Origin of the sequence: Monoglobus pectinilyticus (assembly GCF_002874775.1) — a bacterium.
GTDB lineage: Bacteria > Bacillota > Clostridia > Monoglobales > Monoglobaceae > Monoglobus > Monoglobus pectinilyticus.
This window is the reverse complement of sequence record NZ_CP020991.1, coordinates 865,071-980,413: the sequence shown is the minus strand read 5'-3', so window position 1 is coordinate 980,413 and position 115,343 is coordinate 865,071. Positions and strand designations below refer to the sequence as shown.

Annotated in this window: 89 protein-coding genes, 7 tRNA genes and 5 pseudogenes (2 of these 101 cut by a window edge); 66 read left to right on the top strand and 35 right to left on the bottom strand. The window is 38.9% G+C overall.

Annotation, left to right across the window (positions count from 1 at the left end):
* The 13 genes from B9O19_RS04435 to B9O19_RS04375 form a co-directional block, all read left to right on the top strand.
* Positions 1–3,612: the 3' portion of an S-layer homology domain-containing protein gene (locus tag B9O19_RS04435; RefSeq protein WP_102365288.1), read on the top strand. 78 nt of this gene lie to the left of the window's left edge; only the last 3,612 of its 3,690 coding nucleotides appear in the window; its start codon lies off the left edge, out of view; its stop codon occupies positions 3,610–3,612.
* A gap of 211 nt (positions 3,613–3,823) precedes the next feature.
* Positions 3,824–4,873, top strand: coding sequence for an ABC transporter permease (locus B9O19_RS04430; protein ID WP_102365287.1), 1,050 nt, complete (start codon positions 3,824–3,826; stop codon positions 4,871–4,873).
* 17 nt (positions 4,874–4,890) lie between these two features.
* The gene (locus tag B9O19_RS04425) at positions 4,891–5,784 is read left to right on the top strand and encodes a carbohydrate ABC transporter permease (RefSeq protein WP_102365286.1); all 894 of its coding nucleotides are present in this window, start codon (positions 4,891–4,893) and stop codon (positions 5,782–5,784) included.
* A gap of 38 nt (positions 5,785–5,822) precedes the next feature.
* A complete protein-coding gene (locus tag B9O19_RS04420) occupies positions 5,823–7,493 on the top strand; it encodes a type 2 periplasmic-binding domain-containing protein (RefSeq protein ID WP_102365285.1) in 1,671 nt (556 codons plus the stop codon).
* Positions 7,494–7,611: 118 nt separating this feature from the next.
* On the top strand, positions 7,612–8,520 hold the full coding sequence (locus tag B9O19_RS04415; protein ID WP_102365284.1) for a pectinesterase family protein: 909 nt from the start codon (positions 7,612–7,614) through the stop codon (positions 8,518–8,520).
* Between the two features lie 178 nt (positions 8,521–8,698).
* Positions 8,699–10,177 carry a glycoside hydrolase family 28 protein gene (locus B9O19_RS04410; RefSeq protein ID WP_102365283.1) on the top strand — a complete coding sequence of 493 codons (1,479 nt, stop codon included), beginning with the start codon at positions 8,699–8,701 and terminating at the stop codon, positions 10,175–10,177.
* A 53-nt stretch (positions 10,178–10,230) separates the two neighbouring features.
* Positions 10,231–11,601 carry a tagaturonate reductase gene (locus B9O19_RS04405; RefSeq protein ID WP_102365282.1) on the top strand — a complete coding sequence of 457 codons (1,371 nt, stop codon included), beginning with the start codon at positions 10,231–10,233 and terminating at the stop codon, positions 11,599–11,601.
* Positions 11,602–11,639: 38 nt separating this feature from the next.
* A complete protein-coding gene (locus B9O19_RS04400) occupies positions 11,640–13,055 on the top strand; it encodes a UxaA family hydrolase (RefSeq protein WP_102365281.1) in 1,416 nt (471 codons plus the stop codon).
* A gap of 585 nt (positions 13,056–13,640) precedes the next feature.
* Positions 13,641–15,179: a glycoside hydrolase family 43 protein gene (locus B9O19_RS04395; protein WP_102365280.1), complete on the top strand. Its 1,539-nt coding sequence runs from the start codon at positions 13,641–13,643 to the stop codon at positions 15,177–15,179.
* Between the two features lie 1,381 nt (positions 15,180–16,560).
* Positions 16,561–17,421 (top strand): AraC family transcriptional regulator, encoded by an 861-nt coding sequence (locus tag B9O19_RS04390; protein ID WP_102365279.1) that lies wholly within the window; start codon positions 16,561–16,563, stop codon positions 17,419–17,421.
* Positions 17,422–18,395: 974 nt separating this feature from the next.
* The gene (locus tag B9O19_RS04385; protein ID WP_102365278.1) at positions 18,396–19,175 is read left to right on the top strand and encodes a class I SAM-dependent methyltransferase; all 780 of its coding nucleotides are present in this window, start codon (positions 18,396–18,398) and stop codon (positions 19,173–19,175) included.
* Between the two features lie 342 nt (positions 19,176–19,517).
* Positions 19,518–19,712 carry a hypothetical protein gene (locus B9O19_RS04380; RefSeq protein ID WP_102365277.1) on the top strand — a complete coding sequence of 65 codons (195 nt, stop codon included), beginning with the start codon at positions 19,518–19,520 and terminating at the stop codon, positions 19,710–19,712.
* Between the two features lie 123 nt (positions 19,713–19,835).
* Positions 19,836–20,300, top strand: a complete 465-nt coding sequence (locus B9O19_RS04375) for a VOC family protein (protein ID WP_102365276.1) — start codon at positions 19,836–19,838, stop codon at positions 20,298–20,300.
* Positions 20,301–20,643: 343 nt separating this feature from the next.
* Here the strand turns inward: B9O19_RS04375 and B9O19_RS04370 are convergent, their stop codons facing one another.
* The 4 genes from B9O19_RS04370 to rpsT all read right to left on the bottom strand — a co-directional run bounded on the left by B9O19_RS04370 (position 20,644) and on the right by rpsT (position 25,068).
* On the bottom strand, positions 20,644–21,441 hold the full coding sequence (locus B9O19_RS04370) for a hypothetical protein (RefSeq protein ID WP_102365275.1): 798 nt from the start codon (positions 21,439–21,441) through the stop codon (positions 20,644–20,646).
* Between the two features lie 22 nt (positions 21,442–21,463).
* Positions 21,464–21,988, bottom strand: coding sequence for a nitroreductase (locus tag B9O19_RS04365; RefSeq protein ID WP_102365274.1), 525 nt, complete (start codon positions 21,986–21,988; stop codon positions 21,464–21,466).
* 938 nt (positions 21,989–22,926) lie between these two features.
* On the bottom strand, positions 22,927–24,405 hold the full coding sequence (gene abc-f / locus B9O19_RS04360; protein ID WP_102365273.1) for a ribosomal protection-like ABC-F family protein: 1,479 nt from the start codon (positions 24,403–24,405) through the stop codon (positions 22,927–22,929).
* A 402-nt stretch (positions 24,406–24,807) separates the two neighbouring features.
* Entirely contained in the window at positions 24,808–25,068 is a 261-nt protein-coding gene (gene rpsT / locus B9O19_RS04355; protein ID WP_102365272.1) for a 30S ribosomal protein S20, read from the bottom strand.
* 226 nt (positions 25,069–25,294) lie between these two features.
* Here rpsT and gpr point away from each other — a divergent pair, with 226 nt between their 5' ends.
* The 3 genes from gpr (at position 25,295) to hemW (ending at position 29,363) form a co-directional block, all read left to right on the top strand.
* Positions 25,295–26,302 (top strand): GPR endopeptidase, encoded by a 1,008-nt coding sequence (gene gpr, locus B9O19_RS04350; RefSeq protein WP_102365271.1) that lies wholly within the window; start codon positions 25,295–25,297, stop codon positions 26,300–26,302.
* 108 nt (positions 26,303–26,410) lie between these two features.
* Positions 26,411–28,216, top strand: coding sequence for a translation elongation factor 4 (lepA, locus tag B9O19_RS04345; protein WP_102365270.1), 1,806 nt, complete (start codon positions 26,411–26,413; stop codon positions 28,214–28,216).
* Positions 28,217–28,232: 16 nt separating this feature from the next.
* Entirely contained in the window at positions 28,233–29,363 is a 1,131-nt protein-coding gene (gene hemW, locus B9O19_RS04340; protein WP_102365269.1) for a radical SAM family heme chaperone HemW, read from the top strand.
* A gap of 45 nt (positions 29,364–29,408) precedes the next feature.
* Here hemW and spoVT read toward each other — a convergent pair whose 3' ends face one another.
* Positions 29,409–29,945, bottom strand: a complete 537-nt coding sequence (spoVT, locus tag B9O19_RS04335; protein ID WP_102365268.1) for a stage V sporulation protein T — start codon at positions 29,943–29,945, stop codon at positions 29,409–29,411.
* A 231-nt stretch (positions 29,946–30,176) separates the two neighbouring features.
* Between spoVT and B9O19_RS04330 the strand changes: the two genes are divergently transcribed.
* Positions 30,177–30,261: transfer RNA gene (locus B9O19_RS04330), tRNA-Leu, on the top strand.
* Between the two features lie 134 nt (positions 30,262–30,395).
* Here B9O19_RS04330 and B9O19_RS04325 read toward each other — a convergent pair.
* The 5 genes and pseudogenes from B9O19_RS04325 to B9O19_RS04305 all read right to left on the bottom strand — a co-directional run bounded on the left by B9O19_RS04325 (position 30,396) and on the right by B9O19_RS04305 (position 33,664).
* Positions 30,396–31,367 carry a reverse transcriptase family protein gene (locus tag B9O19_RS04325; protein ID WP_245863008.1) on the bottom strand — a complete coding sequence of 324 codons (972 nt, stop codon included), beginning with the start codon at positions 31,365–31,367 and terminating at the stop codon, positions 30,396–30,398.
* A 37-nt stretch (positions 31,368–31,404) separates the two neighbouring features.
* Entirely contained in the window at positions 31,405–31,593 is a 189-nt protein-coding gene (locus B9O19_RS04320) for a hypothetical protein (RefSeq protein ID WP_102365267.1), read from the bottom strand.
* A 439-nt stretch (positions 31,594–32,032) separates the two neighbouring features.
* Positions 32,033–32,194: a hypothetical protein gene (locus tag B9O19_RS11815; RefSeq protein WP_169925265.1), complete on the bottom strand. Its 162-nt coding sequence runs from the start codon at positions 32,192–32,194 to the stop codon at positions 32,033–32,035.
* Between the two features lie 40 nt (positions 32,195–32,234).
* A pseudogene (mobV, locus tag B9O19_RS04310) lies at positions 32,235–33,190 on the bottom strand (MobV family relaxase).
* Between the two features lie 117 nt (positions 33,191–33,307).
* Entirely contained in the window at positions 33,308–33,664 is a 357-nt protein-coding gene (locus B9O19_RS04305; protein ID WP_102365265.1) for a cysteine-rich VLP domain-containing protein, read from the bottom strand.
* Between the two features lie 166 nt (positions 33,665–33,830).
* Between B9O19_RS04305 and B9O19_RS04300 the strand changes: the two genes are divergently transcribed.
* Positions 33,831–34,610, top strand: coding sequence for a helix-turn-helix domain-containing protein (locus tag B9O19_RS04300; RefSeq protein ID WP_102365264.1), 780 nt, complete (start codon positions 33,831–33,833; stop codon positions 34,608–34,610).
* Positions 34,611–34,832: 222 nt separating this feature from the next.
* On the opposite strand, the gene B9O19_RS04295 is transcribed toward B9O19_RS04300, so the two are convergent.
* From B9O19_RS04295 to B9O19_RS04285, 3 genes are all read right to left on the bottom strand, one after another.
* Positions 34,833–35,132: a DUF6809 family protein gene (locus B9O19_RS04295; RefSeq protein WP_102365263.1), complete on the bottom strand. Its 300-nt coding sequence runs from the start codon at positions 35,130–35,132 to the stop codon at positions 34,833–34,835.
* Positions 35,132–35,416: a hypothetical protein gene (locus B9O19_RS04290; RefSeq protein ID WP_102365262.1), complete on the bottom strand. Its 285-nt coding sequence runs from the start codon at positions 35,414–35,416 to the stop codon at positions 35,132–35,134. Before B9O19_RS04290 ends, B9O19_RS04295 begins: the two co-directional genes overlap by 1 nt.
* A gap of 143 nt (positions 35,417–35,559) precedes the next feature.
* Positions 35,560–35,742: a ribbon-helix-helix domain-containing protein gene (locus tag B9O19_RS04285; protein ID WP_245863007.1), complete on the bottom strand. Its 183-nt coding sequence runs from the start codon at positions 35,740–35,742 to the stop codon at positions 35,560–35,562.
* A gap of 558 nt (positions 35,743–36,300) precedes the next feature.
* On the opposite strand from B9O19_RS04285, the gene B9O19_RS04280 reads away from it, so the two are divergent.
* The 3 genes from B9O19_RS04280 to B9O19_RS04270 are packed head-to-tail and all read left to right on the top strand — an operon-like array spanning position 36,301 to position 38,684.
* Positions 36,301–36,657: a helix-turn-helix domain-containing protein gene (locus B9O19_RS04280; protein ID WP_102365260.1), complete on the top strand. Its 357-nt coding sequence runs from the start codon at positions 36,301–36,303 to the stop codon at positions 36,655–36,657.
* A complete protein-coding gene (locus B9O19_RS04275; protein ID WP_102365259.1) occupies positions 36,654–37,196 on the top strand; it encodes a hypothetical protein in 543 nt (180 codons plus the stop codon). The genes B9O19_RS04280 and B9O19_RS04275 overlap by 4 nt, the downstream gene beginning before the upstream one ends.
* A 12-nt stretch (positions 37,197–37,208) precedes the next feature.
* Positions 37,209–38,684, top strand: a complete 1,476-nt coding sequence (locus B9O19_RS04270; protein ID WP_102365258.1) for a recombinase family protein — start codon at positions 37,209–37,211, stop codon at positions 38,682–38,684.
* A 26-nt stretch (positions 38,685–38,710) separates the two neighbouring features.
* Here B9O19_RS04270 and B9O19_RS04265 read toward each other — a convergent pair.
* The 8 genes and pseudogenes from B9O19_RS04265 to B9O19_RS12235 form a co-directional block, all read right to left on the bottom strand.
* Positions 38,711–38,946: pseudogene (locus tag B9O19_RS04265) on the bottom strand (barstar family protein).
* A gap of 177 nt (positions 38,947–39,123) precedes the next feature.
* Complete coding sequence (locus B9O19_RS04255; protein ID WP_102365255.1) at positions 39,124–39,522, bottom strand: hypothetical protein; 399 nt, start codon at positions 39,520–39,522, stop codon at positions 39,124–39,126.
* A 192-nt stretch (positions 39,523–39,714) separates the two neighbouring features.
* Complete coding sequence (locus tag B9O19_RS04250) at positions 39,715–39,999, bottom strand: hypothetical protein (protein WP_102365254.1); 285 nt, start codon at positions 39,997–39,999, stop codon at positions 39,715–39,717.
* A 23-nt stretch (positions 40,000–40,022) separates the two neighbouring features.
* On the bottom strand, positions 40,023–40,655 hold the full coding sequence (locus B9O19_RS04245) for a hypothetical protein (protein ID WP_102365253.1): 633 nt from the start codon (positions 40,653–40,655) through the stop codon (positions 40,023–40,025).
* The gene (locus B9O19_RS04240) at positions 40,652–41,056 is read right to left on the bottom strand and encodes a hypothetical protein (protein ID WP_102365252.1); all 405 of its coding nucleotides are present in this window, start codon (positions 41,054–41,056) and stop codon (positions 40,652–40,654) included. The genes B9O19_RS04245 and B9O19_RS04240 overlap by 4 nt, the downstream gene beginning before the upstream one ends.
* A gap of 531 nt (positions 41,057–41,587) precedes the next feature.
* Positions 41,588–42,067 (bottom strand): stalk domain-containing protein, encoded by a 480-nt coding sequence (locus tag B9O19_RS04235; protein WP_102365251.1) that lies wholly within the window; start codon positions 42,065–42,067, stop codon positions 41,588–41,590.
* Between the two features lie 33 nt (positions 42,068–42,100).
* Entirely contained in the window at positions 42,101–42,760 is a 660-nt protein-coding gene (locus tag B9O19_RS12000; protein ID WP_245863005.1) for a cyclophilin-like fold protein, read from the bottom strand.
* Between the two features lie 63 nt (positions 42,761–42,823).
* Positions 42,824–43,138, bottom strand: a pseudogene (locus B9O19_RS12235) (flavodoxin); the annotation flags it as partial.
* A 58-nt stretch (positions 43,139–43,196) separates the two neighbouring features.
* Here B9O19_RS12235 and B9O19_RS04220 point away from each other — a divergent pair.
* The 8 genes and pseudogenes from B9O19_RS04220 to B9O19_RS11995 form a co-directional block, all read left to right on the top strand.
* Positions 43,197–43,478 carry a type 2 periplasmic-binding domain-containing protein gene (locus B9O19_RS04220; RefSeq protein WP_154058618.1) on the top strand — a complete coding sequence of 94 codons (282 nt, stop codon included), beginning with the start codon at positions 43,197–43,199 and terminating at the stop codon, positions 43,476–43,478.
* Positions 43,479–44,312: 834 nt separating this feature from the next.
* A complete protein-coding gene (locus tag B9O19_RS04215; RefSeq protein WP_102365249.1) occupies positions 44,313–44,873 on the top strand; it encodes a DUF305 domain-containing protein in 561 nt (186 codons plus the stop codon).
* 432 nt (positions 44,874–45,305) lie between these two features.
* The gene (gene carB / locus B9O19_RS04210; RefSeq protein WP_102365248.1) at positions 45,306–48,521 is read left to right on the top strand and encodes a carbamoyl-phosphate synthase large subunit; all 3,216 of its coding nucleotides are present in this window, start codon (positions 45,306–45,308) and stop codon (positions 48,519–48,521) included.
* A 645-nt stretch (positions 48,522–49,166) separates the two neighbouring features.
* Positions 49,167–54,590, top strand: coding sequence for a pectinesterase family protein (locus B9O19_RS04200; protein WP_102365246.1), 5,424 nt, complete (start codon positions 49,167–49,169; stop codon positions 54,588–54,590).
* Between the two features lie 255 nt (positions 54,591–54,845).
* The gene (locus tag B9O19_RS04195) at positions 54,846–55,175 is read left to right on the top strand and encodes a helix-turn-helix domain-containing protein (RefSeq protein ID WP_102365245.1); all 330 of its coding nucleotides are present in this window, start codon (positions 54,846–54,848) and stop codon (positions 55,173–55,175) included.
* Between the two features lie 298 nt (positions 55,176–55,473).
* Positions 55,474–55,689 carry a helix-turn-helix domain-containing protein gene (locus B9O19_RS12230; protein WP_306560466.1) on the top strand — a complete coding sequence of 72 codons (216 nt, stop codon included), beginning with the start codon at positions 55,474–55,476 and terminating at the stop codon, positions 55,687–55,689.
* 426 nt (positions 55,690–56,115) lie between these two features.
* Positions 56,116–56,670, top strand: coding sequence for a phosphodiesterase (gene yfcE / locus B9O19_RS04185; RefSeq protein ID WP_102365244.1), 555 nt, complete (start codon positions 56,116–56,118; stop codon positions 56,668–56,670).
* A gap of 197 nt (positions 56,671–56,867) precedes the next feature.
* A pseudogene (locus tag B9O19_RS11995) lies at positions 56,868–57,095 on the top strand (transposase); the annotation flags it as partial.
* Positions 57,096–57,222: 127 nt separating this feature from the next.
* Here B9O19_RS11995 and xylB read toward each other — a convergent pair.
* Entirely contained in the window at positions 57,223–58,752 is a 1,530-nt protein-coding gene (gene xylB / locus B9O19_RS04175; protein WP_102365242.1) for a xylulokinase, read from the bottom strand.
* A gap of 876 nt (positions 58,753–59,628) precedes the next feature.
* Between xylB and B9O19_RS04170 the strand changes: the two genes are divergently transcribed.
* The 16 genes from B9O19_RS04170 to recO all read left to right on the top strand — a co-directional run bounded on the left by B9O19_RS04170 (position 59,629) and on the right by recO (position 77,313).
* A complete protein-coding gene (locus B9O19_RS04170) occupies positions 59,629–60,780 on the top strand; it encodes a nucleoside recognition domain-containing protein (RefSeq protein ID WP_102365241.1) in 1,152 nt (383 codons plus the stop codon).
* A gap of 67 nt (positions 60,781–60,847) precedes the next feature.
* Positions 60,848–62,020 (top strand): hypothetical protein, encoded by a 1,173-nt coding sequence (locus B9O19_RS04165; RefSeq protein WP_102365240.1) that lies wholly within the window; start codon positions 60,848–60,850, stop codon positions 62,018–62,020.
* 26 nt (positions 62,021–62,046) lie between these two features.
* Positions 62,047–62,223: a DUF6472 family protein gene (locus B9O19_RS11810; RefSeq protein ID WP_169925264.1), complete on the top strand. Its 177-nt coding sequence runs from the start codon at positions 62,047–62,049 to the stop codon at positions 62,221–62,223.
* Positions 62,224–63,615: 1,392 nt separating this feature from the next.
* Complete coding sequence (locus B9O19_RS04160) at positions 63,616–64,788, top strand: IS110 family RNA-guided transposase (protein WP_102365211.1); 1,173 nt, start codon at positions 63,616–63,618, stop codon at positions 64,786–64,788.
* 978 nt (positions 64,789–65,766) lie between these two features.
* Positions 65,767–66,453: a response regulator transcription factor gene (locus B9O19_RS04155; protein WP_102365239.1), complete on the top strand. Its 687-nt coding sequence runs from the start codon at positions 65,767–65,769 to the stop codon at positions 66,451–66,453.
* Entirely contained in the window at positions 66,440–67,429 is a 990-nt protein-coding gene (locus tag B9O19_RS04150) for a sensor histidine kinase (protein WP_102365238.1), read from the top strand. The genes B9O19_RS04155 and B9O19_RS04150 overlap by 14 nt, the downstream gene beginning before the upstream one ends.
* 82 nt (positions 67,430–67,511) lie before the next feature.
* Entirely contained in the window at positions 67,512–68,198 is a 687-nt protein-coding gene (locus B9O19_RS04145) for an ABC transporter ATP-binding protein (RefSeq protein ID WP_102365237.1), read from the top strand.
* Complete coding sequence (locus B9O19_RS04140) at positions 68,195–70,879, top strand: ABC transporter permease (protein ID WP_102365236.1); 2,685 nt, start codon at positions 68,195–68,197, stop codon at positions 70,877–70,879. Before B9O19_RS04145 ends, B9O19_RS04140 begins: the two co-directional genes overlap by 4 nt.
* Positions 70,880–71,073: 194 nt before the next feature.
* Positions 71,074–71,385, top strand: coding sequence for a YabP/YqfC family sporulation protein (locus B9O19_RS04135; RefSeq protein WP_102365235.1), 312 nt, complete (start codon positions 71,074–71,076; stop codon positions 71,383–71,385).
* On the top strand, positions 71,364–72,626 hold the full coding sequence (gene yqfD, locus B9O19_RS04130; protein WP_102365234.1) for a sporulation protein YqfD: 1,263 nt from the start codon (positions 71,364–71,366) through the stop codon (positions 72,624–72,626). Before B9O19_RS04135 ends, yqfD begins: the two co-directional genes overlap by 22 nt.
* 44 nt (positions 72,627–72,670) lie before the next feature.
* A complete protein-coding gene (locus tag B9O19_RS04125; protein WP_102365233.1) occupies positions 72,671–73,681 on the top strand; it encodes a PhoH family protein in 1,011 nt (336 codons plus the stop codon).
* A gap of 28 nt (positions 73,682–73,709) precedes the next feature.
* Positions 73,710–74,195: an rRNA maturation RNase YbeY gene (gene ybeY, locus B9O19_RS04120; RefSeq protein ID WP_102365232.1), complete on the top strand. Its 486-nt coding sequence runs from the start codon at positions 73,710–73,712 to the stop codon at positions 74,193–74,195.
* Positions 74,192–74,659 (top strand): diacylglycerol kinase, encoded by a 468-nt coding sequence (locus B9O19_RS04115; protein WP_102365231.1) that lies wholly within the window; start codon positions 74,192–74,194, stop codon positions 74,657–74,659. The genes ybeY and B9O19_RS04115 overlap by 4 nt, the downstream gene beginning before the upstream one ends.
* A complete protein-coding gene (gene era, locus B9O19_RS04110; protein WP_102365230.1) occupies positions 74,659–75,552 on the top strand; it encodes a GTPase Era in 894 nt (297 codons plus the stop codon). The genes B9O19_RS04115 and era overlap by 1 nt, the downstream gene beginning before the upstream one ends.
* 37 nt (positions 75,553–75,589) lie before the next feature.
* A complete protein-coding gene (locus B9O19_RS04105; RefSeq protein WP_102366601.1) occupies positions 75,590–76,477 on the top strand; it encodes a carbon-nitrogen hydrolase family protein in 888 nt (295 codons plus the stop codon).
* A gap of 71 nt (positions 76,478–76,548) precedes the next feature.
* Positions 76,549–77,313, top strand: coding sequence for a DNA repair protein RecO (recO, locus tag B9O19_RS04100; protein WP_102365229.1), 765 nt, complete (start codon positions 76,549–76,551; stop codon positions 77,311–77,313).
* A 1,332-nt stretch (positions 77,314–78,645) separates the two neighbouring features.
* Here the strand turns inward: recO and yhbY are convergent.
* The 3 genes from yhbY to B9O19_RS04085 are packed head-to-tail and all read right to left on the bottom strand — an operon-like array spanning position 78,646 to position 81,749.
* Positions 78,646–78,945, bottom strand: a complete 300-nt coding sequence (gene yhbY / locus B9O19_RS04095) for a ribosome assembly RNA-binding protein YhbY (protein WP_102365228.1) — start codon at positions 78,943–78,945, stop codon at positions 78,646–78,648.
* Between the two features lie 16 nt (positions 78,946–78,961).
* On the bottom strand, positions 78,962–79,822 hold the full coding sequence (locus B9O19_RS04090; protein ID WP_158648909.1) for a Rossmann-like and DUF2520 domain-containing protein: 861 nt from the start codon (positions 79,820–79,822) through the stop codon (positions 78,962–78,964).
* 13 nt (positions 79,823–79,835) lie between these two features.
* Positions 79,836–81,749, bottom strand: coding sequence for a family 43 glycosylhydrolase (locus tag B9O19_RS04085; RefSeq protein WP_172620953.1), 1,914 nt, complete (start codon positions 81,747–81,749; stop codon positions 79,836–79,838).
* Positions 81,750–82,336: 587 nt separating this feature from the next.
* Between B9O19_RS04085 and lysA the strand changes: the two genes are divergently transcribed.
* The 8 genes from lysA to B9O19_RS04045 all read left to right on the top strand — a co-directional run bounded on the left by lysA (position 82,337) and on the right by B9O19_RS04045 (position 90,066).
* Positions 82,337–83,638 (top strand): diaminopimelate decarboxylase, encoded by a 1,302-nt coding sequence (gene lysA, locus B9O19_RS04080; RefSeq protein WP_245863003.1) that lies wholly within the window; start codon positions 82,337–82,339, stop codon positions 83,636–83,638.
* 15 nt (positions 83,639–83,653) lie between these two features.
* Complete coding sequence (locus B9O19_RS04075) at positions 83,654–84,337, top strand: site-2 protease family protein (RefSeq protein ID WP_102365226.1); 684 nt, start codon at positions 83,654–83,656, stop codon at positions 84,335–84,337.
* Positions 84,338–84,372: 35 nt separating this feature from the next.
* A complete protein-coding gene (locus tag B9O19_RS04070; protein WP_102365225.1) occupies positions 84,373–85,134 on the top strand; it encodes a segregation and condensation protein A in 762 nt (253 codons plus the stop codon).
* 12 nt (positions 85,135–85,146) lie between these two features.
* On the top strand, positions 85,147–85,797 hold the full coding sequence (gene scpB, locus B9O19_RS04065; protein ID WP_102365224.1) for an SMC-Scp complex subunit ScpB: 651 nt from the start codon (positions 85,147–85,149) through the stop codon (positions 85,795–85,797).
* Positions 85,798–85,900: 103 nt separating this feature from the next.
* On the top strand, positions 85,901–86,842 hold the full coding sequence (locus B9O19_RS04060; RefSeq protein ID WP_102365223.1) for a DUF2953 domain-containing protein: 942 nt from the start codon (positions 85,901–85,903) through the stop codon (positions 86,840–86,842).
* Complete coding sequence (ytfJ, locus tag B9O19_RS04055) at positions 86,811–87,317, top strand: GerW family sporulation protein (RefSeq protein ID WP_102365222.1); 507 nt, start codon at positions 86,811–86,813, stop codon at positions 87,315–87,317. Before B9O19_RS04060 ends, ytfJ begins: the two co-directional genes overlap by 32 nt.
* Positions 87,318–87,361: 44 nt before the next feature.
* Positions 87,362–88,672: an N-acetylmuramoyl-L-alanine amidase gene (locus B9O19_RS04050; RefSeq protein ID WP_102365221.1), complete on the top strand. Its 1,311-nt coding sequence runs from the start codon at positions 87,362–87,364 to the stop codon at positions 88,670–88,672.
* 206 nt (positions 88,673–88,878) lie between these two features.
* On the top strand, positions 88,879–90,066 hold the full coding sequence (locus B9O19_RS04045; RefSeq protein ID WP_154058616.1) for a D-alanyl-D-alanine carboxypeptidase family protein: 1,188 nt from the start codon (positions 88,879–88,881) through the stop codon (positions 90,064–90,066).
* A gap of 1,611 nt (positions 90,067–91,677) precedes the next feature.
* Here the strand turns inward: B9O19_RS04045 and B9O19_RS04040 are convergent.
* Together B9O19_RS04040 and B9O19_RS04035 are read right to left on the bottom strand one after the other, a co-directional pair.
* Positions 91,678–92,616, bottom strand: coding sequence for a GGDEF domain-containing protein (locus B9O19_RS04040; protein ID WP_102365219.1), 939 nt, complete (start codon positions 92,614–92,616; stop codon positions 91,678–91,680).
* 692 nt (positions 92,617–93,308) lie between these two features.
* Positions 93,309–95,651, bottom strand: a complete 2,343-nt coding sequence (locus B9O19_RS04035; protein WP_102365218.1) for an S-layer homology domain-containing protein — start codon at positions 95,649–95,651, stop codon at positions 93,309–93,311.
* 230 nt (positions 95,652–95,881) lie between these two features.
* On the opposite strand from B9O19_RS04035, the gene B9O19_RS04030 reads away from it, so the two are divergent.
* The 4 genes from B9O19_RS04030 (at position 95,882) to B9O19_RS04015 (ending at position 99,982) form a co-directional block, all read left to right on the top strand.
* A complete protein-coding gene (locus tag B9O19_RS04030) occupies positions 95,882–98,512 on the top strand; it encodes a valine--tRNA ligase (RefSeq protein WP_102365217.1) in 2,631 nt (876 codons plus the stop codon).
* Between the two features lie 39 nt (positions 98,513–98,551).
* Complete coding sequence (locus tag B9O19_RS04025; protein ID WP_102365216.1) at positions 98,552–99,112, top strand: hypothetical protein; 561 nt, start codon at positions 98,552–98,554, stop codon at positions 99,110–99,112.
* 96 nt (positions 99,113–99,208) lie between these two features.
* On the top strand, positions 99,209–99,685 hold the full coding sequence (gene ybaK / locus B9O19_RS04020; protein ID WP_102365215.1) for a Cys-tRNA(Pro) deacylase: 477 nt from the start codon (positions 99,209–99,211) through the stop codon (positions 99,683–99,685).
* Positions 99,686–99,703: 18 nt separating this feature from the next.
* The gene (locus B9O19_RS04015) at positions 99,704–99,982 is read left to right on the top strand and encodes a helix-hairpin-helix domain-containing protein (protein WP_330400559.1); all 279 of its coding nucleotides are present in this window, start codon (positions 99,704–99,706) and stop codon (positions 99,980–99,982) included.
* A 52-nt stretch (positions 99,983–100,034) separates the two neighbouring features.
* Here the strand turns inward: B9O19_RS04015 and cwlD are convergent, their stop codons facing one another.
* Complete coding sequence (gene cwlD, locus B9O19_RS04010) at positions 100,035–100,745, bottom strand: N-acetylmuramoyl-L-alanine amidase CwlD (protein ID WP_102365214.1); 711 nt, start codon at positions 100,743–100,745, stop codon at positions 100,035–100,037.
* Between the two features lie 1,515 nt (positions 100,746–102,260).
* Between cwlD and B9O19_RS04005 the strand changes: the two genes are divergently transcribed.
* The 6 genes from B9O19_RS04005 (at position 102,261) to B9O19_RS03980 (ending at position 102,878) form a co-directional block, all read left to right on the top strand.
* A tRNA-Val gene (locus B9O19_RS04005) sits at positions 102,261–102,336 on the top strand.
* A 17-nt stretch (positions 102,337–102,353) separates the two neighbouring features.
* Positions 102,354–102,429, top strand: a tRNA-Val gene (locus B9O19_RS04000).
* A gap of 5 nt (positions 102,430–102,434) precedes the next feature.
* A tRNA-Asp gene (locus B9O19_RS03995) sits at positions 102,435–102,511 on the top strand.
* A gap of 28 nt (positions 102,512–102,539) precedes the next feature.
* Positions 102,540–102,615, top strand: a tRNA-Phe gene (locus B9O19_RS03990).
* A gap of 6 nt (positions 102,616–102,621) precedes the next feature.
* Positions 102,622–102,696 (top strand) — tRNA-Gly (locus B9O19_RS03985).
* A gap of 107 nt (positions 102,697–102,803) precedes the next feature.
* A tRNA-Cys gene (locus B9O19_RS03980) sits at positions 102,804–102,878 on the top strand.
* 1,506 nt (positions 102,879–104,384) lie between these two features.
* Here B9O19_RS03980 and B9O19_RS03975 read toward each other — a convergent pair.
* The gene (locus tag B9O19_RS03975) at positions 104,385–104,585 is read right to left on the bottom strand and encodes a hypothetical protein (protein ID WP_154058614.1); all 201 of its coding nucleotides are present in this window, start codon (positions 104,583–104,585) and stop codon (positions 104,385–104,387) included.
* 2,045 nt (positions 104,586–106,630) lie between these two features.
* On the opposite strand from B9O19_RS03975, the gene B9O19_RS03970 reads away from it, so the two are divergent.
* Entirely contained in the window at positions 106,631–107,458 is an 828-nt protein-coding gene (locus B9O19_RS03970) for a DUF4373 domain-containing protein (RefSeq protein ID WP_158648908.1), read from the top strand.
* A gap of 224 nt (positions 107,459–107,682) precedes the next feature.
* Here B9O19_RS03970 and B9O19_RS03965 read toward each other — a convergent pair whose 3' ends face one another.
* The 6 genes and pseudogenes from B9O19_RS03965 to asd all read right to left on the bottom strand — a co-directional run bounded on the left by B9O19_RS03965 (position 107,683) and on the right by asd (position 113,180).
* On the bottom strand, positions 107,683–108,855 hold the full coding sequence (locus tag B9O19_RS03965) for an IS110 family RNA-guided transposase (protein ID WP_102365211.1): 1,173 nt from the start codon (positions 108,853–108,855) through the stop codon (positions 107,683–107,685).
* Between the two features lie 319 nt (positions 108,856–109,174).
* Positions 109,175–109,620: pseudogene (locus tag B9O19_RS11990) on the bottom strand (IS3 family transposase); the annotation flags it as partial.
* Positions 109,621–109,896: 276 nt separating this feature from the next.
* Positions 109,897–110,349, bottom strand: coding sequence for an ACT domain-containing protein (locus B9O19_RS03955; protein ID WP_102365209.1), 453 nt, complete (start codon positions 110,347–110,349; stop codon positions 109,897–109,899).
* A 42-nt stretch (positions 110,350–110,391) separates the two neighbouring features.
* Entirely contained in the window at positions 110,392–111,150 is a 759-nt protein-coding gene (gene dapB / locus B9O19_RS03950; protein ID WP_102365208.1) for a 4-hydroxy-tetrahydrodipicolinate reductase, read from the bottom strand.
* 29 nt (positions 111,151–111,179) lie between these two features.
* Entirely contained in the window at positions 111,180–112,070 is an 891-nt protein-coding gene (dapA, locus tag B9O19_RS03945) for a 4-hydroxy-tetrahydrodipicolinate synthase (RefSeq protein WP_102365207.1), read from the bottom strand.
* 30 nt (positions 112,071–112,100) lie between these two features.
* Entirely contained in the window at positions 112,101–113,180 is a 1,080-nt protein-coding gene (gene asd / locus B9O19_RS03940) for an aspartate-semialdehyde dehydrogenase (RefSeq protein ID WP_102365206.1), read from the bottom strand.
* A gap of 227 nt (positions 113,181–113,407) precedes the next feature.
* On the opposite strand from asd, the gene B9O19_RS03935 reads away from it, so the two are divergent.
* Both B9O19_RS03935 and queA read left to right on the top strand, forming a co-directional pair.
* Positions 113,408–114,820, top strand: a complete 1,413-nt coding sequence (locus tag B9O19_RS03935; protein WP_154058612.1) for a SpoIID/LytB domain-containing protein — start codon at positions 113,408–113,410, stop codon at positions 114,818–114,820.
* Between the two features lie 28 nt (positions 114,821–114,848).
* Positions 114,849–115,343 carry the 5' portion of a tRNA preQ1(34) S-adenosylmethionine ribosyltransferase-isomerase QueA gene (gene queA, locus B9O19_RS03930; RefSeq protein WP_102365204.1) on the top strand. It continues 531 nt past the right edge of the window, so 495 of the gene's 1,026 nt are visible here — the first part of the coding sequence; it begins with the start codon at positions 114,849–114,851; its stop codon lies beyond the right edge, outside the window.

Sequence of the window (115,343 nt, the reverse complement as noted above, 5' to 3'; positions counted from 1 at the left end):
GCATTTGCTGAAGAAGCAGCTTTGGAAAATGAAACATTTATGACGCCTGAGCAGGCTCAGGCAATTAATCTTCCGGCATTTCCGGGCGCAGAAGGCGGCGGGAAATATACAACCGGAGGAAGAGGCGGAGAAGTGTACCGCGTAACAAATCTAAACGATGACGGCGAAGGGTCGCTTAGAGACGCGGTAAGCAAACCTAACAGAACAATAGTATTTGATGTTTCGGGAACCATTCATTTGAAATCTGCTTTAAAGCTGGACCAGCCCAATATTACTATAGCAGGTCAGACGGCTCCCGGAGACGGTATTTGTGTCGGAGACTACAATATTGTTATTGCGGCGGATAACGTTATCATAAGATATATGCGTTTCAGACCCGGCGATATTTCTCATGCAGAAAACGACGCTGTGTTTGCAAGGTATCAAAAGGATATAATTCTGGATCACTGCTCTACCAGCTGGTCAACTGATGAAACCATGTCTTTGTATGGCGTAGCCAATACCACAGTTCAGTGGTGTATGATAAGCGAAAGCCTTGCGCTTGCTGTTCATGCCAAAGGCCGTCATGGTTACGGCGGAATATGGGGCGGAGCTAATGTAACATATCATCATAACCTTGTTGCCACACACACCAGCCGTTTGCCGAGATACTCGTCATTATCAAGCACACACCCGGATTTTGAGGGGATAAACGACAACGATATGGTAAACAACGTTATTTACAACTGGGGATTTAATAATGCTTACGGAGCCGAGGAAGCTACAGTAAACGTTATAAATAACTATTACAAAACCGGTCCTATTACAAATGCGGATGTAAAGAACAGAATTTGGAATCCGTCAAAGGCCGGAGTGTTCTATTTCAGCGGAAACGTTTTGGAAGGAAACAGTGAGGTTACAAACGATAATCTAAAGGGCGTTATTCTGAACGAGGGTGCAGAAGCTCCGAACTATGTTGACGAACCTGTCTATGATTCGCTTATTCCTATGGATAATATAGACACTGCCCAGGAAGCATACGAAAAAATACTTGTTGACGCCGGCGCTACTGTTCCGAGACGTGATTCGTATGATGCAAGAGTTATTAATGACACCAAAAACGGTACCGGAAGAGCGGTTAATAATGAATCTGAAGTCGGCGGATGGCCAACTTTAAACAGCGCGGAAGCACCTCTTGATTCTGACGGAGACGGAATGCCGGATAGTTATGAGGAGAAGAACGGTTTAAATAAATCTGATCCGGCTGACGGAAAGATAATTGCAGACAACGGATATACAAACCTGGAAAATTATCTTAACGGTATAGTTGAATCTGCGGCTGAGCCTCAGAATCCTGAAGTTACTTTAAATATTAAAAACAATACGTGTTACAATTACGGAGAGCCGATAGAACTCAAAGCTGAAGCCAAAGCAGCTGACGGCCGTTCAATTTCTAAGGTTGAGTTCTATAAAAATGATGAGATGGTTGGAACAGCTGAATCCAGCCCATATACTTTCACTCTGAGCAATGCGGAAGAGGGAATAGCGTATATGTCGGCAAGAGCGGTTGACAGCGCCGGAGAAGCTACAACTTCTGAGATAAAGGTTATAAATATTAATTATACAGATTCAGTTTCGCCGTGGCTGACTGCCGATATAGGCGAGTCCACAATGGACGGAAGCTATTCATACCGAGACGGCGTTTATACAGTTAAGAGCAGCGGTCTTATCGGTCCCGGAAATGATTTTAATATAGCGCTGGGCGATCCGACTACTGATTCATTCTCATATATGTATCAGCCTGTTGATGAAAACGCAGTTCTTTCTACACAGATTGCCTCAGTTTCAAGGCTGAATAACAACTGTGCCAGCGGACTTATGATTCGTGATGAGTTGACTGAAAAGTCAGATTTCGTTATGGTTAACTACGAAATAGAAAAGGGCGGCTCAGGTATAGCTTTCAAATACAGACAAGACGGAAAGTATAACCGTGAATTCTTAAAGCTTGAAGTATTGCCGAGATATTTAAAGCTGGTTAAAGAGGGCAGCACAGTATCCGCTTATCATTCTGAGAATGGTATGGACTGGAACCTCCTCAGCCAGACAATGGTTAACTTCTCAGGTATAAATTACGGCGGAGTTGCTCAGGACGGCAATAAGGAAACCAATGAAATATCAACATATGCTTGGGGCAAATATAAGGACTTGACTCTTGAAAATTATGGCGAGAATTCTATACCCGACGTTGAGCTTTCTATAAGTTCAAACCGTAACGGAATAAGCTCTGAACAAAACCAGTATTATACAACAGATGAAATAACAGCTAATGTAACCTCAGGCGACAGTGAAGCTTTAGAGAAAGCTGAACTGTATGTGGACGGTAAGTTGTATCAGGAAGACGCTTCAGCTCCGTTTAATGTTAAGATTGACGGATTGGAAGCCGGCAGCCACTGGGTTACTGCCGTTGCTTATGATAAGGACGGAGCCAAAAACAGCGCGTCTGTAAGTATAGGCGTATCTGACCTTACAGCTATGCCGGGCTGGGATGCTGTCAGTGTTGGAGACAGCAAGATGAGAGGCGCATTTGATTTTAATTCAGACGGCACAGTAAAAATATACGGAACAGGATTCGGAGTAGCGGATGTTGCAAACGAGGAGTACCCATATGCTTATACAGGTATGAACGGTGATTTTACTGCTTCATTCAAAGTTGAGGCCCAAGACGTCAGCGAGTATGACCAGGTAGGATTTTTGCTGAGAGACGGACTGAGTGCCGGCGACAATTCCTATGTGTTCTATTTCCAAATTTATAATGGAGAATTGTTTACAAAGAACTCTGAAAAGGGCAAAGTATATGAAAAAATAGGTCAGCAGAAATATAAAAATACACCTGTTTGGCTCAGAATAAACAAGACGGGCAATAAAGTTACCGCAGAGTATTCTCAGGACGGAGCTGAGTGGCTGAAAGTCGGAGAAGAAGAGACAGATTTAAGTGAAAATTATTACTTTGGTCTGTTCGGAGCTTCAGCAGAAGACTTTAAGGTGTCTGAATTTAAACTGAGTGATTTTAGAATCTCCAATGGTACATTCAGCGATTTAGCCGGTTTTGAATGGGCTGAACCCGCAATTGCAAATTTGACTCAGCAGGGTATAGTATCAGGAGACGGAACAGGAAGTTATAATCCTGAACTTAATGTTACCCGTGCAGAGTTCTCAAAAATGCTCGTCGGTGCTTACGAAGCTAAAAATCCAAATGCGGTGATCACTGAGGGTGAACCTTCATTTGCTGATGTTGATAAGTCGGAATGGTATTCCGAGTATATAAATAAAGCATATGGATATGGATTGATTAACGGTACAACAGAACTGACGTTTGAACCTGACAGAAATGTTACGCGTGAAGAAATGGCGGCTATGATATGCAGAGCCGTGGACGGAGCAACAGCAGTTTACGGAGACTTGACAGAGGAGTTCAGCGATGCTGATATGATTTCGGATTGGGCAAGACCATACGTGAGTGCTTTATACGCTCTTGGAATTATGCAGGGTGACCAAAATAATTGTTTCAACCCTCTCAATTATGCTAATAGAGCAGAAGCGGCTGTTGTAATTTATAATTTTATGTCAAAATAGATGTCAAAATAGACTAAATTCCAGCATAAAATTTATGTAAAAAGCACAAAAAACTTGTAATTTTTATAATATTTAAAGTTTTATTGTGAAATTTGCAAAAATGGTAGAATTTTTCTTGATTTATTTGTGCAAATCTTATATAATAATACCATAAGTATTATAGAAATGGCTTTATTGCCTATTATCCTATTGAGAAGGGGAGGAATACGCTTTGAGTAAAGAAAAAAAAGCGGCTGCGGCCGCGGCTGCGGCGTCTGATACCAGTGCCGGCAGCACAAAGAAAGAAAAAAAGGGTATCGCCGGCTGGTTCAAAAATGAATGCAGCAAATTTTCCAGAGGAAAGTTCTTGCTGTTGCTGATGATTCCGGGTGTTGCATTTTATGCAATTTTCCAGTATTGGCCTTTTTATGGTTTGTTAGCGGCATTTAAAGATTATCAGCCAAGATTAGGTATTCTTGGAAGTCCATGGGCAGACAATTATGGTTTTGCGGAATTTATTAGATTCTTCACCATACCTGATGTTTGGAACTACGTATGGAATACTATCGTATTGAGTGTTTTACATATCATTTGGCTGTTCCCTCTGGCTATTATTTTAGCATTGTTCATCAACGAACTCAGAGGTGCTAAGTTTAAGAAAATCGTACAAACAGTATCATATCTGCCTCACTTTGTATCAGTTGCGGCAGTTGCTGGTATGCTCACATTGTTCTTGTCTTCACAGCAGACTCCTGTAGGTGCGGGAAGTCTTGCAAATGAAGGTATTATCAACCAGTTTTTGCTTAAACTGCATCTAGTAAAAGAAGGTATTCCATTCCTTCAGAGAACAGAGTGGTTCAGAACGGTCTATATCGCTTCAGATGTTTGGCAGAGTATAGGCTGGAGTGCTATTATTTACATAGCCGCTCTTTCAGCTGTTGACCAGGAGCTTTATGAAGCTGCTACTATTGACGGCGCCAGCAGAATTCAGAAAATGTGGCACATATCTATTCAGCTTATAAAGCCTACAATTGTAATTCTGCTTGTTATGCAGATTGGTAAGATAATGTCACTCGGCGCTGACAAAGCTTTGCTTTTGCAGCAGCCTGCGACATATAAACATTCACAGATACTAAGTACATATATCTACAACAAGGGTCTTAAAGAGGGTGAGATAGCATTCTCTACGGCAGTTGGTTTGTTTAACTCGATAATTAACGTTATACTTGTATGTTTCGCTAACTTCTTATCGAGAAAACTCACCGATACAGGTTTGTGGTAAGAGAGGGGGACTAAAAAATGGTAAAAGACAATACAGTATCATCAATTATTTTGGATGTAGTTATTTACATATTTTTGATTTTGCTCATGATTGTAACTCTATATCCTATCATCTACATTTTCTCGGTTTCACTTTCGAGCCAAGCCGCTTTTGAGGCAGGTAAAGTTGTTTTGTGGCCTGTTGAGCCGAACTTAGATGCGTATAAAGAAATTATTACAGGTAAGACGGTTCCAATGTCATTCCTGCAGGCAGTAATCAACACAGTTTTGTATACAGTTATTTCCCTGGCGCTGACAACAACGCTTGCATATCCGTTGTCGCGTTCAAAGGACAGAGTTCCGTTTCACGGTCTTATTACAAAGCTGATTGTATTCACAATGTTCTTTACAGCAGGTATGATTCCTGTATACTTGATAGTTCAGATGGTTGGACTGCTTGATACAAGATGGGCGTTGATTCTTCCTGTTGCAATTTCAACTTATAACTTGATAGTTATGCGTTCGTTCTTTGAAAGCGTTCCGGTTGAGCTTGAAGAAGCCGCATTTATAGACGGAGCAAACGAACTTACTATTTTTGTTAAGATTATTTTGCCTCTTTCAAAGGCTGCACTTGCAACCGTAGGTTTGTTCTATGGTGTGTATATGTGGAATACATGGTTCAGCGCTATGCTTTATCTGAGCGACAGAGTTAAGAATCTGTATCCTTTGCAGTATATTATAAGACAGATAGTTATGGAGAACCAGCTTGCTGCTGAAGCGCAGGCTGCCGGCGAACTTAACACTGTAACAGTAAGTACTGTTTCACTTAAGTATGCAACGCTGTTTATCTCTATCGTGCCTATGCTGTGTGTATACCCATTCATCCAGAAGTATTTCGTTAAGGGTGTTATGGTTGGTTCTGTTAAGGGTTAAGCATAATTAAACTAAATATATTTAGGAGGATAAAACTTATGAAATTAAAGAAGGTTGTGGCTTTAGCTACATCAGTAGTGCTGGCTTCTTCTTTGCTGGCTTCCTGCGGCTCGGCAGGTAGAGGCTCGTATGTTGACAGCGAAGGCAATAAAATTTATACTTATCGTATGAATATGTATACTCAGGATCAAACCGAGTATGCTGAAGGTCAGGATACTGATTTTGCTAAGAGAATGAAAGACATGTTTGGTGTTGAACTTGAATATGAAAGAATCCCAAGAGGTGACTGGGAAACAAAGACAAACATTTCATATTCAACCGGTAACGAAGCAGACTTCACAACAGGCGGTAAAGAGCCTCAGTATAAGAAATGGGCTACCAATAAATACCTAGACCCGATTCCTGAAGAAGCTTATACAGGTGATAATCCAATCTTGAAGGATTGGAAAAACTTATGGAGTGAAGAAGACTTTAAGCAGGTTTTGGCGCTCGCTAAGAGTTCAGACGGAGAACTGTATTATCTGCCTACACTGAGACAGGAAAAAACTCAGATGTGCTGGGATTACAGAAAAGATGTATTTGACCAGTTGGGAATAACTGAGTTCCCGAAGACAATTGATGAGCTTTATGATGTTTGTGCAAAGATTAAAGCTGCATATCCTGATAAGATTATAATTTCTTGTAATGGTATGGGAACAACTTCACCGGGTAGCGCGCTCACAGGTTTCTTCCAGGCTTACTGGATTCCTGAGCTTATCTTAACTCAGCATTCATATGTTGACCCTGTTACTAAAGAGTATGTTCCATACGCTTTGACAACAGATAATGCAAGAGAAATGTATAAGACAATCAAGAAGTTCAATGACGCTGGCTTTATGGATAAGGAAATCCTTTCACTTGACAAGGATACTTTTTCATCAAGACTTGCACAGGATAACTGCTTTATAACTTATAACTATGTTTATAACATAGACGAGTTTAATAAGAAGACAAAGGGAACAAATCCTGATAAAGTATCTGATTGGCAGTGGACAGGTAATATGATAACAGCTTTCCCGGAAAAGGGTACTATCTATAAGAAAGACCCTCTGTATTCAAACTGGGGACCTGCATTCAGCGCTGGTATTTCAGACGATATGGACAGATACAACACACTTCTTAAGATGTTTAACTGGTATGCTACAGAAGAAGGTCAGATGTATATGACATATGGTGTTGAAGGCGAAAGTTATGAAATAGTTAACGGCGAGCCGCAGATGCTTCCAGGCTGGTATGACGAGAGTAATCCGGCTACAGATAAGAAAACAGATAAGACCTTATCTAAGGAATTCGGTTCATTCGGTTCACAATTCGCAAAACAGCAGACAATGTTTGACAATATCCGCGGTAAGAAAGTTGAAGCTCTTTGGGACGCTTTCCAGGCACAGGATAAGTATTACTACTTCGATCAGATTCCTATGAGATACACTGAGGATGAAGAGCAGAAGTTCGGTGACCTTGAGACAGCTCTTAACGCTAAGAGAGATGAATATCTCCAGAGATTCTTCTCAGGCGATGTTGATCCTAACAACGACGCTCAGTGGAACGCGTATATTTCTGACATGAACAAAGTTGGTCTGCAGGAGTTTATTGAACTTCAGACAACTGTTTATGAGAGAACAAAGGCTGAAATTGAGAAAGAAAACGCTGAACTTGCAAAAGCTCAGTAAGATAATAAATTAGATTTAAGTAATAAATAAATCTAACTAAAACACTAAATTTAATAAAACGCAAGATACTGCCGAATGCTATATTTGGCAGTTGTCTTGCGTATTAGGGTAAAAAAATATGAATATATATGTAAGACGTGACTACAAAACTGTAAAAAGTGCTGTTGAAGCAGCAAATGACGGAGATATTATTGTTATTCCGTCAGGAATATATAAAGAAAAGATAAATATTGCAAAAAAAAATCTAACTTTGGTTGGAGATGGCTTTGTAACGTTGACCTATGACGCCGCTTCGGGGAATAGTGATGAAAATGGTGTAGAATATAATACATTTACATCTGCGACAGTGACTGTTGAAGAAACGGCGGTTGGATTTAAGGCGGAAAACATAACGTTTGAGAACAGCTATAACAGAATTGATTCTGACAGAGCTGTGACGCAGGCGCTTGCAATAAGCTGCGGTGCTGATAAATCAGTTTTTCATCATTGCAATTTTTTGGGCTGGCAGGATACCATGTATATTCATGGCAGCGAAACAAGACAGTTTTTTTATGACTGTTATATTGAGGGAAGCGTTGATTTTATTTTTGGAGACGCGGCAGCGTTATTTGAGGAATGTGATATAAATTGTGTTCGCTCAAAATCTTATATAACGGCGGCAAACACTTCTGAAAACAAAGAAGCAGGTTTTGTTTTTTATCATTGTTATATAAGCGCAAATGAAAATTGTGAATGTATATATTTGGGACGCCCATGGAGAGCGCAGGACGACGGAATCAATTCACATACTGCATTTATAGAATGTACCTATAATTTTGACTGCGCCCCGGTTGGATGGCTTCCGTGGAGGCTTGAAGAGGGGACAGAAGCGAAGAACACCAGATATTTGGAATATAATAATACAGATTCTCACGGACATCTGATAGATGTGTCTGAACGGGCGGACTGGAGCAGGCAGCTGACGCATGACGAGGCGGAAACGTTGATGTCATATGTTGGGAAATTTGCGGAATACCCGACTGATTAGATTAAAACACGAAGTATATTAAATTTGAAAGCTTATGTTTTATTAGATATATTGATAGTAAAACAATTATATATTAGTATTTTGTTAGATATAGTATTTTAAAAAGAGTATTAAACGGCAAGTAAGATAATAAAAAAGAAATAAAAATTTGGATATAGTAAAAACGGAGGTTTTACAAATGAACACTATTTCATCTGTTCTTGATGTTACCAACTTTGGTGTTGTGGGGGATGGAACAACCAATAACACTAAAAAAATAGCTGAGGTTATTGGTGAACTGAAAAAGCTGGGCGGAGGAACAGTATATTTTCCGCCGGGAGAATATGTTACCGGTTCGATAATCTTGGGAGACAATATGACGCTCTATCTTGAAGGCGGAGCTACAATTTTGGGAAGTGCTGATCCTGAGGACTACCCAATGATAACTAAAGAAGACCTAGAAGGATATAACAGAGAAGGGCATACCGGACTTGTTGCCGCAAGAAATGCAAAAAATATAACTGTAACAGGCCGCGGAACATTGGATGGAAGAGGATATAACTGGTGGTCAAATCCTAAAAATGAACAGAGACCCAGGGCTTTCCAACCAATTATGTGTGAAAATGTAAGACTTTCCGGTATCAGTATCATAAATTCTGCAATGTGGACAGTTCATCCTATGTGCTGCCGCAATGTGACGATTGACGGTATCTCAATAAAGAATCCGGCTGATTCTCCTAATACGGACGGTATAAACCCTGAGAGCTGTTCTAATGTTCATGTTTCAAACTGTCAGGTTGATGTGGGTGACGACTGTGTTACTCTGAAATCAGGAACCGAGGACGACTATTTGCAGAAGAAGTATCCATGCGAAAATATAACGATAACCAATTGTACTATGAATAACGGACACGGCGGAGTTGTTATCGGAAGCGAGATGTCAGGCGGAGTTAGAAATGTTACGATTTCAAACTGTGTGTTTAACGGAACCGACAGAGGTATAAGAATTAAGACGCGCCGTAAGAGAGGCGGAAGCGTTGAGGATATTAGAATAGACAATATTATGATGACAAACGTGTTCGCGCCGCTTACAATAAACGGTTATTATAAATGCGGAGGAACCGACCCTAACGATATGGAGTTATTCTCTCTTGAGAAAAAACCGGTTGAAGACAGCACTCCGGTATTTAAGAATATATACATAAGCAATGTTACCGCGCGTGAAGTAAAGTGTGCTGCCGGATATATATATGGTATTCCTGAGATGCCTGTTACCAGTCTCCATGTTGATAACTTTGTATGTTCTATGACAAAGGGAGACCATGATGTGGCAAGTGCGCCGATTATGGCTTGGCATATTGAGCCGACAAAGGGTCACGGTTTCTACTGCGCTAATATGAAAGACGTAAGTTTTAATAACGTGCATTTGGATGTTGAAAAAACTTCTTCAATAATCATAGAAAAATCAGAATTGGTTAAAGTAAGCGGTCTCACTTCTGAAGGAAGTAACACTGCTGTTGAGATAAAAGAATCAAAGGATATTATGATAAGCAACTCAATGGTTTCACCTACAGCAAAAGACTTTATCGAAACTGACGCTGAATCTAACGCTACTTTAGCAGTGAACGGTGTTGCAAAGAGCAATGAGAACCAGGAGATTGTTAAGATCGTAGACTAATATAAGCTGTGCTTGAAAATTGAACGTTAATATATTTTTAGGAGGAACAATTTATGGAGAGACTAAAGAGAAAAGAAAAATGTCAGCTTACTGAGAAGTTTTTGCAGTTTGGAGAGGGAAATTTTCTGCGCGGATTTGTTGATTGGATGATTGACAGATTGAATAAGGAAGCAGACTTTGACGGCGGAGTTGTAGTAGTTCAGCCTCTCGCACAGGGTCTTATCCCTATGATAAACGAGCAGGACGGCTTGTACACCTTGTATCTGAGAGGTTTGCAGGACGGTCAAAAGGTGGAGGAGACAAGAGTTGTTGACTGTATCACAAGAGGTATAAACCCATTTGAGAATACAGATGAATTCTTTGAGTGTGCTTCAAATCCTGAACTCAGATATATAATTTCAAACACAACAGAAGCCGGTATTGAGTATAAGCCGAATCAAAATCCTGATGATTTTGCAGGTCTTACATTCCCTGGCAGACTGACTTTGTTCATGAAGAGAAGATTTGATAATAAGCTTCCGGGATTTTTACTGCTTCCGTGTGAACTTATTGATAAAAACGGCGACGAGCTTAAGGCTTGTGTTTTGAAGTATGCTAAAGACTTTGGCTACGGCGATGACTTTATCAAGTGGGTTGAGGAAGAGAATTACTTCACCAATACTCTGGTTGACAGAATCGTTACAGGTTATCCGCGTGATACTGCTTCTGAGATGGAGAAGGAATACGGCTATCTCGATAATATTATAGACACTGCTGAAATATTCCACCTGTGGGTAATCCAAGGCGATAAGAAATATGCAGAGGAACTTCCTTTTGATAAGATAGGGCTTAACGTTCTTTGGACAGATGATGTTACGCCATATAAGAAAAGAAAGGTTAGAATTCTGAATGGCGCGCATACTATGATGGTACTTGCCGCACACCTTGCAGGGCTTGAAACAGTTAAAGAAGCTATGGATGACGAGCTTGTTTTCAACTTTATGAAGACCGGTGTATTTGATGAGATTATACCGACTCTTGACCTTCCTAAGGATGAATTGATTCAATTTGCCAATGATGTTATAGAGCGTTTCCAGAATCCTTTCATCAAGCACTATTTGCTCAGCATAGCTTTGAATTCAGTATCAAAGTATCAGGTCAGAGTGCTGCCGTCAGTTCTTGAATATATAAAAGAGAACAATAAGGAGCCAAAGTGCCTTGTGTTCTCGCTGGCTGCACTTATAGCTTTCTATAGAACAGACGCCGCTAACGATAATCCTGATGTTATGGAATTTATGAAGACGGCTTCTGTTGACGATATTCTTTCAAAAGAAGAATATTGGGGAACAGATTTAAGTATGTTAAAAGACTCAATAAACGGTTATCTAAAATCAATAGAAGAAAAGGGTATCAGAGCCGCTATGGAAGAAGTTGTAAACGGCTGATATGTTAATTCTTTCGCTTTGAGAAAGGAGATAAACAAATGGGAAAAATTAAAATAAGTCCTCTTGACAATGTTGAAGTAAATGTAGGCGGAGAGTTTGACGGGCATAAGACCGCAAACCGGGACATCAAAGAGGGCGAAGATATTATAAAATACGGTTATCCTATAGGTCATGCAATACGCGATATAAAAAAGGGAGAGCATGTTCATACCGATAACATAAAAACCAATCTCAGCGGTATATTGGAATACAAATATGAACCGCAGCTTAAAGGTGTGGAAAAGGCAGACGAAAAGGCATATTTTAAAGGTTATGTGCGCGATGATGGAAGCGTAGGTATCAGAAACGAGATATGGATTGTCAATACTGTCGGCTGTGTTAACAAGACATCAGAACTGCTGGCGCGCGAAGCAAATAAGCTGTTTGAGGGAAAAACAGACGGTATATTTAATTTTGTTCATCCGTTTGGCTGCTCTCAGCTGGGCGACGACCAAAAAACTACTCAGGCGATTTTAAAGGGTCTTGTAAATCATCCAAATGCTGCCGGTGTTTTAGTTTTAGGTCTTGGATGTGAAAATAACAATATTCCGGTTTTTAAGGGTATACTGGGAGATTATAATCCTGAAAGAATTAGATTTATGTCCACTCAGGACTATGATAATGAGGTTGAAGAGGGACTGAAACTAATCGGTGAGCTTGTTGAGTACGCTCAGAAGTTTACCAGAAAGAAATGTGATGTTTCAAAATTGGTTGTAGGATTAAAGTGCGGAGGAAGCGACGGTTTTTCAGGACTTACTGCTAATCCGCTGGTTGGTCAGTTTTCAGACCTTTTGATATCTCACGGAGGAAGCACCATACTTACCGAAGTTCCGGAGATGTTTGGCGCTGAAACTCTGCTGATGAACCGCTGTCATGATAAGGAGACGTTCGACAAAACTGTTGACCTTATCAATAATTTTAAGGAATATTTTATGCGCCATAATCAGGTCGTATATGAAAATCCTTCTCCCGGCAACAAAAAGGGCGGCATAACAACGCTCGAGGATAAGTCGTTAGGGTGTGTGCAGAAGAGCGGTACCAGCGATGTTGTTGACGTTATTCAGATTGGCGAGCATGTGAAAAAGCAGGGTTTAAACCTTCTCACAGGTCCCGGAAATGATATTGTTGCAGTAACAAATCTGACCGCTTCAGGCTGTCATTTGATTTTGTTTACAACAGGAAGAGGAACTCCTCTGGGAGCACCGGTTCCAACTGTAAAAATTTCGTCTAACTCAGGACTGGCTGAAAGAAAACCGCACTGGATAGATTTTAATGCAGGACCTATAGTAGACGGTGAAGTTCTCACTCAGGATTTGTTTGATTTTGTTATAGACGTAGCAAACGGAAGGCAAACAAATAATGAGAAGAACGGTTATCGTGAAATTTCTATCTTTAAAGACGGAGTAGTCTTATAGATTTGACTGATTGTTATACGCAGAGATTTCCGCTTTATCTTTACGATGGAGTGAGAAGTTCTGAAAACTCGAAATAATCAATTAGAGTTGTTTTAGATGAGATAATTGGCGTAGAATCTTTATGAATTTATATTAAAATATGGCAACTGCTAAAAGTCAGGAAATCGCTTTATGTGATTTTTGATAAAAGTATCATGAGAGAAAATAGCGGTTGAGTTTTAACGGTATATCATTTGAGAAAATTGTATTAAGCAGTTAATATTGCTGTCATAAAGTTATCAGTTAAATAATATAACTTTATTCTTTAATAAAGGATTATTGTTTGCTAAAATATTTGCAAAAACTTAACTCTAACGTTGATAAATTTTAGGCTAAGAATTCCTATATATTTTTTTCAGGTGATTAAGTATTGCTAAAAATTTTTATTATTGCATATCGTCATTTTTGATTAAAATTAGAAAACTTACGATATTATTTAGTTTTAACAAAATACAAAATTATAACGATAGTATATGTTTTTATAAAATTATCAGGCGGATTTTTATCCGCCTGATTTAGGATATGTTTAGATTTAGGAGGAAAATTATGAACACACTGGAAGGAAAATGGATTGCGGATTTGGGAGACGGGACTTTTAAAAACCCAATTTTGTATGCTGATTATTCAGACCCGGATGTGATTAGGGTCGGAGACGATTTTTATATGACCGCGTCAAGCTTTACATATGTTCCGGGACTGCCGATTCTGCATTCAAAGGATTTGGTCAATTGGGAAATTATTAATTACGCTGTCAAAAAGCTTCCCGACAGATATAATAAGCCGGTTCACGGCTGCGGTGTATGGGCGCCGGCTATAAGATATAATGACGGAAAGTTTTACATATATTACGGCGACCCTGATATAGGTATATTTATGACCTGGACAGAAGACCCGTACGGCGAGTGGTCAGATTTGATACTCGTTAAAGAAGGGGTTGGACTTATAGACACCTGTCCTCTTTGGGATGATGACGGAAAAGCATACATAGTTCATGGATATGCCAACAGCCGCTGCGGAATCAAGAGCCATATTGCAGTCTGCGAAATGACTTGGGACGGAACAAAAGCTATAGGCGAAGATAAGATTATATTTAACGGAACTATAAGTCAGCCGACTATAGAAGGACCCAAATTTTATAAAAGAGACGGAATGTATTATGTGTTGTCCCCGGCAGGAGGGGTTCCTACCGGCTGGCAGGTGGCAATGAGGTCAAAGAATGTTTACGGTCCATATGAAGATCACATTGTATTGCGTCAAGGTCTTACAGAAATCAACGGTCCTCATCAGGGCGGACTGGTTGAGCTTGAAAGCGGAGAGAGCTGGTTTGTACATTTTCAGGATTTAGAGGTAATAGGCAGAATTATTCATCTTCAGCCGGTAGAATGGGTTGACGGATGGCCGGTAATGGGTGAAAACGCGGACACAGGCCTGTGCGGACAACCGGTTATGCGTTGTAAGAAGCCAAATGTCGGCGCAGAATATCCGATAACCACAATTCCTACTTCAGATGATTTTTCATCAGATAAACTTGGTCTCCAGTGGCAGTGGCAGGCTAATAATAAAGAAGAATGGTATTCACTGACTGAAAATAAAGGAAGTCTGAGACTGTACAGTGAGGACTTAAAGACAAAAGAGGATAAATATCTCTGGAATCTTCCGAATCTTTTAACCCAGCTTTGGCAGGCGCCTTCGATGGTTGCAACTGTTAAAGTTTCAATGCCTAAGGGTGTTGGAAACAATAAGGCAGTGCTGGCGGTTATTGGTCAAAAATATGGTTATGTAGCGCTGACTGATGAGGGAATTGTTGAATACTGTAACGGTAACTTTAAGACTGATAACAGAGAATGGAAAGTTACTGATAAGTGTGTCGGCACAACCGAGGCATATTTAAGGCTTGAAGTTATTTCCTGCACAAATAGTAAAGAAGCGAGCTGCCGTGTATCATACAGCGTTGATGGAAGCGATTTCATCAGTCTTGGTGAATTTGAATGTATGCAGGGCAAATGGGTAGGAGCAAAATTTGCGCTTGCTTGTGTCGGTGAAAAGGGCGGCTATGCTGATTTCAGCAACTTCTTAGTAGTGTAAATCATACATATCCGGTTAAGAAAATTAATACTAACGGCATAACTAATTTCAGTTATGCCGTTTTAATATTCGGATATGTCCTTAATATGTTTTTATAAAACCTGTGGTATACTCAAATAACAATTGGAGAGAATGAAATAAATTAAACTGAAATATTAAAAAAAATATAATAAAAATTATATAAAAAATGTGGCTTAGCAAGCATCGGCAGGGCTGTTACCACACTTTTTTTTAAAAGTGTGTGTTATACATATCACTTTGTATTGATAAACCTACAATGTCATTAATATGTATACTCAATGCAGATGGAATCTGCCGCGTAAGGCGCGCAGTTGTGGGACAGTTTAGTATAAAACGGATTATGACAAATTGCTCTGAATAAACCCACGCTTCGCGTGAGATGGCAGCTCACCTATCGAGGCGTGCTCGCACGCCCTGCTGATGTTCACTAAAAAACATTATATATAGTAAAATAATCAATAAAATTATAAAAATGTGATTTTGTAAGCATCGGCAGGGCAAACGTAGTTTGCCGCGTAAGGCGTGCAGTAGAGGGACAGTTTAGTATAAAACGGATTATGACAAATTGCTCTGAATATACCCACGCTTCGCGTGAGATGGTAGCTCACCTAACGAGGCGTGCTCGCACGCAATACATCACAACTAAGTAATTTATTGACGTTTAAGGCTTTGACAAAAGAAGTCACTTTGTATCACACCCACCAAAGGTGGGAAACATCACAACTAAGTCTTATTATTGACATTGAAGGTTTAAGGATAAAGAGATATTTGGGCTCACACCCACCCTGCAGGTGGGGTCACAGTCACACCTACCGATGTTCACTAAAAAACATAGTATATAGTAAAATAATCAATAAAATTATAAAAATGTGATTTTGCAAGCATCGGTAGGGCTGTGACCATACTTTTTTTTAAAAGTGTGTGTTATACATATCACTTTGTATTGATAAACCTACAATGTCATTAATATGTATACTCAATGCAGATGGAATCTGCCGCGTAAGGCGCGCAGTCCTGGAACAGTTTGGTATAAAACGGATTATGATAAATTGCTCTGAATATACCCACGCTTCGCGTGAGATGGCAGCTCACCTAACGAGGCGTGTAAACACGCCCTGCCGATGTTCACTGAGAACATAGTATATAGGAAAATAATTCAATAAAATTATAAAAATGTGCTTGGCAAGCATCCGAATATGTAACCCAACTTGCAGATGTGGTCACAATACATCACAAAAGAAACAACTTTAAACTTTCTGCCTATTTTTTGCTGACTTTTCAAATTCTCTCTTTAATTGTTCAGAGGCAGAGAGGTTTTTAAATATAATATTTTGTATAATAGCTTTGGAAGGTGATAAAAGTGGATTGGATAGAAGGACTAAATAAATCAATAGAATATATCGAGGAAAATTTGACCGAAACTATAGAAATGGAGAAGGCGGCTCAGCTTGCGGCCTGCTCAGTGTTTCAGTATCAAAGAATATTTCCTTATATTGCAGGAGTTACAATTTCTGAATATATCAGAAGAAGACGTATGAGCGCTGCCGCTTTTGACTTGATAAACGGTCATGAAAAGATTATTGATTTGTCACTTAAGTATGGATATGAGTCGCCGACAGCTTTTAACCGTGCTTTTCAAAGTGTACATGGTATTTCACCGTCTAAGGCAAAGTCAGAGGGAGTCCGGCTTACAACTTTTCCGCGTATCACCTTCACTTTATCAATAAAAGGAGAAGAAGCAATGGATTACAAAATTAAGACTAAAAAATCATTTCGTATCGTAGGGTTTTCTTTAAAAGAGCCTATGACAATGGAAGAATGTTTCGAAAAAGTTCCGCAGTTCTGGAAAAATGTTGGCGAGCAAGGCGGAATTGACAAGTTGTGCGCTTTGATGGACGGCAGTGAGCCTGAGGGAATATTAGGAGTTTCAACTTGTGACAAAGGAGATTTTTCCGGATATTTTATAGCTGTCGCTACTGAAAAACCTGTTCCTGATGGGATGGAAGAATATATTATTCCTGAGACTACCTATGCAATGTTTGAAAGCGTCGGACCAATGCCGGAATCAATACAAAATACACAGCAGCGCATAATATCTGAATGGCTCCCAACATCAGGCTATGAATATGCTGCGGCGCCGGATATTGAAGTTTATCCTGAGCGGTATCAGCAGGCGGAAGATTACAGAAGCGAAGTATGGCTACCGATTGTAAAAAAGTAAATTGATATAATTAGATTATAATCATTTGTAAAATATGTTTTAAGCAGAAGCACAGATATTTATTTTAATATTTGAGCTTCTGTTTTATTTTATATAATAAAAGAAGCTTTCAGTAATATATCTGTTTATTTAATAGCTTAAAAATGCGTTTAGTTTGTATGTAATAAGTATTTATATAATTATTTGGGTTTGGATATGCACGCTAAGCGTGCGGCGGCTGCTCACCTAACGAGGCGTGCAAGCACGCCTTACCGATGCTCGCCAAAATATCTGCTTTTTAAGATAGATAAATATATATTTTATTTTTTGTATAGATTAATAAAAAAAATAGACCGTGTTTTGAGTGTAAATGCACATTTTTTCTACATAAATATATAAAATGGTTATATACATAATCAACTTTGTTTTACTATTTTAAAAATAAGATATAGCAAAACCAAGATTTGAAGCGAGCATCGGAAGGGCATATTTATGTGCCGCGTTAGGTGAGCAGCCGCCGCGCGCTGCGCGTGCATATCCAAACCCAAATAATTATGTATATAAATATGTTGTTAACTGAATTTCATATTTTGTGCTCAACAATAATAATTAAGGCTGGAATTTTTTAATATTATATGTTAAAATTTATAAGCAATGTAGTTTTTAAGATTTTTTAAATCTTATAGCAGAATAGTATATTCTTAGATATAATAAATTCTATAAAGCTGGAATTTTTTAATATTATATGTTAAAATTTATAAGCAATGTAGTTTTTAAGATTTTTAAATCTGATAGCAGAATAGTATATTCTTAGATATAATAAATTCTATAAAGGTTGAATTCTATAGAGTATACGTCGGTTTTGGAGTTTATCATTTCTAGTTGGATTTATACATTTTGAGTTAATATTCTAAAAATTTAAATAAAAAAGAATTTAAAATATTGGTAATAATCCAATAAATTGAATTAAAACTGCAATAAGGAGTTGTTTAATATTGGGAACGTATGAATTTGACGGAGAAAAGTACAAAAAGGCTTCTAAACATCAGAAAGAATGGGGAAACAGACTGATTTCGGGATTGGAGTTAAGCGGTGACGAAATAATACTGGATTTAGGCTGCGGAGACGGAGTCTTGACAGAGCAGTTGTCAGAATTAACGCCCCGTGGGAGTGTTTTGGGGATTGACGCATCTTTAGGAATGGTTAAGACGGCAAAAAAACTGAGCTGTGAAAATTTAGAATTTGTTCAAATGGGTGTAAATTTTATGGATTTTGAAAAAAGATTTGATTTAATATTTTCAAATGCCGCTTTACATTGGATTATAGACCATAAAAATTTGTTGGAGAGGAGTTATAAGGCTCTAAAACCCAATGGAAAAATAGCCTGGAACTTTGCCGGCGGCGGAACATGTTCAAACTTTTTTGAAGTTATACGGGAAAAAATGAAAAGCAATAAATACGCTGAGTATTTTAAAGATTTTGAATGGCCCTGGTTTATGCCGTCAAAAGCAGAGTATATAGAGTTAATCAAATCAGTAAATTTCTCAAAAGCTGAAGTGTCTGAAAAAAATGAAGATAGATTTTTTGCTGATAAGGAAGAAATGATCAGATGGATAGACCAGCCGAGCATTGTGCCTTTTATAAAGCAGATACCTGACGAATTAAAAGAAGAGTTTAGGAGCGAAGTTGTTGAGGAAATGATTAGCAGGACGATTCAGCCTGACGGCAGGTGCTTTGAAACATTCAGGAGAATTAATGTAACCGCTGTGAAGTAATATAATTTGTACGGTTTGCGAGGTTTTGGGGCAAAATGTGGGCTGGCGGAGGAAAGTTTGATTTTTATTACAGCTGTCTAGGAAAAGTTATAAAGAATTTGTTGATATATGTTATGATTATGCAGAAGCGTTTAAGGATAAGTCCAGCGCATTGTCTTGCTGTCAATTGCGTCCCAATGGTTTTATAGAGAATATTCCTCCGCATGTGTGTGAAGCCCGCTTATGAAGCAACTTTTTTAAATATAAATTCATAATGTTATTTAGAGGATAAAAATTATAAATAGTTATTGTATTGATTTTTAGTTTGCTGCTTATCGAGAGTGAAGATGGAAGTGTGAAGAGATGTTCTATGAAAAAATTAGTAAACCAATCACCATATGTATGATTTTAGGAACAATACTGGGGATGGCAGTAGGTTGTGCTTTAGGTGTTTCTCAGGGGAAAATAGGAAAATTTATGTGTTACGGCTTGGTATTTGGAATGATATTAGGAGTGGGCATAGGGACTGTTATCGAAAAAATCAGGAATAAAGAATGAAAAAAGCAAATTATTAAAAGCGCCGGGAAAGTCGGATAGTATGGGATATAACGGCAATTTAGAAGTTTTGTATAGATAATTATAAATCAGTTGATATTAAATAAAAATAGTGAGGTAGACAAAATGAAATTAAAAAATCCAATGATAATAGTAACAGACTTAGAAAATTCAAAGAAATTTTATAAAGAAGTATTGGGTCTGCGTGTGATTATGGACTTTGGAGCAAATATAACTCTGACGGGAGGGTTGTGTCTTCAAACAAAAGACTCGTGGCTCGAGTTTATTAATGCGTCAGATAAAGATATTTCTTTTGGCGGAAACGATGCGGAAATATATTTTGAAGAAGATGATTTTGACAAGTTTACGGAAAGGCTATCAAAGCTTGAAATAGACTATCTTCATAAGGTATACGAGCATAGGTGGGGACAGAGAGTTGTCCGTTTTTATGACCCTGATAAACATATTATTGAGGTTGGAGAAAATATGAAAAGCGTATGTAAGCGTTTTATAGACAGCGGAATGACAGTGGAAGAAGCGGCCGAAAGAATGGACGTTCCGGTGAAATATGTGAATAACTGTATGCGATAATATGAGATAATAAAAAAATAGGGCTTCAAGCAATATGAGCCGACCTTTGAAATTAGACAAAAAATCTAACATTTGAAGATTGACACAATATAATGAAGCTCTATTTTGTTTACAGAAAATAAATTGAAAACAAACCCAATTTTGGATTACTTCCATAAAATAATTTATAAGGGTGCCTAGCAAAGACGGCGGTGATAGACAGAGGAATACGCACTTTCATCTGTGTTTGCCGTCTTTGCTAAAGATAGGTCAGAATTTGAAACTTCTCCCTATATTTTATAAGACGTAATAATTTTTGATAAGTTCCCAATTTTAATAAATTTATATATAAATTTTTCTCGGATTATTCGTCGTCTATAGCAACATAAACCTTAGGGCTGTCGAATTCTTCGTAGCAGACAGAAGCCAGGGTCTTGCTGGATGACGCTTCAATATCCGGGACTTTATCGGAATCAAATCCGACCAAATCATCGCCGCTGAAAAACAGCGTCAAATATTTTATATCTTCAGCTTCTGCCGAGCCGCTGTTTCTAATGGTAATGTTGGCTCCGCCCTGGGCTCTTATAGCTCTAGCGGATATATCGCCGATTGAGACGTCTTTCCCTTTATATTCTTCATAATACACTGTTCTGACAATTGTTTCGGTGTCTTTGTCGACCTTAAAACTGGCGAATGAACTCTCGCCTTTTGATAATCCCGGAACTTTCTTTTCGCTTTCCTGAAGCACTTTGTCGTCTGCGTCTTTGCATACTATTTCTATTCGGGCATTGACGTCGAAGTTTGAAGTGTTATCAAAGATAAAGAAAGAAAACTTATTGTCATCTGCGTCAATATAGTCGTATTCCTGAACATCAATTGCCTTGCTTACATTTTCGGAGTCAAACTCTCCGTTATCAGAGCTTGGCTTTGATGAGGTTTTGGGAGAAGCAGTTGATTTGCCTGATTTGTTTGTCTCAGATGAGTTTTTATCTCCGCTCTCGTTGTCTGTACCTTTTTCCAGTGCTTCTACACGTTTTTCCAGGGCGTCAAAGTCTGATTTTGAAACATTTGAACATCCTGCAAGAGTTCCTGCCGCAAGCATTGTCGATAATACAGCGGCTATAACAGTAAATTTTTTGTTTTTCAACCAGTTAAAATTCATTTGTATACTCTCCTATTTTGGTTTATGTTCGGATTATATATCCGTCTTTGCGCGGTTTGGCTTCGGGGAGTTCACAATCTCTGTAACCCAGTATACAGTTTCCGATACCAATATAATTTTCATCAAGCCCCCACTTTTTCATAAGCTCTATTCCGGCAGGGGTTTTAAACGTTTCTGTCGCCCGATTTATCCAGCAGGAGTCAACTCCTAAAGAAAAGGCGGCATTCATTAAGTTGCCGAGCACAAGGCTTCCGTCTTGAAAGGCGTTATTGGTAAGACGGGTGTCAGAGAATACTACAATAACTGTCGGAGCGCCGTAAAAAGGTCTAGCTTCAGGATTTCCCATAACTTCCGCATTCAATTTCTCCATTTCAGCAATGGTCTCAGCGTCCTGAACAACGACCATGACCGGAGCTTGTGTGCCGCGGGCTGTCGGAGCATAGGTTCCGGCCTTTAGAATCAAATCCAAATCATCATTTTTGACCTGCTCGCTTTTAAAGCTTCTGATACTTCTTCTTTCCAGCAGTGTTTTAATTGTTTCGTTCAAAAAAATCACTCCATTCTAAAATTTATTTATATAAAATGTTTCAATGTCAATATAAATAATTATAACATATAATAATTTCCATTTCAAGACGTCAATTATATTATGATACAGCATTTATTTGGCATTATTTTAGTAAGCATTTTGTCTCTGAGAAGAACTGCAGACGTAATTGCTACAATGAACAATATACGATTACTATATAAAAGAAGTAAGTTTCTAGCTCTAAAACAATGAGACGAAATGGAAATATAACAATAAATCGAACAGAAATGTTGAGTCATATGTAATGAAAAGGAATATAAAAACTACAGAAAAATGTGGTGTAGCAAGCATCGGTAGGGCTGTGACCACACTTTTCTTAAAAAGTGTGTGTTATACATACATACTCATTTCTTTACAACCTACAAGGTCATTAATATGTATACTCAATGAAGATGAAATCTGCCGCGTAAGGCGCGCAGTCGTGGGACAGTTTAATATAAAACGGATTATGATAAATTGCTTTAAATATATTCACGCTTCGCGTGAGATGGCAGCTCACCTAACGAGACGCGCAAGCGCGCAATACATCACAACTAAGTAATTTATAGACATTGTAGCTTAGTCAAAACAGGTCACTATGTATCATACCCACCTTATACAGGTGGGGTCACACCTACCGAAGTTCACTAAAAACACCATTAATTTTTTGTCTGGTTTTCTGTTTAATTTTAAAATGTTTGATTGTAAATGAGGAGTATATAAGGCTGTAAGTGCGGAACAAGTTTGATTAACATTATTTTGCTGTCATGTAAATCTAGAGAATTTCGGGCTGCAAATATGGTATTCAGGCTGAAAAATGTGTATTCAGCCTGAAAATATTGAATATGCAGGATGAGTAAATTCGAGTATATTAGTCAGCAAATTTATACTACGTATTTTACAAATGCGGAATACATTTATATATGGATTGTTTTGTTTGCGATACTATCGCAAAATATTTTGTCATGCTCAACAAAAATCATTGTCGGCTTAAATTCTGAGAGCAAGTTCTCTATCTGCATTCTAGAAAATATGTCAATATAGTTCAGAGGTTCGTCCCATATCATTAAATTGGATTTTTCACATAAGCTCTGCGCTATCAGCACCTTCTTTTTTTGACCGAGACTATAGTTGTTCATATCTTTTTCAAATTGTATCCGTGAAAAATCAAGCTTTCTGAGAATGGTTTTAAATAATGTCTCATCTAGATTTTTCTTAATGGCATATTTCTTTAAGCTGCCAGAAAGAAAAGAGACATCCTGAGGAAGATATGAAACGATTAAACCGCTTCCTATTTGAACAGTGCCGCCATGCTCAATTTTTTCACCGCAAATCAGTTTGAGTATACTGGATTTTCCAGAGCCGTTTTTACCCTCTATTGCAACTCTGTCACCTTGCAGAACATCCAGGTTTATATTATCGCAAATTATGTTTGCGTCATATTTTATAGATACATCTTCCATATGAATCAATTGTTTTGTTTTAAATGGGACTTGGTGTATTTTAAGCGAGTCAGTTGTTTCGATATTTTTTAACAGGCCGGCTTTCTCTTCGATGGCCGACTCTTTCCTTGAAACTATAGACTTTGAACGCTTCATCATCTTTGCGGACTTGTGGCCTATAAAACCTCGGTCGGGTCTGAGGCCTGAATTTTTGGTTCCGCATTTTGTTTTTTCTACTTTGTCTGACCATTTGGCGGTTCTCTGCGCTGACTGTGAAAGCCGTTTTATATCTTTCTTTAGCTTTTCATTTTTGGCCAGTTCGAAATTATCACGCTGTTCTTTGTTTAAAAGCCATGATGAAAAATTTCCTTTTTGTATTTCTATGTTTGTTTTGTTTATTGAGATTATGTGGTCTACACACTTGTCAAGAAAGGCTCTGTCATGTGAAACAAGGATAAACCCCTTTTTCTGACTGAGGTATTTTGCGACTGTTTCACGTCCCTCAGCGTCAAGATGATTTGTTGGTTCGTCTATAAGCAGAAAATTACTTTCTTTCAAAAATAAAACCGCCAATTGAAACTTTGTTTTTTCACCGCCGGAAAGGGTGGAAAAAGGCCGATATAAAATATCATCGCTCATGCCGAGCAAGTTTATTTCACGGGAAAGTTTCCAATATTCAAAATCACTGAAAATAAATTCAGCAATATCGATTGTGTCAACATCGTCGTCAGGAATATCAAACGGAAAGTATTCAAAGTCTGCAGATGATGAAATTGTTCCGCTGTATTTATATTTACCCATCAGCAGGTTCAAAAACGTTGTTTTTCCGCGGCCGTTTCTGCCAATAAATCCGGTTTTCCAATCGGTGTTAATCTGAAAAGACGCGTTTTCAAATATATTGTCATAGCTGCCCTCATAGGCAAACGTCAGGTTTGAAATATTAATTTGGGACATAAAAAGACCTCCTCCAAAATTATGAAAGCTGCAAGAAAGTAAATCCCGGCAGCTCAAAAAATTTCATAATAATGAAAAAGGTTAAATATATAAAAACATTTTGAGTTGTATGAATTGGTAACTTTCCTGCGCGGGCATAACAAACAGGCGGAAGGATCCGCTTCCATAATTCTGTTATGCCAAAATATCAGCAAGAAAAATTACGCATTCTTTCAACTCCAATCTTAAAATCTGAACGTATTGTAACATATAATATGACTTATGTCAACTTAAAAATAAAAAAGGAGCCGCGTCCGGCTCCGATCATTTGTAGAATTTTAATGATTCCAAGTGTTAGATGTTGCCTAAGCAACCATGGATTCAATTTATTGCAGGCATACCGCCTGTTATATCTTGATTATGCTACGCGATTTTGTTAAGCATATTTGAATACTGGCTCTTTCTGCGAGAAGCAGTGTTCTTATGAAGAATACCTTTCGCAACAGCCTGATCTGTCTTCTTAACAACAACCTTGTAAGCATCGGAGGCAGCTGCCTGTCCTTGCTTTAAAGAAGCTTCAAACTTCTTGATAGCGGTCTTTAGCTGAGACTTAATAATCTGATTTTGAAGAGTCTTTTTCTTAATAACTTTAACTCTTTTCTTAGCTGATTTAATGTTAGGCATAATTTCACCTCCAAACAATAACGATTTGATTTTTACATCAGTATTACGTATTATAACATTATATTTTCCATAATGCAAGACTTTTTTTAAAATTATTTTAAATTTTTTTATTAATCCAAAAACAGTTTCAATTCTCAGCGCCGTGTGTTTTTATAAATAATCTTATAGTATATAAATTAAGATAAACGAAAAAATATATCTATATAAAATTTTATGAGGTGATAAAATGGCAGAACAAGTTAGATGCGACTTAGCGCTGGAAGCGAAAGAATTATATTCCGAAACGGCAGAAAAAGCTGATGAGGTCGGTGGTATATCTGTTGATGAATATTCTATTGAAAATATAATAAAAGTCACTCGCGTAAAAATATTAAATGAAGAGGGAGAAGAAAACCTAGGAAAGCCTAAGGGTGACTATATAACGATTGAAATGCCCAGCAGGTTCTATGGAGAACAGAAAATATATGAAAAAATGTGCCAGGTATGCGCTGAGGAACTGAAAAGCCTGACTGATAAGTTTATAACAAAAGACGATGATGTGATTTTGGTTGTAGGTTTGGGAAATCAGAATATCACTGCGGACGCACTTGGACCCAAGGTCATATCGTCATTAATGATAACCAGGCATCTAAAAGAGTATGTCCCTGACGAGATTCAGAACGGTGTGCGCTCAATCTGCGGCATTGTGCCGGGAGTGTTGGGACTGACCGGTATTGAAACCGGAGAGATAATAAGGGGTCTGGTTGACAGGATAAAGCCCAAACTTGTTATTGCTATAGACGCTCTTTGCTCAAGAAAAATGGAGCGCGTCAACACAACTATACAGATATCTGATACCGGTATAACTCCCGGTGAGGGGGTTGGAAATAAGCGCAAGGGCTTAAATATTGACACTTTGGGAACGCCTGTAATTGCAATCGGAGTACCCACGGTTGTAGACGCCGCTACAATTGCCGGAGATACGCTGGACATGCTGGTTAATGCTGCCAGCCAGGGCAAGGCAGGAGTTTTGAAAGATTTGCCGACAAGACAGACTTTAAAGCTAATCGGTGAAATGGCTGACGAAAAGTATGAGCTTATAAAAGAGGTTATAAAACCAAAGTTCGGAAGCTTTATAGTTGCGCCGAAAGATGTTGACACTATAATTGACGATATATCTTCAGTGGTGGCAAATGGGATAAATATTGCCGTAAATGATGGAATAACACTCAAGGATGTAGACAGATACAGATAGATTATAGGCAAATTTGATGTTGATATTTGGGGCGGTTTATGTTAGAATATTATGTCAGTAGAACAGTTATGTTCGTTTATATTGATTAACCGACTTGGAGGAAAACTAATGAATCGCCAGGATAATATAAGAAATTTTTCAATAATCGCTCATATTGACCACGGAAAAAGCACCTTGGCAGACAGGCTTTTGGAGTTTACCGGGGCTTTAACCCAGCGTGAGATGCAGGCGCAGATACTTGACAATATGGAATTGGAGCGTGAGCGCGGGATTACCATAAAAGCGCGTGCCGTGAAATTGATTTATAAAGCTAAAGACGGAAAAGAGTATGAGCTTAATTTAATAGACACTCCGGGACACGTTGATTTTAACTATGAAGTGTCTCGTTCCCTGGCTGCGTGTGAGGGCGCTGTTTTGGTAGTGGACGCCGCTCAGGGTATTGAGGCGCAGACTTTGGCAAACACATATCTAGCTATGGAGCATGACCTCGAAATCGTACCTGTTATAAATAAAATTGATCTTCCCAGCGCAAGACCGGACGAGGTGAAGCAGGAGATAGAGGATGTTATAGGCATAGATGGAGAAAATGCGCCTTTAATATCAGCTAAAAACGGAATCAATATTGAAGAGGTTCTTGAAAAGATTGTTGAGCTTATCCCTCCACCGGCCGGAGATGAAGACGCACCGCTGAAAGCGCTTATTTTCGACTCTTATTATGACGCGTATAAGGGTGTTATTGTTTATGTTAGGATTATAGACGGCAAGCTAAAATCCGGTCAGAGAATAAAAATGATGGCGACAGGCAGTGAGTTTGATGTTGTAGACGTAGGTTATCTGCATCCTAACGGTTTGGTTTCAGCTGATGAAATTTCTGCGGGTGAGGTTGGATTTATTACCGCCAGCATTAAAAACGTGCAGGATGTTCATGTCGGCGACACGGTGACAACTTCTGAAAACGGCGCTGAGGAAGCTCTGCCGGGTTATAAGGAAGTTAAGTCCATGGTATACAGCGGTATATATCCGGCTGACGGAGCAAGATACGACGACCTCCGCGAGGCGTTGGAAAAACTTCAGCTAAACGACGCGGCGCTTAATTTTGAGGCGGAAACTTCGGTGGCTCTGGGATTTGGATTCAGGTGCGGATTTCTTGGGCTGCTGCATATGGAAATAATCCAGGAAAGGTTAGAGCGCGAATTTAACCTTGATTTGGTAACAACCGCGCCGTCGGTTGAGTATAAGGTAATAAAAACGGACGGAACAATTTTAACTATAGACAACCCAACAAATCTGCCGGACGTTTCAGAAATTGATTATATGGAGGAGCCGATAGTCAGGGCTTCTATTCTGTCGCCAAAGGAATATGTCGGCAGTATAATGGAGCTCTGTCAGGACAGGCGGGGAACCTATATAGATATGGAATATCTTGATGAAACCAGGGTTCAGCTCAACTATTTTCTGCCGCTGAACGAGATTATATATGACTTCTTTGACGCGCTGAAATCCAGAACCAGAGGATACGCTTCGTTTGATTATGAGTTTGAAAGATATGAGAGGTCAGACCTGGTTAAACTGGATATGCTGCTTAATGGTGAAATGGTTGACGCACTGTCGTTTATTGTTCATTCGGACAGAGCTTATTCCAGGGGCAGAAGAATGGCTGAAAAGTTAAAAGAGGTTATTCCGAGACAGTTGTTTGAAGTGCCGATACAAGCCGCTGTCGGAGGAAAGATTATTGCCCGCGAGACGGTTAAGGCGATGCGCAAAGACGTTTTGGCAAAGTGTTACGGCGGAGATATATCCAGAAAACGTAAGCTGCTTGAAAAGCAGAAAGAGGGTAAAAAGCGTATGCGCCAGGTAGGAAGCGTAGAAGTGCCGCAGGAAGCATTCATGTCCGTATTGAAGCTTGATGAATAATTTTGGAGATTAAAATATGACCGGAGCATATATTCATATACCTTTTTGCAAACAAAAATGTAAATACTGCGATTTTAACTCATATTCGGGAATGACGGATATGAGTTATTCATATGCGGATGCTTTGATAAAGGAAATCGAAACGGCAAAATTAAAATTGCCTGATACTAAACTCAGCTCAATATATATAGGAGGAGGAACTCCGACATATATTGATACCGCGCTGACAGAGAAGATTGTTGAGGCTGTTAAAAATAATTTTTCGATTAAAGATGACGCCGAGATTACTATAGAGTGCAATCCTGGAACGGCGGACTTTGAAAAACTCAGCAGGCTGAGAAAATGCGGTATAAACCGCTTAAGCATAGGTATGCAGTCGTCAGCTGACGATATGTTAAAAAGTTTAGGCAGGGTACATAACTATAATGATTTTTTGGAATGTTTTAAAAGTGCCAGGAATTCCGGGTTTGAAAATATTTCTGTAGATTTGATGTTTGGATTGCCGAACCAGTCGTTGGACTTATGGAAAGAGACTTTGGAAAAGACGGCAGAGCTGGAGCCTGAACATATTTCGGCTTATTCATTAAAGATTGAAGAGGGAACGCCCTTTTGGAGACTTTTTAACGACGGAAATTTAGACTTGCCCGATGATGATAAAAATAGGGAGATGTATGACTTCTGCGTAAATTATCTCGATAATAATGGGTATAACAGATATGAGATATCGAATTTTGCAAAGCCGGGATATGAATCACGTCACAATCTTTTATACTGGAATTTAGATGATTATATTGGATTTGGAGCGGGAGCGTATTCATGTATAGGGAAGTTCCGTTTTAACAACGAAAGAAGTGTAAGCGGATATATAGATCGTGTAAATAACAGCGGAAGCGGAATTATAGAGATTGATAAAACTGCTGAATATGAACGAATGTGTGAATTTGTGTTTTTGGGTCTGAGACTCGACCGTGGAATTTCAAAAAAAAAGTTTATGAATATGTTTGGAAAAGATATTTTTGATGTTTTCGGAAAACAGCTGAATAAGCATATAAACCTGCTCAAAACAATGGAAGAGTACGGGGACATAATAAAAATAAAATCTGATTATATATATGTGTCAAATATAATACTGTCGGATTTTGTATAAAAACATACGCCCATAGCCTGAAGCCGTGGGCGTATTCTATGTCTTTTATTCCAGAGCCTTGCTTAAAAATCCTGCAGCTGTTTCTGCTAATTTCTGCTCAACTTCGTTCATACTCTTTTCAGGCTCGGCTATGAATATAACTGTTCCGACGGGGTCGCCGTCGTGTACGATAGGAGCTACAACTCCTGCTTTGTATTTGTCGCTGTCATCAATGATTTTGATAGTGTTCTCATTTTGCTTGGAATAGAACATTGTTTTCTTTTCCATTATTTTTTCAACTTCACCGGAAACCTTTTTCTCTTTAAGTTCCTTTTTGCCGTTTCCGCTGGCAGCGATTACACTGTCTTTGTCTGTGATGCAGGTGAGTAAACCTGTAGACTTGTTTAATGTGTCGGCATATTGATGAGCAAATTCGCTGAGTTCTCCGATAGGTGAATATTTTTTAAATATAACCATACCGTCACTGTCTGTGTATATTTCAAGAGGGTCGCCCTCGTGAATTCTTAAAGTTCTTCTTATTTCTTTTGGTATAACGATACGTCCCAAGTCATCAATTCGTCTGACTATTCCGGTTGCTTTCATATATTAACGCTCCTTTTTATATTTTATTGTAATTGCCATACAGCACTAAATTTGTCAAAACATAAGCTAACAAATTTTGTAACAATATTATTTGTAAAATAAAGGGACAATATACTAAAAAGACATAATATATAGACAGGAATTAAATGTAAATAATATTTATATTTCAAAAATAAAAAGAAAATTTTTTCTTGACATAGCCTATTTATTTTGTTATAATAAATAGGCTATGCGGGTATGGCGGAATTGGCAGACGCGCTAGATTTAGGTTCTAGTGTCAGCAGACGTGAAGGTTCAAGTCCTTTTACCCGCACCAAAGCATGAAAATCCGAACCTCATAAGACAGGTTGTTCCTGTTGGTGATGGGTTCGGATTTTTGCTATATTTATAGAAATTTATTTATCACAGTAGTAAAAGGTCTACAATGCGTTATCATTCATTGTAGACCTTTTAATTCACCTTATATTTTTTATCAAAAGCCAGTTTATGTACAGAAGGATATGCATTCGGTTCTATCTGTCTCGCCGCAATAACAAGTCCTCTCAGTTTCCTTCTTGCGGTTTTATTATTAGGGTTTTCTTTTAGTTCATTTAACGTAGACATGATTTTATACCGCAATGAATTTTTTACAGTAAGGCAACCATTTTTATCAATAATAGCACCAGTCACCAACTTTGGATAACATTTAGAATATGATTTAACTTTGCGTGCAGAAATTTGATACCCATACTTTTTAATAATAGATTGAACTTTGTTTTTGAATTTATTTGATATATAATTCTCAGAAGAAAAGGTTATATCATCAACATAAATTGTCATCACGATGCCATTATGATTAGCCAGTGATTGTATTTCGTCAAACATCTTATGATTCGCCATATATGAAAGTATCTGGCTTGTTGGAGCTCCAGAAATAAGATGATTCCTCGTTTTTACATTCTTTGAAATTAAAAACTCATTGACTTGCTCGACATTCTGTAAATTTGTTAAGTCTATATCTACTGTTGTTATATTCGTTATAATTTCCGCAACATCTGATGATGTTTCTAAATCGTCCTTAAAAAAAGAATAAACCTTCTCCCGGGTTATACTTGGGAAAAAGGCTGTTAAGTCTATTTTATAAACATGCTTAGTTCCTTTATGCCACTGAGCATTTTGTGAATATGATCTGCCTTTAATGCCTGAAAATACATTATCCGGAACTTGTATTGCATACAACAAGCCTTTGATCTTCGATTGTATGGCCTTTAGTTGTTCTGATGGTTTCTCAATAAGTCTTGGTTTTTTTAACGTATCAATATATGGTTCAATTTGTGAGGCCACATATTTTTGCTCAAAGAAATTATTATCCGAAACAGCTAATAGATACTTCAATACTTTTTTCGAATTTAGCTTATACAGCTTACAATTTGTATATATCAAAAGGTAAACACCTCTTTATTTTTTAAGTGTGCTGGTATTAGTAGTTCTCTGCTAAGCTAATTAACAAACGGATAACATTAGCACGCAGTTCAGGACTACAAAATGATATAACCAGTGTCAGGCATACGATGACAATTAAAATTGTCACAACGGATTTGCCATCAAGAGAAATTTTATTACCACTAAAAATATTAATGGTAATTGGGGTTTTATCCGCTTTCTTCATGGTATTTCACCTCCTTGTTATTATTGGCCTCAAACCATAAGGCTTGAGGACTCCCCAATCCGCCAATAACAAAGAGATAATAGCCGTATACCAATAACACCAGCACATTCCAACTCCCCATAATATAGTTGAGAGTCTTTCTACACCGACATATCATTCCATATTCACAATCATGATGACTATGTAGCTCAGATAGTCCGACAGTTAGTGTGAGAGTGGATAGGATATGTGCGCCAGAGTAAAATACATCCATGCTTTACAAGCACGATGCCGCCCATGTCTCCATGAGCCACAAGGGAGTAAATCTGACTATTTACTACACTGGTAAAAATATTATATCACAAATTGGTGAAATTTTCAAGTGCAATAATTATTTTATTAAGTAATTATGACACTGAAAAGGCACTTCGGGACAGACTATCCCGAAGTGCCTTTTGCATCATTTGTCTTTATTCTCTTGTTCTTTTTTCCATTCCTCAAATTCCCGTTTGCCCTCTTCGCTCTCAAAAAACTTCTGTATCTCAGGAAGTAGGCAGCGAGCAAGGGCTTCAACCTCGTGTTCAGGGATACCCGTTCCATAGTCCTTCCGTTTCTTAGCCATGCTGATCATTCACTATATATCCAAATTTAAGTCTCATTATCTATTTATCAATCCTCCCATTCCGGCCTTGCTGTTTTTGCATTACCTGTAATTCTTTTCGTAAATCGTTAGGTATGGAATCCATGAAACGGCGTAGTTCCGTCACTTCGCTTTGCAACTTGCCGATCTCAAGCTGTGTCTTGATTCTATTTCCACTCCCGTCCTTTGTTTTTTCGGCAAGATCGGCATTTTCTTTTTCCAGCAAGTCTATGCTTTTTTGATATTTCCGCAGCTGCCCTTCAAACTTTTCCATCTTGGGAAACCACTTTTTAAGCATTTTTAGTACATTGTCACGCTTTTTGCCTGCATTGAGCGGATTGATTCCCGCCAATTCGTTATCAATCAATGCCGCTTGTTTGGACAGGCTCACACTCTGCTTAAATAACCATGTGGGAATATGTTTGCGTCCTGTATCAAAAGCTGATTCACCTCTTGCTAAGTCAGGGTACTTCTTAACCATATGCGCGTGAAATTCATCTTGCCATTTGGATAACTGGGCGCGGTTGCCAAGTATATCTTTTGCGGATAGTCGCCCATCCTCTGTAATCGGCGTAAAGCAAAGGTGCAAATGCGGCGTTTTCTCGTCCATATGCACTACCGCCGAAAAGAGATTATCTTTTCCTATCTTCTGTGAGATAAAGTCAACGGCTGTCTTGAAAAATTCCTGATTTCGCCCTGCCTTTTTCCTTTGAAAAAGTCGGGACTGGCTGTTATGAGTGTGTCGACAAACATTGTGCTGTCTTTGCGTGTTCTGCACCCTGCCGCTTTGATTCGTTCATCCACTTCCAGACGGTAATATTTTGTTGGCTGAATGATATGAAAATTGTACTTGCTCTTTTCAATATTAATATTAGGATTGCTGGCATATTTCTCTTTCTGTCGTTCATGGTGCGCTTCCAGCGCACGACACGAACCACTTTTATGTTTCTCAAACCGTAATATTGCGTATTGTGGCATTATTAGTCCTCCTGTTGGTGACGGTTAGAGGGCTGTTTTCCGGGTAGGAAGTACAAACATACCGTCCACCCCGGAACGCTGCCCGCAAACCCTTGTGGAATGGGGCTTTCCTCGCCTCTATTTGTCCGCATTGTCCCGCCGCTTCCTGTCACTGGCATTTTTCTGCCGCCGATGTGACCGCCGGGCGCAGGTCACACAGTATTTCGCCCGGTTGGAGCCGGGTGCAAACGCCGCGCCGCATTCGACACACCGTTTCACACCTTGCCCCATAATCTCCGCATATAGCGCTTTGTCTGTGGGAAGTACGGCGTTTACAAACCATTTGCAAATCAGAGAGTAGGAAATACTTTGAACACAGACGCATTCCGCTCCATCGTCGAGAGCGATACAGTTTCCGTTATCATAGTTACAGCAGATTTTTCGTATCAGGGCGTTGGCCTTGCGGCGCTGCCCCGGTGTCATTTGTTTTGCCATTACTTGTCCTCCATTTTTGTGTTTTCGTCGGCCGACTAAGATAATTGTAGCACGAAAAAATGCAAACCTCGGATTTCTGCGCGGTTTGCATTTTTGGGAAGTCTACACTTCAATTATTGCATTTTTGCAACACTTGTGATAGAATATTTAAAAAGGGGGAATCGTTATGTATTTACCCGGAACGCCGAACGAGCTAATCGGCGACCTGCGAAGAAATATGGGGATTTCTCAACAAGAATTGAGCAGGAGGATTGGGATTCCCACCTCACAGATCAGCCGGCTTGAGAGTGGTCGTATCAAAAATATTAGTAGTGATATTCTTGTCAAATTGGCAAAAGAATTTAAGGTTTCAACCGATTATATCCTTGGACTTTCAACGATTCGCAATCGCAAAAATCACGACATCAGCGAATTGGGCTTATCGGATGGCGCAGTAACACCGCTTTTGAAAGGAAAGATTGATGCCCAAACACTCAACCGATTGTTAGAGCATCGAAATTTTCCAAATTTGATTAAGCTGATAAAAATATATTTTGAAGATACCCTTGTCGCCGGAATCAGAGGCCGAAACGAGATCATAGATATGGCTGTTATGTCATTGGTCGATTTCAAAAAGGATGCGCAGGACGATATAAACCTCTTGAAATCACAAAAATTGGGCGACCACGAAGCCGAGATTGAAAAGATAAAAAGCCATTTCTTGATGATTTTGCGAGATATAAAAAAGGACATGGAAAGTGGCGAATCGACGGGCGAAACCGCGACGGCAGATATGATACGGAAAATACAAGCGGAGTTAGCGGACAAGCTGCGAGAAGATATATCGGTGGACGATATGGCGGCGGCAGTCACCGCAGCGGTGGAGAAAACGGTGCCGCTGGACGAGGATAGTGCCGCGCAACTTCAACGGCTGGCGAAGCAGTTGATGGAGCAGGCGGGGGAATAGATAGCAAAACCATGAGGGTGTGTCAAGGATTTCACGAGCGGCTACGCCGTCCTTGACACACCCTCACGTTTCCGCTTAAAGGTAATTAGGCTGGAAAGCCTTCATGCGGCTTTCCAGCCCTATTTCATTTTGGTCACAACTTGGGGACAACCTGTCCCGAAGTGAAAGAAAGGCATAAAAATGAACACAGCCTGGTACGAAAACCGTATCAGGCTGTTTGTTTTATTCCTCACATACGCCGTTAATAGGACTGTATCGCGGCGTTATAAAGGTATCAAGCATAAATCTTGCCCCAAGTTTCCATCCCTCAATAAAACGCTCGCGGGCTTCGGTATCAAGGATTTCACTTTGGGCATTCATAAGCTGGGAAAACAAATGCTTTTCCTCGCCACCCAAATAGGCGATTAGTTTTTCCTCATTATCAGAAACGATCTTGACGAATGTAGCAAATTCCGATTGGCGCTTAAAGCATTTCTCGTTGGGATTGATATTGCCATAATAAAATTCTTCCAAGATGTTCATCATGCTACCCCCTGCCATATCAAAAGTTCTAGCAGGGAAGAAAGAATTTTGTTGTCTGTAATGAGCATATGAAGATGGCCGCATTCTTCATCTCGATCAACTTCTAACGCTTGCAGGGCAACCACCCTATGTTTGTTTTCCGGCTGAATCCTCAAAACATATTCTTTCCTATCAACTTTTACAGTTACGTTGAAACTGGCCTCCAATGGATTTTGTTGTGCTCTTTTAATGAGCTGATTTTGAAAGTAATCAAATTTTTCAGCTTTGAGTTGTCTGACTATCATAAAAATTATCCTTTCTTTATTTTTAGTCGCAACCCCTTGAAAAACTTAGGCACAAATGATATAATATTTTTGTGTTTCTGTCTTTCAGGCAGTCACGCGGGGGAAGTGGCTTCAACTTTAGCGAGGGAGAGCCGCTTCCTTTTTTACTTTTTGAGATCGTCATATATCCTATGAACCCCTCTTCTTAAAATTTCAGCCTGTGAAACTTCTAACAGTTTGCTACATTCTTTTAGCATTGAAACCGTTTCATCATCAGCTTTGAATTTAATAGAGGTATTCTTTGGATTGTCTGTAGGACGACCCATTTTTTTATTCCCCAATGTCATCACCTCACTTAATGGGGGCAATAATTATTATAACTTAATACCCCCACTATGTCAAGGCTGTTTTGAAAATTATTTTACTTAGTGTAAATGTACCCTATATACCGCCATGCCTTATGAAAACGGGGCGGAAATTACTCGCTTTGCGCTCGTAAATTCCGCCCCGTTTTCCTGCCGATAAAAAATGAGGTTGCCTATCCGGCGCAACCTCATTTTTCCCGTCAGTCGGCAAGGCGGTGTAACACACTACACCTTGCAAGCAAGGTTGTGTGCCAAAGTGGGACAAATCCCCCCTTTGGAAACCCCTGGTTTAATAGAAGAGTGTACATATCTCTTCTATTAAACCCAAACGGTACATTCGCCGCATAGGGGCGAATGTACCGTTTATATTAGCGGCTAACGCCGCTAATATCTATATGCCGCCGAAACAACTTCGGGACAGTCTGTCCCGAAGTTGTTTCATTATCAGACGCAAAATATAAATTTGTTTTTACGCGATAATTGAATTGACATATAATTATTATTCGTGTATAATTAGAAGTAGAAAGAGGTGTATTTCTTATGAAGATTGTCGGGGAACGATTGCGGACTTTGCGTGATAGTATCAAGCTATCGCAAACAAAATTAGCAAATATTATTGGAACAACTCAAGCGTGTATCAACCGCTACGAAACGGATGTATCATCACCACCGCTTACCGTCCTTTTATGGTATGCAGATTACTTTGATATATCACTTGATTACATTTTTGGACGGACGGACCAGCCACAAGGAAAGCTGTATGAATACCATCCTAAGATTGAAAAAAACAGCGAGGAAATGCGGCAGTTCGTTGAAATGTGCTTTGACCCTAATTCGCCTATGAATGATCGACTGAAGCAAACTTTGATTGATATGTTGGGGGAGATGAAAAAATGACCTTTAGTAATCAAATATCTATAGCAGATATTGCGTCCTGTATATCATTATTACTTGTTATAGTAGGAGGATTGTTTGGCTATCATCAATGGAAAAAGAATACTCTGTTAAAACGAGCTGATTACATAAACGAATTGACTGAGAAAATAAGGACAGATGAATTTATAAAAGAAACGATCTATGATATTGATTATGGAAAGGCTTGGTATTCTGAAAATTTCCATGGTAGTGGCAGTTTAGAACTAAGGATAGACAAAACATTATCGTATTTTTCTTATATATGTTATTTGAAAAAACAAAAGATAATTACAAATAAAGAATTTGATTTCTTTAAATACGAAATAAAAAGAATTTTGGATAATGCTCAAGTACAAGATTATTTTTATAATTTGTATCATTTTTCTAATAAATTTAATGTACCATTTACTTTTAAATATTTGTTTGAATACGGTAAAAGAAATAAATTGTTTGATTCAGACTTTTTTGATAAAACTTCTTATCATAGAAACTCACAATATCATCAAAATATAAATTTTTAAGGAGGCGAACAAATGAACGCAGTAATCTACGCCCGTTATTCCTCTGACAACCAGCGTGAGGAATCCATCGAGGGGCAACTTCGAGAGTGCAAAGAATATGCCGTGAAAAACGGCATGACAATTCTAAATACATACATTGACCGTGCCTTATCCGCTAAGACGGATAACCGCCCTGAATTTCAGCATATGATAAAGGACAGCGCAAAACATTTATTTGATGTGGTTATTGTCTGGAAGTTAGATCGGTTTGCCCGTAACCGATATGATTCAGCGCATTACAAAGCTACCCTCCGTAAAAATGGCGTGAAAGTATTGTCCGCGACCGAGGCCATTGCAACAGATTCAACAGGCATTTTATTGGAATCCCTGTTAGAGGGCTATGCCGAATTTTATTCCGCCGAGCTTGCGGAAAAGGTTGTGCGCGGCATGACTGAAAATGCGCTGAAATGTAAATATAACGGCGGCAGTATTCCAATGGGATATGCCATTGACGGTGAGCAGCATTTTCAAATTGACCCCGCCTCCGCGCCAGTCGTTATAGAAATATTCAAACTTTATTCTAAAGGGACAAGTATGCAGACGCTTGTAAATATGCTTAACGAGCGCAATATAAAATCTTCGCGCGGTGGTAAAATCACGCTGAATATTGTAAACCATATCTTGAAAAATCGTCGTTACATAGGGGAATATAGTTACCGTGACGTGATACAACCGGACGCTATTCCGGCGATTGTGCCGCAAGAGCTATTTGACCGAGTTCAAGAGCGTATGGCGAAGAACAAAAAGGCTCCTGCTCGTCATAAAGCGGAGGACGATTACCTGTTGACCACGAAACTCCATTGTGGAAAATGCGGCGCTTTTATGGTTGGTGAAAGCGGCACCAGTCGCACGATGAAGGTTCACCATTATTATCGTTGTGTCAATACCAAAAAGAAAAAGTTGTGCGACAAAAAGGCTATCAAAAAAGATTGGATTGAAAATCTTGTTGTAGAACAAACTATGAAAGTTATTATGGACGACGCGATGGTTCTGTATATTGCTGATATGGTTATGGATTTACAGGCACGAGAAAGCACCGATTTACCACTTTTGAAACAACGGCTTGCAGAAACAGAAAAGGCTATCAAAAATATGCTGGACGCGATTCAACAGGGCATTTTCAACCTTTCAACCAAAGCGCGGCTTGATGAATTGGAACAAAATAAAAGTGAACTGGAAGTCAGCATATTGCAAGAGGAAATGCAAAAACCTCTATTGACGAAAGAACAGGTCACTTTCTGGATATGCCATTTCCGAGATATTGATGTCACCAAGCAGGAACAGCGGCAACGGCTGATTGACAGTTTTGTCAATTCGGTATATCTGTATGATGATAAAATGATTATCACATTCAACTACAAAGATGGCTCAAAGACTGTATCTTTGGCAGATATAGAGGGTTCGGATTTAGCAAGGTTCGGTGCACCAAAAGCAATAGAACCAGCGTAAAAACGCTGGTTCTATTTTTGTTTTCTTTATGATATTACTTCAAAATGTATCTGCGGGACTTCGCCATGAACATCGATAAACACTTCCAGCACTTTATCCATATAGTTCTGCAAATCTTTAGGCATTGTTTCAATCCCTGTTATCTTTACAGCTATCGGTGGGCACCCTGCGTAATCTCTTAAAAGATCCCACAATGCATTCAATTCCTTCCGAACCAGTCAGGAAAGCCAAAGCTTTCCTGAATTATATCATATAATTTCATAATATACTTACACCCTGTAAAATCAAATATTATTTCCTGCATATCTAGCTCTGTTGGCATTCCCGCCTTTATTGCATATAAGTAATGATAATAAGATATGTCACCCATAATGTGTTAACGGAATTTTATGCTGTATCATTTGTATGCAATACTATTTTTATAATATCCGCACTGTAATTAAAGGCAATCTCCATGTATAACATTGTCAACCTGAATCAAGTCTATTCTTGTGAAATGATAATACATATATTTGGTTAGATTAAAATTTTTTGTGTCTGACATAAGAATGTAGTAAATATCTGAATCAATAGAAACCTTAAGATATTTTGTATTTCCTATTAGAACATCTGATTCAAGAATAGTAACTATTACATTAAAATCACTTTTTGTGTTCTCAAAATTGCCGAATAGTTCCATTTTACAATCATATACCTTCCCTTCTTCAATAAAATCGAAATTATTATAACTTACAACAGCAGAATCATCAAAACATAAATTTATTGTATTTGTATTAAGGTTTTGTAGTTCAATATCTCGAGTAGCTGCATAATTGCGAATTTTAATTATTTTATACACATATTTTTCCTCCTATTTTTTAATTGGTTAAAATGAGGCGATTGTTTAGAGGATAAAATATTATGAACAAATCTTATAGTTAATAGGTTTTTTATAAAAAGAAATTATGAATAATAGTAAGTAAAATTAATTTATGTATATTTTTAACAGAACTCAGAACTTCAATATTTAATTGGAGTTCTGTCCCAGTTTTTAATATCTTTTAAATGTAATTTTAATATTTCCATTATCAGACTTTGTCCACTTTGCGAAAACGTAAGAGTTTGCAAAGTCAATATCTAATGTTCCTTTTTTGCGTGCTGATATGAATTTCTCACTTTCGTATGGATTAATAAGCCATCCGCTTAAATCTTCTACATCGCAACCAGTGTCCGAATCTATAAAACTATTACCTTCACCCGAATCTATTAAAAATAGCTTCCCTATTTTTTCAGCCTCTTGCATAACAAAATCTAAAAATGGGTCGTTATTTAACATAATTTAAGTATCTCCTTTCTTAATTAAGGCCATATTTTTTCTGCATCTATTATTCTTGGGATATTTATACCTTCTTTTATTATGGTTATAAAGTTTCCGTTTAAATCTGTTACAACAACATCTTTATCTTGTAAATATACTTGTCCTGAGGCATTTGCCCCATTTGGCAATGTTTTACCTTGACCACGCCATAAACCTTGTCGAATTTCAGTTTTATGTATAAAGATTTCATTTATTCTGTTTCTAATTAAATATCTGCTTTCAGGATTACTTGGATTTAAACCAAAGTCTTCAGCATGTTCTCCAACTTTTTTTCCAAATTGAGAATCTGAAATTTTTATGTTCTTACCAGGAATGTTGAATTGAGATACGTAAGGTTCATGAGCAAAAGCATTTTGTGGTTCAGCAACAGCTATGTCTCCCATCATTGAACTTGTGTATGGCAGATTCATAAATGCGTTGTATGACGCATTTAATCCTTTCATTAGGCTGTCCTCAAACTCAGCTTCTGTTTTTGCAAACACCGTATTTAAGTAATTATACAGAGGTATATTTTCAAATAATTCGTCAATGGAATCTTCTGCTGTATCATTTGTGTCCGGGTTATTTTCTGCCTCATAATAATCAATGAGCTTGTTGTTCATTTCTTCTGTCAAAGTGTACCTTGAACTTGCCTGCGCCAGTGTTTCTTCCGCTTTATGCATTTCTTCAATAAAATGCGATACGGCAGATTTCCTTGCTTTGTCTCCCAGCTCATAATAGTTGGAAAACATGCGTAAGCAAGAGATATACCCTTTTCAATATAGTCATTTTCTGCCTTCATAGAATATGGCGCTGACGACAGTGTCAGCATTTTCTCGAATATCTCAGAAGTATCAAACAAGTCATTCTGTGATTCAAAAGAAAAATCAGTGTATTTCTCAAGCATATAGAAAATTGCAGATAAATCAATGGTCAGACTTTCTCCTGCAGCTATAATTTCCGCACACCGCCAGCCATATTTTGCATTAGGGTCTTTGATTGGACGCCCGCAGCGGTCACAGCGATTATTACTCAATCTTTTTAACCTTCTTTCATAATAACATTTTTTATTATATTTTCAATTCAAACGATAACTGCTGAACTGATAATAATATGTTACTACAAAGGAAGCGTCTTAAAGTTCCATTATTTAAACGGACGTGTAGTTTTGATGTAAGAATGGGGGTTAAATGGAATCTTATGATTTATGGAGTATGAGCTTTTAAGGAAAAATAAATAGTCTATATTTTTTCAAAGCCGGTTTTAATTGACAATACATGCAGGCATATTTATCTTAAACATTTTATGATGTTAATAATAATTTTCTATTTTAATTTGATAGTCTGAAAATTCAAAAGTTCCAATACAATAAGAGCGTTTTTTAATGCAAAAATTCCGATTAAGCGTTTTCGTTTAATCGGAATTTTGAATTACAGAATATATTAACCTGTTTTTATTGTATTTGTTTGTTGTATGAGTGTTTCCAATAATACTCGAATGTGGTTAGAATTTACCAGATAAATATGTATTTTATAAAATGTTAATAATATACGGTTTGTCATTGTTTTTATTTAGTAATTGTAATTAACTGCTCGTTTTCATTCCAATCTACTTTATATCCCAAGTTTTCAGATATAAACCGGATTGGCAGCATTGTTCGGTCATTTATTGTAGCGGGCGCGGTATCAAGTGTTTTTGCTTCCTCATTTACAAATGCAGTTGTGCTGTCTATTGTAAGTATTATTATATCTTTGCCGAGAGCGATTATAACATTCTGCGTATCTTCTTCCCAGGCTATAGCTCCGCCCATTTCTTCTATTAAAGCACGTATCGGTACCAATGTTCTTTCGTTGATTATAACCGGCGTAGTGATGCGTCCGGGATCAATTTCTTTTTTTATATCGTTTACTGTCATTACAGGTTCACCAATTTTCATTGTAAGAGTAAAATCGGAAGCGGAAACATTTTGAGGCTCTGCCGCGCTGCATGATGTCATACATAGTGTTGAAATTATAAATGTTAAAATTATTAATGTTATCTTTTTCATTTCTATACCTCTTAACTATATTATAATAGATTTTTATATATCGTATGCTGAAATCGTGATTATCCCGGATAACTTTTCAATGTCATCCTGTCCTGAAACAACTTCACCGAGCTCAAACAAACTGCTGTTATCGCTGAAGCTGTCATAAAACATCACTACATCGCCCCATGGTTCAAAATATGCCAGCTTGCCTTTGCCGCCGCTTGCCATTGGCGTATTGTCTATACTTAGTTTTTGAGGCGGATAGAACACTTTTTCATTGGTGCTGAAATCTTCAACTTCTATTGTAAGCGGAAGCTGGGCATAAAGTTCTTTTGCGGCTTGACTTTCATTGAGTTTATAAATAATTTCATAATCGCCCGATGATATTTTAATCTGCATCTTTTGATTTTTATTATTTTCTATCTGTTTAGCTGAATACAGCGGATTTATTGCTTTCATATCCCATAAAAACGCTTTGATCAAATCTGCGTCGGTTGATTTGTCCGAAATGTTTTCTGTTATCGTACCGCTGCCTTCAGTAATGTCAACATTGATTAATATATTATTTTTATAGAATGCTAAAATCAACGATGAGTTCTCAGGTGCATTTTTTACCGTTACAATATCATTTTCTATATTTATTTCTGTTGTTGACGGAGGAGGGGAAGAAGGCAATATCACCGGAATCTGTGTCGTTTCGGGGGTTGGCAAATCTATTGTATCCAGCCAGCTCTTAATGCTTGCTTCCGAATCACTGCCTGTCAGACGTTTTCCCGAAACCCACTCCGCATTTCCGGCAAGCGTGTGTAATTCGCTTTCACTTCCGCTTATGCCGCTGCTTCCGGATGTGCAGAATGGAATGATTGTTTTGTCTGAAAAATTGTAGCTTTCCAGAAACGTGTATATTATTTTTGGCGCTTTTCCATGCCATATCGGATAACCAAGAAATATAGCGTCATATTTATTTAAGTTTTCAATACTACCCGAAATAGATGGTCTTGCATTGCTGTCGCTCTGCTCTATATTTGCTCTTGAAGAATTATTGTTGTAGTTTAAGTCTTCCGATGAATATGGTTCTGACGGTTCAATTTCATAAATATCAGAGCCCAGTAAAGAATCTTCCGCTTATTTTTGCCAATCAGACTTTTTGGGTCACCAGAATCTTGAGTGGTTTGGAACTGATTATTCATCAATGAATATTGTCGCAACATATAATTTTATTTATAACGCAACATTTATGGTGGAAAAAGATATAGGCTATGCGCTTTGCCTTGCAAATCTTGTAAATACGGAAGGAAGCAGGAATCTTAAATTTCGTCCGATTATACCTGAAATGTCAGTTGATTTGTATATTGTAACAAAGAAGTATGAGACATTTTCTTCGGCGGTAAAACTTTTTATTAATAAGATAAAAGAGTATAAGTTTTAATAATAATATTCAGCAAGCTGTAGAGGTTGTTTAAGATTTTAAAATAATTTAGAATAAAAATGGTGAGCAAAATTTTGCTCACCATAGCTTTATGTGGTTTTTAAATACGGATATTTGATCAGATAAAAACAATGCTGTAATTTTATAAATTTCTGATTTATCATATTAGACTTTTTTCAAATATCCAAATGTTTAACTCAATATTTTTTTATTTCCTGTAATATAAAATATATTTAATGAAAAATGTAAAAAAGTTAGGTAAAACACGTTTTTTATTATTCCAGCAATTAATAGAATGATTACTTTGGATTCAGCAGTAAGGCTCATTGAGTGATGGGTTTAAATCAATAAATTCATTAAACAATTTATAATTTATTTGAGCAGAAATCTGCATATTTGTGTAAGTCATATGCCGTATGAATATGTTCTGAATAATTATGGAGTTTCATTTGTATATTAACAGGGAGCGACAAAAAATATGACCTGCTGCTGGAACTTAAATTAATAAGCTGATTTAAATTTTCATACATATTATTCACCTCAAAGATAGTTTTTACGGAGATAAAATTAATATTCTTATAGAGTCAATTGACAGATTATAAAAATTAAATCAGCTAAAAACTATATTATATGTTGTGATATAAGTCAGAACGACTGAACAATTAAATATAATGCTGGACATGTTCTGTTTGTTGAGATGTAATGTATAACTGCACTGTAAATTAAACAGGTAAATATTATAAATAGGTCTATAGATTTTTATGCTTGGAACAATAATCAATATCTTCTCATAAAATGTAAATAGTTAAAATTTAATTTTTTGGAGGTTTAAATATGGCAGACCGGAAATTAAGCAATGTTGCTAAAGCGTATTTGTGTCGTTTTTATGAGATATTAGAACAAATGACTGAGAATATGACAGAGGCGGAGTTGACGGATAGCCTTTCTCATAATTTTATTGTTCAAATGATTCCTCATCATATGGCGGCAATAGAAATGTCTGAAAATCTTTTGCAGTATACCACCTGCGTTCCGCTTCAGAATATAGCGTTAAATATTATAGATGAACAAACAAAGAGTATTGATAACATGAAAAACATACTTTGCCAATGCGGAGAACAAGATAATACGCCCTTAGATTTGTGTTTGTATCAAAAAGGCTTTAGTCAGATAACCTGTACTATGTTTACTCAGATGAAAAATGCTTGCTCAACAAATAATATCAATGCTGACTTTATTCGTGAGATGATTCCGCACCACGAGGGAGCAATCCGCATGTCTCAGAACGCGTTGCTTTATGATATTTGTTCAGAACTCGTTCCGATACTTGAAGCAATTATTAAATCTCAGAAAAAAGGTATTTGTGAAATGAAAAAATTGCTTCGGTCAGTTTGAGTTTGAAATATGCAGAAAGTTTTACTGATATTAATATAAAATTTTTGTTGTTTTCAAGTTGTCAGCTCAAATATAATAGGAAGTAAAAAGAAATTTAAAAATTTATGGCGATAAAAATTTATAACATTTACATAAACAGGAGATTTTAGCAGATAAATATTTTTTTGAAAAAATTTGTCCTTTTTGTTGACTTGTTGATGAATTTTGTATATTATATAAGTTAAGAAATTTTTGTTCTCTATAGTTTTGAAATTAACTAATAAGTAAATCTATAAAGAGCAAAAAGCGCTTTGATTTATCGCGCTCCATAACGAACTGAAAAATCTTCTATTTGCTAAAGTAAAAGTAACTGTTTCCAGCGTATTTTTGCTGTACAGAGTTTTTGCGGCAGCCGGTTTTTCGGAAAATATAATAAAAGAGGAGAGAAATAAGATGAAAAAAAGAGACGATATTCATAAGGTACTGATAATAGGTTCCGGGCCTATTATTATCGGACAAGCCTGCGAATTTGACTATTCGGGAACTCAGGCGTGCAAGGCTTTGAAAAATTTGGGTTATGAAATAGTTTTGGTAAACTCAAACCCGGCGACAATAATGACCGATCCGACCACGGCCGATGTCACTTATATAGAACCTCTTAATTTGGAGCGTATTACACAGATAATAGAAAAGGAGCGTCCGGATGCTTTGCTGCCTAACCTTGGCGGTCAGTCAGGACTGAATTTGTGTTCAGAACTTGCGGAAGCCGGAGTGCTTGAAAAGTATAATGTTGAGGTTATCGGCGTTCAGGTTGACGCGATAGAGCGCGGCGAAGACAGAATAGAGTTTAAAAAGACAATGGACTCGCTGGGGATAGAAATGGCTAAAAGCGCTGTTGCTTATACAGTTGACGAAGCGTTAGCTATAGCTGAGGAGTTAGGATATCCTGTTGTTATACGCCCGGCTTATACTATGGGAGGAGCCGGAGGCGGTCTTGTTTATAATGTTGATGAGTTAAAGACTGTTGTGTCAAGAGGTCTTCAGGCGTCATTGGTAGGACAGGTTTTGGTTGAGGAGTCTATTCTCGGCTGGGAAGAGCTTGAACTTGAGGTAGTCCGCGATTCTGAAAACAATATGATAACCGTATGTTTCATAGAAAATATTGACCCTCTGGGCGTGCATACAGGGGATTCGTTCTGTTCGGCTCCAATGCTTACTATACCCGAAGAGGTTCAAAAGCGGCTTCAGGAGCAGGCGTATAAAATTGTAGAAACTATCGAAGTTATAGGCGGAACAAACGTGCAGTTTGCTCATGACCCTGTGAGCGATAGAATTGTTGTTATTGAGATTAATCCCAGAACGTCGCGTTCTTCAGCATTGGCGTCAAAGGCTACCGGTTTCCCGATAGCGCTTGTGTCTGCTATGCTTGCCACAGGGCTTACTCTTAAAGATATACCGTGCGGAAAGTATGGAACTCTTGATAAATATGTTCCTGACGGTGATTATATTGTAATTAAATTTGCACGCTGGGCTTTTGAGAAGTTTAAGGATGTTGAGGATAAGCTCGGGACTCAAATGAGAGCCGTAGGCGAGGTTATGTCTATCGGAAAGACATATAAGGAAGCTTTCCAAAAAGCTATCAGAAGTCTTGAGACAGGCCGTTACGGTTTAGGATTTGCCAATGATTTTCATGATAAGACCAAAGAAGAGCTGCTCCAAATGCTCGCATATCCAACAAGCGAGCGCCAGTTTATAATGTATGAAGCGCTTAGAAAGGGAGCAACTGTTGAAGAACTTTGGAGTTTAACTAAAATAAAACATTACTTTATTGAACAGATGAAAGAGCTTGTTGATGAAGAAGAAGCGCTCTTAAAGGAAAAGGGACATTTACCGTCCTCCGAAATGCTGACAAAGGCTAAAAAGGACGGTTTTTCAGATAAGTATTTAAGCAAAATTTTGGAAGTACCGGAAGATGAAATAAGAAATGAAAGAATAAAAATCGGGGTTGAAGAGGCTTGGGATAAAATACATGTGAGCGGAACGCCGGACAGCGCCTATTATTATTCAACTTATAACAGTGAAAATAACAATGAAGTAACTGAGAACAAAAAAATAATGATACTCGGCGGAGGACCGAACAGAATAGGTCAGGGTATAGAATTCGATTACTGCTGTGTACATGCGGCGCTCGCCCTTAAAGAGCTGGGCTTTGAGACTATAATAGTAAACTGTAATCCTGAAACTGTTTCTACCGACTATGATACGTCGGATAAGCTATATTTTGAGCCTTTAACATTGGAAGACGTTCTCAGCATATACAAGAAAGAGAAGCCAATAGGAGTTATCGCGCAGTTTGGAGGACAGACCCCGCTTAACTTGGCGGCAGAGCTTGAGAAAAACGGCGTAAAAATATTAGGAACATCACCTGAAGTTATTGATTTAGCGGAAGACAGGGACAGGTTCAGAAATATAATGGACAAGCTGGAAATTCCTATGCCGGAAGCAGGTATGGCTGTAAATGTGGATGAAGCTTTAGAGGTCGCTGAAAAAATCGGATACCCGGTAATGGTGAGACCGTCTTATGTGCTTGGCGGACGCGGTATGGAGGTTGTGCATGATTCTGACAGTTTGGTTGGTTATATGAATGCCGCTGTTGGAGTTACGCCTGACAGACCTATACTTATCGACAGATTCTTAAATCACGCTATGGAGTGTGAAGCGGACGCAATTTCTGACGGAAAACACGCCTTTGTTCCGGCTGTTATGGAACATATTGAGCTTGCGGGAGTGCATTCAGGAGATTCAGCCTGCATACTTCCATCTCTAAATATACCGGAAGAAAACGTGAAGACGATAAATGAATATACAAAGAAGATAGCCGAGGAAATGGGCGTAGTCGGACTGATGAATATGCAGTACGCTATTGAGGACGGAAAAGTTTATGTGCTGGAGGCGAACCCGAGAGCGTCCAGAACTGTTCCGCTGGTATCAAAAGTGTGCAATATAAATATGGTCAAAATAGCTACTCAGATAATGACGGCAGAACTTACCGGAAAGCCGTATCCGCTGGACGAGCTTAAACATGGAAAGTTTTCGCATTATGGTGTTAAAGAAGCAGTGTTCCCGTGGAATATGTTCCAGGAGTGTGATCCTTTGTTAGGTCCTGAAATGAGGTCTACAGGAGAGGTTTTAGGTCTTGCCGGAACGTTTGGAGAAGCTTTCTACAAGTCTCAGGAAGCAACTCAAACGAGACTGCCGCTTGAAGGAAGAGTGTTTATAAGCGTTAACGATAAGGATAAAAAAGAGGTAGTTTCTGTTGCCCAGGATTTCCATGACGCAGGGTTTGAAATTATCGCAACCGGCGGAACTTATAATCTAATAAAAGAAGCCGGGATTCCTGCTGAGCGCATTAATAAACTCCATGAAGGAAGACCGAACGTGCTGGATGAAATAACTAACGGTAAAATACAAATGATAATTAATACTCCGGCAGGTCAGACAAGTATCCATGATGACAGTTATATCAGAAAGGCCGCAATCAAAGGAAAGATTTCATATATGACAACAATGGCAGCGGCAAAAGCGGCTTCGAGCGGTATAAAAGAAGTAAAGAATAAAAAAGTTATAGAGGTTAAATCGCTTCAGCAGCTTCATTCGGAAATAAAATAAGAAGCTAATCGCTTTATTTGAGTTTTCTGTCAAATTATAGTGTTGTATTGAGAGAAAATCAAAATTTAACTTTAAACGCCTTGCCGCTTATTAAACGGCAAGGCGCTTTTTATATAAATTGCAAAGCTGTGACTCTTAACTGTTCGGTTTATATGAGTATATTACGTCAGATAAGCATTAATACGGACTTTATTGACGGTTTAGTCTGTATTAAGCGGATTAAACTAAACAAATTTCATCCAATTCCCGCCGATATTATAAAGCTTTGTGTTGAAAACTTCTGAAATAAAAATGAGTGATAAGCGAAAACAATGATTTTTTTTGTGATTCATTATAAGATGAAATTTCACTATTATATAAATAAAATATTATATAACTGGCTTTTATATTTAATGTAAAACAGAAATATTCGGCTGATTCATAAGCCGCAGTTTTTTGTTTTTGATTTTTATATAGCTAAACTAAGTTTAAAAGTAATCAAATAACAAATTTTGTTGAATTTTATAATTTATGTATGTTTATAGATGTTTTATAAGTGATTTGCTATAAAATATTGACTTTGCCACCAAAAGATGTTACAATAACTACAAGTTGTATATCTTATTTTTCTAAAATAAAAAATATTTATGGGAGGTATGAGAGAACATGAGAAAGTTAAGAAGCGGAATATCAGCAATACTAGTTATTGCTATGATTATGACCACGCTTGGAATGGCCACTGTCGTATCGGCTGCTGAGTACCAGGATACACAGGGACACTGGGCGGAGAGTTATATTAATAAGTGGTCAGATAACGGCGTAATACAAGGCGACGGCGGATATTTCAGACCGGACGATGCGATTACCCGTGGTGAAGTTGCACAGGTAACCCAGAATTTAATAGGATACGTAAATAAGGCAACAAACACATTTACGGATGTTGCGGCAAGCGACTGGTATTCAGATGCAATACTCAGATTGGTTGAGGCAGGCGTTCTGACAGGAAACGGTGACGGAACAATGTCTCCGAATAATTATATGACGCGTGAAGAAGCTATGACTATGCTGGCTCGTGCGTTTGGACTTCAGGTGCAGAACTCAAATGCCGGAATAACTCAATATGCAGACTATCAAAATATTTCTGATTTTGCAACCGGTTATGTTGGCGTTATGACATCATCAGGTTATATAGGCGGTTATGAAGACGGTACAATCCGTCCTAAAGACTATATATCAAGAGCCGAGTTTGTAAAGATAATAGACAATATGATAAAGCTGTATATAACAGAGGCAGGAACATATGGCCCTGAGTATGTAGGCGGATTGATAATTATAAAGACCGGCGGAGTCACTTTGAGCGGTATTGTTGCTAAAGGTGTTGTAGTGTCCGGTCAGGCAAGCGGAGACGTTACAATTACAGGTTCACAGATTTCGGGAAATGTAGTTAATTTATCCGCAAATGCAAATGTTAAATCAAATACTGATAATGTTGTGAATCCTAACGATGAAACAAAGCCGAATAACACAATTATAGGCGGCAACGGCGGAAGCGGAAGCGGCAGTAACGGCTCGCCGACAAGCACAGTAACTGTAAAGTTCTATAACGGATCTTCATTATATAAGTCAGTTTCAGTAACAAAAAATACATATCTGTCGTCAGCCAAGAGACCGGCTGATCCGACAATGGACGGCAAAGAATTCGTAGGCTGGTATATGTCAAAGGAACAGGCAGATAAGGCGGATACTATTTCTCCGTTTAATTTTGACACTACAAAGATAACAAAAGCAATGAGCTTCTATGCCGGATATATTGAGTCGACTAAGCCGACTTCAACTCCGGCAGTAACAGGTTCGCCGGCTCCGACAGCTGATCCGTCTAAACCAACGGCAACAGCTGCACCTGTACCATCGGCAACGGCTGCACCTGTGCCGACAGCTACAGCTTTGCCTGTACCAACAGCTACAACTGCACCTGTACCGACGGCAACAAGCGAAGCTGTACCTACAGCAATGCCAACTCAGAATCCGGACGTTACATATTCAGTAAAAGTAGCTGAGGGTATTACAGGCGGTACTTTGAAGATAGTTAAACAGGCAGAGCCTTCAAAACCAACAGTAGAACCTTCTAAACCTACAGTGGAACCAACAGAGCCAACAGACGCGCCGGCTACAGCAACGCCTGAAACCCCTGTGACAGGAGCAACAGATTTTGCAGTTAAAGTTGATACGCCGTCTGCGGCAGGTTCGGTATATACCAATGATGATAATATCAGTGTTACCGGAACTTTTGGAACAACAATAGTTGAATATACTGAAAATAACGAGCCCGCTACCAAAATGATAGGCGGAAAACCGTTTACTCATAATATGCAAGTCCGTTTGGCGGCAAATCCTTCAGATCCTTTACAGGAGCAAAGCGGAAGCACTGCGCTGATAATAGCGCCTAAAAAAGACGGAAAGTTTACAATCTATTATAGAAGACAGGTAACAAACGGCGATCCTGACGTTATGAGCGCAGGCGATGGTAAGGATATTAAGCTTTCACAGAACGATAACGGTTCATATAGCCAGGTAAGCGGCGTTATGGAAATGCCTGAAATAAATGATGAAAAGACCTACGCATTTGGAACACAGACCTTTGATTTGAGTGCAGGCAGTGAATATTTGCTGTGGGCTAGAGGAACAACAGGCACACTGTATGGATATTCATATGAACCGTTAGCATCAGCAGCGGCAGCAGAAGTTTCAGCTGCAGAAACAGAAGATTTGGTTGACAGTCTTGATGGATTAAAGGCAGGAGATAAAGTAACGGTTAAAGCGGTTGCAGAATTTGCAGCAGAAAGTATAAAGGTGTTTACATCTCCTGAGACGACAGTTACAGAAGTATCAGGAAATCCGGGTTATTACACCTTTGAAATGCCTGCGTCAGACACAATAGTAAATGCACAATTCGGTGAAGCTGCTGCGACAGCAACGCCAAAACCTGAACCTGTTAGCCATAAAGCAGTTTTGAATGTAGAAGGCGGAACAGGAACATTAGAAACTTCAAAAGCTGTTACAGCAGACAGCGAAGCTGTACTGGCAGAAGATTCTGAATATTCTGCTAATATAGTAAAGAATGTTATAGATGGTGTTCATGAATGGACATTTGAAAATAATACAGGAAGTGAAATAACAGTAGGCGAAATATTCAGCAACGAAGGTTTAACGGTATTTGCAGATTCATCGAATACAATAAAGATTGGTTTAAACAATGATATAGTAATGCGCGGAAGCGGATTTGCTGACGGCGACGCATCGTACAGAGCAATCAGAATTGTAATGCCTGTTACAGGAAAAGTTACAGTTGAAGCGTTTACAATGAGAGCTGACGGAAACGGAGGCGTATATGTAAAAGCCGGAGCAGACGGTGAAGATGAAGAAGTATTAACCAGCACAGAAGAGGATGGAAAAAATACAATATCAGGCACAACGGCAGGAGCTATTGCGGCAGGTACAGACGTATATATTTATTCGCCTATTCCGTTCAACTATGTTAGAGTTGCGGTAACACCTGATGGTGACACTCCGGCAGAGCCGACAGCTACAGCAGGAACTGTTCCGACAGCAGAACCGAGCGCGACAGCTGCACCAACAGAAGCACCGACAGCAGAGCCAAGCGCAACAGCTGCGCCAACAGAGGCTCCAACAGCAGATCCTACAGCAGCTCCGACATTACAGCCGAACGAGTATGAATTTTTAACCGGTGCAACAGTAATTGTTAACACAAAACCAAATAATGCAGGCGATGTGGCTAATATAACAGTTACAGGAAAAGACGGAAGCAATATCACAGTTTCTAACGCATCGTTTGTTATGCCTGATCAGGATGTAACAGTAAGCGTTGTATATGCGACTCCGTCAGAGCCGACAGCGACCCCTGCGGAGCCATCTGCAAGCCCTTCAGTTTCAACTGCTACACCTAATCCTAACCTTCCTAATGATATTATTTGGAGAGTTGACGACCCTGAAGTAAGTCAGGCGTTAGAAGCTTATTCTGCAAATAACGGTGCGGAAGCCGTTGCTGCAGGAGTAGCAGAGGTTGGTCCTAATCAGGTGTTTGAAAGAAACAAGAATGTTAAGTATACACACACTAACGGAGTGGAATATAACTTTACTAAATCTTTAAAAGCCGGCTCGGGAAACCAAACAAACAGATATGTTAAAATTACTCCTGAAACATCTTGTACGGTAACAGTCGTATTTGACGGAAACGGCGGTGAAGGAAGAACACAGTATATTTCGCAGAGCGGTAATGTTATAGGCTCGGCAGTATGTGATAAGGGAGTTTCAACCGTTACAGCTGATGTTAGCAAAGACGATTTGTCACCGGTTTACACTTACGGCGGCGGCTCAAATAAAAACGTATATGCTGTCTTTATAGAATATTACGACGAGACGCCTGATAAAACAATTACCGGTAATGTAACAAACAGCACAGGTCTTGACCTGAGCGCTGCTAAAATAGTTTTCACAAATGTTAATGACAACACTGATGTTGTGACAGTTGATTATGCGGAAGCATATGAGGCAACATTAACAAAGGGCGAAACCTATAGTATATCTGTTCAGGGAGTAGACAGCGTTTGTCCAACAACGTTAACAAACACAGTTACCGTGAACAAAAACAGATATGAACAGTCTCACGATATTAAATTTGTTAAGATAGAAGACGTTGAGGTTACAGGTACACTTTATACAACATTTTCTGATGATATGAGAAATCAGAACGAAGTATACACAGGTTTTGACGCTGTTAAGATTGCGTTCACAAAACAGGGCGAAGCAGCGCCTTATGACGAAGTTACTGTAAATAGCGACGGTACATTTGCCGCAAAACTATTAACAAACGAAGTTTATGATGTAACAGTAGTGGAAGGTCCGTCAGGATATACAATATCAAACTTATCAACTTCTTATGAGCTTCCGGGCGGTGAAGAGAATCCAAGTAAAAATGTTCTTTTAATAAAGAACGACGTGGATGTTCCGTATACAGATACATTATACGTAGGTGCAGACAAGGAGTATAAAACCGTTAATGAAGCGGTTTCTGCAGTTCGCATGATGGCTGATAAAGGCGACAAACCGGTTACAATAGTAATTGACCCGGGAACATATAAAGGTCAGGTTATTATCGACCAAAGCAATATTACTTTAAAGAGCGCTGACGAATCAAACAGACCGATTATCACAAGTTATTACGGTATAGGATATGTTTATTATTCATTAAACGGCGGATTCTATAATGCTGACTATGCTGCGGCAAAGATTTCTAAGGGTGTAGCTTCAAAGTGGGGTCCAACCCTTTATATAACAGATAAGGGTTCAGGATTCCTGGCTGAGAACATTGATTTTGAGAACACGTTCAACCAGTATGTAACAGAAGAAGAATTGGCAGACGGTGTTGAGATGAATGAAAAGATGTTTGAGAGAAAAGCCGGCGTTGACGTTACCACCAAGAATTCAACCGAAAGAGCTGCAGCGGTAGCTACTGAGGGCATGAACTCGGAATTCTACCGTTGTAAAATAGTATCAAGTCAGGATACTTTGTATACAGGCTCCACAGGATATTTCAAAGAATGTGAAATCTATGGAAACACAGATTATATATTCGGCGGAAACAGTGTGGCGTTTGATAACTGCGACCTTGTTTGGTATGGATATTCAGATGTTGAGAGCGGAGGTCATATTGCGGCTTCTAAGACATCATCAGTAACGGATCCGGGATATTTCTTTAATAATTGTACTATTAAGAAGAATAGTATGCCTGGTATGAAATTTGCAAAAGGTGATTTTGGAAGAAACTGGGGCGGAGCGAATTCAGCAATGTTCTTTAATAACACGACTCTTGACGGAGTGGAAAAACCTGGCAGCTGGGCTACCATGGGCGGTGAATTAAGTTTATCTAGAGTGTTCATAAACTATGTTCACAATGCAGGTGAGACAACTGATTTGACAGTTGGCACTGATAATCCAAACGGAGTGGCAGAAAAAATTCCAACCGTTGAGGATTATGTTGGGGATTGGACTCCGGTTCACTATACGAAATAGTTAGTTATAATAAAAATGACCCGATATATCGGGTCATTTTTTTATGCTGTGATTTTTTATAATAAATAAATTTTTTGTTATAGAAGTTTTATATTTTTTATAATCCTTAAAACTGTACAGTTTTATTTGGATTACAGATGAAAATTCCGAATGTATAGACTTATAGGTTATCTAATGTAATAGTCTATATATTGATTATATTTTTGTATTATGATTATGTGAGACAAAAATATAAAATAGTTTTGAGGTATTGCCATGTATGAGGGAAATAAGGATTATGAAAAATTTTTAAGAGATAGAATAACCAAGTTGCGAATAGAGAAAAATTTATCTGAGCGGCAATTAAGTTTTGAATTATGGCATTGTGAGGGATATATAAATAAAATAACCTCCGGTTATACTTTACCGTCTATAAAAGAATTTGTATATATCTGCGAATATTTTGGATTAACACCGAAGGAGTTTTTTGATGAAGAAATGGAATATCCAATATTAATGCAAAAAGCAATAAAAGAATTAAACGGACTTGACGAGAGCAGTATATTGTTGATTATAGGTTTTATTAACAAGTTAAAAAATAAATAGCCAATGATGCGGCAAGCTTCGGTAGGTGTGACCACACCTGAAAGGTGTGTGTTATACGTATTAACTTATTTTGCTGTACCTACAATGTCATTAATATGTATACTCATTGCAGATGAAATCTGCCGCGTAAGGCGCGCAGTCGCGGTATATATTAAAAATAAAAGTTAATATAAAAAAGTAAAATAGTATATGCACGCAAGCGTGCGATGATAACTCACCTAACGAGCTTGCTATCGCAAGCCTACCGAAGTTCGTTAAAACAACCATTTTTATTGCATAGGAAAGTTGATTTATTTCTTTGAACCTAAATAGTTTAAAATTTACAAATTGCGGACATACAAAATATTGGTTGTATAAGCAATTAGGCATGAGTTATCAAAACTTTAGTAAGATGGTGAATAACGAGACAAAATCCATAAAATACAGCAACATAGATGCAATGTGTCAAATACTAAAGTGTAAACCAAGCGACTTATTTGAATACAATCCTAATATACCTATGAACAAAAATTAGATATAAATATTTTAGGTTTATTGCAAGCATCGGTAGAGCTGTGACCACACTTTTTTAAAGTGTGTGTAATACAAATTGACTTGTATTGATATACCTACAATGTCAATAATCAGACTTAGTTGTGATGTGCGTACGAAGTACGCTGCGTAAGGCGCGCAGTCGCGGTATATGCAAAAAATAAAAGTTAATATAAAATAGTAAAACAGTAAAATAGTATATGCACGCAAGCGTGCGATGATAACTCACCTAACGCGGCGGCTCTGCCGCCCTACCGAAGTTCGTTAAAACATTGTGTTTTTAGCTGATGACTAAAGCTGTTGACTAAAAATTAATCGTTAGCACTTTAATTCTTGTATTTTTAAACCCTTTGTGCTAAAATGTTTTAAAGATTATTTTAAAATATAAAAACAGAAAGGTTTGATATATATGAAACTAATGATAGCCAGCGATATTCATGGTTCTGAATATTATTGCAGTAAGCTCCTGAAAGCCTTTGACAGAGAGGAAGCCGATAGGCTTTTGCTCCTGGGAGATATTCTATACCATGGCCCCAGAAATGACCTTCCTAAAGGTTATGACCCAAAACTCGTTATCGCTATGCTTAACGGCGTGTCAGAAAATTTGCTGTGCGTTCGGGGAAATTGTGACACCGAAGTCGACCAAATGGTTTTAAATTTTCCAATAATGGCGGAGTATGCTTTGCTTTCTGTGGATGGAACAACAATTTATGCCGCTCATGGGCACCATTTCGGAGAGGATAATCCGCCGTATTTAAAAAAGGGAGAGTTTTTGCTCTGCGGTCATACACATGTACCAAAGTGTGTGGATAAAGGCGGATATATTTATATGAATCCCGGTTCCGTATCTATACCCAAAGAAAACAGTAAGACTTCTTATATGATTTTTGAGGACGGAGTGTTTCGCTGGAAGACATTGGACGGAGAGGAATATATGCAATATGATGTAAGTTCTGTTCAATAGATTAAATTGATAAGCGAGAAATGTTATAAAAAAAAACTGTGGATTAAGAAAGACAGAGTGTAGATTTGTTTAATAGAAATTTGTTTCTGATTAGGAGTAAATCGTTACAGATATTAAATGACATATTTGAATATAATGGATAGGAAACAAAAAAGTTAAGGTCATGTAAAATAGAAAATATAAAAGAAGAAACTACGATGATTGAAAGAAGAAAGCTCCGATCCTATACGGATGAATTCAAACAATAGTTAGTTCAGCTATACCATAATGGAAAACGAAAATGTGATATTTGCCGTGAATATGATATAGCCACCTCATTGCTGGACAAATGGCTGAAGCAGTCAGCAGCTAGCGGCTCTTTTCACGAAAAAGATAACCATTCTGCAGAAGAGCAGGAAATAATAGAACTGCGCAAACGTAACCGGTAATTTAAGATTACTTAGGTAGGTCGCACAAAGACCGCGTTAGGCGCGCAGTCCTGGGTAAACTTTTCAATGTAGTTTGTACCATAAAAAACGGCTGCCAGTTTGGCAGCCATTTTTTATTTCAGAATTATTTGTTTAAATCTGCTGCAGCTGAAAACTGCGGTTTTAATGACTTATAAATGTTTTGGTAGACAGGGAAGTAGTTTTTGTAGGTCTCAACATTTTCCTGAATCGGTTTCATTGTATCTTTAACGCTGATTGCGGCTTCGCATGCTTCCGGAACGCTACTGTAAATCCCGGCTCCTACTGCTGCTAAAAGAGCAACTCCCAAAGCCGGACCTTCTGACACATTTATTGTGTTGATATCACAGCCGAACATGTCAGCCTGCATTTGTCTCCATAATTTGCTTTTTCCGCCGCCGCCTGAGGCACGTACTTCAGACGCATCTATGCCCATTTCTTTTATAACAGACATGCAGTCATTCAGGCTGTATGATACGCCTTCCATGACAGCTCTGAGCATATCATATTTTGTGTGCTTTGCTGAAAGCCCAAAAAATACGCCTTTTGCATTTGGGTCATTGTGAGGGCTTCTTTCACCCATCAAATACGGAAGGTATATAAGTCCTTCACAGCCCGGCGCGATTTTTTCTGCCTGCTTATCCATTAGATAGTATGGATCAACCCCCATGCCGTCCGCTGCGTCCATTTCAGCATGGCAGAAATTATCCCTGTACCATTTTAGCGATAAACCGGCGCCCTGGGTTACTCCCATAACATGCCACTTTCCGGGCACTGCATGGCATAGAGTGTGCACTCTGCCTTCTTTATCAATTTGAATATTGTCCATATGCGCAAAAACAACTCCGGATGTTCCTATAGTGGAGGAAACAATACCTGTTTTAACAATTCCGTTTCCTACAGCTCCGGCAGCCTGGTCTCCGGCGCCGCCGACAACGATAGTTCCCTCGTTAAGTCCGGTGAGTTTTGCCGCTTCCTGATGAACTTTGCCTGTTACCTCGCATGATTCATACATTTTTCCAAGCAGATTTTTTTCTATATTGAGTTTTTCCAAAACTTCGTCGGACCAACAGCGGTTTTTGATATCCATAAGCTGCATACCGCTGGCGTCTGATACTTCAGTAGCGTATTCGCCGGTGAGCTTATAGCGTATATAGTCCTTAGGAAGTAAAATTTTTGCAGTTTTGGCATAGAGTTCAGGCTCATTCTTTTGCACCCAAAGTATCTTAGCAGCAGTGAATCCTGTCAGTGCCGGATTGCCGGTGATTTCTACGAGACGTTCCTTTCCGACTTTCTCTGTCAGCTCGTCTGCTTCTGCTGTGGTTCTTTGGTCGCACCAAATAATTGATTTTCTCAGAACGTTTCCGTCTTTGTCAAGCATAACAAGTCCGTGCATCTGTCCGGAAAGACCTATTCCTTTTATATCTGCAGGGTTAACGCCCGATTGTTTTATAACATTGTTTATACTTGTATATGTAGCGTTCCACCAGTCCTCGGGGTCTTGTTCCGCCCAGCCGATTTTGGGTTGATAAAGAGGATACTCCACCAAAAAGCTGGATACAGCGTTTCCTTTTTCATCAAATAAAACGGTTTTAGTTCCGCTTGTGCCGATGTCTACACCGATTACATATCTCATTGATAACACTCCTTATATAAATTTGGTTATATTTCCTATAAACTTCTATTTAATATAACATACGGAAGACAATAAATCAATAATGATTTAAAATTTTGCTGCAATTATTTAAATTGAAAAAGTACAATAAATCTGGGGGGAATATTAGTATCAAGCAAAATAAATAAAATTTTTATATAATTTATCATAGAATAATTATATATTTAATATCTAATATACGGTGTATATGGTGAACTGCGGCAGGTGTGACCCCACCTAAGGGGTGGGTGTGATACAAAGTGACTTGTTTTGGTTAGACGACAATGTCAATAAATTACTTAGTTGTGATGTATTGCGCATTTATGCGCCGCGTTAGGTGAGCTGTCATCTCACGCGAAGCGTGAATTACTTATGGCAGAGTATCATAATCCTTTTTATTACTAATTTTCCATGACTGCGCGCCTTACGAGGCAAACTACGTTTGCATTGAGTATTCAAATTATTGACATTGTAGGTTAATCAAAACAAGTGATTTTGTATAACATCCACCTTTTCAGGTGGAGTCACACCTGCCGAAGCTTGCGAAACCACATTTTTATATGATTTATTATAGAATAATTATATATTTATTATCTAATACGGTGTTTATAGTGAATATCGGGAGGTGTGACACCACCATTCTGGTGGGGTCACAGTCACAGCCCTGCCGAAGCTTGCAAAACCATATTTATGTAATATATTTATAGAAATATTTTCTATAAATATTTTTATATACAGTTTTTCTGTTTGGGTTTCTTTTAACTTTTCAAATGTCTAATGAAATACGATAGACATAAGCACATAATTCCAACATATATTTAATATTGAATAAATTTAATCAGAGCTGGTGGGGTTTAAATGAAATGGTTTAAAGCGGTTGTCGTCTTGATTCTGTGCTATGTGACATTTTGTTTGGTTATGTTTCCCGATGCTTGTATAACAGCGGTGAGCGGAGCGCTGAAGTTATGCGTCACTGCTGTGATACCCACACTGTTTCCATTTTTTGTATGCAGTTCACTGCTTATAGCGTTTGGATTAGGCGAATTTGGAAGCAGGTTTTTGAGCGGAGTGATGAGACCGCTTTTTAAGGTCAGCGGAGCAGGAGCTGTGGCGGTAATTTTAGGTGTGGTGAGCGGCTATCCTGTGGGTGCTAGCTGTGCTGTTGAACTTTATAAGACTGGAAAGATAACAAAACCTGAGGCTGAAAGGCTGTTGAGTTTCTGCAATAACTCCGGTCCGCTTTTTATAATAGGAACGGTTGGGTTTGCTATGAATTCCAGCGTCGCTTTGGGCGGAGTGCTTTATATAATACATATCACGGCGGCAATATCAGCCGGAATTATATATGCGAAAATTTCATCAAAAAAGAATATTGAAAATAATCTGATAAATCCGCTGATAGTTGATATGTCGCCGGACAAAAAACCTAAAAAACTGATAGAGTTTTTCGGTGATGCAGTGTCAAAAAGCGTTATAACTATTTTGAACGTTTGCGGTTTTGTGGTCTTTTTTGCTGTGGTGGAAAAGACTATTCCTGAGTTTATAGGCAGTCCTTTTATCAATTCATTGCTGGAGATAACCGGCGGTATAAATGGCATGTCTTCTATGGGAATAGAACCGGTTTTGAAGTTTTCATTAATTTCTATGTTCCTGGCCATGTCGGGCTTATCAGTGTTTTTGCAGGTGTCGTCTATTATATCTTCTGCGGATATATCTCCAAAGTCATATGCAGTTGGCAAGCTGATACATGGCGGAGTAGCGTTTATTTTAACATATGTTGTGATGCTGGTGTTAAAGCTGACCGGGTGGCTCCAGCAGATAATTGGTTCCGGCAGTGCTGCGTCAGCTTTTGCCATGAGTGAGGGCTGGATAGTACCGGCGGCGTTTAACAGCACTTGTCCGCTTGACTCTGTTTTGCAGTATGCTTGTCTTATGGCAGGTTCAGCACTCTGGTGCCTGCTTTCTATGGCGGTACTGGCGGTGGCTTCTGCCTTTTTCTGCAAGGATTGACATAATATTTTATATATGGTATCATGCTTACCAAGAGAGATTATTATGGAATTTTGAGGTAAGCAAAATGGCGGATAAAAATGAACGATCCGTATATATCGGCGCTGTCAGCGGATGTAATGTGATTTCCGCAGAAAAGGCGGTGGTTCCTGCCAACTATTCAGCCGTCAACTCCACTACTGGTCACGGGCTGATGGCGGAGGAAGCTTTGACTGTGATAGACAAATTCAGCGGCAGAAGCGCCGAGGTGGTAGGACGTACGAATATAAAGAACGGACCTGACAGAATGGTTGACGGAGCTGCTCTGCAAACCAAGTTTTATAATTCCGGCAAGGGATGCGTTCAGGCGTGTTTCGACAAAGAAAACGGCGGTCTGTACCGATATTTGAACAGTGACGGCAGTCCGATGCCGGTTGAGGTGCCTAAAGATATGTATGACGACGCTGTGGAGGCGTTTAGAGCAAAGATTTCTCAGGGTAAAGTTCCCGGGGTGACAGATGTTAATGAAGCAGGGAATTACGTGAGGAAAAGTGATTTGACTTATGCTGACGCTATGAATCTGTGCAAGCCTTTTACTGCTCAGTCTCTGCTTTATGACTGCGCAACCGGGATAATATATTGCTCGTTTGCGTTTGGAATAAGCGCTTTGGCTGCTTTTATTCTTGAGTATAGCAGAAACGGCAGAAATAAGAAAAAGGCTTTGTTTTCCGCTGTCAGAACAGGAGCTAAGGTCTTTGGGCTTTCATATGTTGCTCATATTCTTTGTTCGCAGTTTGCTAGAACTGAACTTTTTAAATCTGTTTGGGATATTACCGGATACATAAACAGCGAGGGCTTTTTCGGCGGAGCGGTTAAGTCTGTAAACAATGCTGTGCGTTTCAGCGTAGGCGACAGCGTTTCTTCTGTAAGCGCTTCGCTGACGCAGTTTTCTAAAATGTTCAGAGCCGGGATTTTTATGAATCTGTTTACCATGCTTATATTTTTGGTTCCTGATACTGTCAGAGTATTTGTCAGGGATATTTCGGGGTTTGAATATTTAAACAGGGTGTTTATGATAGTTATATCAAGAATTTTTTCAACAGTGTTTTATATAACAGCCGCTTTGATGCTTGGAAGTTTCAGCAGTCTGCCATATATGGTCTCAATGACTGTGTGCCTGGCGGCTTCATGTATCGGAGGAATAGCCGGACGTGCTGTTGTTTCAAAACTGACAGAAAGATTTATGATACTTCGGGCTTAAACTAAAGAAAGAGGAGTGAAATTTTTATGGCTTCAAAATGTGATGAATGCGTTAACTATGAGTATGATGAGGATTATGAGTCATATGTTTGTTTAGCAAATTTGGATGAGGACGATATGGCGAAATTTATCAGCGGAAATTATAATGAATGTCCGTTTTATCGTCCCGGTGACGAATACACAATTGTCAGAAAGCAGAATTGATTTAGGGATTAATATTTATGTAAGTGAATATTCTTTAAGTTGAATATTTTAAAATGAATTTATTATTACTTAACAGAGTTTATAATATTATGCTTGAATATGTTAGGGGATTATCTTAGATTTGTTATGATACGGAAGTTATGTAGTGTCAAAAGAAAACTAGGCAGAAAATATAAGAGCGTTGTTTAGCAAACATCGGTTGGGTGTGCGTATGAAGTATGCTGCGTGACGTGTGCAGTCGCTGAAAAGTTTATTATTTAATAGGATCATGACAAATTGTTTGTATATATGTTCACGCTCCGCGTGAGATGAAAGTTCACCTAACGCGGTGTGCTTGCGCACAATACATCACAACTAAGTTTGATTATTATATAACAACTAAGTTAATTATTGGCATTTATAGTTTATATCACATTATACGGTTTATATAACATACACTTTTATTTAAAAGTGTAGCCACAATTGACATTGAAGGTTTGATAAAACAAGTCACTTTGCATCACACCCATATTCACAGGTGGGGTCACACCTACCGACGTTCACTAAAAACACTGTTTTTTGGAATATTGATTTTAAAAAATTTTTATAAATAAAGTGGTTTTGCAAGCTTCGGAGGGCAAACGTTGTTTGCCTCGTTAGGCGCGCAGTCATGGGAAATTTAATAATAAAAAGGATTATGACAATCTGCCATAAGTAATTCACGCTACGCGTGAGATGGCGGCTCACCTAACGAGGTGTGCGCAAGCACACCCTACCGACGTTCACTAAAAACACTGTTTTTTGGAATATTGATTTTAAAAAATTTTTATAAATAAAGTGGTTTTGCAAGCTTCGGAGGGCAAACGTTGTTTGCCTCGTTAGGCGCGCAGTCATGGGAAATTTAATAATAAAAAGGATTATGACAATCTGCCATAAGTAATTCACGCTACGCGTGAGATGGCGGCTCACCTAACGAGGTGTGCGCAAGCACACCCTACCGACGTTCACTAAAAACACTGTTTTTTGGAATATTGATTCTAAAAAAATTTTATAATAAAGTGGTTTTGCAAGCTTCAGAGGGCTGTGGCTACACTTTTAAATAAAAGTGTAGCCACAATTGACATTGAAGGTTTATCAAAACAAGTTACTTTGCATCACACCCACCTCGTATAATAAAGTAGTAGTTAATATTGTTCGATTTTAAGGGCATGTGCTATAATGTTATTAGATACTGTGGATTAGTTACACCCACCTACCACTTGATGGTTTCTTGAAGGCTCTAACCACAGTCTCTTTATACATTTGTTAATTAGTTAGATACCGCACGACGGTTTATTTAGAACGAGGTTACAATCGTAAAGAGTATCTGTGGTCTAAAAACAGTATCAAATATTTTTCAAAGGAGTTTTTAGTATGATTTTTGTTGGTATCGATGTTGCAAAGGACAAGCACGACTGCTTCATTTGCAATTCTGACGGCGAGGTTTTATTTAATGCTTTTACTATTCAGAACACTATAGAAGGTTTTAATTCTCTTTATCAAAGAATTGAATCTGTTTCAAAAGATTTTAACAAAGTAAAAGTAGGGCTTGAAGCTACAGGACATTACTCATACAATCTTTTGGGTTATCTTCTTGATAAAGGTTTGACTACCTTTGTTATCAATCCATTAAATACCAATCTCTTCAGAAAGTCTCTCAGCCTCAGAAAGACTAAAACGGATAAAATTGATGCCCATACAATCGCTATGATGTTAATGTCTAATGTAGACTTAAAGTCCTACTCAGATATATTATATCACAACGAAGAATTAAAGTCACTAACCAGATACAGATTTTATAAAGTTTCTGAAAGAGCAAAACTCAAAACCACTGTTTCCCGGCTTGTGAACATACTTTTCCCGGAACTTGAAAAACTTGTTCCTTCGCTGCATATAAAATCTGTCTATACTATGCTTTCAGAGTTCCCGTCAGCCCATCATATTGCAGAAGCCCACTTAACGAAGCTTACAAACCTGCTGCATACTGCATCTAGAGGCAGATATGGCAAAGATACTGCAATTGGTTTTAGGGAAGCCGCAAAAAACTCAATCGGTTCAGACATGCCAGCAAAATCTCTTGAGCTAAAGCATACCATAAAGCTAATACAAGAACTTACAGCAGAAATTGAGGAGATAGAAGCAGAAATCAAGCATATTATGGATAACATAAACACGCCTATTCTGTCTATCCCGGGTATCAGTTACACAATGGGAGCTATGATAGTAGCAGAAATAGGTGATTTCAGTAAGTTTTCATCTCCTGATAAAATACTTGCGTATTCAGGAATGTCACCATCAACGTATCAGTCAGGACAAATAACCAATAGCTATTCACACATGGAGAAACGAGGATCGCGTTACCTTCGGTACGCATTATACAATGCAGCAAAATATGTATGTCATTGGGATGAAACCTTCAAGAATTATCTAGCAAAAAAGCGAACTGAGGGAAAACATTACAATGTTGCAATATCTCATGCAGTAAAAAAGCTAGTGAGAGTAATCTATCATTTACAGAAAACGGGTCAGAGTTACCAAGCCGTTTGAGTTTATGTAATACTGTATTTTTAATATTATTTTTTTAAGCAATTTACTATTGCTTTATTTGACATACAATTTTCTAGTTTCCTTATTTGACCGAAAAGATTTTAACTTTTTTTATTTTTCTATTGACTTTTAATAGTTAGTCTTATACAGGTGGGGTCACACCTCCAGCAGTTCACTATATACACAGCATATTAGATTATAAATATACAATTATTCTATTATAAAAATATAAAAAAGTGTGGTCATGCCCTACCGATGTTCACCAAAAAACACCTATAATTTTTTGTCTGGTTTGTTATATCTTATTCAGTATTTTTTCTTGGATTTTATTGCGGATGTTTATAAGGTAAGGCTTGAAAAGGTATGTGTTATTTGTTTTATAATATTGATGAGGTACTGAGAATTAAAGTATATAGGACAAAAACGTTCTTAACTGCTTAACACTAATTAATATAAACGAAAAATGTTTGCGGCGGCGTGTAAAACTATTCACGCCGCCGCGTTTTTTATTTTATATTTAGGCTTGTAAATTACGTTTAAAAGAAATATAATAGAATCATATAATTTAAGGATTGATTCATGGTGATAGAGTAATAGATAAGACGTCTTGTTCTATTGCAGTGAAATGTTTTTTTTATATGACAGCATATTGCGTGAAAGATATGTGATATATTTTAATTAAGGTTGATGCCGGTAAAGCATCAATGCGTACAGTAGTCTGTGATACTATTGTAGAAATAATAAATACATAAAACGTCTTATTTTCTCTGACGTAATATTTTATTTATGTGTGCTGTGTGTAGAAACGTAAATAATATTTTATATATGCTGGTTTTAAAATAAAGCATTACATAATAGGCGCTTTTTATTGCGAAACAAAACGAAAACCAGGAGATGATGGTTTGGTAAATGAAATCCGGAGAATATTCCGGCAGAGATCGTATATAACAGAAAGTGCGGTAAAGGGGATTTTAATATATGAAACGGATATTTTTAGTTGAGGATGATAAGGCTATTGCTAAAAATCTTATGCTTCTGCTCCGCTCAGAGGGGTATACGGTTACTCACGCCCCAACACAAAGCGAGGCTATTGATTTGGTCAGCGTGAATAGGTTTGATTTGGCGCTGGTCGATATTTCACTGCCTGACGGAAATGGGTTCACGGTTTGCACGGAAATTAAAGAAACTCAGGATATTCCTGTTATCTTTCTGACGGCTTCGGGGGATGAGGCCAGCGTTGTTACAGGGCTTAATATGGGAGCGGACGACTATATCACCAAACCTTTCAGACCCCGTGAGCTTATAGCCAGAATCAAAACCGCGCTGCGAAAAAGCGGCCGTTCTGGGCCTGCGTTTGAAATCTGCGGACTTAATGTTGATACTGCAAGCGGCGTTGTTAAAAAAGACGGCAGCGAGATTTTTCTTTCAGCTTTGGAATACCGTTTACTGTTGGTGTTTATAAATAATCCCAAAAGTATTATCACAAGGGGCAGACTGCTTGACGAACTTTGGGACGCGGCAGGTGAGTTTGTCAATGACAACACGCTGACTGTTTATATTAAACGCCTGCGTGAGAAGATAGAGAACGACCCTGCAAATCCGCAGATTATTCTTACTGTACGCGGAACCGGTTACAGATTGGGGGACGGATATGTTTCGAAATAGGGAGTTTAAGAGGTTTTCATTTCTATTTCTGATTATAGCTGCGGTTTCCGTAACGTTTAGTTTTGTATTCAATACGGCGGCAGGAATTATTTCTATCATTTCCGCCGCCGCTTTTGGCACGGCATTTTTTATCTTTACCAAATCGAGATATGAGAGTATTGCGCAGATTTCAGACCAAATTGACCTTGTGCTTCACAATGCCGACCAAATCTATATCAGCGAATCTGAGGAGGGAGAACTTTCAATACTGCAGAGTGAGATAACAAAGATGACTATGCGCATTCGTGAACAGAACAGCGCTTTGAGAAAGGAAAAGGAACATTTGGCGGATTCATTGGCAGATATAGCCCACCAGCTCCGCACCCCTCTCACGTCTGCTAACTTAATTCTGTCATTGCTGGAGAATGCTCCCGATGAAAATGAGCGAAAAAATTTGATGAGAGAAACAGAAGAATTATTTGTGCAGATGGACTGGCTTTTGACAACTCTGCTGAAATTATCACGCCTTGACGCAGGAATTGTGGTTTTTCAAAGCATACAGGTAAACGTGAGCAGTCTGATAAAATCTGCGGTCCATCCGTTTCTGATTTCTATGGAGCTTCACAATATTGATTTAAAGTCAGACGTACCGGACGGCATAAAAATTATAGGGGATTTAAGCTGGCTTTCTGAGGCGGTACAAAATATACTTAAAAACTGTATTGAAAGTGTGGGTGATAATGGGAAGATAGAAATTAGCTGCACTGACAATCCGTTATTTACTGAGATTTCCATTCATGACAGCGGAGCAGGTTTTAAAAAAGAAGACTTGCCGCATTTGTTTGACAGGTTTTATCGGGGAAACAGTGAAAACGCCTCCGGTTATGGTATAGGACTGGCTCTGTGCAAAATGATTATAGTGCGGCAGGGCGGAACAGTCAGTGCAAAAAATCATCCTCAGGGCGGGGCGGTGTTTACTATTCGTTTCCCAAAGTGACAAATCTCTCACCTAAAAGTCACAGAGATGTAAGCTGAAGGTTCTATTATATGGGTAGACTAAGAAAAAGGAGGCTCACATAATGGAGTTCTTAAAAGTTGAAGATTTATGCAAAGTTTATGGCAAGGGTGAAAATAAGGTCACCGCGCTCGACCATGTTTCACTCACAATCGAAAAGGGTGAGTTCACTGCGATTATTGGTTCTTCCGGCTCCGGAAAGTCCACTTTGCTTCATATTATCGGCGGCGTGGACGTGCCTACCAGCGGAAAGGTGTATCTGAACGGACAGGATGTATATGCCGGAAGCAATGAAAAGCTCGCCATTTTCCGCAGACGGCAGGTAGGGTTGATTTATCAGTTTCATAATCTGATTCCAACTTTGAATGTGGTTGAGAACATCACACTGCCTATACTTATGGACAAGCGGAAGGTTAACGAGGAGCGTTTGAATGATTTGCTCGGCCTGCTTGGTCTTCAGGAGCGCAGAACGCATTTGCCCAATCAGCTTTCAGGCGGACAGCAGCAGCGTGTTTCTATCGGCAGGGCTTTAATGAACGCGCCGGCGGTTATGCTTGCTGACGAGCCGACAGGCAGCTTGGACAGTCATAACGGTCATGAAATTATAAAACTACTGAAGCTGAGTCAAAAAAGATACAGGCAGACCCTTATAATCGTAACTCATGATGAAAGTATTGCCCTGCAGGCGGACCGCATTATCGGCATATCAGACGGCCGGGTAGTGAGAGACGAGAGGGTGGTGCGGTCATGAATATTTTCAACAAGGTCACTCTGCAAAGTATGAAGAAAAGCCGTACCCGTACCATAGTAACAATTATCGGTGTCATACTGTCAGCCGCAATGATAACGGCGGTTGCCACCTTTGCCGTTTCACTCCAAAATTATATGGTCAACGGGGCAATTCAGAAATACGGAAGCTGGCATGTCGGTTTTTTGGACGTTCCGCCTTCGTTCGCTGAGGAACGGACAATTGATGATAAGGTTTTAAATTCTGCATCAATTGAAAATATAGGTTTCGCCAAACTTGACGGCGGAAAAAATCCAAACAAGCCATACATTTTTATAGCAGGATTTAATGAAAGCTCTTTTGATAATTTGCCTATAAAACTGCTTTCAGGCAGACTTCCTGAAAACAGCGGAGAGATTCTTATTCCGCAGCATCTTGACGAAAACGGCGGGGTGAAGTTCTCGGTAGGAGATACTGTTACGCTTAATATCGGGAGCCGAGTGCAGAATAACGGGGAACTTGGTAAAAATGCCGAAACAGACGGCAAAGTTAAGCTTTCGGTCAAGGCGGAGCATTCGCTTGCCGATAAAAGATTCATAGACCGGGAGGAGAGACTCGGTCAGCACGACCCTTATATTCCGGAAGAAGAGACGGGAAAAGCAGGGGAAACATTTGTGCCGGAAACTGAGAGAAGTTACACTGTTGTGGGAATCTGTTCAAGGCCTGCATTTGAGGAATATTCCGCGCCGGGATACACCTTAATAACAGCGTCGGACTCCGAAGCAACGGCAGACAGTCTCAGTGTGTTTGTGACTCTTAAAAATCCGTGGCAGGTTCATAGTTACGCAAGAGACACGGCCGGGAATGGGGCTTATATTTTTAACGATGATGTACTGCGTTTTATGGGCCTTTCGGATGATAATTTGTTTAACGCGCTCTTGTACTCAATCGGAATTATTTTGATAATCCTAATCATGCTGGGCTCGGTTTTTCTGATTTATAACTCATTCACAATTTCACTGAATGACCGCACACGCCAGTTCGGAATACTTATGTCTGTGGGAGCCACAGAAAAACAGCTGAGGAAGTCGGTGCTGTTTGAGGGGCTTTGCATTGGAGCTGTGGGAATACCGATTGGTATTATTATCGGAATACCCAGTATAAAACTGGTGCTTTCTATTGCGGCAAAATATTTTGGCAATGTTTTGTACAGCAATGTGCCTTTGAATTTGTCAATCTCGGTTCCGGCGCTTATAGCCGCAGCTATGATAAGTTTGGTCACTATTCTGATTTCGGCATATATTCCTGCGCGGAAGGCGGCAGGTATTCCTGTTATGGAGTGTATCCGCCAAACAAATGATGTCAAGGTTGAACCTAAAGCTGTTAAAACGTCAAAAATCTCAGAGCGTTTATTCGGTTTGGAAGGCATTTTGGCATTAAAGAATTTTAAGAGAAACAAGAAGCGTTATAAAAGTATTGTGTTGTCGCTCACTTTGAGCGTGGTGCTGTTTGTGGCGGCAAGCTCTTTTGGAATGTATCTGAAAAATGCGGCGGAGAGCACCGTTGTAGGAACTGACTATGATTTATGTTTCTATTCACAGGATATTGACGAGGAAGAAATGTTCAGGCTTTATGACGAATTCAAGGCTGTTCCCGGAGTTTACGACAGCTCATATCAGGCAATTTCATCATATTCATGCTCAGTAAAACCAAGTGATTTTTCGGATGTTTATCTGGAATCAACGGATCATGACCGAGACGGAGAAGCTATGGATATGCCTATGGATATTCAGTTTCTTGAAGACAGCGTATATTTGAGCTTTATTGAGGGGTTGGGCTTGCCGGCTGAGGAATACACAGGTCAGAACGCAAAAATGATTGCTGTTGCCAAAGCTAAAAGAGAGAGCACCGAGCAAGAAGGTAAAACCGAACTGATTGATATGTTTGAAAGCCGGGATATGAATTTTCAGATTATTCCCGAAACCAATAACGCGCCGCAGGCAGAGCAGGGACAGAACATAAACATAACGTTTGTAGACACAATTCCGACTGACACTCTTCCAAAGAAGCCGTCTGAGGTTAAACCATACGTTTTTATGGGGGTTGCACCTTATCAGCTGAAAGAGAGATTTGTTACCAAGGACACCCATACAGAAATGGGACTGACATTTTTATCCAGCAGCCCGTCTCAATCGGCTGCAGAGATGGAAAATATAATAAATAATTATGGTATTTCATCTGATTATACTCTTTATAACGTGTATGAAATGTTTGAACAAAACCGCAATATTATCTTTATTGTCAATCTGTTTACTTATGTATTTATACTGATGATTTCACTGATAGCGGTAGCTAATGTGTTTAACACAATTTCCACCAATATCAGGCTGCGGAGAAGGGAGCTTGCAATGCTTCGCTCTGTGGGTATGTCGGACCGTGAAATCAATAAAATGATGAATTTTGAGTGTATATTTTATGGAATGAGAACGCTGATATTCGGAGTGCCGACAGCGGTGCTTATCTCCTGGCTGATTTATAAATTTTTATTTGTCGGCGGAGCGGAGGTGAGTTTTATATTCCCGTGGGTCAGTCTTGTTATCAGCGTGCTTGGAGTGTTCCTTGTTATTTTTATTACTATGCTGTATGCAGTCAGCAGGATAAAAAAGGAAAATATTATAGACGCCCTGCGCGACGATATGACATAATGTGGTCAATTTTTGTTTGATTTATTTGAAAATCTTGTCAGCATACGTACGGCTGAGATTATTTAATAAAAAACAGCAGAGTTTAATATTTTTATCAGTTTGCCCCGCCTATTTTGGCGGGGTATTTTAATTTAAATATCATTATCACGCAAAATTTGCATATGATGTATTAAAACAAATAAAGGGCTGATAGAATGTCAAAAAACAAACCTAGCAGGAAAAGAGACAATCAGAATAACCAACCGTCGCTTAAAGAAAAGCTTGCAGACGCTATTGATATTTCCAAAAACGTCATGCTCGGCGTTCCTCTCGTGACTATGGTTGGAGACAGAGAGCTTACCATTGAAAACTATGTTGGCATAATAGAATATGGAGAGGATATTATCAGAATAAAATGTAAGGCGGTTAATGTAAGCATAACCGGAAAAAATTTAGAACTAAAAACTATGACTGATGAATTTTTATATATTACCGGGAGGTTCAAATGCTTTTCATACGAATACTAAATTACATAAAAGGTTATCTTATTATTACAATTAACGGAGTTTTTGCCGAGAGATTTATAAACATATGCGTCCACAGGAATATTCTGATTTGGGATGTAAGCCGAAAAAACGGCGGGTTTATGGCAAAAATGGCAACAAAGGATTTTTATAAGGTTCGTGATATTGCGCGGATAACAAACTCAAAAGTTCGGATTAAAAGGAGACAGGGACTGCCTTTTTTATTGATTAGATACAGAAACAGGTGGCCAATATTTTTTGCTTTAATCCTTTTTATAGCTATTGTGCATTTCACCTCCACCCATATAATGAGTGTTGATGTGGAGGGAAATCAGAGGATACCTACAGAGCAGGTTCTGAGCGAGCTTAGGGATGTTGGGGTGAGTTTTGGAAAACGCGTAAGCGGACTGAACGCTGATACTATAAGAAACCAAATGATAATTAACAATGACGAAATAGCGTGGCTGGGCGTAAATGTCCGAGGCTCCAGGGTGTATGTTGAGATAACCGAGAGGATAGACACTGAGAGCGTGCCGCATCTGACGGAGGAAAAATGCAACCTGGTCGCTTCAAAGGATGGGGTTATAGAAAAACTTGAGGTAGGCCAGGGACAGACTATGGTTAAAAAGGGCGACGGAGTGCGCGAGGGCGACGTTCTTGTCAGCGGCATAATGGACAGCGCATACGGCGGCTTCAGGTTGGTTCATTCATACGGCGAAGTATATGCAAGAACTGAGTATACTGCCACCAAGGAATACCAGCTCAACTATATTGAAAAGGAATACAGCGGCGAGGAAAAGGTCAGATTTGGTCTGAATCTTTTTGGAAATAAGATAGAGCTGTATCCGCCGTCGATGAGACCGGACGATAATTATGATGAACAGGCGGAAGAATATGTGTATCGCGGAAGCTGGCTTGGGAATAATGTTGAGTTCGGAGGTGTTGTTGAAAAATTTCTTGAATATAAAGAGGTGGAAAAGCAAAGAACTATACAGGAGGCGGTTGAGACGGGCAGAAAGGAAATGACAAAGGAAGTTGAAAACTCTGTGCCCAAAGACGCTGAGATAATTGCAAGAAAAACAGACCATAATATTATTTCCGGGGATGCGGTGTCTGTGACCGTAACCTATGAGTGCAGAGAAAATATTGCAAAAGAGAGCGAAATTGATAAAAGTCTGATTGACAAAAACGACAATTTGGATTATGATATAAAAGCCGAGGAAGATAATTCCGGCGGCAGATAAAATCATAGGATTTTGAAATACAAAAGAAAAACAGAGGTTTTTTAATGGAGAGACATATAGAAGTTGAAAAAATGGATCTCGTTATAAATCTGTTCGGCAGTTTTGACGAGAATGTTAAGATAATAGAGAAGGAGCTTGACGTTGCTATAATCAACCGTGGTTCTGAAATTAAAATAGGCGGAGAACCGGATAAGGTTGAAAAGGCAGTGGCTGCTGTAAACCAGCTTTTGGCCGTGGCTTCCCGGGGAGAAACGATAGGGGAGCAGGAGGTCCGTTATGTCATGGGTCAGATTGACGACGGAAAAGAAGAGGAACTGGCTGATTTGGGGAAAGACGTAATTTGTATTACCTCTAACGGTACCCCTTTAAAGGCTAAAACATTAGGTCAGAAGCAGTATGTTGAGATGATAAAGAAAAACCCTATTGTGTTTGGAATCGGGCCGGCAGGAACGGGAAAAACCTATCTGGCAGTAGCAATGGCGGTGTCGGCTTTTAAAAATAAGGAAGTCAACAGAATAGTTTTAACGAGACCGGCAATTGAAGCCGGGGAGAGCCTGGGATTTTTGCCCGGGGATATGCAGGAAAAGGTTGACCCTTATCTGAGACCGCTGTATGACGCTTTGGGGGAAATGTTCGGCTTTGAAGCGTTTCATAAGATATTGGAGAGAGGGCAGATAGAGGTTGCTCCGCTGGCGTATATGAGAGGAAGAACTCTTGACGACGCTTTTATAATCCTGGACGAGGCGCAGAATACCACTCAGGAGCAGATGAAGATGTTTCTGACCCGTATGGGATTTGCTTCTAAAATAGTGGTTACGGGCGACGTTACTCAGGTTGATCTGCCGAGGGATAAAAAGTCGGGACTGAGAGACGCGGAAATTGTCCTCAAAAATATTGAGGGCATAGAGTTTATGTATTTGTCTGAAAAGGATGTCGTTCGTCATCCGCTGGTGCAGAAGATAGTTAAGGCTTATGAGAAAAAGACTATGGAGCGCGAGAGGGTTTTAAGACAGAAACGTGACAGAAACAGCAGGGAGAGACGCGCGCAGAATTAATATTTGATATACAAAAGAGGCATTGCTTATGAAAGTTGCAATTTTAAATCAACAGGATAAGATAAAGGTTGGAAAACCGCTGAAAGATTTGATAAAAAGGTCGGCGGAAGCGGCGCTAAAATTTTTTGATTTGAGAACCGATGTTGAGATAAGCGTTATGCTGACAGACAACGACGGTATACGCGACCTTAATAAACTTCACAGGAATATTGACAGGACGACCGACGTCCTGTCTTTCCCAATGTTTGAGTATAATGAAGCCGGGGAGATAAACGAGGATTATGCTGAGCTGAATGAAATGGGAGAAATATGTTTGGGCGATATTGTTATTTCTCTGGAGCGCGCAGAAGAACAGGCTGAGGAGTATGGTCACTCGTTTGAGAGAGAGGTCGGGTTCCTGACTGTTCACTCTATGCTTCATTTGCTGGGGTTTGACCATATGACAGAGGAAGAAGAGAAAGAAATGTTTGACTATCAGAGAGAGATACTTGAGCAGATGGAGCTGACGAGATGAAAAAACTGATAAAGAGTTTCGGTTACGCTTTTTCGGGACTGTGGGCGTGTATAATATACGAGAGGAATTTCCGTATACATATCTCTGCCGCTTTGGCGGTGTTTGTTTTTGCGTGGCTGTATGGCGTTGACAATGTTCATCTTGCGGTTTTGGTGCTGACGGTTGCTCTCGTGTTTATAACCGAGGCGGTCAACACCTCGATTGAGAAGGCGGTGGATTTTTTATCGCCTGAAAGATCGGAAACTGCCAAAATCGCCAAAGACGCGGCGGCTGGAGCTGTTCTGCTTTCGGCAATAGCGGCGGTGGCTGTTGCGGTGATGTCATTTAACGATCTTGACAGGCTGAGCTGGACTTTTCTGCAGCTGTTTACTATGCCTAAATTAATTTTTACTGTGGCTTATATAATTTTGAGTATCGTATTTATATTTTGTATAGTACCTAAGACTAATATTGAAAGGAAATAATTATGAAATCAGGATTTGTCGCTATAACCGGAAGGCCGAACGCAGGGAAGTCTACTCTGCTTAATCGGATAATAGGAGAAAAGGTGGCTATAGTTTCTAAAAAGCCGCAGACAACGAGAACAAAAATTTTAGGGGTGCACACTGAGGAGGACTGTCAGATTGTCCTGATTGATACCCCTGGTATACACAAACCCCACAACAAGCTGGGTCAGCGCATGGAGAAGTATATATACTCAGCGACCCAGGATATTGACGTGCTGGTCTATGTTGTGGACTGCAACATTTCCGACAGGGAACTTGAGCTTGAAAAGGAGTCGCTTGACGGGCTGAAAAAATCAAATGTACCTGTTGTTTTGGCTGTCAACAAGATTGACTCTGTTCAAAAGCTGAGTTTGCTGCCGCTGATGGACAAGCTGAAGTCGATATACAATTTTGATGAGATTATTCCCATATCAGCGCAAAAGGGTGAAAATGTGGACAGGCTGTTAAAAATCCTTGAGGGATATTTGAGCGAGGGCCCAAAATTCTTTCCGGATGATATTATAACTGATCAGCCGGAGCGGCAGATAGTTGCTGAGTTTATCCGTGAAAAGGCTTTAAGGCTGCTTAATAAAGAGGTGCCGCACGGTATTGCTGTTGAAATAGAAAAAATGAGCCAAAGAGAGAACGGGACTTATGATATTATGGCGGCAATATATTGTGAAAAGCAGAGCCATAAGGGGATAATAATCGGAAAAGGCGGAGAGAAGCTGAAAGATATTGGAAGACAGTCACGCCAGGATATTGAGAGATTTTTAGGTGAAAAGGTTTATCTTGAGCTTTGGGTAAAGGTGAAAGAGAACTGGAGAAATCTTGATAATTTCATCACCGAAATGGGATTCGATAAAAAATAACAGTAAAGACTTTTATGTGATTTGTGAGGATATAAATATGTCGTTATTTAAAGTTGCGCTTCTGCAGATGACGTCTGCAGGGACAAAGGAAGAAAATCTGCACAAGGGCGTGGAGTTTTGCAGAAATGCGAAGGCTATGGGGGCGGATTTGGCTTTGTTTCCTGAGATGTGGAACAACGGCTACAGTTTTTCCTATGACATGGAGGTTATGGAAAGGAATTCAGAGGACCAGGACGGCTTGTTTGTCAATACTTTTAAAGAGCTGGCTGCCGAGCTGGAAATGGCAATAGCTGTGACATATTTGGAAAAATACAAGCCTTTGCCAAGAAATACCGTGACGGTTTTTGACAGGCACGGCAGAAATGTGCTTACATATGCGAAAGTGCATACCTGCGATTTTGATATAGAGAAAAATTTAACTCCCGGCGATGAGTTTTATGTGACAGAACTAGATACTGAAAACGGGAAAGTAAATATTGGGGCTATGATTTGCTACGACAGAGAGTTCCCGGAAAGCGCCAGGATTCTGATGCTGAAAGGTGCGGAAATCATTCTTGTTCCCAACGCCTGCCCGATGGAGATAAACCGTTTGTCACAGCTCAGGGCAAGGGCGTTTGAAAATATGGTGGGAATCGCCACAGCAAATTATGCTTATGGCCAGCCCGACTGCAACGGTCATTCTTCAGCTTTCGACGGCATGGCTTACGGAGAGATACGCCCCGGCACAGTTGAGGCCAGAGACACGCTTATAGTTGAGGCCGGAGAGGCTGAGGGGATATATTTGGCGCAGTTTCCTATGGATAAGATACGTGAATACAGAAAGAATGAAGTTCATGGAAACGCCTACAGACGTCCGCTTAAATATAAAGAACTGATTTCTGAGAAGATAGACGAGCCGTTTATAAGAGATGATTACAGAAAGTGAAAACAGAACTCTGATTTATAGCTATGGAATACGAGCGTTATGATTACAGCGAATGAATAAGGAGGGCTTTGATGCCTAATATTGATGTTTGCGGTTTGGTAACCAGGGAGGTCAAATATGGTGAAAACAGCAGGATACTGACTGTTTTGGCTAAGGATATAGGCAAGGTTTCGGTTCTTGCCAGCCGTGCGAGAACCAACCGTTCAGGTTTGCTGACTGCAACACAGCTTTTTGCTTATTCTAATTTCACACTGTTTAAAGGGCGTGAGAACAGCCTTATGAAGATGAATGAGGGAGAAGTTATAGAGTCATTTTCTGAGATAAGAAATTCTCTTGACAATATGGCATACGCGTCATACTTTTGTGACATAGCCAATCATATATGCACCGACGGCACAGAGGAGAACGAACTGTTGGGCCTATTGCTCAGAGTATTAAAGAGACTGTCTGTAAAGGAAGAAAATACGGCGGAGTCGCTCAAAGCCGAGTGCGTTTTTCTTTTCCGTGCGCTTTCAATAGCGGGGTTTGCGCCAAACTGCGACGGCTGCGCTTCCTGCGGCAAAAATGAAAATATAAAATTTTTTGATATTCAGAACGGTGTTTTTTTATGCGGAAACTGTTCCGCAAAACCCAGGCAGAACACTGTCGAGATTACCAGCGCGATGTATAACACGATAGATTATATAGTAAGCTCTGAGATTAACAGGGTGTTTTCGTTTAGTTTAGGGGAGAAGAGTTTGAGATATTTGGCAGGAGTGGGAGAAGCCTGTGTAAGGAATCAGCTGGAATACGATTTTAAAACTTTAAAATATTTAAATAATGTGAGAGATCTATAGGGATTTAAAACAATATTATTTTATATAATTATTGCTGTGTATGCAGCAAGGAATTTTATATTTAAGTGAATATACATATTATTAATTTGTATATAGTGATATGTCTATGAGCCGCGCTTTTCAAGCACGGCTCATTTTTTAATTATTTGTTACATATACCCGAGACTGCGCGCCTAACGCGGCGCTTACCAGCTTCATTGAGTATTCATAATATTCTTTGAATATTCATGTTATTATTTGCGTATTCATGTTATTGACATTGAAGGTTAATCAAAACAAGTCATTTTGTATCACACCCACCAAAGGTGGGGTCACAGACCTTGTAGGTATGACAAAATAAAATCATATGTATTACACACACTTTAAAAAAGTGTGGTCACAGCCCTGCCGATGCTTGCCTGAAAATGTGATTTATATAATTAAATAAAAATATAAATGTAAATGTAAATGTAAATAAGCTGGTGTTTTGGCAAACATCGGTAGGGTAGACGTCGTCTGCCGCGTTAGGTGAGCTGTCATCTCACGCGAAGCGTGAACATACATATAACATTTGTTATAATCCTTTTTATAAAATCTATTCCGCGGCTGCGCGCCTTACGCGGCGCCTATCAGCGCCCTACCGATGCTTGCCCGAAATTGTGATTTATATAATAAAATAAAATAAAAATATAAATAAAAATAAGCCGGCGTTTTGGCAAACATCGGTAGGGCAAACTTTGTTTGCCGCATTAGGTGATCTGTCATTTCACGCGAAGCGTGAACATACGTATAACATTTGTTATAATCCTTTTTATAAAATCTATTCCGCGGCTGCGCGCCTTACGCGGCGCCTATCAGCGCCCTGCCGATGCTTGCCTGATAATGTGATTTATATAATTAAATAAAAATATAAATATAAATGTAAATGTAAATAAAAATAAGCTGGTGTCTTGGCGAACATCGGTAGGGCAGACGTTGTCTGCCGCGTTAGGTGAGCTGTCATCTCATGCGAAGCGTGAACATACGTATAACATTTGTTATAATCCATTTTATAAAATTTATTCCGCGACTGCGCGCCTAACGCGGCGCCTATCAGCGCCCTACCGATGCTTGCCTGAAAGTGTGATTATATAATAAAAATATAAATAAAAATAAGCTGGTGTTTTGGCGAACATCGGTATGGCAGACGGCGCCTATCAGCGCCCTTTCGATGCTTGCTGAAACATAATTTTAATTTATGCAAAGCTATTTATAAAATACAAAACTCATATTTATAAAGAAATTTATTCTTTATTTATATGAGTTTTATGTTTTATTCTGTTTTAATAATATGATTAAATTATATATTGTTTTTTAGCTTTTGACTGGAAGCTCTATTTTTTTGTTTTCTTCAGATTCTTTATAGAGCACAAATTTGTTTCCTATAACTTGAACCACGTCTGCGGAGGCGGCTTCCGCCAGCTCCCCCGCCGCTTCCCGGGCGGTTAGCATTGAGTTTTCAAGCACGTGAACTTTTATCAGTTCTCTGGCTTCCAGTGCGTCTAGAATAAGGGCGACCATGTTATCGTTTATACCGTCTTTTCCAACTTGGTATAGCGCCGGTTCTCTGTTGGCAAGGCCTCTGAGATAAGCGCGCTGTTTACTGTTTATCATATTGCTCTCCTTTTGTTTAGTTATTTTTCAGCATTTCGGCAGTCTCGCTGTCAGGCTGTCTGCCGGTCTGACGTATCAGTGCTTCCGAGACTGCGGCGTACACTTTTTTGGCTGTGATGTCCGGTTCGGAGTTTTTGAAACATTCAATGTGTCTCTTTACTGTCTCAAAATCGCCCCGCTCTATAGGACCTGTCAAAGCGTTTTTAGGTCCGTTTTTTAGAATATTGTTCATATTATTTTTCAGCAGAGGTCTTATGGCGGCGAAGGCGTCGTCATATGAAAAACCGCATTCCTCTAAAAGTTCGCAGGAAAGTTCAGCGAGAGCCACAACAAAGTTGCTTGCAAAAACAGCGGCGGCATGGTATTTGCTTTTGTTTTCGGCGCTGAGAATTTGAAAGCGGCTGCCGCACTTTTTTAAAACTTCCGCCGGAACGCCGCTTCCCTCAACGGTGAAAAATGCTTCTCTAAAATCTTTATAGCTTGTAAATTTATCATTCACTGCAAGCAGCATATGTATACTTGCGGTTTCAGCTTTTAATATTTTGAGTTCGGACAAAACTGTGCTGGAAAGCGCGCCGGAGGTGTGACAGAAAATTTTATTGCTTATATCAATATCATATTTTCTGCATTCACCGGCTATATTATGGCTTACATCGGCAATAGCGCCGTCGTTCACCGTTATAAATATTAAATCTGAATCTGTGATTATCTCTTTTATTCCGGAATAAGCAGAGGCAGAGCCGCCGATAAATTCTGCGGATTCCTCAGCCGAGCTTTGGGTTCTTGAATAAAAGCCGGAGACGGAAAGGCCATTTTCAGACAGATATTTGCCGAGTGAAGTGCCGACCCGTCCTGCTCCTATAAATCCTATTCTCATATTTTTCTCCATTTTATTTAGCTGAATATTCGAAACTGTCAAACGAGGGATAAATAGTGCTTTCAGTTCCGCTGTAGGCATATAGACCAATCATAGCGCCAGTAAAGCGTTTGCCCTTGCTGATTGCCTGACTGCAAAGGTAATACAGGTTCTCGGCAGCATAGACCTCTGTAAAAGTTTTGCCGTCATGGCTGTAGCTGAATGTGCGTTTTAATCCTTCGGTTGAAATTTTCAGGTACAGGCTGTCGGTTACCTCTGTTATATCAACGGTGCAGGTATATTTCTCGTCCTCGTCTATTTTTTCAAACAGTTTTAACGCGTATCCGTCACCGTTCTTATATATTCCATATGTGAAGTATGTATTCTCATCATAATATCCGGTCATTCCATAATTTTGTTCGCTGTCCAGCTTGATTCCCAAATCCAGCTTGCATACAACGTCAAAATTAAAGTCCGGCTGTCTTCTGACCGTAATATTTTTAGCGGACGTTGAACTTAGCGGACAGCGTGAGCCTTTTATTATCAGCTTACTGTCCTTAACAGTGATTCCGTCTGCTTCCGGCGTTCTTGGGAATATCCAGTCAGGTTTTAATTTGTCTCCGTCAAAATCGTCAAATCTTGATTTTTCTTCTGTATCCATAGCCGGGAGGTTTGGTTTTTTCTGCAGATAGCTGGGGCCGTTCAAGCTGTTAACGATAGGCCAGCCGTCGGCGGTCCATGTCACCGGGTCGAGACATGTCTCTCTGCCCAAAATTCCATACTCGCCGTCGAGCAGTCTGTTGCACAGATATACCATATACCATTCGCCGTTTTGAGTCTCAACAGGCTTGCCGTGTCCGCAGCATGTGATTGGAGCGTCGTAATCCCTCTGGGTCATAATCGGATTGTATGGGCAGGGTTCATAAACGCCTTTTAAGGTCTTGCTTCTTGAAACTGTAACCTGGTGCATAAGCCCGGTGCCGCCCTCCGCTTCAAAGAGGTAATAATATCCGTCTTTATATAATAGATGCGGTCCTTCGGGAGCGCGTTTATTGGTTCCGTAGTATAAGAGCTCCGCGTCTGAAATCTTTTTCGTGCAGTCTTCTCCCAGTTCCAGTATTCTGGCACCCCTGTTCAGGAGCATATACCGTCTGTTGTCCTTGTCGGTAAATATAGACGGGTCGATTCCGTCCTCTTCAATAAATGCCGGTTCGGAGTACGGTCCCTCAGGTTTTTCGGATGAAACCACGATTTGGCGGCGCTTTACATCTACGTCATCATTATATCTGAGGGTGGCCGTGATATAAAACTTTCCGTTAAAGTACGAAATATCCGGCGCCCAGTAGCCTCTGCCGCCTTCCAAATCATCTATGTGCGCCCAGTCGGGATTTGTGATTGCATGGCCTATAACTTCCCAGTGCACAAGGTCTGTGGAATGAGAGATAGGTATGCAGGGGAAGAAGATAAACGAGGAGTTAACCATATAATAATCACTTCCCACACGAACGATAGACGGGTCAGCGAAAAATCCGCGTCTTATCGGATTGTGATACATATCCTCATATTTGGCTCCGGTGACCTCTTCAAAATAGGCCTCTATCTCAGCAAGTCCGTTTTCGTGAGCAAGCTGATACGGGGTCACAAGGTTTTTGTCAGCGTCGCAGGGAGACATTCCAACACGCTCAACCAAATACTTCACACATTCAAGACTGCCTGACATAACCGCTTCGTGCAGACAGGTTCTATGGTTCTTGTCTCCGATATTAAAGCTGGCGAAAGAGTATTCAATAAGAAAACGCAGCATTTCAAAATCTCCAGTTCGGGCTATATAAAAAGACATAGGGACGCCGTTTTCGTCTTCTTCATTTATTCTCTTTGGATTTTCGTTTAATAATTCTTTGATTTTATTCAGGTCACGGTTTTTTATAAGTTTTATCATTTCACTCATAACTTTTACTGCCCCTTTCAATATACAGATATTTCATAAATACATATATTCTAACAGTGTTTAAGAATAAATGCAACATTTATTTTAAGTATATAAATTGCTATATATATCCAAAAATTAAAATGACAAATTGAGTGCATCTAACATATCGCTTGATAAATATCCGCCAAATATACGACGTGGATAATTATGAATGTATTTTATTGTTTTTGTGTTTTAACTATATTAAGTATAAATCAACCTATCAGCCTGTTTAAACACTTATCTGTCGCTCTTTCATATATACTGTACGGAAGCGCATAATATAAGCTTGTGCGTTTCCAATTTATTTTTAAACTTACCGTATATGTATTCAAATCGAAACTGATTTTTACTTAATAGAAAAACAGACACGGGATAAATTATTAGTTTAAGAATCGTTTCTGCGGATACTGTAAAAATAACGTTTATTCAGTATTTTTCAGGTCTGCTTGTTGACAAATTTTATCGTTTATGATAGTATTACAAGATAATTGATTAGAATTTTTGTCTGTGTTAAAACGGGCTTGCACTTTGGGATAAAACCAACAGAACTAGGAGGAAAAACCATGGATTTTGTAATGAGTTGTTTGAGCGTCGGCGAAAATGGCAATCTTTCTATTGGAGGATGCGATGTTGCCGCGCTAGCTGAGGAATATGGAACCCCGGCGTATATAATGGATGAGGACCAGATTCGTGAAAACTGCCGTGTTTACAACAGGGCGATGCAGGAGTATTACGGCGGTAACGGTATCGTTCTTTATGCCAGCAAGGCTCTTTCATGCAAGTATATTTACAGAATGATGAAAGAGGAGAACATGGGTATAGACGTTGTTTCCGGCGGTGAGATGTACACTGCTTTAAAAGCCGGATTCCCGGCTGAAAGGATATACTTTCACGGCAACAACAAGACTGACGACGAGCTTAAAATGGCGCTTGAGAACGGTGTTGGAAGAATAGTTGTTGACAATGTTTTTGAGCTTGAAAGCCTTAACAGACTGTCAGGGGAAATGGGAAAGACCGCGGATATATTGTTTAGAATAAAACCCGGTATAGACGCGCATACCCACAGCTTTATCAGAACAGGTCAGATAGATTCAAAGTTTGGGGTTTCGCTTGAAAACGGCGAGGCTGAAAATATAATAAAGATGGCTGACGATATGGAAAACTTGAATGTTGTCGGAGTTCACTGCCATATAGGCTCTCAGATTTTTGAGCTTGAGCCGTTTGAACTGGCGGCCGAGAAGATGATGACGTTTATAGCCGACCTTAAAGACAAATATGATATTTCTATAAAAGAGCTGAATTTGGGCGGCGGTTACGGCATAAAGTATACTGAGGGCGACACTCCTATTGATTATGACAAGTATATACAGGCGGTGTCTAAGGTTGTCCGCCGTATCTCTGAGGAGAGGGGAATACCTCTGCCTTATATAGTTATGGAACCCGGACGTTCTATAACCGCTGAAACAGGTCTCACTGTTTATAGGGTAGGCGCTGTGAAAGAGATACCGGGGGTCAGAACATACATTTCGGTTGACGGAGGTATGGGAGACAATCCGAGATATATACTTTATCAGAGCGAGTATGAAGCTGTCAGAGTAAATAATCCTTTAGCTGAAAAAACAGTTACGGCAACATTGGCCGGAAAGTGCTGTGAATCCGGAGACATTTTGATTAAGGACGCTAAGCTGCCTGAAATCAAAGTTGGTGATTTGGTAGCGGTTTTGGCTACCGGCGCATATAATTATTCAATGGCCAGCAATTATAATAGAATACCGCGTCTGCCTATAGTAATGGTGAGCGGCGGAAAATCAAGATTAGCCGTAAAGCGCGAATCATATGACGATTTGATTGCTAACGACCTGTAAACCGGAGGAATTTTTATGTTATTTAGTGTTTTGGGTGACGCTTCGATGAACTTTGGACAGAAGCTGCTCACCATATTAGTTTTGGTGTTTTGTGTGCTTCTGTCGTTGTCTGTTCATGAGCTTGGACATGGCTTGGCGGCTTACGCTATGGGTGACTATACCGCGAAAAGCAGCGGCAGGCTCAGTCTTAACCCACTGCATCATCTTGACCCTATCGGCGCTATCTGTCTTTTTCTGTTTGGATTCGGCTGGGCAAAACCTGTGCCGGTTAATCCATATAACTTTAAAAATCAAAAGGGCGGTATGGTGCTGACGTCGCTGGCCGGTCCGTTTACCAATTTTATTTTGGCGTTTATCGCTCAAATCGGCGTTGCTGCGCTTGGGAGCATAACATTCAGGTCTGCGAATATTGGTTATGATATAGCTTCGGTTTTCTATATGATTTGCAGCTATATGGTTATTATGAACCTTGGTCTCGCAATTTTTAACCTGATACCGGTGCCTCCGCTTGACGGCTCAAAGGTGCTTAGCTCTGTGCTGCCTACTGATTTGTATTTTAAATATATGCAGTATGAACAGTTTGGTTTTATACTGCTTATCCTGCTGATAAACCTGCCGTTTTTCAGCAGATTGCTGAATATGTGCGTGTATGGGATAATGGGATTTTATTCTCAGATTATCTCACTGTTCATTCATTAGGGATAAATTTTAGCGGGGATTAGTGATTTTGATAAATGGAACAATTAAACTTTAAGGTTTTGGACTTTGAGGGCCCTCTGGATTTGCTGCTGGCCCTTATAAAAAAGAATAAGGTCAGCATTTATGATATACCTATCTCCACAATAGTGGAGCAGTATTTTGGCGTTATGCGTCAAATGAAGGAATATAACCTGGACATTTCCAGTGAGTTTTTGGTGCTTGCGGCTACTCTGCTGCAAATAAAGTCGAGAATGCTGCTGCCGAAACCTGTTGAGGAAGACGAGACTGACCCGAGAGAAGAGCTTGTTAAAAGGCTGGAGGAGTACCGGCGCGTTAAAGCAGCCGCGGAGTATCTTGAAGCCAGAAAGCATATTGGGGAGTCGATGTTTTTCAAAGAACCTGACAAAATCGAGAAACCTCCGGCTGAATGGAATTATTCCAAGCTGACTCCTGAAAACCTGCTTTTAGCTTATAAGCAGGCTTATCAGAAGATGGAACGCAAACTTCCGCCGCCGAAATATTCGTTTGACGGAATAGTGGGGCGTGAAAAAGTTTCTGTGCGCTCAAAGGTTAAGCAAATTTGGGGCAGGATGTTCGGAAAAACGAAGGTCTTTTTCAAAGAACTTTTTAAAGGAACAAAATCCAGGCCTGAGGCCGTTGCTTCCTTTTTGGCGGTTCTTGAAATGATAAAGCTAAATCAAGTTAAAGTCGAGTATGATGAGAGCGGAGACATATCAAATCCTATCGTAACCAAAAGCGGAGACGGGGAACTTGATTTAAGCGCGATTGAGGACTAGGAGAAGATAAAGATGGAAATCAGGGAAATTCAGGCCATTGTGGAAAGCCTGCTGTTTGCGGCAGGGGAAGCGGTGGAGCTGGAAAAGATTGCCGATATAGTGGATGTTGATAAAAAATCTTTGAGAGAAATAATAAAAAAAATGATGGATACCTATAATTATGAAAAGCGCGGTATCCATATAATAAAGCTTGAGGATTCATACAGGATGTGCACCAGAGGCGAATATAAGGATTATGTTTCAATGCTGATGAAGCCGGGCAGAAAGCTGCAGCTTTCTAATGCCGCTATAGAGGTTTTGGCGATTGTCGCGTATAAACAGCCTGTTACAAGGGCTACAATAGAGCATATAAGAGGCGTAAACTGTGACTATATAGTGAACCGGCTTATAGAGAGAAGATTTATAGCCGAGATGGGACGGCTGAAAGATGCTCCGGGCAGACCGATACTGTTCGGCACCACTAAGGAGTTTTTGCAGACATTTGGTATAGAGAGTATAAGCGACCTTCCCGAATTTGAGTCTTTGGCCGTGCCTGAGGATACTGACATGGAGCAGATGACGATTGATGAGAAGCAGGAACAGCTGGAGTTTAACAGCGCCGTTTCTGAGGAAGCCGCGGTAACTGAAACATCCGATAAAAATATTGAAAATGCAGGGGAGTAATTTTTATTCGGCAAGGGATATAAGTCTTTTTGTTTGAAACGCATGAGTTTTATTAGAAAACTGTTTAGACGTGAGACGATGTATAATACTGAGAGGTGGTATAATGCACGTAGTTTGGATAATACTTGGTATAATAGTATTTATCATTTGTTTTGTGCTATGGTCAACCGTTACGCTGGATATAGCCTCTAACGGTAAAAAAACTATTATTACCGCCAGTATGTACAGGTTTCTTAAATATGAAATAGTTTTGCCGAAGCCATCCGAATTAGACGAGGACAAGCAGGAGCCTGACGCGGAGCAGAAAGCTGATACCACAGAAAATGAAACTATGGGAAATGAATTCTCTGAAAAAGAATTTCACGGTAATAGAAGAAATATTGCGGAGCAGAAAGCCGGGACGGCTGATAGTGCAGACAATGATTCAATAGGAAAAGAATTTGATGAAAAAGAATTTCATAGTAACAGATCAGATTTTAAAGAGCAGGAAGCTGATAAGGCCGGCGGCTCAGATAATAATTCCTCTGAAACAGATAAAGGATTTTATGAAAATAAAAAAAGTTTTATGGGAACCTTTAAAGAGGATTTAAAAAGTATTTGGGACAGTGAAAACCACAATCTTGATATTCCGCGGATATATGAAGTGATTTTAAAATATACTAATATAATAAAAAGCGGCAAATACGGGCTTAATAAGTTTTTTGGATATATGAAGCATAAGATTAGGATTAACAGACTGGATTTGTATATTCGTTTTGGGACAGGCGAGCCTGATAAAACCGGTATGACATACGGTGCGCTGTATGGTTTGGCAGGAAGCATAAGTCCTCTGCTGAAAAAGTTTTTCAAGATGAAAGACAGCCCAAAACTGTTTCTTGACCCAAACTATGTGACCCGGTGCTTTGAATTTGAAGTGGGAAGTATAATTAAAACAAGGGCGGCTCATATTATCAATGCCGCAGTTATAGCTCTTGTGTCTTATTTAATAAAAAAGAGAAAAGGAAGTGTTGAGAATGTCAGAACTATCGGACAAGCATCCAATTGAGGGGTTGATGTCTTCTGCAATGCAGGGACTCAAAGAAATGATTGACGTTAACACAATCGTGGGCAGCCCTATTACGACTTCGGACGGAACTGTTATAATGCCTATTTCAAAGGTGGCTTTGGGTTTTGGAGTCGGAGGCTCTGAGTTTCCTAAAAACAAAAAACTGCTCAGCGGTGAACAGGAAGAGGTCAATAACCTGTTCGGCGGCGGAACAGGCGGCGGACTGTCTTTGACCCCTGTGGGATTTTTGGTTGTTGGCAACGGCACTATAAGAATGGTTCCGGTCAGCGAGGAGAACAGTATCTATGACAGGATTATAGACGCGGTTCCGACGGCTATAGACAAGATTAGCGAGATAATTTCTTCAGCCAAAGGAAAGAGCAATGTGGTGGTTGATCATGAACCAGCGGAGCCTGACAGTTATGTTCCGGATGATGAAAGCGATGATTATGTTGCAGGTTCGTTTGAAGGCTAGGCGGTCTGCGTTTTAGACTTAATGATTAGGAGTAATGTTATTTAATGCTGATTAGAGAGAAAGTTCTGCCGTTTATGCTGAGTATCTTTATTTTTGCGGCTTGTTTCGTGGGTACAGAGCCTGCATATGCGGCGGATAATCAAGTTATAAATATTGTGCTGGACCCGGGTCACGGCGGCACTGATTATGGTGCGACTTCGGTCGGAGGCTTGGAGTTTCAGGAAAAGAATATCACGTTTAAGCTTGCCCAGTATATACAGCTGGAATTGAGAAAATACAGCGGCGTATCTGTGAATATGACCAGATATGCCGACTACCATATGACCAACGCTGAAAGAGCGGATTATGCTCAGAGAGTTGGGGCTGATGTGGTAGTAAGCCTGCACTTTAACTCGTCTTCGGACAGGTCTGTTCATGGCGCCGCTGTCTGCGCGTCAGGGCTTTGGGAATATACTAAGCCCGATTTGGGATATAATATATTATCGGAGCTGGCGGGGCTTGGTATAGACACGTCAGCCGGGGTTTATACTCAGGCTTCAACCACAGGAAACATGTGGTGGGACGGTGAGAGGTTAGCTGACTTTTCAGGCGTTATGCGTGAGTGCGCTTACCGTGATATACCGGCGATTTCTGTCGAGCACTGTTACTTAAGCTGTTATGACGAGCTTATTTACTATAATAACGACATTGCGCTGAGAAAGCTGGCGGCCGCCGATGTGAGGGGAATTGCTGAGGAATATGGTCTGCAGCTTCAAAAATCTGAGGGCAATGTTGACAGAACATATGATAACGCATATATCAACGGATATGAGGACGGCACATTCAGACCGTCGGGAACAATAACCCGTGCGGAAGCTGCTACAATGCTGGCAAAACTCAGCGATAGTTTTGACCCGGATCAGCAGTACAGCACTACGCTCAGCGATGTGCCGGCGTGGGCGTGGTATTATAAGTATATTGCGTTTTTGAATTCAGTTGGGTTCATAACCGGAGACGTGTATGGAACATATAGGCCTGACGACAATATGTCAAGGGCCGAGTTCGCTATTCTTGCCTGCAGGTATTTGGGGCTTCAGCCGGGCGGAGAAAGCGGATTCAGCGATTGCAAAGGACATATGGCGGACGGCTACATTGCCGCTCTTAGAAATAATGGTTACGTCGGCGGTGATGAAAACGGCGAGTTCCATCCAAATGACGACATGATACGTTCTTCGGTTGTTATGATGATGAATAGGATACTCGGAAGATTCCCGGTTTGCAGCACTCAGAAAGAAAATCCGTTTACGGATATAGCTCCCGGATTCTGGGCTTATGACAATATTTTGGAAGCGGCAGTATCACACGAGGTTCGATAATTAAACATAAATAATATTATAAATGCGGACAATATGTTTGTCCGTATTTATTTTTGGTGTAAGGCTCGTATTTTGTCAAAGTTTTTGGGTCAATAGTTGAGGAAACTTTGAATATATTGATTTATATGGATAATCAATTCTTATTTTTATAGGTAATGTTTGTATGATTGATTGTTTTTACGTCATTTGAAAACGGAGATGATAAATTGGGTATTAAAAAACATAATGCGGCAATTAAATATATAGGGGTCTTTTTGTTAACGGCCTCTGTTTTGCTTACTAATTTTTATGCCGTCAGAGCTGAGGATACGGGGACGGTGGGGACATCAGCTCAGGCCGCCGCCGTTATAGAACAGAACTCAGGCAGAGTGCTGTATAATAAAAATGCCGACCAGGAGCTGCCTATGGCGAGCACTACTAAGATAATGACCGCCGCAGTGGCGCTGAAATACGGCAATCTTTCGGATGTTATAGAGGTTAGCGCGACTGCAGCAGGAGTTGAGGGGTCAAGCATGTATCTGGAGTGCGGTGAGAAGATAACTTTAGAAAATTTGCTGTATGGACTGATGCTTCTCTCGGGCAACGATGCGGCCGTGGCAATAGCGGAACATATTGGAGGCGGAGTGGACGGATTTGTCGAGCTGATGAACAAAACTGCCTCAGAGCTTGGTTTATCACATACCCATTTTGACAACCCTAACGGTCTGCCGTCAGATACTCATTACACCACGGCTTTAGAGCTGGCGAAAATAACCAGGTATGCTATGAGTATGCCGGAGTTTGTTCAGATAGTATCGACAAAGAGCAAGACGATACCCTGGGAGGGCAAGGGTTATGACAGGAGCATGACAAATCATAATAAGCTTTTGGGAAGTTTAGAGGGCTGTATAGGCGTTAAGACCGGATTTACAAAGGCGGCAGGCAGGTGTTTGGTTTCTGCCGTAAACCGAAACGATATGACATTGATATGCGTGACTTTAAATGACCCGAATGACTGGGCTGACCACGCATCGCTTCAAAACAGCATGTTTCAGAAATACAGCCAGAATGTTTTGACCTCAACTGAAATGATAATAGATAAGATTTCTGTAGCCGGCGGAATGCTGGGATATGCTGGGGTCAGCCCGAATAAGACGTATACATTTCCGGTTTGTGAAAACGACAGCGTAAGCGTTGACACAAATGTTGACAGCGAGAATATGAAGTTCCCAATAAAAAGCGGCGACGTGGTCGGTACGGGCACGGTGACGGTAAACGGCGAAAACTACGGGAATTTTGAACTGCTGGCAAACAGCGATATAGATTTGGCTCGACCGTCTAAAGGCAGTTTTTGGAATGATATGAAAAATGATATTGTATATGTTTTTCAGTATTGGCTGAGCATGTTCCGGTGAGATATGAAAAGTTAGATAATTTATATAAGATGAGAAATATAAAATTATATAACTTATATAAAATGATATGAAATATAAAAAGGAAAGCCGACAGAAAATTAAGGGTTTTGCTTTGCAAACCTCGGAAGTGTTTGCCCCTGCCTGAAGGGTGGTGTAATACAAAGGGATTTGTATTACATCTACTTTAAAAAAGTGTAGTCACAGTCCTGCCGAAGCTTGCGAAACCATATTTTTATATCTTTATTATAGAATAATTATATATTTATAATCTAATATGCGGTGTATATAGTGAACATCGGTAGGGTGTGCGCAAGCACACCACGTTAGGTGAGCTGCCATCTCACGCGGAGCGTGAATATATATGAAACGATTTGAAAGTATCATTTTTATATAAACTTTTCCATGACTGCACGCCTAACGCGGCAAACTACGTTTGCACATCACAACTAAGTGATTTATTGACATTGAAGGTTTATCAATACAAAGAGATTTGTATCACATACACTTTAAAAAAGTGTAGTCACAGCCCTACCGAAGCTTGCAAAACCACATTTTTATATTTATATTATAGAATAATTATATATTTATAATCTAATATGCGGAGTTCTTAGTGAACATCGGTAGGGTGTGCTTACGCACACCGCGTTAGGTGAGCCATCATCTCACGCGAAGCGTGAATATATATGAAACGATTTGAAATTATTCTTTTTATATAAATTTTTCCATGACTGCGCGCCTAACGCGGCAGATTTCATCTGCATTGAGTATTCATAATAATATTTGCGTATTCATATTATTGACATTGAAGGTAAATCAAAACAAGTCACTTTATATCACACCCACCATACTGGTGGGGTCACAGACATTGAAGGTTTATCAATACAAAGAGATTTGTATCACATACACTTTAAAAAAGTGTAGTCACAGCCCTACCGAAGCTTGCAAAACCACATTTTTATATTTATATTTAGAATAATTATATATTTATAATCTAATATGCGGAGTTCTTAGTGAACATCGGCAGGACGCGCTTGCGCGTCTCGTTAGGTGAGCTGTCATCTCACGCGAAGCGTGAATATATATGAAACGATTTGAAAGTATCCTTTTTATATAAACTTGGCCGTGACTGCGCGCCTAACGCGGCAAACGTTGTTTGCATTGCATATTCATATTATTGTTTGCGTATTCATATTATTGACATTGAAGGTAAATCAAAACAAGTCACTTTATATAACACCCACCATACTGGTGGGGTCACAGACATTGAAGGTTTATCAATACAAAGGAATTTGTATTACATACACTTTAAAAAAGTGTAGTCACAGCCCTACCGAAGCTTGCAAAACCACATTTTATATATTTTTTATTTTTAATATATAACCTTTCTTTTATGTTTAGCTTTATTGAAGACTTTCTACAGAATTATACGAGACATATAAAATTATATGATGTATATAAATCACATGAGACTTACAAATCATATAATATATACAAGCTATATAATTTATAAAAAATTAGACGAGTAATATAAGATATATCAAGTCAAATAAGATATAAAATAAGCAGAAAATTTTGAAGTATTTGTGCTTCAAAATTTTCTGCCCTTTGTTTTTATTTGCTTATTATTGCGGATTTGCCTGAGGCTTTCGCTTGGTAAAGCCTGTTATCGGCAAGATTAAATAAATCATAAAACTCATCGGATTCTATTTCGTCGGAACCGGCGCATCCAACACTGACAGTCAGTTTTATATTATTGCCGTTTTCGTCGGTTGAATAGCTGCATGCCGGTGTAAAAATATCAAAAATCATTTTTTGGAATTCGTCATAATTTTCACTTTCGTATACTATAATGAACTCGTCTCCGCCATATCTTGCGATAAATGTGTTTTTATAATCTTTAAGTGAATTATTCCAGGATTCAGCTAAATAATTTAAAATCTGATCCCCGGTTCTGTGACCATAATTGTCATTGACTTCTTTAAAGTTATCAATGTCTAAAATAGCCAAACAGACTGAACGGTTTAACTTTTTCATTCTGCTGTAGCTGTTTATAAAATGCTCTTCAACATATCTGCGGTTGTAGACATTTGTCAGCGGATCGGTGATAAGCTGTTTGTTTTTATGTTTTAGGTCGAGTATGGTGTTAAACATTTCGTCTTCGCTGAATATAAAGTTCCGGCTGATATCCTTAACCATTTCAAGTGCAAAACTGCGGCCGTCAACATTGATATATTTGGATATTATATAATATAAATTCTTATTTATATTCTCAAATTTAACATAAAAATCCTTGTCTATCAAGGTTCTTGCAGAAATACAGTTGGAGCACCGGCTTTCATTTGACCAGACGTTAAAACAAAATCCGTCTTTTCCGGTCAGGCCGGCCGATGATAATTCAGGCATCAGTTTATCCACAGTATCCGATTCTTTCAGTATTTCCTCAGAGATAACTTTGCAGATAATAGGGTCGACAACTCTGACTATGTCGAAGGTATTTCGGAGGATTTTTATTTCACTTATTAATTCGTTATAGGTGTAATTGTGTTTCATTATAATTCTCCTGCTGTTCCGGACAATATTTGGGATTATCCGCCCAATCTATTATCCAATTTGTTTTATATTATAACATGTTGTATTTTGTTTGTAAATAACAGTCGGTTAAAATCATATATACAAACAAGTCAGACATATTTATTGATTTTCTATCATTATTTAATATTTTAATTTTGAGCTTAAAAAATTTCAGTCATTAAATTTTGTTTGATACTATGCGTGTAGTTTTGCAGTCTGAATTGAACCAAAAAGCAACAAAGCCGGCTAAATATATGAACTATTTTATTCTCTGAATTAAACGTTGTTTTCATATGGAAAAATCTGCCGAACTGTTTTATATTTTTATTACAGCCATTTATTTATGAAATTAAATAATTCAGTATTTTTCGCTGAATGCAGCCGTATCAGCTTTAGATGAAACTTTCTGTTTGCTTGAACATTCTTTCGTGCACGGCTGCATTTCTTTGCGTATCGAATGTGGTTAAGCAACAATAAGTTTTGTTTAGTACCTATTTTTATCCATATACGTGTGGAAATTTTTAGTATGTTTTAAATTATCCACATATTCGCAGTATATCAAGATTATGATTCTGATTGAATGTTTCTTTTTGTAAATTTAGCCGCCAATCAGACGTACAGATTAGCGGCTATTAGTAATTTAACAATCTTGTGATGAAAACAGTCCGAACTTATTTAACTATTTTATATGTTCCGTATATAACTTTTGAAGCTTCCGCTCTCGTGGCAGAACCGCGGGGTTTGAAACTTCCGTCCTCATATCCGTTCATAACACCGAGACCTACAAGTTCTGCAACCGCGTCTTTAGCATATGCGGCAATATCTGAATTGTCAGTGAATTCCAGTATCACGCCGTCGCCGCTCTTGTTTATTGCTCTGTATAAAATAGTAGCCATGTCTTGTCTCATGATAACTTCTCCGATACCGAAGTATTCATCTGACTGACCTTGTACATATCCGGCGTTGACTGCTGCTGTAACATATGGAGCATACCATTTAGTTTCGTCCACATCATTAAAATGTGAGGTTGTGTCTGTGGCGTCAAGGCCAAACATCTGAACTACCATTTTGCAGAACTGCTCTCTTGTGACGTTTCCGCTTGGGTCAAACTTATTGTCGCCCATACCGTTTACTATACCGGCATTTGTAAGACCGATAATAGATTCTAAAGCCCAGTCATATCCGTCCAAATCAGTATATGGATTTTCGTCTGCAAAGTTAGGAGCTTTGGTGGGATCCGGTTCAGTCGGTGCGGATGATGGATAAACGGTTCCGGAACCGTTAGTATCTCCGCCTGTATTGCCACCGGTACTTCCGCCCTGATTTTTGTTCGGGTTAACAGTTTTATAAGCTGTTACTGTATCTTCACCTAAATAATATGAGATGTCATTATATTTGTAATAGCATTTAACGTGAACAACGTCTCCGGTTTTATACATTTTTGTGGTAGACGGCAAACTTACGGAAACTGACTCGTCTCCGGCTTTAAAAGCCTTTTCACTGCTGTTTTGGATAACTTCGCCTTTTGAGTTGTATGCGTAAACCTGAACAGTTGCGTCCTGGTCTATTATAGCCTTTCTTCTTTTGACGGAAACAGACCAGCTGTATCCTATGTTTATACCGTTAGTGATTGAGAATATGGGCAGATTGTCGCTTACAACGTTTCCGTCCTCAATTTTATTGATAATTTTTTCTATTGAAGACAGCATATATTCTTTATATGTGCCGCTGTAATTCTTATTCACATCATCATATAAACTTTGCGCTATAGTCTTCAGCGATGACAGATATGTTTTATATAGAGTATGCAGGCTGAAACTGTTGGCTTTTGAGTATTGAACTTCAAGAGAAGCTATTTTTGTGTTATAATTCTCAGCCGTTTTGTCCTCAAGAGTTTTCAGCGCTGTTTCAATATATTTATTATAATCTGTTAGCTTTGATACCACTTCATTGTATTCTTCAGTTGCTTTTGCGGCTCTTTTAAGTGCGCTTGGAACAGAGGTTGAAAGATTGTCAAATGTGGTCTTTAAGTATTCATAGTTTAAAGCCGAGCTGTCGTCAGTTATTCCGTCATAACATTCCGGCATCTGCATAATCCCTGAAACTTCCTGCATAGCTTTAGCGGCTTTTTGCAGGGTATAAAAGTCAGTAATTGATTTATTGCTGATTGAGAGAGCGGTATCGATTCTTTTTTTGCTTGTTTCCATCATAGAATCATAAAGCTCAACAGCGGTGTCTATTCGTGCAGAATAGTAGCTTGAGATATCATATAAATCGTCCTTTTCTTCATCCTTATAAAATGTCAGCGCTGATATTTCAGGCAGAGCCATTAGAGCATCATAGGATGACTGTTCCTTTTCAGTAAGGTCAGGCATATTTGTGCCTTCAACCACTGACAGCGTTGGGTTAATAATAAGCTCGGAGCCGTCTTTTAAAGTCGCTGTAAATTTGTCAATAGACATGTTATGCGAGGTGATTTTATTCTTTGATGTAACAGACGCGTTTGACAGGACAACCGCGCCGCTCAGGGCGGTTGAGCCGTTCTTCCAAACGTAAGTTATAGTTTTATCGTCCGTTATGGATTTTGAAGTTTCACCGTTACCGGCAAAGCTTTCACCAAAGGATACGGAGTTAATTTCCGCATTATCAAAAGTGGCTGTAAGCTCAAAGCCTAAAATTTCAGGCAGTGATGACGCAGTTTTGAAAACTACCTTATATACGTCGTCTTCATCGGTTGTATAAACTGTTGCGGTGACTTTCATATCCATTTCCTGAGCGCCGGGCGTGGCTGTGGGTTCAGGAGATACCGTAGGCTCCTCGGGTTCAGCGGTGGCTGACGGTTCAGGTGAAGCCGTAGCTTCAGTAGTTTCATCAGTGAGCACAGTGTCTGTTGCTGTGATTGTTTCATTATTATTCTCTCCGGCAGCAAAGACTGCAGGAGCTGAAACTGCGGTAGTTAAAACAGCGGCGGAAACAAGACCGCAGACTAGATTGTTCAGTTTTTTATTCTTCATAACTAACCTCCTGATATACAAGAAAAATTGTGTAAAACATTAAGCATAGAATTAATTATAACATTCAAATATTTAATATCAATTAATCAGCAATTACAATAGTGTTACATTCGACATTATACGCATGTTAATATATGGTAAAGCCAAAACAAAAAATGCGGAAACTACTTGATTTATAATATTCCAAATGTTATAATGTCAAAAGCTATATATTGAAAGGAGCGATTTTTGTGGCTAAAGAGCTGTCAAAAACCTATGACCCTAAGGCGGTTGAGGAAAAAGTATATCAGGAATGGATAGACGGCGGGTATTTTCATGCGGAGGTTGATGAAACGAAAAAACCGTTTACTGTCGTCATTCCGCCGCCTAACGTGACAGGTCAGCTTCATATGGGACATGCGCTGGATGAAACTTTTCAGGATATTATAATCAGAACAAAGAGAATGCAGGGATATAATGCGCTCTGGATTCCGGGGACTGACCATGCAGGTATTGCTACTCAGATAAAAGTTGAAGAGGATATGAGAGTCAATGAAAACGGGCTCACCAGATATGATTTAGGCAGAGAAAAGTTTTTGGAAAGAGTTTGGGCTTGGAAGAAGAAGTTTGGAAACAGAATTATAGACCAATTGAAAAAGATAGGCTGTTCCTGTGATTGGGACAGGGAACGCTTCACAATGGACGAGGGGTGCAGCAAGGCGGTCAGAGAAGTTTTTGTTAACTTATACGAAAAAGGCCTTATTTATCAGGGTACAAGGATAATCAACTGGTGCCCGTCATGCAAGACCGCCCTGTCCGACGCAGAGGTTGAATATTCGGAGCAGGAAGGCCATTTTTGGCATATTAAATATCCGATAAAGGACAGTGACGGCTATGTTGAGATAGCCACCACAAGACCTGAAACGCTTCTCGGAGATACTGCGGTTGCCGTAAACCCTGATGATGAAAGATATAAGGATTTGGTGGGCAAGATGCTGATTCTTCCGCTGGTTGGAAGAGAGATACCGGTTATTGCTGACGAATACGTTGATAAGGAGTTTGGTACCGGCTGTGTTAAAATAACGCCGGCTCATGACCCGAACGATTTTGAAGTTGGAAAGAGACATGGTCTTGAGGAAATCAAAGTCTTAAACGATGACGCAACTATCAATCAATACGGCGGCAAATACCAGGGTATGGACAGGTATGAAGCAAGAAAAGCCATAGTTGAAGATTTGGACAGACAGGGACTTTTGGTTAAGGTTGAGCCGCATGTCCACAATGTGGGGGGCTGTTACCGCTGCGGCACAACTGTTGAACCTATCACCTCAAAGCAATGGTTTGTTAAAATGAAGCCTTTGGCTGAGCCGGCGGCAAAAGCTGTTGAGAACGGCGAGACAAAGTTTATCCCCGAAAGGTTTACTAAGACTTATATGCACTGGATGGAAAACGTTCATGACTGGTGTATTTCACGTCAGCTTTGGTGGGGACATAGAATCCCGGCGTTTTATTGCCAGGACTGCGGTGAGACAATTGTTTCTAAAGAGGACATTGAGGTCTGCCCTAAGTGCGGCGGAAAAGTTAAGCAGGACAACGATGTGCTTGACACCTGGTTCAGCAGCGCTTTGTGGCCGTTTTCAACCCTGGGCTGGCCGGATGATACTGAGGAACTGAAATATTTCTACCCTACCTCGGTTTTGGTAACGGGTTATGATATTATATTTTTCTGGGTTGCGAGAATGATTTTCTCAGGAATAGAGCATATGGGTCAGGTTCCTTTTAAAGACGTGTATATCCACGGTCTTGTGAGAGATTCTCAGGGCAGAAAGATGTCAAAGTCGCTGGGTAACGGTATTGACCCTCTGGAGATAATAGACGAGTACGGCGCAGACGCTTTAAGATTTACTTTGGCTACCGGAAACTCTCCTGGCAACGATATGAGATTCTATACTGAAAGAGTTGAGGCAAGCCGTAATTTTGCCAATAAGATATGGAATGCGTCACGATTTGTTTTGATGAATCTTTCTATAGATAAATGCGAACTGCCGGACAGAGATAAGCTGGAGATTTCAGACAGGTGGATTCTGTCGGAATACAATGATTTGGTAAAGGAAGTTACAGATAATCTTGATAAGTATGAGTTAGGGATAGCGGTTTCAAAACTGTATGATTTCATTTGGGATAAGTTCTGCGATTGGTATATTGAACTTGTAAAACCAAGATTCTTTGAAGAGGGCGAGAGCAATATAACCGCCCAGCAGGTGCTTGTTTATGTACTGTCTAACACGCTGAAACTTCTGCATCCATTCATGCCGTTTATAACCGAGGAGATATGGCAGGCTTTGCCTCATGAGGGCAAGAGCATAATGATTTCCAGCTTCCCGGTATATAATAGCGAGTATAAAGACGAAAACGCTGAAAAAGAAATGCAGATGATAATGGACGCAATAAAAGGAATCAGAAATATCAGAAATGAGATGAATGTTCCGCCGTCCAAGAAAGCCGGAATCTTTATAATCACTGAGGAGCCGGAGATATTTGAAAACGGTATACCGTTTTTTAAGAAGCTGGCGTACGCGTCTGAAGTTAATGTTATAAAAGACGGCGGCAGCGTTCCTGAGAACGTCGTGTCTGTTGTAGTTCCCGGAGCTGAGATTCTGATGCCGCTTGACGAGCTGGTTGACCGTGCAAAAGAGATAGAGAGACTTGAAAAGGAAAAGAAGCATCTTGAATCAGAGATAAAGCGTGTCGAGGGCAAGCTGAACAATAAGGGATTTACCGAAAAGGCGCCTGCCGCGGTAGTGGAGGAAGAACGCCTGAAAGGTGAAAAGTACAGCGAAATGTTAAAGACCGTTATTGAAAGTTTGGAAAAGTTAAAATAAATATTTTATGCAGTATATGTCGGCGCTTAGGGGGCTAATATGGATAATGTATCAATGGGCGGAGGTTTGAAGGCGGTTGTATATTGCTCTCATACCGGTCATGCCAAAAAATGTGCGGAAATGTTCTCAAATCGTTTGGGAGTGCCGTGTTATGACATTAAGAATATAAAAGGGCTTGGCAGGAACAGCAATATTGTATTCTTTGGCTGGATAAGGGCTAACAAAATAATTGGCTATAAAAAAGCTAAAGGATTTTTTGATATCAAGCTGATATGCGGCGTTGGTATGTGCAAAGGCACGGACAGCATTATACAAAGCTTGATTGAGAGAAATGATATTGATAAGCCGTTTTATTATGTTCAGGGCGGAGTTAATACGGAAAGGCTGAGCGGAGTTTATAAATGGATATTGAATATAGTCCGATTTGGAATTGGAAAAGCCGTTAGCCAAGGTGTCAGCCCGGACGAAAGTTTCGATTCTAAGGCTCAGGCGGAGTATGAGGATAATAAGGAGCTTTTAAAGGATATACAAAATAACCGCGACCATATAACCGACAGTGCTGTGGAAGAGCTGGTTAAGTATTATCAGGCGTTAAAGTAATGTTATTTATGGCGGCGGGGTATATCCTGCCGCCATTTTTGATAAAAGATTATGCTGCTGAGGCATCAAAAAACGAATTGTTGGGAGGCACTTTGGATGAAAAAGCAAGTTAAAACAAACGCTATGAGGATATTGGAGAAATCGGGAATAAATTTTGAGGCTGTATTCTATGACAGCGATGGATTTATGGATGGGGTTTCGGTAGCTGAAAAGCTGGGTCAGGATTTAAGGGACGTATATAAGACGTTAGTGACAGAGAGCAAAAATCACGAGTATTTTGTGTTTGTCATTCCGGTGGCAGAAGAACTGGATTTAAAGAAATGTGCGGCTGCTGTGGGGCAAAAATCGCTTGAGATGATACATGTTAAGGATATAACGAAGGTTACCGGCTACATAAGGGGCGGATGCAGTCCAATCGGTATGAAAAAGCAGTTTAAAACAGTGATAGACTTGACGGCAGAGGAGCGGGAAGAGATAATATTCAGCGGCGGCAGACTGGGAGTACAGATTAAAATGGCTCCAGGAAAGCTGGCGGAGCTGATAGGAGCCGAATTTTTAGACATAACAAAATAACAGGCGGCGAGGATTGGAATGAGAAGTATGAAAACTGATTTAAGGAATATTCCCGGCGTCGGGAAATCAATAGAGCAGGATTTAATAGATATAGGTATAAATTGTGTTAATGATTTAAAGGGCAGAGACCCTGAGGATTTATATCTAAGAGACGCGGCTGTAAAAGGGATCAAATCCGATCCGTGCCTTCTGTATGTGTTCAGGTTGGCAGTGTATTATGCTGAAAATGAGGAGCGGGATATGGAAAAACTCAAGTGGTGGTATTGGAAAGACAAAAAATATCCGCCGGAGAAATAAGGTGATGTATTCGGCGGATATTTTTGATAATTCTATTTGATTTTTTATAATTCTATTTAAAGTATTCACATATTCCGGTATAAATTGCTTCTGCAAGTTTTTTTTGATATTCTTCATCTGTCAGATTTTTTAATTCTTCAGGATTTGATAAAAATCCGCATTCAACCAACGCTGCCGGAACTTTAGCGTTTTTCAGAATATATATCCCGGTTTCGTTCTTTTTGGCGACCCGGTTATTGTTGTTGTCAAGATTATTTATTAAAGACGCTTGTATAAGCTCTCCGAGTTTTTTGCTGTCCTCACTGTTCTGTGAATAAAAAACCTGAGCGCCGCTGTATTTTGGATTTTCAAATTTGTTCATATGTATGCTTATAAATAAATCAGCGCCGGAATCTTCAATCAGCGATAACCTATATAACAGGTCGTCTTTTTTGACATATTTGCCGCTGGTGTTATTGAGCAGTTTAACTTCGTCACTGTCACGGGTTAAAACCGCGGTGTTTCCGTCAGAGTTGATAACATCGCGGAGTTTCAGCGCCACAGCCAGATTTATGTCTTTTTCCAGAATTCCGCTTGCGGACGCGCCGCCGTCAACACCGCCGTGTCCTGCGTCTATAACAATAACTTTTCCGCTTACTTCCGCATTAGTAGTAACAGCAGGGTCGTCATTTAAGCCGAAAATCATTATACAAATGGCGGCAATCACCATAAGCGTACCTAATCCTATTAAAATTAAACTATTCTTTTTAACAGCAAAAAACACATAAATCACCTCAGTTGATTATATGTGCGTCTATCCTATACTAGAACGTATAAAAGCGCCTGCGTACAATATAAATAATAAAATAAGATTTATAGACAGTCTTTCAGGCTGGGTCACAGACCTTGTAGGTTAATCAAAACGAGTTACTTTGTATCACACCTGCACTACAGGTGTAGTCGCAGACATTGAAGGTTAATCAAAACAAGTTTCTATGGCTCACACCCACCAAAGGTGGGGTCACAGACCTTGTAGGTTGTAAAGAAATGAGTATGTATAACACACACTTTTCTTAAAAAGTGTGGTCACAGTTCTGCCGAAGCTTGCAAAACTGCTTTTTTATATAAATTATTATAGAACAATTATATATTTATTCTCTAATGCGGTGTATATGGTGAACATCGGTAGGGCGCATTTATGCGCCGCGTTAGGTGAGCCGTCATCTCACGCGTAGCGTGAATTACTTATGGAAAGTTGTTATAATCCTTTTTAATTGCAAATTCATCCATGACTGCGCGCCTTACGAGGCAGATTTCATCTTCATTGAGTATACATATTAATATTTGCGTATTCATATTATTGACATTGTAGGCTGACAAAAACAAGTCACTTTGTATCACACCCACCATACTGGTGGGGTCACAGACTTTGTAGGTTGTAAAGAAATGAGTATGTAAGTATAACACACACTTTTCTTAAAAAGTGTGGTCACAGCCCTACCGAAGCTTGCGAAACCACATTTTTATATAAATTATCATAGAACAATTATATATTTATTATCTAATGCGGTGTATATAGTGAATATCGGTAGGTGTGACTGCGACCGCACCTGAAAGGTGCGTGTGCGCCACAATATCTCTTTACCATTAAATCTAAAATGTCAATAAATCACTTAGTTGTGATATTCCCCAACTTTGGTGGGTGTGATACAAAGCGGCTTGTCTTATTATAGCCTTCAACGTCAATTGTGGCTACACTTTTAAATAAAAGTGTATGTCATACAAACCATATAATGTTATATATACTTTAAGCGCCAATAATTAACTTAGTTGTCCTATAATAAATTACTTAGTTGTGACGTATTGCGTCCCTACTTCCGAAGTATGTAAAACCACATATTTATATAAATTATTATCTAATGCGGTGTTTATGGTGAACATCGGTAGGGCGTGAATATTCACTTATTGTGGTTTGTCATAATCCTTTTTATTACAAATTTTTTCGTTAAAGAAATAAATTTGTTTTATCCAGGCGGCTGACAGCAGATATACACATAAACAAAATTATAAAATATATAAATTAACAGAATTAAATTAAAATCACCGCATATAGTTAAAATGATAAAAATGTAAATTTCATGAAAATAAAAGTATTTTAATAAAACAGCGAGAAAAAAAGAGAAAATATCAATCATTACTAATTTAATCGAAAATAATCGGAAATATATGCGTTGACTTTTGGTCTTTCAACTAGTATAATAATCGATGTTGCTGTTAAGTGCGGCACACGAAAAGATACGGGAGCATAGCTCAGCTGGGAGAGCATCTGCCTTACAAGCAGAGGGTCATAGGTTCGAGCCCTATTGTTCCCACCACTATCTTTTTAACATATGGGAGCATAGCTCAGCTGGGAGAGCATCTGCCTTACAAGCAGAGGGTCATAGGTTCGAGCCCTATTGTTCCCACCATATGTGGTCCGGTAGTTCAGTTGGTTAGAATGCCAGCCTGTCACGCTGGAGGTCGTGGGTTCGAACCCCATCCGGATCGCCATTACAGCTTAAGCAAATTAAGCTGTTTTGCCTCTGTAGCTCAGTCGGTAGAGCAGGGGACTGAAAATCCCCGTGTCGGTGGTTCGATTCCGCCCGGAGGCACCATTTTTTGCGGGAGTGGCTCAGTGGTAGAGCGTCACCTTGCCAAGGTGAACGTCGCGAGTTCGAATCTCGTCTTCCGCTCCAACTGATAAAAGACGCATATTTTTGCGTCTTTTATCATAATTATTAAAGCAGGATAAAAATTTTAAAATGTGTGCATAATTATAGAATACAAAAATATAATTAAATAAGGCGCCATAGCCAAGTGGTAAGGCAGAGCTCTGCAACAGCTTTATTCCCCAGTTCAAATCTGGGTGGCGCCTCCAATATTATCGGGGTAAGTTTGCTTGCTCCGATTTTTTTATGCAAAAAAACAATTGTCCGTTCCGCCGCTTCTCATTTTTTTACAAAACCTGCGGTTTTGCAGGAGCCCTGAAATTGCCGAATGAAATGCAAGATATTTAAATTGTTTAGAATTGCAATTTTATCAATAATATTTTGTGCTTTGCCGTGTTTTCAAGATTACCGTTTTTATAGGCGGTAATTTTTTTATTAACTTCTTTATATATAATTGCTTTTGTATCTGTATATCTGAATCTTTACAATCTTATCATGGTATATCAAATATCCAACTATATCCTATAATTATTTCAAATTTTTTGTTATAAATCATATTTTTAATTTACTGATTTTCAAAGTTTGCGACAGATGACATTTGATTGACATATCTGCTGTTTTAAATTTTAGTATCTGCTTTATTGTGTCAGTTCATATTATGATATTGTATTTATTGATAAAATGGGTATTAGTCGTATAATCTGAGGATATATCCGTAGTTATTTATTGTTTTAAGTTGGTTAGACTGCAAAATTTAACTTAAACAACACTCCCAAATGCGAAGGGGTTATCTTAGTATGCACTTCTTTATAAGCGTGAATTAAAAAAATTGACAGCCGTATTAAAATGAAAAATAGATGTTTATAAATTATATGGGGGTGTTGTAATAGATTTATGTTAGCGATATACTGCAAGTAAATCTACGGTAGCCGTGAGTGATATATTTGTAGGACTTTTTAATTGTGTTTCATTTCAATCTTATATATAAACGGCTGTTTGAAGTGTTAAGCAATTTGGGGATATAAAAAATTCAGATTAACGCACACAGTTTGGATTGATGATTTTTTATTTCTGATATTGTGTATATTAATTCGCATAAATTTGTGCGACAGGGCAGAATTTGATTGAGTGAACAAGTTTGATTAAATTTATTTCAACTCAAGTATCCCGGGCAGATGCGGATTGTCTTTTATACAATATATATTATTGCAATATTATTTTAATCCACATCATCACAAAGCTTTTAACCGTGTTATTTTAGGTATGAATTTTTCAGTTTACGAACCTACACGGGTGCGGCTAAAGATAGGGAATTCATTGGTGATATTGCCAACAAAGCAAAAGAATTGACTAATGTTAGCCAGCTCCGGAACAATAACAAAGAGCGGTACTTGCCGCCGTCTGTTTTATCACCGTTATAGGCAAGTAAAAACATCAAACGTAAAAAATATCAACTAAAATACTTACTTTAATCTGTATAATATTTTTATATTACATTAATAAAGGAGAATTTTATATAAATATTTTAATTCACTCATCCATGTAGATGGCGGCAAAATAAAAAACGTTTACACACGTCCTGAAAGAGATTTCAATTCACAAACCCATGTAGTGAACAACAAAAATAAATTAAACTTGATATTATAATATATTATGATTTCAATTCACACCCCTGCAATGGTGCGGCAAAAAAGCCCCGATTTATCGGAGCTTATTTATATTTCAGAATTTTGATAGTAGAGGTCATCATATAATCTTTGCAATAATATGCCCTCTTCATTAATGTCGTAATTCTCATCAAAACCAATTTCTGTTATTTTATCATCTAATTCGGTCAATAGTAAATCAATATCAGTATATGACTTTTTCAAATATTTTTTCACAAGTTCTTTTTGTTTCTCAGTAATAATCATCACTTAAACTTCTTCCTTCCGGTCGTTGGTTTAACCTGTATTAACACTTGAGTATCATGATTAACGGCAGGCGTTAACAAGTCGTCAATAAATCTTTGGCTTTTCTTATGCTTCAACTTTCTAATATCACCTAATTTTGCAGGATTCTGAAGCACGTCTAATACATAATTACAGTATTACGTTTTTGCTCAGCCGGCCATATCACCAATAATATAAAATGCTTTGATTTATTTGTTATCTTCATACTGTTACTTGCAGTAATGCCAATAAAGTTTTTATCTATTTCTTTTGCTAATATTTTTACATTTCAATCCACAGTCGCACCCGTGCAGGGACGGATTTTCAAGCTTTTTCTGTTAAATGGGTATACTTAACGAATTTTAATTCACGCACCCATGTGGGGTGCGACAACAGTTGTTTCATAAGGCACCATATAATATTGTCCATTTCAATCCACGCACCCTTGAGGGGTGCGACGTGTATAGCGATTATACGCTTATACAGAGATTTTGCATTTCAATCCACGCACCCTTGAGGGGTGCGACATGGAAATTTAAAGGATATAGCATTATTTGAAATTATTTCAATCCACGCACCCTTGAGGGGTGCGACCTACGTCTCCTAATAAGTACGCAGATGATACATCATTTCAATTCACGCACCCATGTGGGGTGCGACTGTAGCCAAATAGACTGTCATAAGACGGATTTATTTATTTCAATCCACGCACCCTTGAGGGGGGTGCGACAAAAGTGCGCCACCTATTAACAAAAATGTTAAAGAATTTCAATCCACGCACCCTTGTGGGGTGCGACTGCAAAAATATATAAAAAATAATATTTGTATTCCTTTAATCTAGTATATTTTGCTTTTTTAGCAAAATATATAATATAAGATTAATTATTACATACATTTTTTATTATATATCATTGTTTTTAATGGTGCGAACCTCCCGGCAATTTTATGTGAGCTTACCATTCGCACCTATATAATTTTATTATATCTTTAGAGATAATTTTATATTTATAACTTTTTAATTGGTTTAATTTCTTAAGCTTATACTAAATATGTTTATTTTTTTCTGTTACTTATTTTATATCACATAATGTAATATAAAGCAATATATTTTTTAAAAAATGTTAAAAAATAAAAAATTATATTAAAATATAGTAAATAATATAAAGAGGATATTATAAATACTTGGAATAACAAATGGTTTAATATATAAAATCTACAGAAATAATATATCATATTAAAAATGTTTGGCTACAAGAAGATATATAAATAATTTAATATTTGATACTTTTATGATATAAATTTTGAAAATAATAAAAATTAGGGATGTTAAAAATTCACTCTGTAGTTTAACATAGACTATACAAAAATTTTTTGTCATTATAATTAAATATAAAATTTTCTCCCATACCGTATCAGGTTATATTATTAGAATATTCTATGCTCAATAATCCTTTCTACTATATTTTTTTATAAATTCAGCATCTTAGAAAAATCTTCATTTACCCAATCAGCCGGGCATAAATCAGAAACAGTTGACTTCACTGTATTTTTTAAAACTTAAATGTATTTAAAAGATGAAACAAAATAATTAATGGTGTTATGGATAAAGCAATAAAGTATTTAGGAATTGGCATAACCGATAAAAAACGATTTTTCTGATTAAATCCAAATTGGGGATTAATTGTTTATCAGAACTTAAATTCAGAATTATATATGATACTTAAGTAAATTAAGACTAATAAAATATATTGATAATTAAAGTATATTATACTATGTCACGCACTGGCACTAAAGTTAATTTACAATGATAATAGATTCATATATATGATGCTCCGCTGTCATGCGAAATAACAATTCACAGCAGTTTTGCGGTTATAATAACTGACAGCGTAAATTTAAAAAAAATAATATAAAATTTGGGGTGGCATTACCGTTTGCTGAAAAGGCGGGTTGTAATGTTGTTCCGTAACAGGGGTGGCGTTGCCGTTCGTATAAATAGGGTTGCAGCGTTGTTCCAAAGGAGAATTCTTATGGGAAAAGAAGCATTTGATTTCTTTCCTTTAGACGTGCATCTTAGTGATAAGATGGAGCTTATAGAAGCAGAATTCGGGTTAATAGGGTTTGCGGTAATCGTTAAGCTGTGGATGAGAATATACGGCAGCAGAGGTTATTACTGTGAATTTGATGAAGAGGTTGCATTGATGTTTTCCCACAAAACAGGGGTTGGTGTCAATGCCGTTTCTGAAATATTGAACGCAGCATTTAAAAGAGGTATTTTTGACAGGACGCTGTATGAGAAGTACAAAATTCTAACATCAAAAGGGATACAGGAAAGATGTATGAAAATGTGCTCAAGAAGGAAGCGTTTTGAAGTCGAGAAGAAATACCTTTTAATTAGTGTGCCCGACAGCTTTGAAAATGTATACATAAAGGGCGAAAATGTTAACATTTCTGAAGAAAATGTATACATTTTTACACAAAGTAAAATAAAGGAAAGAAAAGAAAGTAAAGTAAATAAAAGTAAAGTAAATGATGTGCCGGAAGCGGAAGAGTGCAAGGAGTTAAAACACAAGTATGGAAAATACAATAATGTGTTATTAACAGAAGAAGAGATTAAACAGCTAAGAGAAAAGCTGCCTAAAGACTGGGAAAAGTGGATAGAGACGTTTTCGGAAGGCTTGGAGCTTAAGGGATATAAGTATAATAACCATTATCTAGCTATACTTCAGTGGGAGGAGAGAAGCGGACAGAAAAAGGATGATATGAGAAACAGTAAATTTAATAATTATAAAGACACCAACAAAACCGATTATGCAAGTATTGAAAAGAAAATACTTGCCGATATGTATGGCTTATAATTGTGACCCCAGCTGAAAGGTGGGAGTGATACAAAGCGGTTTGTTTTATTATAGCATTCACGTCTGTGACCCCACCTTTACAGACTAACTATTAAAAGTCAATAGAAAAATAAAAAAAGTTAAAATCTTTTCGGTCAAATAAGGAAACTAGAAAATTGTATGTCAAATAAAGCAATAGTAAATTGCTTAAAAAAATAATATTAAAAATACAGTATTACATAAACTCAAACGGCTTGGTAACTCTGACCCGTTTTCTGTAAATGATAGATTACTCTCACTAGCTTTTTTACTGCATGAGATATTGCAACATTGTAATGTTTTCCCTCAGTTCGCTTTTTTGCTAGATAATTCTTGAAGGTTTCATCCCAATGACATACATATTTTGCTGCATTGTATAATGCGTACCGAAGGTAACGCGATCCTCGTTTCTCCATGTGTGAATAGCTATTGGTTATTTGTCCTGACTGATACGTTGATGGTGACATTCCTGAATACGCAAGTATTTTATCAGGAGATGAAAACTTACTGAAATCACCTATTTCTGCTACTATCATAGCTCCCATTGTGTAACTGATACCCGGGATAGACAGAATAGGCGTGTTTATGTTATCCATAATATGCTTGATTTCTGCTTCTATCTCCTCAATTTCTGCTGTAAGTTCTTGTATTAGCTTTATGGTATGCTTTAGCTCAAGAGATTTTGCTGGCATGTCTGAACCGATTGAGTTTTTTGCGGCTTCCCTAAAACCAATTGCAGTATCTTTGCCATATCTGCCTCTAGATGCAGTATGCAGCAGGTTTGTAAGCTTCGTTAAGTGGGCTTCTGCAATATGATGGGCTGACGGGAACTCTGAAAGCATAGTATAGACAGATTTTATATGCAGCGAAGGAACAAGTTTTTCAAGTTCCGGGAAAAGTATGTTCACAAGCCGGGAAACAGTGGTTTTGAGTTTTGCTCTTTCAGAAACTTTATAAAATCTGTATCTGGTTAGTGACTTTAATTCTTCGTTGTGATATAATATATCTGAGTAGGACTTTAAGTCTACATTAGACATTAACATCATAGCGATTGTATGGGCATCAATTTTATCCGTTTTAGTCTTTCTGAGGCTGAGAGACTTTCTGAAGAGATTGGTATTTAATGGATTGATAACAAAGGTAGTCAAACCTTTATCAAGAAGATAACCCAAAAGATTGTATGAGTAATGTCCTGTAGCTTCAAGCCCTACTTTTACTTTGTTAAAATCTTTTGAAACAGATTCAATTCTTTGATAAAGAGAATTAAAACCTTCTATAGTGTTCTGAATAGTAAAAGCATTAAATAAAACCTCGCCGTCAGAATTGCAAATGAAGCAGTCGTGCTTGTCCTTTGCAACATCGATACCAACAAAAATCATACTAAAAACTCCTTTGAAAAATATTTGATACTGTTTTTAGACCACAGATACTCTTTACGATTGTAACCTCGTTCTAAATAAACCGTCGTGCGGTATCTAACTAATTAACAAATGTATAAAGAGACTGTGGTTAGAGCCTTCAAGAAACCATCAAGTGGTAGGTGGGTGTAACTAATCCACAGTATCTAATAACATTATAGCACATGCCCTTAAAATCGAACAATATTAACTACTACTTTATTATACGAGGTGGGTGTGATGCAAAGTAACTTGTTTTGATAAACCTTCAATGTGGATAGTCAACACTAAATTAGACAACTTATTTAAGGTTAGTAAGCCGATATTCTTTCGGGGTCATATAGTCCAGTGATGAGTGAATTCTGTGATTGTTAAACCAGTTTACATAATCCGATAATTCATATCGCATTGTTCCAATGTTTCATATTCTTGACCTTTTACAAATTTAGTCTTTATGATTTTAAATGTGGTTTCCGCTGCGCATCGTCATAGGAACAGCCTTTTCTTGCTCAGTGAGCGGTCTATGTGGAATGTCTCAAGCGTTTTATCCAGTGTTCTGTTTTTAAACTCGTTTCCTCTATCTGTGTGAAATATCTGTATTTTCTCCGGATTTATATTTATTCTGCTAAACGCCTTGACTACCAATGCAGCATCTTTGTTCTTTCCTGCGCTGTAACCTATGATTTCCTAATTAAACAGGTCGACTAGCACACATATATAATCCTACCTGTTTCCTGCTCTTACATATTATACTTTCTATTTTACATGACCTTAACTTTTTTGCCCAGTTTTTTGTTTCCTATCCAATATAATTGATATATTATTTTGGTGTGGAAAACATGAACGGCTTTATAAATTGTATTTTCATAAATTCTATTAATAGAGCAGTTAATAATTTAAAGATATACTCAATTAATTAAATAAAAAGAGTCCGGTATAATTCCGAACTCATTTTATTTAATATTGTTTTTGTTTAATCTTTAAAAGTCACTTCAAATACTGATTCTTTAAATATTTAAGTTATTATAAAAGAATCTTTTTAGCAGCTTCAACATCTTTTATATCTATAAGACATGAGATTTCCGTCTCAGCTGTTGTTATAAGCTTAACGCGGATATTTTCTTTGGCAAACAGCGAAAACAGTTCAGCTGCTACGCCTGACTCAGACCTCATACCATCACCGCTCAGCAGGATTTTAGTGTTGTTTCCGTTTATGTCGGCTTTAATAGACGGGGCAAGAGACTTAAACTTTCCTGTAAGCCCGATAACCTCGCTCAAATCATCCTGAGAAAGTGTAAATGATAAGTTTATCTTATCTTTGTATGGTTCGGTTTGACTAATCATATCTATGCTTATGCCGTTCTCTGCAATAACGCTGAGAATGTTTGCAATACTGCTCGGAGTGTTTGGAATATTATTTAATGTAACAATGGCAACCTCCGGAAAAAACTCAATATCGGTGATGGTTTTAATCATGTGATAACCTCCAATATATAAAATGTGGTTTATACATTCAAACTAAGACTGCTCAATCAAATCTTTCATATCATACATACCGCAGGGCTTTCCTTTCATGAAAACTGCGGCTTTTACAGCGCCGACAGCAAAAACTTCTTTTGATGAAGCACTGTGTTTTATTTCTATTATTTCATCATTGCCGGCAAATATAACATCGTGTTCGCCAACAATGGTGCCGCCGCGGACAGCGTGTATACCTATTTCAGATTTATCACGCTTTTTACGTACATTATGTCTGTCATAAATATACTCGGTGTCAAAACTTACTGCGTCAGAAATAGCGTCAGCAATTGCGAGTGCGGTTCCGCTTGGCGCGTCAAGCTTTTGGTTATGGTGCTTTTCAATTATTTCAATATCAAAGCTTCCGTCAAGCAGCTTCGCCGCTTTGCATACCAAGTCAATTAAAAGATTTACGCCGAGAGACATATTTGCTGAGAAAAAGATAGGCGCTTTTTTAGAAGCCGCCTTCATTTTTGAAATCTGCTCTCCTGAAAGTCCCGTTGTGCAAATAACAGCAGGAGTTTTTGTCTTAACCGAGAATTCAAGTATGCTGTCAAATACAGACGGATGAGAAAAGTCAATTATAACGTCAAAGGGTTCTTTGACTTCATCTAAATTATCGTAGACAGGAAAGTCAGAGTTTTTAACCGTGTTTATGTCGTATCCTGCTGTGATTTTGACTTTGTCATTATTTTCCACTGTTCTGGTAACAGCGCGTCCCATGTTTCCGTTAGCGCCGCTTAGTAGTATATTTGTCATTTGTATCACTGTCTTTCTGTTTTAGTATATTAAAGCAAACACTTTACATTATTTTCTTTTAAAACATTTTTAAGAGTCTCTAAATTCTTATCCGACATATCACAGAGCGGCATTCTTAGAGGACCAACCTTATATCCTAAACAATTCATAGCAGTTTTGACAGGTATAGGGTTAACTTCAATAAATAGTGTATTAATAAGCTTTATTAAACTCAAAAACAGTTCCTTTGATTTTTCAGTCTCTCCGGTTTCGTAAAGTTTGCAAATATCATGCGTTTCTTTCGGCAATATATTGGCAACGACTGAAATAACTCCTTTACCGCCCAAAGACATAACAGGAACAATAATATCGTCATTTCCTGAATATATATTTAGGTCAGTTTCCGCCGCAATATTTGCTACAAATGAAAGATTGCCTGTGGCTTCTTTTATAGCGTTTATATTTGGAATTTTTGCAAGTTCTTTTAATGTATCCAGGGAGAATGAAAGTCCGCCGGTTCTGCCCGGGATATTATAAAGCACTATCGGGATATTAACGCTGTCCGCAATTGCTTTGGTGTGAAGGTATAAACCTTTTTGAGTTGTTTTATTATAATACGGGGTAACTATAAGCAGTCCGTCTGCCCCTACGCTTTCAGCATACTTGCTCAGTTCTATTGCATGGGCTGTATCGTTGCTGCCGGTTCCGGCGATTACCGGAATCCTTTTGTTAACTTTTTCAGCAGTGAATTTTATTACAGACTTATGTTCTTCGTCCGGCATAGTTGAAGATTCGCCGGTTGTTCCGCAAATAACAATACAATCGGTCTGATTTGCGATATGAAATTCTATAAGTTCTTCAAGCTTGTCAAAATCAACTCCGGTTTCAGTAAACGGTGTGACTATGGCAACAGCGCTTCCGGTAAAAATAGGCTCTTTCATAACAGAAGTTCCTTTCTTTCAAAAAATTAATTAATCAAAATATCCTTTTGAGGCCAGCAGTTCCGCCATTAATACAGCGCCGCCTGCGGCTCCTCTTAATGTATTATGTGACAGGCAAACAAATTTATAATCATACTGAGTATCTTCGCGGAGTCTTCCCATAGAAACAGCCATTCCGCCCTCTAAGTTTCTGTCGAGCTTTGTCTGCGGACGGTCAGGTTCTTCAAAATAGTTTAAAAACTGTTTCGGCGCTGAAGGAAGCTCAAGTTCCTGGGGCACGCCTGAGAAGTTTTTCCAGTCCTCTTTGATTTGCTCTATAGTTGGTTTATCTTTAAACTTTACAAAAACAGCTGCCATATGGCCGTCGCTTGCTGCAACTCTGAGACATTGCGTTGTAATAGCCGGAGAGCTGGCTTCAACAATTTTGTCTCCGTCTATCTTTCCCCAAATCTTAAGCGGTTCAACTTCGCTTTTTTCCTCTTCACCGCCTATATACGGTATAACGTTATCTACCATTTCCGGCCATCTTTCGAACGTTTTCCCAGCGCCTGAAATAGCCTGATATGTGCAGGCAAGAACAGATTCTATTCCATATTTCATAAGAGGGTGAAGCGCCGGAACATAGCTTTGAAGCGAGCAGTTTGACTTTACAGAAATAAAGCCTCTTTTGGTTCCGAGACGTTTTCTTTGAGCTTCTATGATTTCAGCGTGCTCAGGGTTGATTTCCGGAACAATCATAGGTACGTCCGGTGTATGTCTGTTAGCAGAGTTGTTAGAAACTACCGGGCATTCAGCCTTAGCATAGGCTTCTTCCAAAGCTTTTATTTCGTCTTTTTTCATATCGACTGCACAGAAGACAAAATCAACCTGACCGGTTATTTTTTCTATGTCGTTAGCAGCATCATAAACAACCATTTCAGACACATAGTCAGGAATGTCAGTTTTCATGACCCAGCGGTCGCCTACCGCTTCAGAATATTTTTTCCCTGCGCTTCTCGGTGAAGCCGCTAAAAGCTTTATATTAAACCAGGGATGCTTATCAAGCAGCGTTATAAATCTCTGCCCAACCATGCCCGTGGCTCCGATAATTCCAACATTATACTGTTTCAATTTTAAATCCTCCTTGAATTCATTGGTATACATAATTATATGACAATATTACAATTATGTCAAATGCTTTTTTGTATTATACGTAAATTAAATTTAACAAAAGATAATAAAGATATATATGGCTTTTTGTAGAATTATGTGTTATAATATCAGGCATGCGGCAAACGTTCAAATTTGTTTGCGTTTAGCTGTACTGACAGAGATATTTTTAAGCGGGGTGACACATTGTGGATAATTTCATGTTTTTTAAGCGGCAAGGTTTTAGATTGTTCTCTGTTTTCACTGTTTTGGCTGTGTTTTTTTGCACACTTGCAGGATATAAGACTTTTGTGTCTGCTGATGTTTATGTGCCGTCAAATATTAAAGTCGGGCTGTTTTACGGCTCGTCGGCTAAAACGTCTGTGAAAATCACAAGTGAACGGGGATATTATGCAGGAGTATTTAATGACAGAGATTTTTCTGAGGAGAAAATTATAGAGGATACCGATGTTATAGTCAGCATTGCTGAAAATCAGGTTGTGTTATCTGATTTGGACGGTAATGTATTATATTCTGAATCCGGTAATAATGGTATAGGTATATGCCCTATTTATACCGATTTTTGGGAAGAGAGACTGGAAATTGATGGTTCGGGATATCGCGGAAGCCTGAATTTTATTAAGGACGGTTCAGGAATAGCTGTGATTAATGTGGTCAATATGGATCAGTATTTATATGGTGTTGTATCAAGGGAAATGAGCGAATCATGGCCTCTTGAGGCTTTAAAAGCCCAGGCGGTGTGCTCCAGGAATTACGCTGCTCAGAATTTAGGCAAGCATTCTTCATATGGGTTTGATATTTGTGCGAACACGCATTGCCAAATGTATACCGGTATGTCAAGAGAAGCGCAGTCTATATATGACGCTGTGGACGCTACGGCAGGACAGGTTATGACATATAACGGAGAGCTTTGCGAGTGCTACTATGCGGCGTCAATGGGTTCTACCACCGAAAATGTTAAGTATGTTTGGGGCAACGAGGTTCCATATCTTATAAGCGTTGACAATAGTTATGAAGATACTGAAAATATTCCGAATGGTATTTGGTCCGGCGTATTGACAGTTGCTGAAGTATCTACTATAATGCGTAACAGAGGATATGATGTGGGCGATGTGCAGAAAATAGAGGTGCTTGAATATTCACCTGAAGGCCGGGTGATTAAGATGAGAGTTACCGGCAATACTGCAATAAAAACATTGGAATTGGAAGAGTGCCGCACAGTGTTCGGCACTGTAACCAAGAGCCAAATGTTTACTGTGGTGGGTGACGGAGACGCTCAGGGGCAGGCTTATGTTTCTGTGACAGACGGTTCAACACTTATCAGAAGACGTCCGACACAGCTTGAACTGCTTACAAGTTCCGGCAGGAGTGAGTTTTCGGGCGAATCTCTTTATACAACTAACGGACAGTATCAAAAGGTATATGCTGATTCTTATGAAGAATCAAGCGCTAATACTTCGTTTACGTTTAAAGGCTCAGGCTGGGGACATGGTGTCGGTATGAGCCAGTATGGAGCAAAAGGTATGGCTGAAGCCGGGTATACATATGATGAGATACTGACCCATTATTTCAGCGGCGCTGAAGTTACAACAGTATATTAATATAGGATTGGAGTAAGTTGAGTTAAATATGACAACTAAGGATTTTTATTACGATTTGCCGCCTGAGCTTATTGCTCAGCATCCGCTGAAGGATAGGGCAGGTTCCAGGCTGCTTGTCTTAGACAAAGAAACAGGAAAAATAGAACATAAAAATTTTAGGAATATAATCGAGTATTTGAATCCGGGCGACTGTCTTGTTATGAATAACACAAGAGTTATACCGGCAAGACTGTACGGCGTGAAAGAAGATACCGGCGGTAAAATAGAGTTTCTTCTTCTAAAGAGGATAGATTTAAACACTTGGAACGTTATTTTAAAACCCGGAAAAAGGGCAAGAACCGGAGCAAGATTCGTGTTTGGAGACGGGCTGTTAAAGGCTGAAGTGATTGAGGTAAGACCTGACGGAAATAGAATTGTAAGGTTTGAATACGATGGAGTTTGGGAAGAACTCTTGGATAAGCTGGGAGAAATGCCGCTGCCGCCGTATATAAAAGAAAAGCTAGAAGATAAAGAACGGTATCAG

Coding starts and splice junctions, on each gene's coding strand:
- B9O19_RS04425 (WP_102365286.1), top strand. CDS start 4,891: ATGGTAAAAGACAATACAGTATCATCAATTATTTTGGATGTAGTTATT.
- B9O19_RS04420 (WP_102365285.1), top strand. CDS start 5,823: ATGAAATTAAAGAAGGTTGTGGCTTTAGCTACATCAGTAGTGCTGGCT.
- B9O19_RS04415 (WP_102365284.1), top strand. CDS start 7,612: ATGAATATATATGTAAGACGTGACTACAAAACTGTAAAAAGTGCTGTT.
- B9O19_RS04410 (WP_102365283.1), top strand. CDS start 8,699: ATGAACACTATTTCATCTGTTCTTGATGTTACCAACTTTGGTGTTGTG.
- B9O19_RS04405 (WP_102365282.1), top strand. CDS start 10,231: ATGGAGAGACTAAAGAGAAAAGAAAAATGTCAGCTTACTGAGAAGTTT.
- B9O19_RS04400 (WP_102365281.1), top strand. CDS start 11,640: ATGGGAAAAATTAAAATAAGTCCTCTTGACAATGTTGAAGTAAATGTA.
- B9O19_RS04395 (WP_102365280.1), top strand. CDS start 13,641: ATGAACACACTGGAAGGAAAATGGATTGCGGATTTGGGAGACGGGACT.
- B9O19_RS04380 (WP_102365277.1), top strand. CDS start 19,518: ATGTTCTATGAAAAAATTAGTAAACCAATCACCATATGTATGATTTTA.
- B9O19_RS04375 (WP_102365276.1), top strand. CDS start 19,836: ATGAAATTAAAAAATCCAATGATAATAGTAACAGACTTAGAAAATTCA.
- B9O19_RS04370 (WP_102365275.1), bottom strand. CDS start 21,441: ATGAATTTTAACTGGTTGAAAAACAAAAAATTTACTGTTATAGCCGCT.
- abc-f (WP_102365273.1), bottom strand. CDS start 24,405: ATGTCCCAAATTAATATTTCAAACCTGACGTTTGCCTATGAGGGCAGC.
- rpsT (WP_102365272.1), bottom strand. CDS start 25,068: ATGCCTAACATTAAATCAGCTAAGAAAAGAGTTAAAGTTATTAAGAAA.
- gpr (WP_102365271.1), top strand. CDS start 25,295: ATGGCAGAACAAGTTAGATGCGACTTAGCGCTGGAAGCGAAAGAATTA.
- lepA (WP_102365270.1), top strand. CDS start 26,411: ATGAATCGCCAGGATAATATAAGAAATTTTTCAATAATCGCTCATATT.
- hemW (WP_102365269.1), top strand. CDS start 28,233: ATGACCGGAGCATATATTCATATACCTTTTTGCAAACAAAAATGTAAA.
- spoVT (WP_102365268.1), bottom strand. CDS start 29,945: ATGAAAGCAACCGGAATAGTCAGACGAATTGATGACTTGGGACGTATC.
- B9O19_RS04320 (WP_102365267.1), bottom strand. CDS start 31,593: ATGAAGAAAGCGGATAAAACCCCAATTACCATTAATATTTTTAGTGGT.
- B9O19_RS11815 (WP_169925265.1), bottom strand. CDS start 32,194: ATGGCTAAGAAACGGAAGGACTATGGAACGGGTATCCCTGAACACGAG.
- B9O19_RS04305 (WP_102365265.1), bottom strand. CDS start 33,664: ATGGCAAAACAAATGACACCGGGGCAGCGCCGCAAGGCCAACGCCCTG.
- B9O19_RS04300 (WP_102365264.1), top strand. CDS start 33,831: ATGTATTTACCCGGAACGCCGAACGAGCTAATCGGCGACCTGCGAAGA.
- B9O19_RS04295 (WP_102365263.1), bottom strand. CDS start 35,132: ATGAACATCTTGGAAGAATTTTATTATGGCAATATCAATCCCAACGAG.
- B9O19_RS04290 (WP_102365262.1), bottom strand. CDS start 35,416: ATGATAGTCAGACAACTCAAAGCTGAAAAATTTGATTACTTTCAAAAT.
- B9O19_RS04285 (WP_245863007.1), bottom strand. CDS start 35,742: ATGACATTGGGGAATAAAAAAATGGGTCGTCCTACAGACAATCCAAAG.
- B9O19_RS04280 (WP_102365260.1), top strand. CDS start 36,301: ATGAAGATTGTCGGGGAACGATTGCGGACTTTGCGTGATAGTATCAAG.
- B9O19_RS04275 (WP_102365259.1), top strand. CDS start 36,654: ATGACCTTTAGTAATCAAATATCTATAGCAGATATTGCGTCCTGTATA.
- B9O19_RS04270 (WP_102365258.1), top strand. CDS start 37,209: ATGAACGCAGTAATCTACGCCCGTTATTCCTCTGACAACCAGCGTGAG.
- B9O19_RS04250 (WP_102365254.1), bottom strand. CDS start 39,999: ATGTTAAATAACGACCCATTTTTAGATTTTGTTATGCAAGAGGCTGAA.
- B9O19_RS04235 (WP_102365251.1), bottom strand. CDS start 42,067: ATGAAAAAGATAACATTAATAATTTTAACATTTATAATTTCAACACTA.
- B9O19_RS04215 (WP_102365249.1), top strand. CDS start 44,313: ATGGCAGACCGGAAATTAAGCAATGTTGCTAAAGCGTATTTGTGTCGT.
- carB (WP_102365248.1), top strand. CDS start 45,306: ATGAAAAAAAGAGACGATATTCATAAGGTACTGATAATAGGTTCCGGG.
- B9O19_RS04200 (WP_102365246.1), top strand. CDS start 49,167: ATGAGAAAGTTAAGAAGCGGAATATCAGCAATACTAGTTATTGCTATG.
- B9O19_RS04195 (WP_102365245.1), top strand. CDS start 54,846: ATGTATGAGGGAAATAAGGATTATGAAAAATTTTTAAGAGATAGAATA.
- yfcE (WP_102365244.1), top strand. CDS start 56,116: ATGAAACTAATGATAGCCAGCGATATTCATGGTTCTGAATATTATTGC.
- xylB (WP_102365242.1), bottom strand. CDS start 58,752: ATGAGATATGTAATCGGTGTAGACATCGGCACAAGCGGAACTAAAACC.
- B9O19_RS04170 (WP_102365241.1), top strand. CDS start 59,629: ATGAAATGGTTTAAAGCGGTTGTCGTCTTGATTCTGTGCTATGTGACA.
- B9O19_RS04165 (WP_102365240.1), top strand. CDS start 60,848: ATGGCGGATAAAAATGAACGATCCGTATATATCGGCGCTGTCAGCGGA.
- B9O19_RS11810 (WP_169925264.1), top strand. CDS start 62,047: ATGGCTTCAAAATGTGATGAATGCGTTAACTATGAGTATGATGAGGAT.
- B9O19_RS04160 (WP_102365211.1), top strand. CDS start 63,616: ATGATTTTTGTTGGTATCGATGTTGCAAAGGACAAGCACGACTGCTTC.
- B9O19_RS04155 (WP_102365239.1), top strand. CDS start 65,767: ATGAAACGGATATTTTTAGTTGAGGATGATAAGGCTATTGCTAAAAAT.
- B9O19_RS04150 (WP_102365238.1), top strand. CDS start 66,440: ATGTTTCGAAATAGGGAGTTTAAGAGGTTTTCATTTCTATTTCTGATT.
- B9O19_RS04145 (WP_102365237.1), top strand. CDS start 67,512: ATGGAGTTCTTAAAAGTTGAAGATTTATGCAAAGTTTATGGCAAGGGT.
- B9O19_RS04140 (WP_102365236.1), top strand. CDS start 68,195: ATGAATATTTTCAACAAGGTCACTCTGCAAAGTATGAAGAAAAGCCGT.
- B9O19_RS04135 (WP_102365235.1), top strand. CDS start 71,074: ATGTCAAAAAACAAACCTAGCAGGAAAAGAGACAATCAGAATAACCAA.
- yqfD (WP_102365234.1), top strand. CDS start 71,364: ATGCTTTTCATACGAATACTAAATTACATAAAAGGTTATCTTATTATT.
- B9O19_RS04125 (WP_102365233.1), top strand. CDS start 72,671: ATGGAGAGACATATAGAAGTTGAAAAAATGGATCTCGTTATAAATCTG.
- ybeY (WP_102365232.1), top strand. CDS start 73,710: ATGAAAGTTGCAATTTTAAATCAACAGGATAAGATAAAGGTTGGAAAA.
- B9O19_RS04115 (WP_102365231.1), top strand. CDS start 74,192: ATGAAAAAACTGATAAAGAGTTTCGGTTACGCTTTTTCGGGACTGTGG.
- B9O19_RS04105 (WP_102366601.1), top strand. CDS start 75,590: ATGTCGTTATTTAAAGTTGCGCTTCTGCAGATGACGTCTGCAGGGACA.
- recO (WP_102365229.1), top strand. CDS start 76,549: ATGCCTAATATTGATGTTTGCGGTTTGGTAACCAGGGAGGTCAAATAT.
- yhbY (WP_102365228.1), bottom strand. CDS start 78,945: ATGATAAACAGTAAACAGCGCGCTTATCTCAGAGGCCTTGCCAACAGA.
- B9O19_RS04090 (WP_158648909.1), bottom strand. CDS start 79,822: ATGAGAATAGGATTTATAGGAGCAGGACGGGTCGGCACTTCACTCGGC.
- B9O19_RS04085 (WP_172620953.1), bottom strand. CDS start 81,749: ATGAGTGAAATGATAAAACTTATAAAAAACCGTGACCTGAATAAAATC.
- lysA (WP_245863003.1), top strand. CDS start 82,337: ATGGATTTTGTAATGAGTTGTTTGAGCGTCGGCGAAAATGGCAATCTT.
- B9O19_RS04075 (WP_102365226.1), top strand. CDS start 83,654: ATGTTATTTAGTGTTTTGGGTGACGCTTCGATGAACTTTGGACAGAAG.
- B9O19_RS04070 (WP_102365225.1), top strand. CDS start 84,373: ATGGAACAATTAAACTTTAAGGTTTTGGACTTTGAGGGCCCTCTGGAT.
- scpB (WP_102365224.1), top strand. CDS start 85,147: ATGGAAATCAGGGAAATTCAGGCCATTGTGGAAAGCCTGCTGTTTGCG.
- B9O19_RS04060 (WP_102365223.1), top strand. CDS start 85,901: ATGCACGTAGTTTGGATAATACTTGGTATAATAGTATTTATCATTTGT.
- ytfJ (WP_102365222.1), top strand. CDS start 86,811: ATGTCAGAACTATCGGACAAGCATCCAATTGAGGGGTTGATGTCTTCT.
- B9O19_RS04050 (WP_102365221.1), top strand. CDS start 87,362: ATGCTGATTAGAGAGAAAGTTCTGCCGTTTATGCTGAGTATCTTTATT.
- B9O19_RS04040 (WP_102365219.1), bottom strand. CDS start 92,616: ATGAAACACAATTACACCTATAACGAATTAATAAGTGAAATAAAAATC.
- B9O19_RS04035 (WP_102365218.1), bottom strand. CDS start 95,651: ATGAAGAATAAAAAACTGAACAATCTAGTCTGCGGTCTTGTTTCCGCC.
- B9O19_RS04025 (WP_102365216.1), top strand. CDS start 98,552: ATGGATAATGTATCAATGGGCGGAGGTTTGAAGGCGGTTGTATATTGC.
- ybaK (WP_102365215.1), top strand. CDS start 99,209: ATGAAAAAGCAAGTTAAAACAAACGCTATGAGGATATTGGAGAAATCG.
- B9O19_RS04015 (WP_330400559.1), top strand. CDS start 99,704: ATGAGAAGTATGAAAACTGATTTAAGGAATATTCCCGGCGTCGGGAAA.
- B9O19_RS03970 (WP_158648908.1), top strand. CDS start 106,631: ATGGGAAAAGAAGCATTTGATTTCTTTCCTTTAGACGTGCATCTTAGT.
- B9O19_RS03965 (WP_102365211.1), bottom strand. CDS start 108,855: ATGATTTTTGTTGGTATCGATGTTGCAAAGGACAAGCACGACTGCTTC.
- B9O19_RS03955 (WP_102365209.1), bottom strand. CDS start 110,349: ATGATTAAAACCATCACCGATATTGAGTTTTTTCCGGAGGTTGCCATT.
- dapB (WP_102365208.1), bottom strand. CDS start 111,150: ATGACAAATATACTACTAAGCGGCGCTAACGGAAACATGGGACGCGCT.
- dapA (WP_102365207.1), bottom strand. CDS start 112,070: ATGAAAGAGCCTATTTTTACCGGAAGCGCTGTTGCCATAGTCACACCG.